108 protein-coding genes, 4 tRNA genes and 2 pseudogenes (1 of these 114 only partly in view) are annotated in these 112959 nt (G+C 70.8%); 29 read left to right on the top strand and 85 right to left on the bottom strand.

Features of this window, described 5'->3' with window-relative positions:
• Positions 1-73: 73 nt before the first annotated feature.
• From leuD to D1J51_RS04320, 3 genes are all read right to left on the bottom strand, one after another.
• Positions 74-676, bottom strand: a complete 603-nt coding sequence (leuD, locus tag D1J51_RS04310; protein WP_119073956.1) for a 3-isopropylmalate dehydratase small subunit — start codon at positions 674-676, stop codon at positions 74-76.
• Between the two features lie 2 nt (positions 677-678).
• The gene (gene leuC, locus D1J51_RS04315) at positions 679-2238 is read right to left on the bottom strand and encodes a 3-isopropylmalate dehydratase large subunit (RefSeq protein WP_119073957.1); all 1560 of its coding nucleotides are present in this window, start codon (positions 2236-2238) and stop codon (positions 679-681) included.
• A 215-nt stretch (positions 2239-2453) separates the two neighbouring features.
• Positions 2454-3473 carry a TerC family protein gene (locus D1J51_RS04320; RefSeq protein WP_205547707.1) on the bottom strand — a complete coding sequence of 340 codons (1020 nt, stop codon included), beginning with the start codon at positions 3471-3473 and terminating at the stop codon, positions 2454-2456.
• A 248-nt stretch (positions 3474-3721) separates the two neighbouring features.
• Between D1J51_RS04320 and D1J51_RS04325 the strand changes: the two genes are divergently transcribed.
• Positions 3722-3803 (top strand) — tRNA-Leu (locus tag D1J51_RS04325).
• Positions 3804-3946: 143 nt separating this feature from the next.
• Here D1J51_RS04325 and D1J51_RS04330 read toward each other — a convergent pair.
• A complete protein-coding gene (locus tag D1J51_RS04330; protein WP_162903657.1) occupies positions 3947-4738 on the bottom strand; it encodes a CPBP family intramembrane glutamic endopeptidase in 792 nt (263 codons plus the stop codon).
• Positions 4739-4888: 150 nt separating this feature from the next.
• On the opposite strand from D1J51_RS04330, the gene D1J51_RS04335 reads away from it, so the two are divergent.
• From D1J51_RS04335 to D1J51_RS04365, 7 genes are all read left to right on the top strand, one after another.
• Positions 4889-6097 (top strand): sensor histidine kinase, encoded by a 1209-nt coding sequence (locus D1J51_RS04335; RefSeq protein ID WP_162903658.1) that lies wholly within the window; start codon positions 4889-4891, stop codon positions 6095-6097.
• The gene (locus D1J51_RS04340) at positions 6094-6732 is read left to right on the top strand and encodes a response regulator (RefSeq protein WP_119073960.1); all 639 of its coding nucleotides are present in this window, start codon (positions 6094-6096) and stop codon (positions 6730-6732) included. The genes D1J51_RS04335 and D1J51_RS04340 overlap by 4 nt, the downstream gene beginning before the upstream one ends.
• 119 nt (positions 6733-6851) lie before the next feature.
• Entirely contained in the window at positions 6852-7247 is a 396-nt protein-coding gene (locus D1J51_RS04345) for a DoxX family protein (protein ID WP_119074081.1), read from the top strand.
• A 192-nt stretch (positions 7248-7439) separates the two neighbouring features.
• A complete protein-coding gene (locus D1J51_RS04350) occupies positions 7440-8531 on the top strand; it encodes an ABC transporter ATP-binding protein (RefSeq protein WP_205547710.1) in 1092 nt (363 codons plus the stop codon).
• An 82-nt stretch (positions 8532-8613) separates the two neighbouring features.
• The gene (locus D1J51_RS04355) at positions 8614-9675 is read left to right on the top strand and encodes an extracellular solute-binding protein (RefSeq protein WP_119073961.1); all 1062 of its coding nucleotides are present in this window, start codon (positions 8614-8616) and stop codon (positions 9673-9675) included.
• A 20-nt stretch (positions 9676-9695) separates the two neighbouring features.
• Entirely contained in the window at positions 9696-11390 is a 1695-nt protein-coding gene (locus tag D1J51_RS04360) for an ABC transporter permease (RefSeq protein ID WP_119073962.1), read from the top strand.
• Positions 11390-12178 (top strand): metallophosphoesterase family protein, encoded by a 789-nt coding sequence (locus tag D1J51_RS04365; RefSeq protein ID WP_119073963.1) that lies wholly within the window; start codon positions 11390-11392, stop codon positions 12176-12178. Before D1J51_RS04360 ends, D1J51_RS04365 begins: the two co-directional genes overlap by 1 nt.
• On the opposite strand, the gene D1J51_RS04370 is transcribed toward D1J51_RS04365, so the two are convergent.
• Positions 12175-12786, bottom strand: coding sequence for a DUF5134 domain-containing protein (locus D1J51_RS04370; RefSeq protein WP_119073964.1), 612 nt, complete (start codon positions 12784-12786; stop codon positions 12175-12177). The genes D1J51_RS04365 and D1J51_RS04370 overlap by 4 nt on opposite strands.
• A 60-nt stretch (positions 12787-12846) precedes the next feature.
• Here D1J51_RS04370 and D1J51_RS04375 point away from each other — a divergent pair, with 60 nt between their 5' ends.
• Positions 12847-14295: a PepSY-associated TM helix domain-containing protein gene (locus D1J51_RS04375; RefSeq protein WP_119073965.1), complete on the top strand. Its 1449-nt coding sequence runs from the start codon at positions 12847-12849 to the stop codon at positions 14293-14295.
• A 21-nt stretch (positions 14296-14316) separates the two neighbouring features.
• Here the strand turns inward: D1J51_RS04375 and murD are convergent, their stop codons facing one another.
• From murD to D1J51_RS04420, 9 genes are all read right to left on the bottom strand, one after another.
• Positions 14317-15654 carry a UDP-N-acetylmuramoyl-L-alanine--D-glutamate ligase gene (murD, locus tag D1J51_RS04380; protein ID WP_119073966.1) on the bottom strand — a complete coding sequence of 446 codons (1338 nt, stop codon included), beginning with the start codon at positions 15652-15654 and terminating at the stop codon, positions 14317-14319.
• Positions 15644-16990 (bottom strand): MurL-like N-terminal domain-containing, encoded by a 1347-nt coding sequence (locus D1J51_RS04385; protein WP_119073967.1) that lies wholly within the window; start codon positions 16988-16990, stop codon positions 15644-15646. The genes murD and D1J51_RS04385 overlap by 11 nt, the downstream gene beginning before the upstream one ends.
• A 50-nt stretch (positions 16991-17040) precedes the next feature.
• Positions 17041-20052: an aminotransferase gene (locus D1J51_RS04390; protein ID WP_119073968.1), complete on the bottom strand. Its 3012-nt coding sequence runs from the start codon at positions 20050-20052 to the stop codon at positions 17041-17043.
• Between the two features lie 94 nt (positions 20053-20146).
• Positions 20147-20764 (bottom strand): RdgB/HAM1 family non-canonical purine NTP pyrophosphatase, encoded by a 618-nt coding sequence (gene rdgB / locus D1J51_RS04395; protein ID WP_119073969.1) that lies wholly within the window; start codon positions 20762-20764, stop codon positions 20147-20149.
• Positions 20765-20775: 11 nt separating this feature from the next.
• Positions 20776-21522 carry a ribonuclease PH gene (gene rph / locus D1J51_RS04400; protein WP_256385994.1) on the bottom strand — a complete coding sequence of 249 codons (747 nt, stop codon included), beginning with the start codon at positions 21520-21522 and terminating at the stop codon, positions 20776-20778.
• Positions 21519-22214 (bottom strand): ribonuclease HII, encoded by a 696-nt coding sequence (locus D1J51_RS04405; protein ID WP_119073970.1) that lies wholly within the window; start codon positions 22212-22214, stop codon positions 21519-21521. The genes rph and D1J51_RS04405 overlap by 4 nt, the downstream gene beginning before the upstream one ends.
• Complete coding sequence (gene lepB / locus D1J51_RS04410) at positions 22211-22939, bottom strand: signal peptidase I (protein WP_119074084.1); 729 nt, start codon at positions 22937-22939, stop codon at positions 22211-22213. The genes D1J51_RS04405 and lepB overlap by 4 nt, the downstream gene beginning before the upstream one ends.
• Positions 22940-23084: 145 nt before the next feature.
• Entirely contained in the window at positions 23085-23432 is a 348-nt protein-coding gene (gene rplS, locus D1J51_RS04415; protein ID WP_119073971.1) for a 50S ribosomal protein L19, read from the bottom strand.
• Positions 23433-23595: 163 nt separating this feature from the next.
• Positions 23596-24675: a hypothetical protein gene (locus tag D1J51_RS04420; RefSeq protein WP_119073972.1), complete on the bottom strand. Its 1080-nt coding sequence runs from the start codon at positions 24673-24675 to the stop codon at positions 23596-23598.
• Between the two features lie 306 nt (positions 24676-24981).
• Between D1J51_RS04420 and D1J51_RS04425 the strand changes: the two genes are divergently transcribed.
• A complete protein-coding gene (locus D1J51_RS04425) occupies positions 24982-25932 on the top strand; it encodes a cytochrome c oxidase assembly protein (RefSeq protein WP_119073973.1) in 951 nt (316 codons plus the stop codon).
• Positions 25933-25992: 60 nt separating this feature from the next.
• Here D1J51_RS04425 and D1J51_RS04430 read toward each other — a convergent pair.
• Together D1J51_RS04430 and D1J51_RS04435 are read right to left on the bottom strand one after the other, a co-directional pair.
• Positions 25993-26078, bottom strand: a tRNA-Leu gene (locus D1J51_RS04430).
• A gap of 160 nt (positions 26079-26238) precedes the next feature.
• Positions 26239-28047 carry a DEAD/DEAH box helicase gene (locus tag D1J51_RS04435; RefSeq protein ID WP_119073974.1) on the bottom strand — a complete coding sequence of 603 codons (1809 nt, stop codon included), beginning with the start codon at positions 28045-28047 and terminating at the stop codon, positions 26239-26241.
• A 75-nt stretch (positions 28048-28122) separates the two neighbouring features.
• Between D1J51_RS04435 and D1J51_RS04440 the strand changes: the two genes are divergently transcribed.
• Positions 28123-28935: an SGNH/GDSL hydrolase family protein gene (locus tag D1J51_RS04440; protein ID WP_119073975.1), complete on the top strand. Its 813-nt coding sequence runs from the start codon at positions 28123-28125 to the stop codon at positions 28933-28935.
• Between the two features lie 40 nt (positions 28936-28975).
• Positions 28976-29317, top strand: coding sequence for a spore germination protein GerW family protein (locus D1J51_RS04445; protein WP_119073976.1), 342 nt, complete (start codon positions 28976-28978; stop codon positions 29315-29317).
• Here D1J51_RS04445 and gluQRS read toward each other — a convergent pair.
• The 6 genes from gluQRS to D1J51_RS04475 all read right to left on the bottom strand — a co-directional run bounded on the left by gluQRS (position 29307) and on the right by D1J51_RS04475 (position 36111).
• Complete coding sequence (gene gluQRS / locus D1J51_RS04450; RefSeq protein WP_119074085.1) at positions 29307-30227, bottom strand: tRNA glutamyl-Q(34) synthetase GluQRS; 921 nt, start codon at positions 30225-30227, stop codon at positions 29307-29309. The two genes, D1J51_RS04445 and gluQRS, sit on opposite strands and share 11 nt — an antisense overlap.
• A 5-nt stretch (positions 30228-30232) precedes the next feature.
• Positions 30233-31942, bottom strand: coding sequence for a phosphoenolpyruvate--protein phosphotransferase (gene ptsP / locus D1J51_RS04455; protein ID WP_119073977.1), 1710 nt, complete (start codon positions 31940-31942; stop codon positions 30233-30235).
• The gene (locus D1J51_RS04460; protein ID WP_119073978.1) at positions 31939-32208 is read right to left on the bottom strand and encodes an HPr family phosphocarrier protein; all 270 of its coding nucleotides are present in this window, start codon (positions 32206-32208) and stop codon (positions 31939-31941) included. The genes ptsP and D1J51_RS04460 overlap by 4 nt, the downstream gene beginning before the upstream one ends.
• Positions 32209-32318: 110 nt before the next feature.
• Positions 32319-34337, bottom strand: coding sequence for a PTS fructose transporter subunit IIABC (locus D1J51_RS04465; RefSeq protein ID WP_119073979.1), 2019 nt, complete (start codon positions 34335-34337; stop codon positions 32319-32321).
• A 50-nt stretch (positions 34338-34387) separates the two neighbouring features.
• Positions 34388-35335 carry a 1-phosphofructokinase gene (gene pfkB / locus D1J51_RS04470; protein WP_119073980.1) on the bottom strand — a complete coding sequence of 316 codons (948 nt, stop codon included), beginning with the start codon at positions 35333-35335 and terminating at the stop codon, positions 34388-34390.
• Positions 35332-36111, bottom strand: a complete 780-nt coding sequence (locus tag D1J51_RS04475) for a DeoR/GlpR family DNA-binding transcription regulator (protein ID WP_371414075.1) — start codon at positions 36109-36111, stop codon at positions 35332-35334. Before D1J51_RS04475 ends, pfkB begins: the two co-directional genes overlap by 4 nt.
• Before the next feature lie 209 nt (positions 36112-36320).
• Here D1J51_RS04475 and D1J51_RS18620 point away from each other — a divergent pair.
• The 4 genes and pseudogenes from D1J51_RS18620 to pdxY all read left to right on the top strand — a co-directional run.
• A pseudogene (locus D1J51_RS18620) lies at positions 36321-36476 on the top strand (response regulator); the annotation flags it as partial.
• A 199-nt stretch (positions 36477-36675) separates the two neighbouring features.
• A complete protein-coding gene (locus tag D1J51_RS04485) occupies positions 36676-37482 on the top strand; it encodes a sensor histidine kinase (protein ID WP_119073981.1) in 807 nt (268 codons plus the stop codon).
• Positions 37483-37584: 102 nt separating this feature from the next.
• The gene (locus D1J51_RS04490) at positions 37585-38952 is read left to right on the top strand and encodes an FAD-binding oxidoreductase (RefSeq protein ID WP_119073982.1); all 1368 of its coding nucleotides are present in this window, start codon (positions 37585-37587) and stop codon (positions 38950-38952) included.
• 70 nt (positions 38953-39022) lie between these two features.
• Entirely contained in the window at positions 39023-39874 is an 852-nt protein-coding gene (gene pdxY, locus D1J51_RS04495) for a pyridoxal kinase PdxY (RefSeq protein WP_119074087.1), read from the top strand.
• A gap of 30 nt (positions 39875-39904) precedes the next feature.
• On the opposite strand, the gene D1J51_RS04500 is transcribed toward pdxY, so the two are convergent.
• Positions 39905-40270, bottom strand: coding sequence for a fluoride efflux transporter FluC (locus D1J51_RS04500; RefSeq protein WP_119073983.1), 366 nt, complete (start codon positions 40268-40270; stop codon positions 39905-39907).
• Positions 40267-40692 carry a fluoride efflux transporter FluC gene (locus D1J51_RS04505; RefSeq protein WP_240422898.1) on the bottom strand — a complete coding sequence of 142 codons (426 nt, stop codon included), beginning with the start codon at positions 40690-40692 and terminating at the stop codon, positions 40267-40269. The genes D1J51_RS04500 and D1J51_RS04505 overlap by 4 nt, the downstream gene beginning before the upstream one ends.
• Positions 40693-40958: 266 nt before the next feature.
• Between D1J51_RS04505 and D1J51_RS04510 the strand changes: the two genes are divergently transcribed.
• Positions 40959-41031: transfer RNA gene (locus D1J51_RS04510), tRNA-Ala, on the top strand.
• A 145-nt stretch (positions 41032-41176) separates the two neighbouring features.
• Here D1J51_RS04510 and D1J51_RS04515 read toward each other — a convergent pair.
• Positions 41177-42469 (bottom strand): IS256 family transposase, encoded by a 1293-nt coding sequence (locus D1J51_RS04515; protein WP_119073985.1) that lies wholly within the window; start codon positions 42467-42469, stop codon positions 41177-41179.
• Positions 42470-42556: 87 nt separating this feature from the next.
• Here D1J51_RS04515 and D1J51_RS04520 point away from each other — a divergent pair.
• The 4 genes and pseudogenes from D1J51_RS04520 to D1J51_RS04525 all read left to right on the top strand — a co-directional run.
• Positions 42557-43090 (top strand): annotated as a pseudogene (locus tag D1J51_RS04520) (transposase); the annotation flags it as partial.
• Complete coding sequence (locus D1J51_RS17830; protein ID WP_162903659.1) at positions 43090-43242, top strand: hypothetical protein; 153 nt, start codon at positions 43090-43092, stop codon at positions 43240-43242. The pseudogene D1J51_RS04520 and the gene D1J51_RS17830, both read left to right, overlap by 1 nt.
• 183 nt (positions 43243-43425) lie before the next feature.
• Positions 43426-44400 carry a hypothetical protein gene (locus D1J51_RS17835; protein WP_162903660.1) on the top strand — a complete coding sequence of 325 codons (975 nt, stop codon included), beginning with the start codon at positions 43426-43428 and terminating at the stop codon, positions 44398-44400.
• Complete coding sequence (locus D1J51_RS04525) at positions 44390-45157, top strand: PoNe immunity protein domain-containing protein (protein ID WP_162903661.1); 768 nt, start codon at positions 44390-44392, stop codon at positions 45155-45157. The genes D1J51_RS17835 and D1J51_RS04525 overlap by 11 nt, the downstream gene beginning before the upstream one ends.
• 252 nt (positions 45158-45409) lie before the next feature.
• On the opposite strand, the gene D1J51_RS18160 is transcribed toward D1J51_RS04525, so the two are convergent.
• From D1J51_RS18160 to D1J51_RS04590, 13 genes are all read right to left on the bottom strand, one after another.
• A complete protein-coding gene (locus D1J51_RS18160) occupies positions 45410-45550 on the bottom strand; it encodes a hypothetical protein (RefSeq protein WP_205547712.1) in 141 nt (46 codons plus the stop codon).
• A 360-nt stretch (positions 45551-45910) separates the two neighbouring features.
• A complete protein-coding gene (locus D1J51_RS04535; RefSeq protein WP_119073987.1) occupies positions 45911-46279 on the bottom strand; it encodes a nuclear transport factor 2 family protein in 369 nt (122 codons plus the stop codon).
• Positions 46280-46387: 108 nt separating this feature from the next.
• Positions 46388-47149, bottom strand: a complete 762-nt coding sequence (locus D1J51_RS04540; RefSeq protein ID WP_119073988.1) for a PIG-L deacetylase family protein — start codon at positions 47147-47149, stop codon at positions 46388-46390.
• A gap of 26 nt (positions 47150-47175) precedes the next feature.
• Positions 47176-47574 carry a ribosome silencing factor gene (gene rsfS / locus D1J51_RS04545; RefSeq protein WP_240422902.1) on the bottom strand — a complete coding sequence of 133 codons (399 nt, stop codon included), beginning with the start codon at positions 47572-47574 and terminating at the stop codon, positions 47176-47178.
• A 77-nt stretch (positions 47575-47651) separates the two neighbouring features.
• Positions 47652-49178 carry a hypothetical protein gene (locus D1J51_RS04550; RefSeq protein WP_119073990.1) on the bottom strand — a complete coding sequence of 509 codons (1527 nt, stop codon included), beginning with the start codon at positions 49176-49178 and terminating at the stop codon, positions 47652-47654.
• Complete coding sequence (gene nadD / locus D1J51_RS04555; protein WP_256385995.1) at positions 49178-49774, bottom strand: nicotinate-nucleotide adenylyltransferase; 597 nt, start codon at positions 49772-49774, stop codon at positions 49178-49180. Before nadD ends, D1J51_RS04550 begins: the two co-directional genes overlap by 1 nt.
• A 14-nt stretch (positions 49775-49788) precedes the next feature.
• Positions 49789-50001 carry a hypothetical protein gene (locus tag D1J51_RS04560; protein ID WP_119073992.1) on the bottom strand — a complete coding sequence of 71 codons (213 nt, stop codon included), beginning with the start codon at positions 49999-50001 and terminating at the stop codon, positions 49789-49791.
• A 55-nt stretch (positions 50002-50056) separates the two neighbouring features.
• Positions 50057-51310, bottom strand: coding sequence for a glutamate-5-semialdehyde dehydrogenase (locus D1J51_RS04565; RefSeq protein ID WP_119073993.1), 1254 nt, complete (start codon positions 51308-51310; stop codon positions 50057-50059).
• Positions 51311-51327: 17 nt separating this feature from the next.
• Entirely contained in the window at positions 51328-52116 is a 789-nt protein-coding gene (gene proB / locus D1J51_RS04570; RefSeq protein WP_119073994.1) for a glutamate 5-kinase, read from the bottom strand.
• Positions 52113-53618, bottom strand: a complete 1506-nt coding sequence (obgE, locus tag D1J51_RS04575; protein ID WP_119073995.1) for a GTPase ObgE — start codon at positions 53616-53618, stop codon at positions 52113-52115. The genes proB and obgE overlap by 4 nt, the downstream gene beginning before the upstream one ends.
• Positions 53619-53714: 96 nt before the next feature.
• Entirely contained in the window at positions 53715-53969 is a 255-nt protein-coding gene (gene rpmA, locus D1J51_RS04580) for a 50S ribosomal protein L27 (protein ID WP_119073996.1), read from the bottom strand.
• 32 nt (positions 53970-54001) lie between these two features.
• Positions 54002-54310 (bottom strand): 50S ribosomal protein L21, encoded by a 309-nt coding sequence (rplU, locus tag D1J51_RS04585; RefSeq protein WP_119073997.1) that lies wholly within the window; start codon positions 54308-54310, stop codon positions 54002-54004.
• 148 nt (positions 54311-54458) lie between these two features.
• On the bottom strand, positions 54459-56783 hold the full coding sequence (locus D1J51_RS04590) for an Rne/Rng family ribonuclease (protein ID WP_119073998.1): 2325 nt from the start codon (positions 56781-56783) through the stop codon (positions 54459-54461).
• A gap of 239 nt (positions 56784-57022) precedes the next feature.
• Here D1J51_RS04590 and D1J51_RS04595 point away from each other — a divergent pair, with 239 nt between their 5' ends.
• Entirely contained in the window at positions 57023-57634 is a 612-nt protein-coding gene (locus D1J51_RS04595; RefSeq protein WP_119073999.1) for a vitamin K epoxide reductase family protein, read from the top strand.
• Here the strand turns inward: D1J51_RS04595 and coaE are convergent.
• Positions 57621-58220: a dephospho-CoA kinase gene (gene coaE, locus D1J51_RS04600; RefSeq protein WP_119074000.1), complete on the bottom strand. Its 600-nt coding sequence runs from the start codon at positions 58218-58220 to the stop codon at positions 57621-57623. The two genes, D1J51_RS04595 and coaE, sit on opposite strands and share 14 nt — an antisense overlap.
• 47 nt (positions 58221-58267) lie before the next feature.
• On the opposite strand from coaE, the gene D1J51_RS04605 reads away from it, so the two are divergent.
• Entirely contained in the window at positions 58268-58867 is a 600-nt protein-coding gene (locus D1J51_RS04605; RefSeq protein ID WP_119074088.1) for a DUF4126 domain-containing protein, read from the top strand.
• Between the two features lie 85 nt (positions 58868-58952).
• Here D1J51_RS04605 and rpsA read toward each other — a convergent pair whose 3' ends face one another.
• Both rpsA and polA read right to left on the bottom strand, forming a co-directional pair.
• A complete protein-coding gene (gene rpsA, locus D1J51_RS04610; RefSeq protein ID WP_119074001.1) occupies positions 58953-60398 on the bottom strand; it encodes a 30S ribosomal protein S1 in 1446 nt (481 codons plus the stop codon).
• A 204-nt stretch (positions 60399-60602) separates the two neighbouring features.
• Positions 60603-63227, bottom strand: a complete 2625-nt coding sequence (gene polA / locus D1J51_RS04615) for a DNA polymerase I (protein WP_119074002.1) — start codon at positions 63225-63227, stop codon at positions 60603-60605.
• 69 nt (positions 63228-63296) lie between these two features.
• Between polA and D1J51_RS04620 the strand changes: the two genes are divergently transcribed.
• Complete coding sequence (locus D1J51_RS04620) at positions 63297-63734, top strand: hotdog fold thioesterase (protein ID WP_119074003.1); 438 nt, start codon at positions 63297-63299, stop codon at positions 63732-63734.
• Positions 63735-63791: 57 nt separating this feature from the next.
• Here D1J51_RS04620 and D1J51_RS04625 read toward each other — a convergent pair whose 3' ends face one another.
• Positions 63792-64400 carry an ANTAR domain-containing response regulator gene (locus tag D1J51_RS04625; protein ID WP_119074004.1) on the bottom strand — a complete coding sequence of 203 codons (609 nt, stop codon included), beginning with the start codon at positions 64398-64400 and terminating at the stop codon, positions 63792-63794.
• A gap of 121 nt (positions 64401-64521) precedes the next feature.
• Here D1J51_RS04625 and D1J51_RS04630 point away from each other — a divergent pair.
• Positions 64522-64603 (top strand) — tRNA-Leu (locus D1J51_RS04630).
• A 95-nt stretch (positions 64604-64698) separates the two neighbouring features.
• Complete coding sequence (locus D1J51_RS17840; RefSeq protein ID WP_162903662.1) at positions 64699-64866, top strand: hypothetical protein; 168 nt, start codon at positions 64699-64701, stop codon at positions 64864-64866.
• A gap of 36 nt (positions 64867-64902) precedes the next feature.
• On the opposite strand, the gene pyk is transcribed toward D1J51_RS17840, so the two are convergent.
• The 13 genes from pyk to rpe form a co-directional block, all read right to left on the bottom strand.
• Positions 64903-66378: a pyruvate kinase gene (pyk, locus tag D1J51_RS04635; protein ID WP_119074005.1), complete on the bottom strand. Its 1476-nt coding sequence runs from the start codon at positions 66376-66378 to the stop codon at positions 64903-64905.
• A gap of 18 nt (positions 66379-66396) precedes the next feature.
• The gene (gene lgt / locus D1J51_RS04640; RefSeq protein ID WP_119074006.1) at positions 66397-67383 is read right to left on the bottom strand and encodes a prolipoprotein diacylglyceryl transferase; all 987 of its coding nucleotides are present in this window, start codon (positions 67381-67383) and stop codon (positions 66397-66399) included.
• Between the two features lie 79 nt (positions 67384-67462).
• A complete protein-coding gene (gene trpA / locus D1J51_RS04645; RefSeq protein WP_119074007.1) occupies positions 67463-68293 on the bottom strand; it encodes a tryptophan synthase subunit alpha in 831 nt (276 codons plus the stop codon).
• On the bottom strand, positions 68290-69513 hold the full coding sequence (gene trpB, locus D1J51_RS04650) for a tryptophan synthase subunit beta (protein ID WP_119074008.1): 1224 nt from the start codon (positions 69511-69513) through the stop codon (positions 68290-68292). Before trpB ends, trpA begins: the two co-directional genes overlap by 4 nt.
• 51 nt (positions 69514-69564) lie before the next feature.
• Positions 69565-70335 (bottom strand): indole-3-glycerol phosphate synthase TrpC, encoded by a 771-nt coding sequence (gene trpC, locus D1J51_RS04655; protein ID WP_119074009.1) that lies wholly within the window; start codon positions 70333-70335, stop codon positions 69565-69567.
• A 1-nt stretch (position 70336) separates the two neighbouring features.
• A complete protein-coding gene (locus tag D1J51_RS04660; RefSeq protein WP_119074010.1) occupies positions 70337-70570 on the bottom strand; it encodes a DUF6704 family protein in 234 nt (77 codons plus the stop codon).
• Positions 70571-70604: 34 nt separating this feature from the next.
• Positions 70605-71171: a Trp biosynthesis-associated membrane protein gene (locus tag D1J51_RS04665; protein WP_240422904.1), complete on the bottom strand. Its 567-nt coding sequence runs from the start codon at positions 71169-71171 to the stop codon at positions 70605-70607.
• 4 nt (positions 71172-71175) lie between these two features.
• Entirely contained in the window at positions 71176-72798 is a 1623-nt protein-coding gene (locus tag D1J51_RS04670) for an anthranilate synthase component I (RefSeq protein ID WP_119074012.1), read from the bottom strand.
• Between the two features lie 9 nt (positions 72799-72807).
• Positions 72808-73200, bottom strand: coding sequence for a phosphoribosyl-AMP cyclohydrolase (gene hisI / locus D1J51_RS04675; RefSeq protein ID WP_119074013.1), 393 nt, complete (start codon positions 73198-73200; stop codon positions 72808-72810).
• Positions 73197-73976, bottom strand: a complete 780-nt coding sequence (gene hisF, locus D1J51_RS04680; RefSeq protein ID WP_119074014.1) for an imidazole glycerol phosphate synthase subunit HisF — start codon at positions 73974-73976, stop codon at positions 73197-73199. Before hisF ends, hisI begins: the two co-directional genes overlap by 4 nt.
• A gap of 10 nt (positions 73977-73986) precedes the next feature.
• Entirely contained in the window at positions 73987-74829 is an 843-nt protein-coding gene (gene hisG / locus D1J51_RS04685; RefSeq protein ID WP_119074015.1) for an ATP phosphoribosyltransferase, read from the bottom strand.
• 113 nt (positions 74830-74942) lie between these two features.
• On the bottom strand, positions 74943-75206 hold the full coding sequence (locus D1J51_RS04690) for a phosphoribosyl-ATP diphosphatase (RefSeq protein WP_119074016.1): 264 nt from the start codon (positions 75204-75206) through the stop codon (positions 74943-74945).
• Between the two features lie 86 nt (positions 75207-75292).
• Positions 75293-75955: a ribulose-phosphate 3-epimerase gene (gene rpe, locus D1J51_RS04695; RefSeq protein WP_119074017.1), complete on the bottom strand. Its 663-nt coding sequence runs from the start codon at positions 75953-75955 to the stop codon at positions 75293-75295.
• A gap of 87 nt (positions 75956-76042) precedes the next feature.
• On the opposite strand from rpe, the gene D1J51_RS04700 reads away from it, so the two are divergent.
• Positions 76043-77485, top strand: coding sequence for a hypothetical protein (locus D1J51_RS04700; protein ID WP_119074018.1), 1443 nt, complete (start codon positions 76043-76045; stop codon positions 77483-77485).
• A 16-nt stretch (positions 77486-77501) separates the two neighbouring features.
• Here the strand turns inward: D1J51_RS04700 and D1J51_RS04705 are convergent, their stop codons facing one another.
• The 7 genes from D1J51_RS04705 to D1J51_RS04735 all read right to left on the bottom strand — a co-directional run bounded on the left by D1J51_RS04705 (position 77502) and on the right by D1J51_RS04735 (position 85592).
• Complete coding sequence (locus tag D1J51_RS04705; protein WP_119074019.1) at positions 77502-78833, bottom strand: MFS transporter; 1332 nt, start codon at positions 78831-78833, stop codon at positions 77502-77504.
• 5 nt (positions 78834-78838) lie between these two features.
• Positions 78839-80239, bottom strand: a complete 1401-nt coding sequence (locus D1J51_RS04710) for an RsmB/NOP family class I SAM-dependent RNA methyltransferase (protein WP_119074020.1) — start codon at positions 80237-80239, stop codon at positions 78839-78841.
• Complete coding sequence (locus D1J51_RS04715) at positions 80236-81162, bottom strand: methionyl-tRNA formyltransferase (RefSeq protein ID WP_119074021.1); 927 nt, start codon at positions 81160-81162, stop codon at positions 80236-80238. Before D1J51_RS04715 ends, D1J51_RS04710 begins: the two co-directional genes overlap by 4 nt.
• 25 nt (positions 81163-81187) lie before the next feature.
• Positions 81188-83215, bottom strand: coding sequence for a primosomal protein N' family DNA-binding protein (locus D1J51_RS04720; protein WP_119074022.1), 2028 nt, complete (start codon positions 83213-83215; stop codon positions 81188-81190).
• Between the two features lie 4 nt (positions 83216-83219).
• Entirely contained in the window at positions 83220-84428 is a 1209-nt protein-coding gene (metK, locus tag D1J51_RS04725) for a methionine adenosyltransferase (RefSeq protein ID WP_119074023.1), read from the bottom strand.
• Between the two features lie 124 nt (positions 84429-84552).
• The gene (gene rpoZ / locus D1J51_RS04730; protein WP_119074024.1) at positions 84553-84846 is read right to left on the bottom strand and encodes a DNA-directed RNA polymerase subunit omega; all 294 of its coding nucleotides are present in this window, start codon (positions 84844-84846) and stop codon (positions 84553-84555) included.
• An 80-nt stretch (positions 84847-84926) separates the two neighbouring features.
• Positions 84927-85592: a DUF8185 domain-containing protein gene (locus D1J51_RS04735; protein WP_119074025.1), complete on the bottom strand. Its 666-nt coding sequence runs from the start codon at positions 85590-85592 to the stop codon at positions 84927-84929.
• A gap of 99 nt (positions 85593-85691) precedes the next feature.
• Here D1J51_RS04735 and D1J51_RS04740 point away from each other — a divergent pair, with 99 nt between their 5' ends.
• Positions 85692-86561 carry an acyl-CoA thioesterase gene (locus tag D1J51_RS04740; protein WP_119074026.1) on the top strand — a complete coding sequence of 290 codons (870 nt, stop codon included), beginning with the start codon at positions 85692-85694 and terminating at the stop codon, positions 86559-86561.
• A 38-nt stretch (positions 86562-86599) separates the two neighbouring features.
• On the opposite strand, the gene D1J51_RS04745 is transcribed toward D1J51_RS04740, so the two are convergent.
• From D1J51_RS04745 to D1J51_RS04755, 3 genes are all read right to left on the bottom strand, one after another.
• Entirely contained in the window at positions 86600-87067 is a 468-nt protein-coding gene (locus tag D1J51_RS04745; protein WP_119074027.1) for an acyl-CoA thioesterase, read from the bottom strand.
• Between the two features lie 25 nt (positions 87068-87092).
• Positions 87093-88775 (bottom strand): energy-dependent translational throttle protein EttA, encoded by a 1683-nt coding sequence (gene ettA, locus D1J51_RS04750; protein ID WP_119074028.1) that lies wholly within the window; start codon positions 88773-88775, stop codon positions 87093-87095.
• A 95-nt stretch (positions 88776-88870) separates the two neighbouring features.
• Positions 88871-89362: a DUF6993 domain-containing protein gene (locus D1J51_RS04755; RefSeq protein ID WP_119074029.1), complete on the bottom strand. Its 492-nt coding sequence runs from the start codon at positions 89360-89362 to the stop codon at positions 88871-88873.
• 273 nt (positions 89363-89635) lie between these two features.
• Here D1J51_RS04755 and D1J51_RS04760 point away from each other — a divergent pair, with 273 nt between their 5' ends.
• The gene (locus tag D1J51_RS04760) at positions 89636-90187 is read left to right on the top strand and encodes a single-stranded DNA-binding protein (protein ID WP_119074030.1); all 552 of its coding nucleotides are present in this window, start codon (positions 89636-89638) and stop codon (positions 90185-90187) included.
• A gap of 8 nt (positions 90188-90195) precedes the next feature.
• On the opposite strand, the gene msrA is transcribed toward D1J51_RS04760, so the two are convergent.
• From msrA to D1J51_RS04860, 20 genes are all read right to left on the bottom strand, one after another.
• On the bottom strand, positions 90196-90729 hold the full coding sequence (gene msrA / locus D1J51_RS04765; protein WP_119074031.1) for a peptide-methionine (S)-S-oxide reductase MsrA: 534 nt from the start codon (positions 90727-90729) through the stop codon (positions 90196-90198).
• A complete protein-coding gene (nadE, locus tag D1J51_RS04770) occupies positions 90726-91577 on the bottom strand; it encodes an ammonia-dependent NAD(+) synthetase (RefSeq protein ID WP_119074032.1) in 852 nt (283 codons plus the stop codon). The genes msrA and nadE overlap by 4 nt, the downstream gene beginning before the upstream one ends.
• A gap of 34 nt (positions 91578-91611) precedes the next feature.
• Positions 91612-95121 carry a DNA polymerase III subunit alpha gene (dnaE, locus tag D1J51_RS04775; protein WP_240422932.1) on the bottom strand — a complete coding sequence of 1170 codons (3510 nt, stop codon included), beginning with the start codon at positions 95119-95121 and terminating at the stop codon, positions 91612-91614.
• A gap of 137 nt (positions 95122-95258) precedes the next feature.
• Positions 95259-96179 carry an RluA family pseudouridine synthase gene (locus tag D1J51_RS04780; protein ID WP_119074034.1) on the bottom strand — a complete coding sequence of 307 codons (921 nt, stop codon included), beginning with the start codon at positions 96177-96179 and terminating at the stop codon, positions 95259-95261.
• A complete protein-coding gene (lspA, locus tag D1J51_RS04785; RefSeq protein ID WP_240422906.1) occupies positions 96166-96798 on the bottom strand; it encodes a signal peptidase II in 633 nt (210 codons plus the stop codon). Before lspA ends, D1J51_RS04780 begins: the two co-directional genes overlap by 14 nt.
• A gap of 8 nt (positions 96799-96806) precedes the next feature.
• Positions 96807-97472: a DivIVA domain-containing protein gene (locus tag D1J51_RS04790; protein ID WP_119074036.1), complete on the bottom strand. Its 666-nt coding sequence runs from the start codon at positions 97470-97472 to the stop codon at positions 96807-96809.
• An 87-nt stretch (positions 97473-97559) separates the two neighbouring features.
• Entirely contained in the window at positions 97560-97853 is a 294-nt protein-coding gene (locus D1J51_RS04795) for a YggT family protein (protein ID WP_119074037.1), read from the bottom strand.
• Positions 97854-97856: 3 nt separating this feature from the next.
• Entirely contained in the window at positions 97857-98366 is a 510-nt protein-coding gene (locus tag D1J51_RS04800; RefSeq protein WP_119074089.1) for a cell division protein SepF, read from the bottom strand.
• A gap of 30 nt (positions 98367-98396) precedes the next feature.
• Complete coding sequence (locus tag D1J51_RS04805; protein WP_240422909.1) at positions 98397-99092, bottom strand: YggS family pyridoxal phosphate-dependent enzyme; 696 nt, start codon at positions 99090-99092, stop codon at positions 98397-98399.
• 5 nt (positions 99093-99097) lie between these two features.
• Entirely contained in the window at positions 99098-100327 is a 1230-nt protein-coding gene (gene ftsZ / locus D1J51_RS04810; protein WP_119074038.1) for a cell division protein FtsZ, read from the bottom strand.
• A 157-nt stretch (positions 100328-100484) separates the two neighbouring features.
• Positions 100485-101504: a cell division protein FtsQ/DivIB gene (locus D1J51_RS04815; protein WP_119074039.1), complete on the bottom strand. Its 1020-nt coding sequence runs from the start codon at positions 101502-101504 to the stop codon at positions 100485-100487.
• A gap of 9 nt (positions 101505-101513) precedes the next feature.
• Complete coding sequence (gene murC, locus D1J51_RS04820; RefSeq protein ID WP_119074040.1) at positions 101514-102935, bottom strand: UDP-N-acetylmuramate--L-alanine ligase; 1422 nt, start codon at positions 102933-102935, stop codon at positions 101514-101516.
• A 200-nt stretch (positions 102936-103135) separates the two neighbouring features.
• A complete protein-coding gene (locus tag D1J51_RS04825) occupies positions 103136-104233 on the bottom strand; it encodes a UDP-N-acetylglucosamine--N-acetylmuramyl-(pentapeptide) pyrophosphoryl-undecaprenol N-acetylglucosamine transferase (RefSeq protein WP_119074041.1) in 1098 nt (365 codons plus the stop codon).
• Positions 104230-105438, bottom strand: a complete 1209-nt coding sequence (gene ftsW / locus D1J51_RS04830) for a putative lipid II flippase FtsW (protein WP_119074042.1) — start codon at positions 105436-105438, stop codon at positions 104230-104232. The genes D1J51_RS04825 and ftsW overlap by 4 nt, the downstream gene beginning before the upstream one ends.
• A gap of 1 nt (position 105439) precedes the next feature.
• The gene (locus D1J51_RS04835; RefSeq protein ID WP_240422911.1) at positions 105440-106543 is read right to left on the bottom strand and encodes a Mur ligase family protein; all 1104 of its coding nucleotides are present in this window, start codon (positions 106541-106543) and stop codon (positions 105440-105442) included.
• A complete protein-coding gene (mraY, locus tag D1J51_RS04840) occupies positions 106525-107610 on the bottom strand; it encodes a phospho-N-acetylmuramoyl-pentapeptide-transferase (protein ID WP_119074043.1) in 1086 nt (361 codons plus the stop codon). Before mraY ends, D1J51_RS04835 begins: the two co-directional genes overlap by 19 nt.
• Positions 107607-109025, bottom strand: a complete 1419-nt coding sequence (gene murF, locus D1J51_RS04845; protein WP_119074044.1) for a UDP-N-acetylmuramoyl-tripeptide--D-alanyl-D-alanine ligase — start codon at positions 109023-109025, stop codon at positions 107607-107609. The genes mraY and murF overlap by 4 nt, the downstream gene beginning before the upstream one ends.
• On the bottom strand, positions 109022-110581 hold the full coding sequence (locus D1J51_RS04850) for a Mur ligase family protein (protein ID WP_119074045.1): 1560 nt from the start codon (positions 110579-110581) through the stop codon (positions 109022-109024). Before D1J51_RS04850 ends, murF begins: the two co-directional genes overlap by 4 nt.
• Positions 110582-110607: 26 nt before the next feature.
• A complete protein-coding gene (locus tag D1J51_RS04855; protein ID WP_119074046.1) occupies positions 110608-112407 on the bottom strand; it encodes a peptidoglycan D,D-transpeptidase FtsI family protein in 1800 nt (599 codons plus the stop codon).
• Positions 112408-112443: 36 nt separating this feature from the next.
• Positions 112444-112959 carry the 3' portion of a cell division protein FtsL gene (locus D1J51_RS04860; protein ID WP_119074047.1) on the bottom strand. It continues 90 nt past the right edge of the window, so only the last 516 of its 606 coding nucleotides appear in the window; its start codon lies off the right edge, out of view; it ends in the stop codon at positions 112444-112446.

The raw sequence follows: 112959 nt of genomic DNA on the forward strand, positions 1-112959 counted from the left end.
GAGGTGAGCCCGACGCGGGCCCCCGCCTTGGCGGCGTCCTTCTTGAGCCCCTGATCGGCCTCGTTCTTGTCGTTCACGCGGCCTCCACCGGGGTCGTCGTCGGCATCCAGCTCGGGCGGCGAGCCTCGAAGTCCGAGATCGCCTGCTCGTTGCGCAGCGTCAGCGAGATGTCGTCGAGACCCTCCAGGAGACGCCAGCGGGTGTAGTCGTCGATCTGGAACGGCACAGTGAGCTCCCCCACCGACACGGTGCGGTCCTCGAGGCTGACGGTCAACCGCACGCCGGGCTCCGCGTCGATGGCCTCCCACAGCCGTTCGACGTCGGCCTCCTCGACCTGCGCGGCCAGCAGCCCCTGCTTGCCGGCGTTGCCGCGGAAGATATCGGCGAAGCGCGGAGAGACGACCACCTTGAAGCCGAAGTCGCGCAGCGCCCACACCGCGTGCTCGCGAGAGGAGCCGGTGCCGAAGTCGGGGCCGGTCACCAGGATACTGGCGCCCTCGTACTCGGGGCGGTTCAGCACGAAGTCCTCGTCCTGGCGCCAGTGGGAGAAGAGCGCGTCGTCGAAGCCGGTCTTGGTGACGCGCTTCAGGAACACGGCCGGGATGATCTGGTCGGTGTCGACGTTCGAGCGCTTCAGCGGCGCGGCGACGCCCGTCACCGTGGCGAACTTGTCCATGCTCAGGCCTCGACCTTCTCGTTCACGGGCATGATGGGGATGCGCCGGCGCGCCGGCGAGGCGGCGTCGGGAGATGCCGGCGGGGCGTCGTGGGTGACGCCCCTCGCGGCGTCCTCCTGCAGGTCCCACGGGCTCGACAGCGTGCCGCGAATGGCCGTGGCCGCCGCCACGAGCGGCGACACGAGGTGCGTGCGGCCGCCCTTGCCCTGGCGCCCCTCGAAGTTGCGATTCGAGGTCGACGCGCACCGCTCGCCCGGCGCCAGCTGATCCGGGTTCATGCCGAGGCACATCGAGCAGCCCGCGAAGCGCCACTCGCCGCCGAACTCCTCGACGATCCGGTCGATGCCCTCGGCCTCGGCCTCGAAGCGCACCCGGGCCGAACCGGGAACCACCATGAGGCGCACGCCGTCGGCCTTCTTCTTGCCCTCGATGATGCTCGCGAAGGTGCGCAGGTCGTCGAGGCGGCTGTTCGTGCAGGATCCCATGAACACCGCGTCGACCGGGATCTCCTTCATGGGAGTGCCCGCCTCGAGATCCATGTACTCCAGCGCCCGCTCGGCGGCGGCGCGCTGATTCGGGTCCTCGATCTCGGCCGGGTTCGGCACGCGGTCGCTGAGCAGCACGCCCTGGCCGGGGTTGGTGCCCCAGGTGACGAACGGCTCGAGCTCGGTCGCGTCGATGAACACCTCCTCGTCGAAGACGGCGCCCTCGTCGGTGGGCAGCGTTCTCCAGTACTCGACGGCCCGGTCCCAGTCCTCGCCCCTGGGCGCGTGCGGCCGGCCCCTCACGTACTCGAAGGTCGTCTTATCCGGCGCGACCATGCCGGCGCGTGCGCCGGCCTCGATCGACATGTTGCAGATCGTCATGCGCCCGTCCATGCTCAGCGAGCGGATCGCCGATCCGCGATACTCGAGCACGTAGCCCTGGCCGCCCCCGGTACCGATCTTCGCGATGACCGCGAGGATGATGTCCTTCGCGGTCACGCCGGGGCGCAACTCGCCCTCGACGTTGATCGCCATCGTCTTGAAGGGCTTGAGCGGCAGGGTCTGCGTCGCCATGACGTGCTCGACCTCGCTCGTTCCGATGCCGAACGCCAGCGCCCCGAACGCGCCGTGCGTGGAGGTGTGGCTGTCGCCGCAGACCACGGTGACGCCCGGCATGGTGAGGCCGAGCTGGGGCCCGACGACGTGCACGATGCCCTGCTCGTCATCGCCGAGCGGGTGCGCCCGCACGCCGAACTCCTCGACGTTGCGGCGCAGCGTCTCGATCTGCAGGCGGCTCGTCGGATCCTCGATCTGCTTGGTGATGTTGATCGTCGGCGTGTTGTGGTCCTCGGTCGCGATCATGAGGTCCACGCGGCGCAGCGGGCGATCCGCCATGCGCAGGCCGTCGAAGGCCTGCGGGCTCGTCACCTCGTGGATCAGGTGCAGATCGATGTAGATGAGGTCGGGCTCACCGTTCTCGCCCCTGACGACCACGTGGTCGTCCCACAGCTTCTCGGCGAGGGTGCGGGGCCGCGTCGCGCGCTCGGCGACGGTCCCGGCAGCGTTCTGATCGCTCATGTGATGGCTTCTCTTCTCAGTCTCTGTGTCGTGGACACGTGTTCTTCAACACCGCGCCGCACGAAAATATTCGATTGCCGGCGCGATGGATCGGCCAAGCGAGAACTCCGCGGCGGGTGACCGATGGGCTAAACCCCGCCGCGGCTGGGAAGAAGCTGCCGCCGCGAACGCATGCGAACGATTCTACCACCCGGCCCGTCACCGGGCCCGCGCGGTCACTCCTCCGCGTTCTCCCGCGCACCGAGGTGCAGACGCTCGCCGCTCGCCTTCGCCTCGCGGCGCATCTTCGCAATGCTCGCGACGGTGGCGACAGCCATGGCCGCGACGATGAATCCGAGCGAGGCCCAGGTGCTGATGGTCGGCACCGGCACGGGCTCGCCGCCGTTGATGAACGGCAGCTCGTTCTCGTGCAGCGCGTTCAGGATCAGCTTCACGCCGATGAAGGCGAGGATCGCGGCGATGCCGTACTTGAGGTAGACCAGCCGGTCGAGCAGGCCGCCCAGCAGGAAGTAGAGCTGGCGCAGCCCCATGAGCGCGAACACGTTGGCCGTGAACACGATGAACGGGCTCCGCGTGATGCCGAAGATGGCGGGGATCGAGTCGAGCGCGAACAGCAGGTCGGTCGTGCCGAGCGACACGAGCACGAGCAGGAACGGAGTCCACATGCGCTTGCCGTCAACCACCGTGCGCAGCTTGCCGCCGTCGTAGTGATCGGTGATCGGCATGACCTTCTTCACCTGGCGGATGATCCAGCTGTCGCCGCCGTGGTCCTCCGCGCCGGGCCGCACCTGCTGCCAGGCGGTCCAGATGAGCCAGGCGCCGAAGATGAAGAAGATCCAGATGAACCGCTCGATGAGGGCGGCGCCCGCCAGGATGAAGATCCCCCGGAAGACCAGGGCGAGCACGATCCCGATCATGAGCGCCCGCTGCTGATAGGCGTGCGGCACCTTGAAGCTCGCGAGGATGAGCACGAACACGAAGAGGTTGTCGATCGAGAGGCTGTACTCCGTGAGCCAACCCGCCAGGAACTCCGTGCCGTACTGCACATCGCCGAGCAGGAAGATGGCTCCCGCGAAGACGAGGGCCAGCAGCACGTAGAAGCCGACCCAGAGGCTCGCCTCGCGCATCGAGGGGATGTGCGGGCGGCGGATGATGAGCAGCAGGTCGACGATGAGGATCGTGACGAGCACGATCATCGATCCGATCTCGAACCAGAGCGGGAGCACAGATGTCACAGAGGTCAACTTTCCTTCGGCCGGCGCGGAATGCGCGAAACGCCGAAGGTCTCTTCCCGGCATCCGCGTTCGCGGTGCCGCACCCGCACCGGCTGCGCGGTGGGCGCGCGGCGTACTGACGACACGGGCGAAGTCGGAATACTCCCCTTCGCGGGCACTACTATACCGGGTGATCGGAGCCCGACGTGCGACCACGGACCGGGAGGGTGGAACCTGTAAGCTGAGCCCGGCGCCCCGACCGGGCCCGCGCGCGAGTGGCGGAATTGGCAGACGCGCTGGATTTAGGTTCCAGTGTCCTCGGACGTGGGGGTTCAAGTCCCCCCTCGCGCACGCGGCGTGCACGCAGTGGGTCCGCGTGCGCGCAACGACGGGCGCGAGCCGGCTCGTCCAGGAGACGTTACGATACTCCGCGCTTCCCACTCGAGCGGTTCACGGGGCACCGGTCGCGTCGAGACGGTCTGCTCGACCTCGGGCTAGGGTGCTGCCTCTCCGAAATCGCGATCGGCCCGCCGGCGAAATCGCCGAACGAACAGCACGAGCGTGGCGCAGACCGCGAGGAGAACTGCTCTGGTGAGAAGTTCCACACCGTAGTTCCCGGTCACGGGAGCAGCGGCTTCGAAGAAGGCGTTGTAGCCGGTGTGGAAACCGACCGCCATCCAAAGGGAGGCAGTGCCGTAGCGCATCGCGATCGTCAAGAAGCCGAGGCCGGTCCCTTGCAGAACGTAGAGAAGTTGCTCACCGAGGCTCTGGGCACTGCTGTGGGAGACGATGTGCATCGAACCAAACGCCAGCGAGGTCGTCGCGATCACAGCGACGGCGCGAAGTCTGCGTGCGAGGAGATTCGACAGATGACCTCGCCACAACAGCTCTTCCGGGAAGGCCTGCCCGAAGAAGATCGTGATGACCGTGATGATCAGCACCGTGTCGAACCGAGGTTGACCCCAGGTCGATGCCCCGGCTGCGACTGCTGTTGCCGCAGAGGCGTAGTTGACGCCGACAGCGAGACCGAACCCCGGGATGAGAAGCCACGCTCGTGACAGCGGGACGAGGCCGAATCCCCTCATCGGGAGCTGTGCGAGCCTGCGCCAGAGCATGATGAGCAGTACGGCGATCACCGTGGTGGTGACGTAGCTGGCGATCTGTAGCGTCGTTCGCAACCCGCCTTCGGCGCGCTCACCGGTGATCCATGCCACGAGGAGATAGAACCCGGCAGAGATCAGCCCACTGCCGAGGATCATGGCGAACATGCTCAACACGACGGTCACGACTCCCGCTACCGGATGGCGGAAGAAGCGGACGGCGGACGTCAAGTCGGCCGAGCCGTACGAAGATGTGGGGGCTACGGGCTGCGCTGGCATAACTCGACGCTAGGTCGGCTGCTCCGCGAAATCCCGTGCCATCGCTCCGGTTCGCGCATGACCAAGGTCATGATTCTCAGAGCGAGGGAGGGTGCCCGCCCTATCCTGAAATGCGTGACCGGAGACACGAGTGCCCAGCGCCCGGTGCTCATGAATGTGGCGTTCTGGTCCGTCTACGGCATGACAGCACTGTCCTCCCTGTGGGGCGCCTTCGCTGCAGGTTTTCCTCTGGAGTGGACGATCCATGCGATCAACATCGTGCTCGTCGGGCTCTTGTGGTTCACGCTGCGATGGGAACCGAATGGCGGCGCGAGGAGCCTTCTTCCCGCGGGAGTGTTTATCGCTGCCTCGTTCTCATTGGGAATCACCGGCTCTTTCGGCGAGCACGCGCTGCTTCCTCTCATCGGGTTCGCCAACCTCGCCTTCATCGCCTCGCTCCGCGCGACGATCGCCGTGGTCGTGTTCCTGGCGGGTGTGCTCGGCGTGAGCTCCTTCATGGTCTTCGACAACAGCGTCGAGACGAGCATCCGCCTTACGCTCACTGTGCTGGGGACTGCAGCGTTCGTCGTGTCGCTGGGTCTCGCGATCCGGCGGGCACGCAAACGTGAGAGCGAAGCGGTAGTTCTCGCTGGGCGGATTCAAGAACTCACGCTGGCAGAGGAACGCGCTCGCATGAGCCGTGAGATCCATGATTCCGTCGGCCACCACCTCACCGTCGTGACGATGAATCTTGAGAACGCCGAGCTTCTCAAGGAGAAAGACCCCGAGGCTGCCTGGGCGCAAATCAGCGATGCGAAGTCCACGGTGAGATCTGCGCTCACAGACACACGGCGGTGGGTGAGATCGCTCAACCCCACCTCCTTGCAACAAGGCATTACGCATGACTCCCTTCGTGCATTCGCCGCGACGCTCGCGGGAGCGGGAGTCACGCTCAACATCGATATCTCAGGTGAGCCGCAACCACTCGACGACGACACACAGCTCATGCTCTACCGGGCGCTCCAAGAAGGCGTGACGAATGCGATCCGGCACGCAGGCGCGACGCTCATCGACGTCGAGCTCCGATACGAGCGGGAGGATGCGCGACTTGTGATCCGAAACGATGGAACAGCGGGGGCAGGTACAGCGGAGGGGTTCGGGTTGATGTCGCTCCGTCAGCGAGTTGCGGAAAAGGGAGGAAGCCTCAGCTTCGACCTTCGAGATGACCCTCAGCTCGAAGCGATCCTCAGCGTCGAGGTTCCGACGCCGAGGCGGTCGGCGCGATGACCATCGGAGTGATGATCGTGGACGACCAATCGATGATCCGCGAAGGCCTCAGGCTCATGCTCCAGCATGCCGAGGGCATCGAACAAGTAGCAGAGGCCGCAGACGGTGTCGAAGCGCTCCGGGTGATCGAACAGTGCGCCGTCGATGTCGCCCTCGTAGATATTCGTATGCCGCGCATGGACGGTCCGACCCTCATCGCTGAGCTCAGGATCGTCTCGCCACGGTCCCGCTGTGTAGTGCTGACGACTTTCGACGATGATGATCTCCTGATGGCTTCGTTGAAGGCGGGCGCGCACGGCTATCTCCTCAAAGATGCGACGCCAGCGGAGCTCGTTGACACGATCAGGCGCGTCCATTCAGGGCAGACCGTTCTCGGGTCAGCCCCGACAGAGGCTCTCATCGCCCTTGCGCAATCAGCCAGATCACCTCGATCGACTCCTCATGAGGCGTTGACTCCTCGCGAGGAAGAGGTGCTTGAACTGCTCATGGCAGGGCTCTCCAACCGAGAGATCGCATCACGACTCTTCCTCAGCACGGGCAGCGTGAAGAACCACGTCACCAACGTGCTTCGCAAGTTCAACCTCCAGACACGGATGAAGCTCCTTGCGGTTCACGCGCACGTATCGCGCAAGTGAAATCATGAGACGGGTCGAGGATGCCGCCCTCCGTCGTTGCGGCCCGCTCGAGCCGACGCGACCAGTTGGGAGCCAGCACTGAATCGGCCCTCCTGCGGCCCGTCTGGATCTACTGCATAATGGGCGGCATGGGGAATCACCGCGGAAGACGTCTCGCAAGAGTGCTGCTCGGTACAGGCCTGATCTTCGCCGGCACCGCCCACCTCACGTTCGCCCGTGAAGAGTTTCAAGCTCAGGTCCCCGACCTCGTTCCGCTCGACCCGGACACCACCGTCGTCGCGTCGGGCATCACGGAGATCACGCTGGGAACCGCCCTCGCCGTCTCGCAGGGAAGACGCGCTCGACGGGTGGGCGCGATCGCAGCGGCCTTTTTCATCGCGATCTTCCCAGGCAACATCTCCCAGTACGTGCACCGCCGTAACGGTTTCGGTTTGGACACTGACCGCAAGCGGCTTGCCCGCTTGTTCTTCCAGCCGGCCCTGGTCGCGCTCGCGCTGTGGTCGACGAGGCGGTGACGACCCGCGGTACCTGAAGCAGGAGCCCGAGCCCGAGCATCTCGGTGGCGCGGAATCCGAGGCTCCACCCGGGCCGACGCGTTCTCACCGGCTGGCACGACCCGACATCCGTCATCCATCGGCAATCCGTCGTTCGCCCGCCGGTTATCCTCACGCCCGAATCCGCTCACCTTCGGCGAGCATCATTTGGGGGTGCTGACACAGAATGTTCTGCGCGACGGGCACGCCCCGGACCTGCCCGTCGCGGGCGACCCGGGGCTCGATACCGCCGGCGTGCCGCTCGAGGTCGACGGCGTCGCATGCGTCTTCGGCGATGAGACGGGACTGCGGCCGACCACGCTGGCGCTGCGGCCCGGCGAGTTCGTCAGCGTGCTCGGCCCCTCGGGGTGCGGCAAATCGACGCTGCTGCGCTGCCTCGCAGGCCTGCAGACCCCGCAGAGCGGCACGATCCGCTTCGGGGAGCGCACCGTGTTCGAGGCGGACAGCGGTGTGGATCTCGCGCCGCGCGCGCGGCGCATCGGCATGGTGTTCCAGGATCTCGCGCTCTGGCCGCACCTCTCCGCCTTCGAGAACGTCGCCTTCCCGCTCCGCGTCGCGAAGCCCGCGATCGATCGCGGTCGCGTCGAGCACCGCGTCACGGAGGCGCTCGAGACGGTGGGGCTCGGGAGCCACGCGGTGAAACTGCCCCACCAGCTCTCCGGCGGTCAGCAGCAGCGAGTGGCCGTCGCGCGCGCGATCGTCGCCCGCCCGGACGTGCTGCTCATGGACGAGCCGTTCTCCGCTCTCGACGCGGCGCTCAAGATCCAGCTGCGCGAGGAGCTGAAGAGCCTCACGCACGCGATCGGGGTGACGACCGTGTTCGTCACCCACGATCAGGAGGAGGCGATGGGGCTGAGCGATCGCATCGCCGTGCTCTTCGACGGCCGCGTGCAGCAGTTCAGCTCGCCGCAGCACCTCTACGAGCGTCCGGCCACCGAGATGGTCGCCGGGTTCATCGGAGCGTTCAACTCGCTGCCCGATCGCCGCGGCGGGGTGCGGCCCGAGGCCGTGACGCTCGCCACGGCGGACGGGGAGCCGGATCCCGCAGCCGACCTGACCTACGCGGGCGTCGTGCGCGCCTGCGACTACCGCGGCGGCTTCTTCCGCATCGCCGCATCGATCCCGGGCGTCGAGAAGCCCTGGATCGTCGATGCCCGGCGGGCCTGCGCACCCGGCAGCCGTGTGCATCTCGGCGTCCGGGTGGCCGACGTGATCGGCTTCGACGGCGCCGATCCCGCACCCTGATCCCGGTCCGGAACGGGGCGCGCCGCTCCTCGGCATGCCCGATCCGTGCCAGACCCACCCACAGAGCAAAGGAACTCCCTGCATGTCCCGCTTCCCCCAGAAGATCATCGCCGCGTTCGGCGCGGCCGCCGCGCTTCTCGCCCTCGTCGGCTGCGGCAGCGCCCAGCCCTCGGCCGCCGAGAGCGCCCCCGAGACCACGAGCTCCGAGCTCGACTGGGTCGCCCCCAAGGGTCTCGAAGGCAGCATCACCTTCTACTCCGCCAACCCGCAGGGCCTCACCGACGCGCTCACCGCCAAGTTCACCGAGCTCACGGGCGTGCAGGTCGAGGTGTTCGCCGGCGAGACCGGCAAGATCACCGCGAAGCTCGACGCCGAGTGGGAGAACCCGCAGGCCGACGTCGTCTACGTCGCTTCCTGGGCCCCGGCCGCGAAGTACGCCGCCGACGACCGCGCTCTCGCCTACGAGCCCTTCGGCGTCTCGACCGTGACCCCGGCTTGGGCGGGCGACGGCTTCACCGGCCGCGACGGATCAGCGCTGGCGCTCGTGGTCAACACGAACGCGGCCCCCTCGATCCCGAGCGACTGGGCGGATCTCACCAAGCCCGAGTTCAAGAACCTCGTGCTCATGCCCGACCCCCGCGAATCCGGCACCGCCCGCGACCTGATCGCGGCGATGGTCGCGGCCTGGGGCGAGGAGCGGACCTGGAAGCTGTTCGACGGCCTCTTCGCCAACGGCATGACCGTGCAGGGCGCGAACGGCCCGGCGCTCGACAGCGTGACCGCGGGCTCGGCCGCGGTCGTCTTCGGCGGCGTCGACTACTCGGCCTACTCGGCGATCGCGAAGGGCGAGTCGCTCCAGGTCGTGCTGCCCGCCTCGGGCACCACGGTCTCGCCACGACCGGTGTTCATCCTCAAGGACTCGAAGAACCCCGAGGCGGCCAAGGCGTTCGTCGACTTCATGTTCTCGAACCAGGGCCAGTCGATCTCGGCGCAGAAGTTCATGATCCCCGCCCAGCCCTCCGTGGCCGTCGCCGACGGCGCCAAGAGCCTCACCGACGTGAAGCAGCTCGACTTCACCTGGGAGGACGTCTCGGCGACCAGCAAGGACGTACTCGCCACGTTCACCTCGCGCTACCTCAGCTGATCCGGCCCCGGCCCGACGCGATGACGACGACCCCGCGCAGGGAGCGGCCTGCGGGCCTCATCGGCCTGCTCGTACTGCTCGTGGTGGGCGCGGGCCTGCCGCTCGTCGCGGTGCTCGTCCGAGCCGTCACGGGGTACGACGGCCAGCCCTCCGCGCTCGGGAAGCTGCTCGGGCCCGACAACCTGCAGGTGGTCGGCAACACCCTCCTCCTCGGCGTGCTGGTGATCCTCTTCAGCACCCTGCTCGCGGCGCCGCTCGCGTTCCTGATGTCGTGGACGCCCATGCGCGAGCACCGCTGGATCGACGTGCTGCTGCTCGTCCCCTTCATGACGCCGCCCTACGTGGCGGCGCTCGCCTGGCTCGATTTCACCCGGGTGAACGGCCTCGCCGAGCAGCTCTTCGGGCCGGCCGGGGCGGCCCTGCGATCCTTCGTCAACACCCCGTACGGCATGGCCGCAATCATGGCCTGCGAGATCTTCCCCTTCCTGTACCTGCTGCTGCGCAACCACCTCGACACCCTCCCGGCCTCGAGCGACGAGATGGCCGGCATCGCGGGGGCCTCCGCCTGGCAGCGCCTCACCCGGATCGTCGCGCCGCTGTCGAGCGGCGCCTACTCGCTCGGCGCGCTCATCGTCTTCATCAAGGCGGCCGGCGAGTTCGGCACACCCGTCACGATCGGCAACCAGATCGGATTCCCCGTGCTGGTCTCGAAGATCTACGCCGACGTGACGATCGACCCCCTCGACTTCCCGAGCGCCGCGGCCTTCTCGAGTATGCTCCTCTCACTCGGGATCGGGGTGTGGGCCATCCAGCAGTGGGTCGGGCGCCGCGCGACCCCGTTCGGGGGCCGGGCGCAGCGCCGCACCACCGTCGGGCTCGGCGCGTGGGGCGCGCTCGGCTGGGCCTGGCTCGGCTTCGCGGCGCTCATCTCGATCGTGGTCCCCTACATCGCCGTCCTGCTCGGTGCGATGACGATCCTGCGCTCCCAGCCGATCTCCCTCGAGAACCTCACCTTCGACTACTTCGCGATGGTGCTGAGGCCGGGCTCGAGCAGCGAGGCCCTCCTGAACAGCCTCGGTCTCGCCTTCGTCGCCGCGACCCTCGCCGTGATCGTCGGCGTCGCCGTCGCGCTCGCCGTCGCCCCGATGAGCTCCGCAGGGAGCGTCACCGGTGGACGCCGCTTCCGCGGGCTGCGCCGCCTCATCGACATGCTCGCGGTCGCCCCGGACACCGTGCCCGCCATCGTGCTCGCGATCGGCTTCATCTTCCTCTGGAACTCGCCCTGGCTGCCCGTGACCCCCTACAACACGCGCTGGATGCTGATCATCGCCTACGCGGTGGTGTTCCTGCCGATGGTGGTGCAGAACATCAAGGCGGTGCGGCTCGGGATCGACGACCGGCTCCTCGAGGCGGCCTACGCATCGGGGGCGACGGCGGCCCAGCGGTTCCGTCGGATCCTGCTGCCCCTGCTCGTGCCGGGCATCGTCTCGGGCTGGCTGCTGGCGTTCCTCGTCGGCCTGCGCGAGGTCGTCGTGTCGTCGCTCGTGCGGCCCTCCTCCACGAACCTGCTCTCGCCCTGGATCATGGGCGCCTTCGACCAGGGGCGCCGCGCGGAGGCGATGGCCATGACGGTGATCGGCGTGCTCAGCTCGACCGTCGTGCTCATCGTCGTCGAGGTGTGGCGCCAGCGGCAGGCGCGGAAGCGGGGAGCCTGATGCGCATCGCCCACCTCTCCGACCTGCATCTCGGCGCCCGGTCCCACGGAGCCGAGCCCGACCCGGCCGCGGGGCCCCTGCTCGTGGAGGTGCTCACCCGGCGCGTGCTGGCGGGCGCGGGCGACGGGGCGCCCTACGACGGGGCGCTCATCGCCGGCGACGTCTTCGAACGCGCTCGTCCGGACGAGCGCGTGATCCGCTCGTTCGAGGCGATGCTCGAGGTCTGGCACGAGGCGGGGATCCCGGTGGCCGTCATCGCGGGCAACCACGACGCCGAGTCCGGCTGCCTCCCCGAGCTCCGGCTCCCCCCGTCGGCGCGACTGCTCGGCCTCGTGGGACCCGAGACGCACGTCTGGGCGGAGAGCGGCGTCGCCGTGCACGGCGAGTCGATCGGCCGACGCGACGAGACGCGCAACCTGGCGCTCGGCTATCCCGATCCGGTGCCGGGACTCGTCAACATCGGCCTGCTCCACACGAGCCTGGACGGCGCCCGCAGCAAGCGGGTCTGCGCACCGGTCGCGATCGACCGGCTCGAGGTCCGCGGCTACGACTACTGGGCGCTCGGGCACGTGCACGAGCGGATGACGCTCGGGGCCTCGGGGCGGATCGCCTACAGCGGCAGCCCGGCCGGCCGGGCGGGCGAGGAGAGCCGGCCGCGCGGCTATCTGGAGGTCGTGTTCGACCGTTCGGAGCCCGGACCCGCGCGGGTCGCGCTCACCGGGGTGGACCTCCAGCCTGTGGGCGAGCCGGCGGCGATGGCGCGAACGGCGGCCCGGCCGAGTCGCTAGGCGTTCATCAGCCACAGCATCGCGCCCATGCCCGCTGCCATGAGCGCGTGGCTCGCCGAGTGCCGCCGGTGGCCGCGTGCCGCTGCGAGCCGGTACAGCCACCACAGCGCGCAGGCAGCGCAGAGGGCGATGAAGAGCAGGTTGACCGCCTCCGCCCACGCGGGCGTCGCGCCGGGCCCTCCCTCGCCGCCGCCGCCGTGGTGCGCGGTACCGCCGGCGCCGGATCCGCCCGCCGCGCCCGCGCCCGCCATGAGCAGCGGCATCGCCGCGAGCATCCAGATCATCGCGGCGCTCAGCAGGATGTGCCCGGAGAGGTCGGCGCGCCGTGCCGCGCCGTGCGCGCGCGGGATGCCCAGCGCGAGTGCGAGCGCGAGAATGGCGAAGAGCGCGATCTGCGTCCAGGTGACCGCATCCAGGACGGCCACCCACAGCATGAGGATCATCGCGGCGCTCATCACGCCGTGGGCGATGCCGATCAGCTCCTCGTCGCCGATCCCATCGCCTCGCGCGGAACGGGCGCCACGACGGGCCGCGAGGTCGGCGAGGCACGCGAGCCCGGTGCAGACGAAGACGGCGGTCAGGACGAGATCCCAAGGAGATGCGAGCACGGGACGATTCTATTACTACAATATGTAGAGATAATTCGCCTCGGCTTGAAAGGGCTCCCCATGACCACCGCCAGAACCGGCGCCCCAGCCGACGCCTCGACCGGCCCCGAAGCGCCGCGAACCCCGCCGAGGCGCCGCAAGACGAACTGGTACGGTGCGCTCTGGCGCTGGCACTTCTACGGCTCCGTCCTCGTCATCCCGGTGCTGTTCGTACTCGCGGTGACCGGCATGACCTACATGTTCCGCGCCGAGGTCGACGCGTTCACCTACCCCGGCGTCCTCACCGTGAACGTTCCCGAGGGCGGTGAGCGGCAGGCGCTCTCCGCGCAGGAGGGGGCGGTCAAGGAGGCCTTCCCCGACAGGCCGATCCTCTCGGTCGTCGACCAGCGGGGCGACCGGGCGACCGTGTTCGTCACGGCTCTGGAGGACGGCAGCAGCGTCAACGTCTACGTCGACCCCTACACGTCCACCGTGACCGGCGAGCTCAGACCCGACCAGCTCATCTCCGACTGGGCCGAGCGGATCCACGGCGATCTCCTCCTCGGCGAGGAGGGCGTCGGCGACCGCATCGTCGAACTCGGGGCGAGCTGGGCGATCGTGCTGACCATCACGGGGCTCATCATCTTCTTCCTCGGACGACGGCCGCGCAGGACCGCGCGCGCCAAGGGCATCAGGGGCGCGCGGCTGCGCGGCTGGCACGCGATCGCGGGGCTGCCGGTGGGGCTCGGCATCCTGCTGCTCGTCGTGTCCGGACTGCCGTGGACCGGCGTCTGGGGCTCGGTCGCCCAGCAGCTCGCCACCGGCAACGGAGCCTCGTTGTGGGCCGACGATCCGGGCGGGAAGTCGACCATCGGCGAGCTCATCGAGCGCACGAACGGGAGCAGCGCCGAGGCCGGGTGGGCGATCGGAGGCGGCCCGCTCGGCAGCAGCGAGGCCGGCGGCGCATCGCGGATCTCGATCGACGACGCCGTCGCCGTCGCCCGGGCCCAGGGCGCGCCGGAGCCCTACTCGGTCATCTACCCCGACGGCGAGACGGGCGTCTTCAGCGTCATGTCCAGCCAGTGGAACGACAACGGCAACCCCGCAGAATCCGAGGTGAGCCTCGAACGGACCGTCCACGTCGACCAGTACAGCGGAAAGGTCGTCGGCGAATACGGCTACGACGACTACAGTGTCGCCGCGCAGGTCGTCTCCCAGGGCATCGCGGTCCACGAGGGGCGACGCCTCGGCACGATCAACACGGTGCTCTCGACGCTGTTCTGCCTCGCGGTCATCTTCATGTGCGTGTCCGCTCCCATCATGTGGTGGACCAGGCGGGGCACGGCGTCGGGAATGGCGGCGCCGCGAGCCAAGCTGCCGGTCTGGGGCAGCCGGCTGCTCCTGGTCGCGCTCGTGGCGCTCGGGATCTTCCTCCCGCTGTTCGGCCTGTCGCTCCTCGTGATCCTCGCCCTCGATCAGTTCCTGATCCGGAGGATCCCGAGGATGAGGAAGTTCTTCGGAAGCGCCTGAGGGATCCGCGGCCCGGGATCGCTAGCCCGGGGCGCGATCCTCGGCCGCCGCCCTGAACGCCGCCGCCCGCTCCTCGTAGTCCGCGAACTCGTCGAAGCTGGGCGCGCCGGGAGAGAGCAGGATCACCTCTCCCTCGACCGCGCCCGAGCGCGCACGCTCGAGCGCATCGGCGAAGTTCCGGGCCGACTCCATCCGGGGCACCCGGCCTTCGGCCTCGGAGATCAGCCGCGCGCCGGCCGGCCCCGTGCCGATCACCCGCACAGGGAACGCCTCGCCCCGGTCCGCGAGGAAGTCGACGAGCGGCGCGAACGGCAGCCCGCGCTCGGCCCCGCCCGCGATCAGGGTGACGCGCGCCTCGGCGTACGCCGTGAGCGCCGCGACGACGGCCTGCGGAGCCGTGGCGAGGCTGTCGTCCACCCAGACGCGGCCGTCGCGCGAGGGGATCGCCTCGAGCCGGTGCCGCAGCGGCGCGAAACCGCGCACGGCCTCGAGCGCGCGGACGCGCTCCTCGTCGGGCATGCCGGTGAACGCGTGCACGGCGGCGAGCGCGAGCGCGGCGTTGGCGAGGTTGTGGGCGCCGCGCAGGCCGAGCTCGGCGGCGAGGAGCTCGCCCGCGCCCTCCCAGGCGAGGCGGTCGCCGCGCGCGCGGATCCCGAGCTCGCCCGGGGTGAGGACGCGCGTGCCCGCGGCCGCCCGCTCCGTCGCGAGCGCGAAGAGCTCGTGCTCGCGCGACGGGACGACGACGACCTCGGGGCCGTGGGCGACGAGGTTGAGCTTGTCGGCGACGTAGCGCTCGTAGCCGCCGTGCCAGGGCAGGTGCTCGGGATACAGCGAGGTCAGCACGGCGACGCGCGGCGACACCGTCAGGTCGGCCGCCTGGTAGCTCGACACCTCCGTCACCGCGACCTGCACTTCGGGATCGAGGTCGCCCGCCACCGCAACGCCCACGTTGCCGGCGAGCGTCGCGCGGTAGCCCAGGGCGTCGAGCACGTGGCGCACGAGCGTCGAGGTGGTGCTCTTGCCCTTGGTGCCGGTCACCGCGATCACGCGCTCCGCGTTGTCGTTCAGCCACAGGTCCATGAGCGAGGTCAGCCGCGCGCCGCGCGCCGCCAGGCGCACGAAATCGGGCGAGGTGCGCGGGATCCCCGGCGACTTCACGACGACCTCGGCCGCGAGCAGCCGCTCGAGCGCCGCATCGCCGTCGACGACGTCCCGGAGGTCGCCCGGCACGGCGCCGCCGCCCGTCACCGCGATGGTGGCGGTGACGCCGCGCCGCGCCAGCTCGGCGCGGGCCGCGCGGCCCTCCCGGCCGGCGCCCCAGATCACCACGTCCCTGCCGACCAGCTCGTCAAATCTCACGGGCCACCGCCTCCAGACGCGGCGACAGGAAGTGCTCGCCCGCGTGCCAGCCGAAGACGGCCTCCCGCTCGGCCCCGGCGGCCGTCACCGCGGCGATCTCGGGCCGGTCGAGGAACGGATGCCCGCGCCAGTCGTCGCGCTCCCGCACGAGCGACAGCGCGACCCGGCACTCGTCGGGCTCCCCCACGCACTCGAAGGGCTTCACGAGCCCCTCGACGCCGAGCAGCTCGAGAAAGCCGGTCAGCTGCCCCTCGTCGGCGAACAGGTCGCGGCCGCCGAAGATCTCGAGCAGGGCGCCGCGGCTCAGGAACGGCGCGAGCATCAGGAAGATGAAGCGGCACTTGGGGCAGTCGCCGCACCACGACGGCGAGGCCGGCTCGTGGATGCGGAACGCCCGGTTGCAGCTCGTGAACAGCGGGTGGTAGTCGGTGAGCGTCGCGAAGCGGCGCGCGATCCGGATCTCGTTGACCGGCCGCAGCAGCGACACGTAGTCGGGGGCGCCGGCCGGCAGGGAGGCGCGCAGCAGCCGCTCGAACTCGATGCTCTTCGACCACTGGTGGTTGATCACGCGGCCGGCCCACTCGAAGTTTCCGTACGACGAGCCGGCCTCGTTGCTGAACACCACCCCGTCGTAGCCGAGCCCGAGCGCCGTGAGCACGGCGACGAGCGAGTTGACCGCGGTCACCGGGACGTGCCCGTTGGGGGCACCGGCGGCGTTGAGCTCGAAGAGCTCGGGATCGATCCTGCGCCGCGCCTCGTGCAGCGGCAGGCCCGCCGCCTCGGCCGTGCGCGCCATGGGCGGCTGCGTGTTCACCGCGAAGAGCCCCGCCTCGAGGCCCGCGCCCCGCAGCGACTCGATCGACACAATGGAGTCCTTGCCGCCGCCGACGGCGACGAGCAGGCGACGGGGCTCCGAGGGCGTCGCGGGCACGGCCGGCGCGGAGGGGGTCAGCCGCGGGGCCCGCACCTCGGTCGACAGCACCTCCGGCATGCCGTTGACGAAGGCGAACTCGCCCATGCCGCCCGCGATGAGCGCGGTGACGAACGCGCGCTCGGCGTCGGTCAGCCCGCCCGGCACCGCGAGCGCCGTGGGCGCGAAGGCCTTGAAGTAGCTGAGCGACGCCGCGAGCGACAGCAGCCGCAGCACGGCGTCGCGCACCGTGGCGGGCACGTGGTCGAGGGGCGCGGGCAGCTCGATCGTCTCGGTGAACTCGGCCACGGCTCCGGCGCCGGATCGCGCCGTGTAGCGCAGCCGCACGGTCGCGCCGTCGAGTTGCGGTTCAGTGCATTCGAAGTGCGTGACCTGCGCGGACGAGGGGGGTGACGCTGATGCCATGATCGATCATCCTACCGCGCCGCCCGCCTCGCGCGGTGGGCGGCCGCCGCCTACCACCCCTCGCTGAGCACCCGGTCGAGCGCGGCGACCACGAAGTCGGCGCTCTCGGCCGTGAGGCACAGCGGCGGCTTCACCTTGAGCACGTTCGATCGCTCGGAGGTGGTGAGCACGATCACGCCGAGCTCTCTCAGCCGCTCGCAGATGGCCGCCGCCTCCGCCTTCGCGGGCTCCATCGTCTCGCGGTCGCGCACCAGCTCGACGCCCAGGTAGAGCCCCTCGCCGTGCACCGGGCCGACGATGTCGTGCCGCTCGGCGAGCGACCGGAGGCCCGCCGCGAGCCGATCCCCCACCGCGCGCGCGTTCTGCTGCAGACCCTCGGCCTCCATCGCGTCGAGCACGGCGAGGCCCACCCGGCACGACAGCGGGTTGCCGCCGGCCGACGAGAAGAACTGGCCCTGCGCGGCGAGGGCGTCGGCCACCCGCTTCGACGTGATGACGCCGCCGAGGGGGAAGCCGTTGCCCATCGGCTTCGCGATCGTGACGAGGTCGGGCATCACCCCCGACCGTTCGAACCCCCAGAAGCTCGACCCCGTGCGTCCGAAGCCCACCTGCACCTCGTCGGCGATGCACAGGCCGCCCGCGGCGCGTACGCGCGCGTAGACATCGGCGAGGTAGCCTTCCGGCAGCAGCACGCCGCCCGCGTTGCCGAGCACCGACTCGCAGATGAAGGCCGCCGCCCCGCGGCCCTCCGCGGCGAGGCGCTCGAGGTCGGCCCCGAGGTCGGCGGCGTAGCGCGCCCCCACCGTCGGGTCGCCGGCCTCGCCGCGGTAGGTGCCGCGGAAGCGGTTGGGCACGTCGGCCACGTGCACCCAGTCGGGGCGCGTGGCGAGGGCGTCGGGGTTGTCGTACGCGCTCGTCGTCACGGCGTCCGATGCCATGGTCCAGCCGTGGTACGCCTCGCGCAGCGCGATCACCGTGCGCCGCCCGGTCGCGGCCTGCGCGAGGCGCAGCGCGAGGTCGACGGCCTCGGATCCCGAGTTGACGAGCAGCACCGTGTCGAGGCCGCTGCCCGGAGGCAGCAGCGCGAGCAGGCGCTCGCTGTACTCGGCGAGATCGCGGTACAGGAATCGCGAGTTGGTGTTCAGGATGCGGATCTGCCGGTTCACGGCGTCGGCGACGCCCGGATGGCCGTGGCCGAGCCCGGCGACGTTGTTGACCATGTCGACGTAGGCGCGGCCGGTCGTGTCGACGAGGTGGTGCCGCCACCCGCGCTCGATCTGCATCGGGCGCTCGTAGTAGCGCTCCTGCGCGCTCGCGAAGATGCCCTCGCGGCGCGTCCGCTCGTCGCCGGACTCGTCGTGCTGCGCGAGCGACGGCAGGCCGAGCAGCGCGGCGGGATCCGGCGCGAGGCGCCGCCAGGCGGGCACGCGGTCCGGGGTGATCAGCTGCGCGCGGCCCTGGCCGTCCTCCGTGAGGAGCAGCGCGTCGGGCCGGCGCAGCCCCACGGAGACGGGGCGGGCCGCGGGCGCCCCGGCGAGCTCGCCGATCGCGGCCCCCGGTACGACCGGCCGACCGGCCCGCACGCCCGGCACGATGCCGCTCACCCGCAGGTGCCAGCCCGCGAGCGCGAGCACCACGGTGCTCGGCCCGACGGCGAGCACCGTGGCCGCCGATGGTGAGCGCACCTCGAGCGCGTCGCCCGGACCGACCCACACCTCGGTGTCGGCCGGCCAGGTCTCGGCGGCCTCCGGGCTGTCGGCGACGGTGCGGGTGAGCCGGTAGACGCCGTAGGGCAGCACGGCTGCGGCCGCCCCGCGCGCGAGCGCGGCCCCCACGAGGGAGGCCTCGGCGTTGCGGGCCCGCCAGGCGCCGCCTGCGAGCGCCTCGGACTCGACGCCGGGGTCGAGGATCGCCACCTCGCCTTCGAGTCCGGGCAGCAGGGGGCGCAGGGGTTCCCGCCCGGGCGCGGCCCACGGCGGCGAGACGAGTTCGAGCGACCCGCCCTGCGGCCGGCCCTCGAAGCCGAGGCTCGCGAGCACCAGCTCGGTGGCCTCGACGAGCGCCGGCCCGGTGGCGGCCTCGAAGATGGCCTGCTCGCCCGCGATGCGCTCCCGCGCGTAGTCGTTGCCGCCGTCGATCTCGAGCTGGCGCCAGCCGCTCGCCACGAGCAGCGCCGCACGCAGCACCACGAGCGGCCACACGGCGCGGGCCTCGGCGGCCGAGAGCGGGGCGATCCGGTGGAACGCGGTGATCGTGTCGAGCACCCGGAGCGGTCGCTCGGGCTCGTGGTGCAGCATCGACGAGGCCGTCACGGCGAGCTCGGCGACCCGCCACCCGAGCGCGAGATCGCCGAGGTCGAGCACCGTGCGCGGGTGCAGCCGGGCGTCGCCGCCGCGCTCCCCCGTCACGTTGTCGTCGGTGAGGTCGCCGTGGATCGCCTGCACGGGCAGCGACGCCGACACCGCGGCGAGCGCCTCGTACGCCTCCTGCGCGGCCGCGAGCACGCGCCCCCGCAGCCCGGCGTCGGCGATCGCGGGGGCGAGTCGCAGCGTCTCGTCGTAGGCCGCGCGCATGTCCCACATGTGCTCCCGGACGAGCCCCGGGTGCTCGAGGCCGGCCAGCGCGTTCACCGACGCTGCGGCGAGGGCTCCGAACTCCTCGAGCACCACCGGCGCCAGGTAGCCGGCGTCCACCATCGGCTCGCCCGGCGCGAACTCGCTGCGGCGCACCGCGTAGCCGGGCGCGCAGCGCTGCGTCAGTTCGCCGTCGAGGCCGGGCAGCACCGAGGGGACCGGCACGCCGGCCGCCCGATAGGCCTCGAGCGCCGCGTGCTGGGCGTTCCTCGCGTCGTCGCCGAACACGGGGTGGTCGACGCGCAGCACGCTGCGGGTGCCGTCAGCCTCCTCCAGCACGAAGTTGCGATCCTGGTTGCTGCCGAGCTCGCGCGCCACCGCCTCGATGCCGTAGCGCTCGCGCGCGATCCTCGCCGCGTCGGCCTCGGAGACGTCGGGGCGCACGAGTCCGCCCCCGGGAGCTGCGTGTGATTCGGGTGAGCCGGTCACGGCGATCCTCCGTTTCTCATACCGCGCGAAGGGCGGAAAACTACGCTCGATCCGGCGGAATCAGCGGAGTTCTTCGCCTCTCGGGCCCATCTCGCTACCATCCGGGTTGCAGGCGGGTCAGGATCTCGGGCGCCAGAGCGCTGAAGGCGCGCGTGCGGTGCGAGAGCCGGTCCTTCTCGCCCGAGCCGAGTTCAGCGGCGGATCGCTGCTCCCCCTCGGGCCGGAAGATCGGGTCGTAGCCGAAGCCGTTCTCACCCGCCGGCTCGCGCAGCACGCTCCCCTGCCAGACGCCGAGTTCGCAGACCTCCCCGCCGGGCTCGCCGTCCACGCCCGGGAGCGCCAGGGCGGCGGCGCACACGAAGCCCGCGGCCCGGTGCTCGTCCGCGACGTCGGTGAGCTGCCAGAGCAGCAGCTCGACGTTCGCCGCGTCGCTGCGGGCGGGCCCGCCCCAGCGGGCCGAGAAGATCCCGGGGCAGCCCCCGAGCACGTCGACGGCCAGCCCCGAATCGTCGGCGATCGCGGGAAGTCCCGTGCGGGCCGCCGCGGCGCGGGCCTTCAGCAGCGCGTTCTCCTCGAAGCTGATTCCGCTCTCGACGGGCTCGGGCCCGTCGTAGCCGACGAGCTCGACGCCCGGGATCAGCGGCCCGAGAATGCGGCGCAGCTCCTCGAGCTTGTGCGCGTTGTGCGAGGCGAGCACCAGCGTCTGCGACATCTCCGCCCCCCCTACTTCTCCCGCGCCAGCACGGCGCGCTGCAGCTCGGCGAGCTCCGTCGCGCTCGAGAGCGCGAGATCGAGCAGCGCGTCGAGCTCGGCGCGCTTGAACGGCGCGCCCTCGGCCGTGCCCTGCACCTCGACGAAGTCGCCCGACCCGGTCACGACGACGTTCATGTCCGTCTCGGCGCGGGAGTCCTCGGTGTAGGCGAGGTCGCTCATCGGCACCCCGTCGACGATGCCCACCGAGACCGCGGCCACGCTGTCGACGAGGGGCCGCGCCTGCTTGGGGATGTGGCTCTGCGCGCGAGCCCACTCGACCGCGTCGGCCAGCGCGACGTACGCCCCCGTGATCGATGCGGTGCGCGTGCCGCCGTCGGCCTGCAGCACGTCGCAGTCGATGACGATCGTGTTCTCGCCGAGCGCCCTCGTGTCGATGATCGCGCGCAGGCTGCGCCCGATGAGACGCGAGATCTCGTGCGTGCGGCCCCCGATCCGCCCCTTCACCGACTCCCGCTGCATGCGCTCGTTCGTGGAGCGCGGCAGCATCGAGTACTCGGCGGTGACCCAGCCGGTCCCCCGGCCCGCGAGCCACCTCGGAACGCCCGGCGTGAACGAGGCGGTGCACAGCACCCTGGTTGCGCCGAACGAGATGAGGGCGCTGCCCTCGGCCTGGGCGCTCCAGCCCCGCTCGATGGCCACGGGGCGCATCTGCGCCGGGGCGCGCCCGTCGGCGCGTGCGTCTGCTGTCGAATTCACCCGACCAGACTATCGTGAGGCCGCCCGGTGCTGCGGCGCTCCCTGATCCAGGTGCGGCGATGCAGTTCGGTCAGCCCCAGGCTGGCGATCCCGTCGTAGTGCGCTCGGGATCCGTAGCCCTTGTTCGACGCCCACCCGTACCCGGGATGGGCCTCGTGCGCCTCGCGCATCACCGCGTCGCGCTGCACCTTGGCGCGCACCGAGGCCGCCGCCACGCTCGCGCAGGTGCGATCCGCGCCCACTCGCGTGCGCACGTCGAGCTCGCCGCGCAGCGCCGGGGACAACCAGTCGTGCGAGCCGTCGAGCAGGATCACGGCGCGGTCCACGGGCACGCCGACCGCGTGCAGCTCGAGCAGCGCCCGCCTGGCCGCCTCGCCCAGCATGGCGCCGATCCCCCGGACGTCGATCTCCGCGGGCGAGGCGAACCCGACGCTCCCCGCTCCCCACTCGCGCACGAGCGGCGCCATCGCCTCCCGCCGCTTCTCGCTCAGCAGCTTCGAGTCGCGCAGCCCTGCCGGGAAGCTCGCGGTGCCCGTCCGCACGGCGTGCACCCCGACCGCGACGGGCCCGGCGATGGCGCCCCGGCCGACCTCGTCGACGCCGATCACCAGTCGCGCGCCGGCGGCGAAGCACTCCAGCTCGAACGCGAGGCTCGGGTCCTTCGAAGGCGCGGACTCGTTCGCCGCCGTCATGGACCCGCCCGCTCGCGCGCCTGCTCGACCCCGGTGAACGTACCGTCCGGGGTGCCGAGCCAGGTGAAACGGTTGAGCGGCCAGTTGAGCAGAAATGCGCGGCCGACGATCTCGCTCTCGGGTACGAATCCCTTGCCCGGCTGATCCTGGTTGTAGCGCGAGTCCTTGCTCTGGTAGCGGTTGTCGCCCATCACCCACACCGCGCCCTCGGGCACGGTCACGTCGAAGTCGATCCTGGAGGCGCGGGTCTCGCCGGCGGGGATGACCGCGTACGGCTCGTCGAGCGGCACGCCGTTGACCGTGACGCGGCCCTGCGCCTCGCAGCACGCCACGCGGTCGCCGCCGACCCCGATCACCCGCTTCACCACGTACTCGTCGCTCGTGTCGGCCGCGAGGCCCACGGCCTGCAGCACCTTCTCGAACCCCTGCGGGGGGTTCGTATCGCGCGGCAGCAGCCAGCCTCCCGGGTCCTTGAACACCACCACGTCGCCGCGCTGCACCGGGACGAGGTCGGGCACCAGCTGGTTGACGAGGATGCGGTCGTTGATCTGGAGGGTCTGCTCCATCGAGACCGAGGGGATGTAGAAGCTGCGCACCAGGAACGTCTTCAGCAGGAAGGAGACGAGGAACGCCACCAGCAGGATGACGACCAGGTCGCGCAGGAACCCGACGATCCCGCTGCGACGCGACCGCCGAGGCGCATCCGCTGTCCCGGCTTCGGTCATGACCACTCCCACGCATCGATGCGGGATCGGCGCATCGGTCCGATCCCGCGTTTCCAGAGAGACATCTCAGGCTCCCACCCATCGCGGGAGGGAGCCTGAGAGTCGCACAGGCTCAGCATGCTGTGCCCGTGCGGAGGCGGCACGCTCAGGCGTCGCGCTTCTCCTTGATCTTGGCCTTCTTGCCGGTGAGCCCGCGCAGGTAGTAGAGCTTGGCGCGGCGCACGTCGCCGCGGGTGACGACCTCGATCTTGTCGATCGCGGGCGAGTGCACCGGGAACTTGCGCTCGACACCCACCTGGAAGCTGATCTTGCGCACGGTGAAGGTCTCGCGCACGCCCTCGCCGTGGCGAGCGATCACGATGCCCTGGAACACCTGGACCCGCGAGCGGCTGCCCTCGACGATGTTGACGTGCACCTTGACGGTGTCGCCGGCGCGGAACTCGGGGATGTCGCTCTTGAGCGACGCGGCGTCGACGTGGTCGAGCTTCTGCATGGTGGTCTACTCTCTGCGCCCGCCGCAAGCCGGGATCGCGGATATCGAAAAGTACTGAGTGCTCGGCTCACGGTTCGTGCGGACCCTCGCGGCAGCGCCGCACCGTGGCACAAGGATCAATTATGCCACACGCCGGGGCCCCGGCAAAGCCGACCGGGTTCGCCTACCCGACCGGCCCGGGATCGACGGCGAAATGGTTGCCGCCGTCGACATCGCCGGCGCCCGCAGAGGAGACCCCCGCACTGCCCGTGCCGATGCCCTCTCCGTTCCAGGCGACGCTGTCGAGCACGCTCACGTCCCACTCGAGGAGCAGCACATCGCCCGGTACGAGCGGCACGAGAACTTGAGAGCTGTAGGCACCCTGCGAGCCATTCGTGAACTCCTCCACCGCGCCCGCAGCGGCAGCGCCGTTGAGCGTCGCCCGCAGATTGGACACGGACGGGTTTCTGTCGATGCGGTCGGGAACCATCGCGTAGAACCCGATGGAGTCCGCCGGCACGTTGTTCGGACCGAGGTTCGTGATCGTCATCGAGCCGGGCACGCGGACATCCTCGGTGTAGGGGCCGCCCTGCTCGACCGGGCGAGCGTGGCTCACGGGGTAGGTGCCCCAGGTCGAATCGGTGACGGCGACGTCCCACGTGCCGCCGTAGCGCGCCTCCGTCCGCCAGCCGTTGTTCGTCGGGTCGGGGTCGGTTCCGCTGGGCGGTGCGATGTCGACCACGTAGGGGTGCGCGTTCTCCACGTACGCGAACTCCTCCTGAACACCGACGAGGTTGACGTTCAGCGACAGGCCGCCGGCCGGATCCCCCGGGGTGCCGACGGGAATCGCCTGCGAGATCATGAAGGTCGCGGCCGTGCCGTTGGCACCGGTCGGAGCCGTCGAGGCCGGAGCAATGCTCGGGCCCCCGTTGATCTGGATCGTCGCACCGGTGAAGTTGCGAGAGTCCCATTCCAGGCTGAGCACCGATCCGGGGGGCGTGGGCTCGGCTCCGCCGACCGTGACGACCTGGGCCGCGGTCGTGTAGGCCTGCTCCATATAGCGCGTCCGGTCGGCGTTGAAGGCGATTCGATTGTCCCCTGCGAAGCCCCCGATCGCCAGGTCGTTCCCCTCGCCCGAAGCCGAGGCCAGTGGCGCCGTCGTCGCGACCGCGACGACGGGGGCCGCCCAGGCGGTCGCCTTCAGCAGCGTTCGCCGCTGAAGTCCGGGACGGAGCGGGTGGTCTGTCGGGCTCTTCGAGTCCATGAAACGGCCTTTCGGTTGGGCGGGATTCCACAGTTTACTGTAGGGACAACTCGTCCCTCCCGCAAACGGGCGCAGCTCAGCAGACGGCCCGAGGGCGCCCCCCGAGCCCCGAGCGCTCATCCCCGATCGGGCCGCCGTTGGCCCGGTTCTCCGTTCACCGGATCTGAGGAGCAGCGGCGTGACCGGCTGTCAGCGGACAGAGGGTTCTAGGATAGGGTGGATAGACATGGGTAGCGGACACAGCCATGCGGAACACCGCCAGTGCTGCGTTGGTCAAGACACGAAGATCCCGAGAGGGTCCCGACGATGCCCGACGATGTCGTGCTGACACCGCCGGGCATGTGGGAGTACCTCACCCCCGGCCCGTATCCACCATCGATCCTGGCGGTTCTCGCGATCGTGCTGGCGGTGCTCTACCTCGCCGGCGCGGTGCGGCTCTGGGCGCAGCGACGCCGCTGGCCGGTCTCGCGCACGGTCTGCTTCCTGCTCGGATGCCTCGCCCTGTTCGTGGTCACGGGGCTGGGCGTGGAGAGCTACGGGCGTGCGCAGTTCTCGGTGTTCATGTTCCAGCAGTTGACGCTGATGATGGCGATTCCGCCGCTGCTCGTGTTCGGCTCTCCCGGCACTCTGCTCCTGCGTGCGACGCCGCACCGGGGCGCCGGCGGCGCGGTTCTCCGACTCGCCCACGCGGGCCTTCGCTGTCGCGTGGCTCGCTGGGTGCTGAGCCCCGTCGTCGGCGTGCCGCTGTATCTGCTGGCCTTCTACGGCCTGTACCTCGGCAACATCATCGATCCGCTGCTGCGTCTGCCGGGCGGCCACGAAGCACTGGAGATCGGATTCCTCGCGTCCGGCCTGCTCTTCACGATCCCGGTGCTCTCCGAAGATCCCCTGCCGGTGCGGATGGGCTACGGCGCCCGCGCCGTCGATCTCTTCGCCGAGACCGGGCTGCATGCATTCTTCGGCGTCTTTCTCATGATGAGCCCCACGCTCATGATCACCGCGTTCGCCGACAGCACGCTCCAGCTCGGCATCGATCCGTTGAGCGACCAGCAGACAGCGGGCGGCCTCGCGTGGTCGTACGGCGAAGCGCCGTCCCTGATCATGGCGGTGTACATCATGCATCGCTGGTTCCGCGCCGACACCGAGCGGGCCGCCGCCAGAGATCGACGCGCGGATATCGACGGCGATCCCGACCTGGACGCCTACAACGACTACCTCGCGCGCTTGAAGCGGAGGCACGGCCCAGAACAGTCGTGACGAAGACGACCCCCGACCCGAGAAGCGTCATCTCAGGTCGGGGGTCGTTCGTCATTCGCGTGCGCGAGGGGGGACTTGAACCCCCACGCCCTAATACGGGCACTAGCACCTCAAGCTAGCGCGTCTGCCAATTCCGCCACCCGCGCGAATGATCCGGACCGCCATCGGCCGAACAGAGAATAACTTAGCACGGATACGGACGCGGCACGAATCGGGTTCGGCCGGCCGGGCGCGTCGAGGCGGCCGTCGCGGACCTCGAGCCTCCAGCCGATCCCGCGGTGCTCCTCCCCGGGCGCGCCCGCCGGTCTACGGCCGCAACCGGCGCCGCAGCAGGTCGATGCGCTTCTGCAGCTGCGTGACGGAGGACTGCGCGACCGGAGGTCCGCCGCACACGCGCCGCAGCTCGTTGTGAATGTCCTTGTGCGGTTCGCCCGAGACCTTCGAGTACATGCCGACCAGCGAGTTCAACAGCTTGCGCTGCTCGCCGAGCGTGCGGTGCAGCGCCTCCGGGGCCTCGGACCTCTCAGGCGGGTGCTCGAGCAGGCCCTGGCGGGTCGCCGAGCGACGCGCCTGCCTGGCCTGCCGCTGCTGCAGCAGCGCCTTGACGTCCTGCGGTTCGAGCAGCCCGGGGAAGCCGAGGAAGTCGAGCTCCTCCTCGGTCTCCACCTCGGCGTAGCCGCCGAATTCGGCGCCGTCGAACACGGCGCGGTCGAAGTGCGCGTCCGAACCGAGCGCCTGGTACTTGAACTCCGCCTCCTCGAGCTCGTTCGAGGCCCTGTCCTCGCGCTCGGCCTCGGCCATGAGCGCGGCCTCGGCGTCCCACATCTCCTCCGCAGATCCGGGCCCCTCGAGCACGTGACCCCGCTCCTTCTCGAGCTCGGCCGCGAGCAGCATGAGCGCGGGAACGTTGGGGATGAACACCGACGCCACTTCGCCGCGGCGGCGCGATCGCACGAAGCGCCCGATCGCCTGCGCGAAGAACAGCGGGGTCGACGAGCTGGTCGCGTAGACGCCGACAGCGAGCCTCGGCACGTCGACGCCCTCCGACACCATGCGCACGGCGACCATCCAGCGCGAGTCGCCGGCGGAGAAGGCGTCGATCCGCTGCGAGGCCCCGGCGTCGTCGGAGAGGATCAGGGCGACCTCCTCCCCCGTGATCCGCCGCAGCTGCCCGGCGTAGGCCCTGGCCGAGGCGTGATCGGTCGCGATGACGAGGCCGCCGGCGTCGGGGATCTGCTGCCGCACCTCCGTGAGCCGGCGGTCGGCCGCGCTCAGCACCTTCGCGATCCAGTCGCCGCTCGGGTCGAGCGCGGTGCGCCACGCCTGCGAGGTGATGTCCTTGGTGTTGCCCTCTCCGAGCGAGGCCTCCATCTCCTCGCCCGCGGAGGTCTGCCAGCGCATCCTGCCCGCGTAGACCATGAAGATGACGGGGCGCACGATGCCGTCGGCGAGGGCGCGTCCGTAACCGTAGTCGTAGTCGGTGAGCGAGAGGCGGGATCCGTCGCCCTGCGGCGCGTACTCCACGAAGGGGATCGGGGCGTCATCCGAGCGGAAGGGAGTGCCCGTGAGCGAGAGCCGCCGCTTGGCGCTGCCGTAGGCCTCCCGGATCGCGTCGCCCCAGCTGAGCGCGTCGCCGCCGTGGTGCACCTCGTCGAGGATCACGAGCGTGTCGGCGCTCTCGGTGAGCAGTCGGTGCTGCACGGGCTTCGTCGCGACCTGCGCGTAGGTGACGGCGACGCCGTGGTAGTGGCGCCCGTACCCCAAGCCGTCGGCGTTGGAGTAGGACGGGTTGAGGCGGATCCCGGCGCGCGTCGCCGCGTCGGCCCACTGGGTCTTGAGGTGCTCGGTGGGGGCGACGACGACGATCTGGGAGACGGTGTGGTTGGCGCGCAGGATCGCGGCGAGCCGCAGGGCGAAGGTCGTCTTGCCCGCGCCCGGCGTCGCCGACGCCAGGAAGTCGCGAGGGTTCCGCTCCAGGTAGAGCCGGATCGCCTCCTCCTGCCAGGCGCGCAGGGTGCCCGCGGTGCCGTGCGCGGCGCGCTCGGGATAGGCCGGCGGCAGGTGCTCAGCTGCACTGGTCCCCGGAAGGTGAAGCCCGGGATCCGCATCTGCCACAGCGCTCTAGGATAATCGGTAACGAATGCTGGGATGCTCGGAGCGGGCCCGCCGCCCGGAAATGGGGACGAATAAGTGGCAGAGGATCGGATCGAACTTCCCTGGGCGCGGTTCGTCGCGGTCGGCGATTCCTTCACCGAGGGCGTGGGCGATCCGGACGCCGACAGCCCGGGCGGGTTGCGGGGGTGGGCCGACCGCTTCGCCGAGGTGCTGAGCGACTACGACGAGGAGTTCGCGTACGCGAATCTCGCGGTGCGCGGCAAGCTGATCCAGCAGATCGCGGACGAGCAGGTGGACGCCGCGCTGGATCTGCGTCCGGATCTCATCAGCGTCTGCGCGGGCGGCAACGACGTCATCCGCCCCGGGACCGACCCCGACGAGGTGGCCGCGAGACTCGATCGGGTGGTCGGGCGGCTCAGCGAGAGCGGGGCCACGATCCTCGTCTTCACGGGGGTCGACACCGTCTTCCAACCGGTGTTCCGCACCATTCGCGGCAAGGTCGCCATCTTCAACGAGAACGTGCGCAAGATCGCACTGAAGCACGACTGCGTGGTCGTGGATCAGTGGGCGCTCGAGGAACTGCAGGACAGCCGCTACTGGGCCGGCGACCGCCTGCACCTCAACGCGCTCGGCCACCACACCATCGCCCGCGCGGCGCTCGACGCCCTCAACGTGCCCCACGATCTCAAGCCGCTGGACCCGCCGCCGCTCCCCCGGCACAACTGGCGGCAGGCGCGCAAGGAGGACGTGGTGTGGGCGCGCGCGCACCTCGTGCCGTGGGTGATCCGACGCATCAAGCACCTCTCGTCGGGCGACGACATCGTGGCGAAGCGCCCGCAGCCGGAATCGGCGCGGCGCGGCCATCACGGGGCTGAGAACGGTCGGTGAGGGGGCTGCCTTCGGCGCCCCGAGCGAGTAGGGTGAGGGCATGGCACATCTCACCCAGCAGCTCGCAGACACCGTCACCCAGGTGGGGGTCCGCTCCGCCTACGGCGATCCCGTCGAACTCGGCGATGCGACGATCATGCCCGTCGCCTGCGCCTGCTACGGCTTCGGCGCCGGAGAGGACGGCGGCGGTCTCGAGGACGCGCAGGGCGAGGGTTCCGGCGGCGGCGGGGGCGGCATGGCCGTGCCGGTCGGCGCCTACGTCTCCCGCGACGGGGTGACGCGCTTCGAGCCCAACGTGATCGCACTGCTCGCGGTGGGCGTGCCGTTCGTGTGGGTCGCCGGGCGGGCGCTCGCCCGCATCGTCCGCGCGCTCAAGAAGTAGCGCCGCTCCACACCCAGGGCTCGCGAGGGATCAGCGCCGGATCGAAGCGCCGGATGAGTTGCGCGGTGGCGACGCGCTCGCCGGGCCTCGCGAGGCCGAGCGACGCGGCGAGCCTGCTCAGGACTTCTCCGGCCCCGACCCCGAGCTCACGCAGATCGGCGAGCGTCACCGCGCCGTCGCGCTTCGCGAGCCGCGCCCCGCCCGGGCCGAGCACGAGCGGCACGTGAGCGTACTCGAGCGCCGGCGGCGTCGGCAGCCCGAGCAGGCGCTGCAGCAGGATCTGACGCGGCGTGGAGGGCGCGAGGTCGTCCCCGCGCACGACCTGGTCCACGCCCATCGCCGCATCGTCGACCACCACCGCGAGGTTGTAGGCCACCGTGCCGTCGCCCCGGCGCAGCACGAGATCGTCGATGTCGCCTCGCACGCGGCCGAGCAGCAGATCGTCGAACTCGAGTTCCGCGAGAGGCGCGCGCAGGCGCAGGGCGGGCTCGCGGGGCGCGATGGATGCGCGGGCGGCGCGGCGCTCCTCGTCGCCGCGGTCCCGGCAGGTGCCGGGATAGGCACCCGGTGGCGCGTGCGGCGCGCTCGGAGCCGAGAGGATGTCGCGGCGGGTGCAGGTGCACTCGTACACCAGGCCGGCCGCAGCGAGGCGGTCGATCGCCGCTCCGTGCTCGGGGCCGCGCGCGCTCTGCGTCACGGGTGCGCCGTCCCAGTCGATCCCGATCCGGGTGAGATCCTCGAGCTGCCGCGCGGCGCAGCCCGCGTCTCGCGCGCGATCCAGGTCCTCCACCCGCATGAGGAAGCGCCGCCCGCTCGCGCGCGCGAACAGCCAGGCGAGCAGTGCCGTGCGCAGATTGCCGAGGTGCAGCTCGCCCGACGGGCTCGGCGCGTAGCGCCCCGCGCCGGACATGGCGGTCACAGCAGCTCGAGCAGCTCCGGGGCCGCCGCCGCGCGCACCGCCTCTCGCGCCGCACGCGGCGTCGTCTCCGTTCGCGCGAGAGCGGCGAGGCCCTCGCAGTCGGCGAGACTGTGCGCCGAGAGCGCCAGCCGCACGGCCGGCACCTTGCCCGCCGCCATCGAGAGACTGGTGACGCCGAGACCGGTCAGCACGAGGGCCAGCAGGGGGTCGCCGGCCGACTCTCCGCACACCCCCAGGGGCTTGCCCGCCGCGCGAGCGCCCGAGGCCGCCGCGGCGATGAGGTCGAGCACGGCCGGCTGCCACGGGTCGAGCAGGTCCGAGAGCTCGCCCTCCATGCGGTCGGCGGCCATCGTGTACTGCGCCAGGTCGTTGGTGCCGAGGCTGCCGAAGTGCACCGCGCCGAGCACCTGCTCAGCGCGCAGCGCCGCGGCCGGCACCTCGATCATGACGCCGGAGCAGCGCAGTCCGTTCGCCGCGACGCGCGCTGCGAACCAGCCGGCCTCCTCGGCCGTCGCGACCATCGGCGCCATCACCCGCACATCGGCGCGGGTGAGCGACGCCGCGGCCGCGAGCGCCTCCAGCTGGGCGTCGAGCAGCTCGGGACGCGCCTGCGACAGGCGCAGGCCGCGGCGGCCGAGTGCCGGGTTCTCCTCGGGCCCGAGATCGGCGAAGGCCAGGGGTTTGTCGGCGCCCGCGTCGAGGGTGCGCACCACGACGCGCCGCTCGCCGAACGGCTCGAACACGCGCCGGTAGATCTCCGTCTGGTCCTCGACGGTGGGGGCGCGGTCGGCCGAGAGGAACACGAACTCGGTGCGGAAGAGCCCGACGCCCTCGACGTCCTGCGGCCCCGCCAGTTCGGCGTCCTCGATGCCGCCGATATTGGCGAGCAGCGCCACCCCGTGACCGTCCGAGGTCGCTCCGGGTCCGCTGATCCGCGCGAGGGCGGCGGCTCGGCGCTCGCGGCGCTCGCGCTGCGCCGCGACGGCGGCCGGGTCGGGGTGCAGCACCACCTCGCCGCTGTCGCCGTCGAGCGAGACGGGGGTGCCGACCGGGATCTCCGTCGCGTCCGCGAGCTGCACGACGGCGGGGATGCCCATCTGGGCGGCCAGGATCGCGGTGTGACTCGTGCGCCCGCCGGCCTCCGTGACGATCCCGAGCACCAGAGCGCGGTCGAGCGTAGCGGTCTCGGCCGGCGCCAGGTCATCGGCGACGATCACGCTCGGTTCCGAGAGATCGGGCACGCCGGGCACGCGCTCGCCCAGCACCTCGGCGACGACGCGGGATCCGATGTCGCGCAGGTCGGCGACGCGCTCGGCGAAGTAGCCGCCGAGCGCCTCGAACTGCGCGGCGAACTCCTCGATCGCCGCCGCGACCGAGGTCGCGGGCCCGCTGCCGGCCTCGAGGTGCCTCGCCGCGGCCCGGTGCAGGGCTCGATCGCGGGCGATGAGGGCGGTGGCGCGCAGGATGTCGCGCGCGTCGGCATCGAGCTGATCGGCCTTCGCGTCGAGCGCGGAGGCGACCCGCATGAACGCTGCGACGACGCTCTCGGCGGCGGCCGCGGGGTCGCTCGCAGCCGGCTCGTCCGCGGGCGGCGCGACGGGCGGCGCGACCTGCACGACCGGCCCGTAGGCGGTGCCGGGACTGACGCCGATGCCGTGGCGGCTCTGCTCGGCGCCGGGCGGTCGCGCGGTCCCGCGGTCGGTCACTGCGCGTCCAGATCCGTTGCGAGCAGTTCGACGAGACGATCCAGCACCCTCTCGGCGTCGCCGCCCTCGGCCGAGAGCACGACCTCCTCGCCGTGCTTGGCGCCGAGCGCCATGATGCCGAGGATGCTGCCGGCGTCGACCGGCGCCTCGCCGGGACGCGCGATCTCCACGTCGAGGCCGGACTCGGTCACGGCCTCCACCAGCAGCGAGGCCGGGCGCGCGTGCAGGCCGACTGAGGAAGCGATGGTGACGGAACGGGTTGCCATGGTGTCTCCTTGATCAGGTGTGTTCAGAATCCTAGTGCGACGGCCCGGTCGTCGGGCCGCGAGTGCGGCATCGATACGGGTCCGCTCGATCCCGCACTCGCTTTCCGGTGTCAGGCCGCGGCGGCCTCCACCGCGGTGCGGCCGCGGCTCATCGACTTCAGCGCGACGACGATCAGCGCCGTGACGATCGTGCCCGCCGCCAGCGCGGCGACGAAGAGGAGCGGCTGGCCGATGAGCGGGAGCACCCAGATGCCGCCGTGCGGGGCGCGCAGCGTGGTGCCGAAGAGCATCGCGAGGCCGCCGGTGACGGCGGAGCCCACGAGCGAGGCCGCCATGATCCGGATCGGGTCGGCCGCCGCGAACGGGATCGCGCCCTCCGAGATGAAGGAGGCGCCGAGGAGCCACGCGGCCTTGCCGTTCTCGCGCTCGGGCTCGGAGAACAGCTTCGGACGCAGCGCTGTCGCGAGAGCCATCGCGAGCGGCGCGACCATGCCGGCCGCCATCACCGCGGCCATGATCCTCAGCTGCGGCGCGTCCGCTGCGGCGCCGGCCGCCGAGAGGCCCGCCGTGGCGAAGCCGTAGGCCACCTTGTTCACGGGGCCGCCGAGGTCGAAGCCCATCATGCCGCCGAGGATCACGCCGAGCAGCAGGGCCCCGGCACCGGTGAGGTTGTTGAGGCCATCGTTCATGGCGGTCATCAGCGCGACGATCGGCCGTCCGAGCACGGTGATGAAGAGACCCGCGGTGACGAGGGTCGACAGCAGCGGGATCACCACGACCGGCATCACGCCGCGCACGCCCTTGTGCACCTTCCAGCTCGCGATCCAGCGGGCCACGAAACCCGCGAGCAGGCCGGTCACGAGGCCGCCGAGGAAGCCGGCGTTCATCGCCACCGCGACCGAGCCGCCCACGATGCCCGGCACGAGACCCGGCCGGTCGGCGATGGCGAAGGCGATGTAGCCCGAGAGGATCGGCACGAGGAACCCGAAGGCGGTCGAGCCGATCACGTACGCGAGCGCCGCCCACGACGCGAGGCTCGCCGGGTCGAAGCTCTGCGCGATGTTGAACTCGTCGTCGCCGGTGAGGCCGTACCTCACCACCTCGATCGCGCCGTTCTCGCCGAGGGCGATCTGGGCGAGCATGAACGAGACGGCGATGAGGATGCCCCCGGCCGCCACGAACGGGATCATGTACGAGACGCCCGTCATCAGCCACTGGCGCAGCTTCGTGCCCGCGCCGACGCGCTCCGCGCGAGGCGACGGGGCGGCCTCCGCGCGATCGTCGGCCGCGGCCGCCCGCGACGGATCCGCAGCCCACTCGGCGGCGAGCCCGGCCGCCTGCGCCACGAGCGCCGGGCCGTCGGAGATGGCCTTCTTGACCCCGACGTCCACGGTGGGCTTGCCCGCGAAACGACCCCGGTCCTTGATCTCGAGGTCGTGAGCGAAGATCACGGCGTCGGCGGCGGCGATCTGCTCGGCCGGCAGCGGCGTCGATCCCGCCGACCCCTGCGTCTCGACCGAGATCGTGTGCCCGGCCGCCTCGGCGGCGTTCTCGAGCGCTTCGGCCGCCATGTACGTGTGCGCGATGCCCGTGGGGCAGGAGGTCACGGCGACGAAGCGCAGGGCGCGCTTCGCGGTGGCGCCTCCCGCAGCGGGTGCGGGCTCCGGGGCGGGCGTGGGATCTGCCAGCTGCACGTGCTCGCCGACGATCCGCACGACCTCGGCGGGGGTCTCCGCCGCGAGCAGCGCCTGCCTGAAGTCGTCGCGCATCAGCGCGCGTGCGAGCTGCGGCAGCACCTGCATGTGCGCGTCGCCGCCGTCGGCCGGCGCCGCGATGAGGAACACGAGCCGAGCGGGCCCGTCCTTCGCGCCCCAGTCGATGCCGTCGGCGACGCGTCCGAAGACCAGCGAGGGCTCGGTGATGGCCGCGCTGCGGGCGTGCGGGATGCCGATGCCGCCCGGGAGGCCCGTCGCCATCTTGGTCTCCCGCTCGCGCACGTCGGCGAGGAAGAGCTCGAGGTCGGTGCATCGCCCGGTCGCGGCGAGGCGCTCCGCGAGCACGCGCGTCGCCTCGTGCCGGTCGGCGCCGGTGAGGTCGAGCACCACCTGCTCGTCGTTGATGAGGGGCATGTCGGTTCCTTTCGGAGGGGTGTCGTGAGGAGCGGGTTGTGAGGCGGGAATCAGTCGTGCAGCGGCAGTGAGGTGTCGGGGTCGGCGGTGAGTGCGACGTCGATGTCGGAGAGATCGCCGGGTCGGGGCACTTCGGTGCCCGGCAGCCGGACGGCGGCCGCGCCCCAGCGCACCCCCTCCGCGAGCGCGTCGGCGAGCGCCTCGCCGCGCGCCAGGCCGCTGAGCAGTCCGGCGAGCATGCAGTCCCCCGCTCCGACGGTCGACACGGGATCCGTGACGAAGGCCCGCGCGTGCACCGCCTCCTCGGCGGTCACGAGCACGGCCCCGTCGCGTCCGAGGCTGACGGCGACGAGTTCGATGCCGCCGGCCACGAGTTCACGGGCGACGCCGATCACCGCGCCGAGCGTCTCGAGCGGACGCCCGGCGAACTCGGCGAGCTCCTCGCGGTTCGGCTTGATCAGGGAGGGCGCCGCAGGGATGGCCTCGGCGAGGGGGGCGCCCGAGGTGTCGATCGCCACCCGTGCGCCGCGGCCCTTCGCGCGGCGCACGAGCGTCGCGTACAGGTCTCCGGGGGCGCCCGGGGGCAGGCTGCCGCATCCCGCCACCCAGTCGCCCGCCCCGAGCGGGGCGAGGGCGGCCTCGAGCAGGGCTTCGACGTCGGCCTCAGAGAGGCGCGGGCCCGGCTCGTTGAGCTTGGTCGTGGTGCCGTCGGGTTCGAGCACGCTGATGTTCATGCGCACCCCGTGCGGGATGGGGACGACGGCGCGGCGGATGGAGGCCCGCTCGAGCAGCGCCTCGAGCAGGCTCCCCTCGGGACCGCCGGAGGGGAGCACCACCAGGGTGTCCTCGCCCGCCGCGGCGAGCGCGCGGCTCACGTTGACGCCCTTCCCGCCGGCGTCGACGCGGGCGGCCGCCGCGCGCAGCACCTCGCCGCGCTGCAGCGCTTGCACGGTGACGGCGCGATCGACGCTCGGGTTCGGGGTCAGGGTGACGATCACGCGATCACCACCGTCGGGCCGGCTCGGCGGATCTGCTCCGCGAGCTCGGCGTCGATGTCCGTGTCGGTCACGACCATGTCGATCTCCTCGATCTCGGCGAATCGGTACAGGTGCGCGCGCGCGGCCTTGCTGGCGTCGGAGGCGAGCACCGTGGTGCGCGAGGCGCGAAGCATGGCGCGCTTCGTCGCCGCCTCGTCGTGGTCCGGAGTCGTGAGCCCGTGCGCAACGTCGAAGCCGTTGGCGCCGAAGACGCCGATGTCCACGGTGAGGCCCGCGAGGGAGTCGTTGGGCCAGGGTCCCACGGCGGCGCCCGTGATCGGCCGCACCCGCCCGCCGAGCTGCAGCAGCGAGATGCCGGGTCTGGCGGCGAGCTCCGCGCCGATGATGAGACTGTTGGTGATGACAGTGAGCGAGGCGTTCGCCGGAAGGGCTCGAGCGATCGCCAGGGTCGTGGTGCCCGCGTCGAGCAGCAGGGTGGCGTTCGCCGGGATCTCCTCGAGCACGCGCTGCGCGATGCGCCGCTTCGCCTCGGCCCGCAAGCCGATGCGGACCTCGACGCCGGTCTCGGGCTCGAGACGATCCACTGGGATCGCGCCGCCGTGCACGCGCCGCAGGAGGCCTCTGCGCTCGAGCGCGGTGAGATCGCGACGGATGGTCTCGGTGGTGACGCCCAGCGCGTCGGCCTGGGCGCTGACGTCGACCCGGCCGTCGGAGCGCGCGGTGTCGAGGATCAGCTGCTGACGCTCCGCCGCGTACATGTCCGCTCCCTCGTCCACGTGTGCACTCGTCGGGCATCTGGCCGACGATCTCTCGCGCCTTCAGATTGCCACAATGTTTCCAACAAGTAAAGCGATTGCAACATTTGTTTTAATTGACTTTACCGCGAGAGCCGCCATCCGGCCCGGCGCCTAACCCTCGCCAGACCGCTCCCGGTGCATGCTTGAGGGAGACCGCTCCCCGTGGCGGGGAGAGGGAGGAGCGCGGCATGCGCATTCTGATCGCGGAGGACGAGCGCGACCTCGCCGAGCTGCTCGCCGACGGCCTGCGCGACGAGGGGCACGAGGTGGAGGTCGCCCACGGCGGCGATACCGCGCTCGCCGCGCTCGGCCGCTTCGACGCCGACGTGCTGCTGCTCGATCGGGATCTGCCGGGCGTGCACGGCGACACCGTGTGCCGCATGCTGCGGGAGCAGGGGCCTCGGCCCGCGAGACGAGCCCGGGCACGGAGCCGTTCCTCCCCCAGAGCGCCTCGCCCCCCGCGGAGGCGCCCCGAGCGGACGGCGGCATCGCCGGATCCGTGCTGCCGTCGCTGGCGCTGCGCTCCGCGGTCGGCCCGACGAGGTGCGCGAGCTCGCCGACACGATCGACGGGATGCTGGACCGGCTGCGGGACGCGTTCGCCCGGCAGGAGCGCTTCGTCGCGAACGCGTCCCACGAACTGCGCACCCCGCTCGCCACCACCCGCGCCGCACTCGAGATCCCGCTCGCGCGGGGGCGGGTGCCCGCCGACCTCGAACCCGCGATCCGCCGCGCTCTCGCCGCGAACGAGAGGAGCGAGCGGTTGATCGCGGCGCTGCTCGAGCTCGCCCGGGCGCGACGCGGGCGAGCGGACGCCGGGCAGGCGAGGGGCGACGAGACGGATCCGCGCGAGGCCGTCGTCGCGGCCGTGGAGACGCACGGCGCCCGCGCCGTCGAGCTGGGCGTCGGCGTCGACCTGGCCGGGCTCCTCGGCGACGACGGAGGCGCGGGGCGGCGGCCGGAGCGCCCGGAGGCGGCCGCCGATCCCGCTCTAGTCCAGCTCGCGGTGGACAACCTGATCGGCAACGCCGTGCGGCACAACGTGCGCGACGGGTGGGTACGGGTGTCGCTCCGCTCCGCTGACGGGAGGGTCCGCCTGCGCATCGAGAACACGGGAGCCGAGCTCGACGATCGCGCCGTCGCCGCGATGATCGAGCCGTTCAACCGCGGAGACGCGACCCGGCTCGCGAGCCGGGAGGCCGAACCCGGGTTGGGGCTCGGCCTCTCCCTGGCCGATGAGGCCGCTCGCGCGGCGGGAGGATCGCTCGAGCTGTCGCCCCGTCCGGGAGGCGGGCTGGTCGCGATCCTGAGCCTGCCGCTCGCGGAGCCGGACGAGCCGCGCGGAGACTGAGGGCCGGTCTGCTCGACGAACGCGTCGGCCCGGCAGGTGCGCACGATACGCTGGTCGCGGAGATCGAGGCTTCCGAGTGCTCGAAGAGAGGTCGTGGGAGACATGGGTGCTGGCGGCGCGAGCCCGGACGACGTGAGCGGACTGCGGCGGGCGCTGGGCGACCGGGCGGTGGTCGATCCCGAGCTCGTCGCCCCGTACGCGCTCGACAGCTCGCGCGCCGTGCCGGAGGGGACGCCCCTCGCGCTGGTGCTCGCGGAGTCGACCGCGGATGTCGCGGCCGCACTGCGCTGGGCCGACGCGGCTGGCGTACGGGTGAGCGTGCGCGGCGCGGGCACCGGCCTCGTCGGCGGGGCCATGGCCTACGACGGCGGGCTCATCATCTCGCTCGAGCGGATGAACCGGATCCTCGAGATCGACCGGAAGAACCGCGTCGCTGTGGTGCAGGCGGGAGTCATCACCGGCGAGCTGGACGACGCATGCCGCGAGCTGGGACTGTTCTTCCCGCCCGACCCCGCGAGCGCCCGGCTGTGCACGGTCGGCGGCAACATCGCGACGAACGCGGGCGGGTTGCGCTGCGTGTCGCACGGCGTCACCACCGACTCCGTCGCCGGCCTCGAGGTGGTGCTCGCCGACGGCCGCGTCATGCGCACGGGAGCCCGCACGCGCAAGAACGTGGTCGGCTACGACCTCACGAGCCTCTTCGTGGGTTCGGAGGGGACCCTCGGCGTCGTCACGGAGGCCACGGTGCGGCTGAAACCGGTGCCGGAGGGAGCGCCCCGCACGTTCCGCGCGAGCTTCGACCGCGTCGAGGACGCGGGCCGGGCGGTCACGGCCATCGTGAACGGCCCCGCTCGGCCGGAGGTGCTCGAGCTCATGGACGCCCTGAGCGTCGAGATCATCGAGTCGTTCCACCCGAGCGGCCTCGCCGTTCCCGCCGGCGCCATGCTCGTGGGGCAGACCGTCGGGCTCGACGCCGCGGAGCAGGCCGGGATCATCACCGGCATCTGCGCGGCGCACGGTGCTGGCGACACCGAGATCTCCGACTCCGACGCCCTGCTCGAGGCGCGACGGCTCTCCAACCCCGCGCTCAACGCGCGCGGGCTCAAGATCTCCTGCGACGTCGGCGTGCCGGTCGCGGCGCTCGCCGAGATGTTCCGCGGGGTGGGAGAAATCTCCGAAAGGCACGGCAAGCGGATCTCGACCGTCGCTCACGCGGGCGACGGCAACCTGCACAGCACCGTGGAGGCGCCCGACGACCCGGAGGGCATCCGCGAGGCCGACGCGGTGATCGACGACATCACGCGCCTCGCCATCTCGCTGGGCGGCACTATCTCGGGCGAGCACGGCATCGGCTCCGTCAAGCGGCACGAGCTCTCCTGGCAGCTCGACGGCACCGCGCTCGGGGTGCAGCGCGCCCTCAAGCGCGCGCTGGACCCGCGCGGGATCCTCACCCCCGATCGCGCCATCTGAGGGGACGCATCTGGTACATCGATGACCATGGAAAGTGGTCCATCGGGTGGACCACTGGCAGGATCGTCGCATGCGATTCCTCTCGATCCAGTCCTCCGTCTCCTACGGCCACGTGGGCAACTCGGCCGCGGTGTTCCCGCTCCAGCGCATCGGCGTCGAGGTGATGCCCGTGCACACGGTGTGCTTCTCCAACCACACCGGCTACGGCGCGTGGCGCGGGCCCCTGATGTCGGGCGAGGACGTGCGCGAGATCGTCACCGGCATCGAGGAGCGCGGCGGCCTCGAGCGGGTGGACGCCGTGCTTTCGGGCTATCAGGGGGGCGACAGCATCGGCGACGCGATCCTCGACGCCGTCGCGCGGGTGAAGCACCACAGCCCCGATGCCGTCTACGCCTGCGATCCCGTGCTCGGCAACGCGAAGTCGGGCTGTCACGTCGCGCCCGAGGTGCAGGATCTGATCCGCGACCGCGTCGTGCCGCACGCCGACCTCATCACGCCCAACCAGTTCGAACTGGGCTTCATCACAGGCACCTCGCCCGACACTCTCGATTCCACACTCGAGTCGGCCGATGCGGCTCGGGATCTCGGCCCGAGCACGGTACTGGTGACCAGTGTCGAGCGCCCCGACCGGCCGGAGGGCACCATCGAGATGCTCGCCGTCACGGGCGAGGGCGCCTGGCTGGCGCAGACCCCGCACCTCCCCTTCAAGGTGAACGGCTCGGGCGACGTCACGGCGGCGCTGTTCACCGCACACTTCCGTCGCACCCGGGACGCGGCCGACGCGCTGGCCCGCACCACCGCCAGCGTGTTCGCGCTGCTCGAGCGCACGTTGGCGGCGGGATCGCGCGAGCTGCAGCTGATCGCGGCCCAGGAGTCCTACGCGCACCCCGATCTTCGCTTCGACGCGAGGCGGGTGCGCTGAACGGATCGCAGAGGCCCCGGCGGCTGGCCCTCAGGATCGTGCGAGCAGGATGCCGGCGGCCGCGAGCGCGGTCGCGAGGAGCAGCATCCCGGGCCCGTTCAGCAGTGCGCCGCCGCAGCGCTTCCTCGCGAGCAGCCGCACGGTGTCGAGACTCGCCGCACTGAACGTCGTGTATCCCCCGAGCAGGCCGACCGAGAGCACGCTCGCGAGCGGATGATCGATCGCGAGACCGACGAGGATCCCGAGCGCGAACGAGCCCGTCAGGTTGATGAGCATGATGCCCCACGGGAAGCGCGCCCGTGCGCGACGGGGCAGGCTGTGGTCGACCAGGTGCCGCGCCGCGGCACCGATGCCTCCCGCTACGGCGATCCCGAGCGCCGCCCACACGCCGTTCACCGCGCGCCTCCCCCGCCGCCGCGGAGCCGGAGCGCCCGACCGCTCAGCACGCCGAGCCAGCTGCCCGCACCCCCGACCACGAGCGTCGCGGCGCCGTATCCCAGCGCCGCCCAGGGCTCGCCGCCGAGCAGCAGCTCGGCTGTGTCGGCCGCGAGCAGGCTGTACGTGGTGAAGCCGCCCAGCACGCCCGTGCCCAGCAGCAGCCGCGTCGCTCGCCAGCGCCCGCGATCGGCCCCGAGCCGGGTGAGCACCTCGACCAGCAGGCCGAGCAGAAAGGCCCCCGAGACGTTGATGCCGAACGTGGCGAGCGGAAACGGGCCGGTCTCCCCCACCGCCAGCGTGATCAGGTAGCGGGCGAGGGATCCCGCGGCACCGCCGACGGCGACGATCCCGAGGTCGGGCAGCATGGCAGACGACTTCACGATGACACTCCTATCCCGTACCCGGGCGCCCTGCGGTTCGAAGCAGGGTCGCGATCGAGATAGGGACCGTTGTCGCTCAGGCGAGGTTGGTGCCGGTGAGCCCCACCACCGGGTGCCGCGCGGCACCCCTCCACCCTACTCCCCTCGTTCGCGGACGGCGCCTCCCGGGTTCTGCGGCTCGTGAGGCGCGCCTCGATTTGCGTTCCTCACCGGGCCGTGGTGTAAAGTAGAAGAGTTGTCGGGTGAGCATTTGTCCGACTTCACCTGGGTCTGTGGCGCAGCTGGTAGCGCACCTGCATGGCATGCAGGGGGTCAGGGGTTCGAGTCCCCTCAGATCCACCCCGCGCACAAGGCTCGAACCCTCGCCCGAAGAATCATTGGGCTGGGTTCGGGCCTTGTCGGCGTTCGCGGCCCAGGTGAGGGCGTTGTCGTTGATCTCGGGGTCGGGGACTATCTCGGTAACGGTGTTTCCGGCGGTTTTCATTTAGTAGGTCTCCGCGGCCGGCCAGCGGTCAGCGAAGGTGATGGCGAATGCGTTGAGAGCGGGCTTCCACCGCATCGTCCATCGGACTCGTCCCGCGCCGGTCGGGTCGAGCGATCTGGTGACAAGATACAGGCGCTTCAGCGCCGCCTGCTCAGTCGGGAAATGGCCCCGGGCTCGCACCGCGCGTCGGTAGCGGGCGTTGAGGGACTCGATCGCGTTGGTCGAGCAGATCACGGTCCGGATCTCGATGTCGTAGTCGAGGAAGGGGATGAACTCCTCCCATGCGGACTCCCAGAGCCGGATGATCGCGGCGTATTTCTTGCCCCATTTCTCGTCGAGCTCTTCCAGCGCTGCCCTCGCGGCGTTGGGGTTCGGAGCGGTATAGATCGGTCGCACATCACGTTTGAGCGCGTCCCAGTCCTTCTTCGACGCTAACCGGAACGTGTTGCGGATCAGGTGGATGATGCAGGTCTGCACCGTCGTGAGCGGCCACACGTTGCCGACGACTTCGGGCAGGCCTTTCAGTCCGTCGCAGACAAGGAAAAACGTGTCCCGCACGCCACGGTTCTTGATATCGGTCAGGACGCTCATCCAGAACTTCGCACCCTCACCGCCAGCGCCGGCCCAGAGCCCGAGGACGTCTTTCTCCCCAGCCAGGGTCACACCGATCGCCGCATAGATCGGCCGGTTCGCGACCTGCCCGTCGCGGATCTTCACCACGATCACGTCGATGAAGATCGCCGCATAAACCTCGTCCAGTGGCCTGGCGGACCATTCATTCATCTCCTCGATGATCTTGTCCGTGATCCGGGAGATCGTCTCCTTCGAAACTGACGCGCCGTAAATCTGGGCGAAGTGCGCGCTGATCTCACCCGTGGTGAGTCCGTTCGCATACAGCGACAGCACGATCTCCTCGACCCCGTTCAGGCGACGTTGGCGCTTCTTCACGATCTGCGGCTCGAACGACCCATCACGATCCCGCGGCACGTTGATCGTTACCTGCCCGGTCGCTTCGGTCAGCACCGTTTTCGGCCGAGTCCCGTTGCGCACGTTCCCGGCATCTCGGTCTGGGGCGGCGCGGTTCTTCTCGTGACCGAGATGCTCGGTGAGCTCCTCGCTCAACACGGTCTCGAGCACGTTCTTCGTGAACAGCTTCAACAGACCATCCGGCCCCGTCAGAGCCAAGCCCTGCTCCTTCGCCAGCCGGACCAACTCGGCCGCCGCAGCGGCCTCCGCCGATCGGTCATCGTCATGGTGTTTCTTCGGACTCACAACTTCCAGTGTCGTAGTCATCACGGCACCTTTCCCGCCACGCATCACGCGCGGCGCGTCAGGCCGGAAACACCGTTAAATCCACAGTCCCGCCGATGTCGGCATAGCGTCTGCGACGGGTTGAAAGGGCTGCCGGAGGCGATCAACACGACCTGGGGGCAGACGGCCGTGCAGCAGTGCATCGTGCACCTGATCTGCAACTCATTCCGTTACGCCGGCCGGCAGCACCGGGACGCGATCGTGAAGTCCCTCACACCCGTCTACACGGCGCCGTCCGAGGCTGCGGCGAAAGACCGGTTCGCCGAGTTCGCCGCCTCGTGGGGCGAGCGGTATCCCGCGATCGTGCAGCTGTGGCGCACCTCCTGGGCGGAGTTCGTGCCGTTCCTCGAATACGACGTCGAGATCCGGCGGGTGATCTGCACGACCAACGCGATCGAGTCGATCAACGCCCGCTACCGAAGGGCGGCCCGAGCCCGTGGGCATTTCCCGAACGAGGCCGCCGCGATCAAATGCCTGTATCTCGTCACGCGGTCGCTTGACCCCACCGGCGGCGGCCGGGCACGCTGGGTGATCAGGTGGAAGCCCGCGCTGAACGCGTTCGCGATCACCTTCGCCGGACGGCTCGAGAGAACCACCAACTGATGAAGACCGCCGGACCCCACACACCGGTCACCGGACAGACCTCGAGGCCGGAGCGGCTTCTGCTGATCGAGGGCATCGGTGCCGAAGCGATGTCTGATCATGACGAGATCATGTCGGTGGTGATGATCGAAGTGTTTCCATCAGCCCGATGATCGTCACACGTGACGCCATCCTGCACCCGCGTCTCGGAGGGGACGCCCGCGATGTAGGTTGAGGACGTTTCCGACTTTCGGTGTGGGTGAGCGAGAATTGCTGCTGGGACACGACACCACCTGGGAGGCGACTCACGTCGTCCAGCTCAACGGCCGGTGGTACATCTTCGATAAGGTGATCCAGTGAACTCGCGTTTCGACGACGACATGGAGGCCCGTGTCGTCTCCGCGGCAGCGCACTACGACTACGCCGCGACGGGACCCGTCATGGCGGCGCCGATCGAGCGGGATAGTTGTGTCGTCGCCTACCTGTTCCACGGACTCGATGGCGAGGAGGAGTCGGCCGGGCTCGTCTCGGCGCTCGATTCCGGGTTCCACCCCGAGGGGACCGGATACTGGTATGGGCTGCTAGGCGCCCTGCGCGAGCGGGATGTGCCGGCCGCGGAGGCCGTCCGGTCGCTGCTCGGTTTGTCCGGACCCGACTCCGTCGGTCGTGTCGGCGGAGAGCTCCGTCGGCACGACGGCAAGAAGGCGCTGGATGCGCAGCTGAACCCGGAGAAGGCGGCGCGGCAGGTCGATGCACGACAGCGCCGCCGGGAGACGACTCAGTTGATCAGCCGCGCGACGATCGACGCCGCGCTGCGCGGGGAGACGCCGCTCACCGAGTCGGTCGCCGAGCAGGTAGCCAAGCTCGACTTCGCCCTCGCCGAGAAGCCCACACCGGAACAGCTCGTCGTGGCCTTCACCGATGTCGTGGGCCGGATCCCGGATCAATTGGGAACGAGCACACGAACGAGGGAGCCCTCCTTCCTCGTCACCTATCTCGCGGCGACAGGGCAGAGTTTCCCCGGTGTCGACACGGTGGTCTGGCTGCGGGTCCCCGCAGGCACGCCGGCCCTTTTCCAGCAGGCTCAGCTGCCCGGCGACCCTGGAGTGCTGCTGCTCGGGCGCGGCATCGAGTGGGAGGCCGACCGGATCTTCGAGATGGGCGGGCAGACGATCGTCACGGCACACATCGTGGGGCGTGAGCCGGGAGCGCTCATCGCCGCTAGACCGTGTCCAGCACCAAGGCATCGTCGGCATCCCGAAGTCCGACCGGATGGGATCATGGCGGGGAAGACCGACGATTCAAGGGGAAAGGATGAGGATGGTTCGTGACACGAGGGCCGATCAGGCCTACTTCGACGACGTCGTGGAGTATCTCGCAGGGCTCTGCGCAAGCGACGACGAGCGGCTCGCGCGCCCGGCCGAGTCGTTCCGCGACCCGAAACGGCTGGGGCTCGTCGCTGGAGATGCGATGAAGCGCCGGTGGGACCGGTTCAGCAGTCTGTACTCACAGGGTGCCTCGGCGGACGAGCTGCGGGTCGAGTATGACATCGTGCTCGCCGCGGCTGAACGTGCGCTGCGGCTGGCGAAGGCGCACATCCCCGAGGAGTTGCGCGCGAAGCGGTTCGCGTTCGGGTACAACAAGGACTTCTTCCGTGAGTGGCTGCTGCTGGTCTCGCTCGCACTGGCGTTCGACGTGGATGACGTGACGTTCGATCGTGCGGTGTCGGCGACCGAGCTCGGGTGGGGCGACAGGCTGCTGGGCCGGCTCATCGCGTCGCGGCGTCCCGGGCATCCGGTCGGCGATGTGCTCGCCTTCCCAAGGATCGTCGGCGAGCTGGACGCTGCGTTCGAGGCGGGCTCGGCAGACGAAGCGGAGTCCGCGGTGGGGAGGTACCTGTCGTCGTGGTATCCCGCGTGGGAGGGGATCTGGGGATGGGGTGGTCACGAGCAGGTGCCCAAGCGGCAGTACCACGGCTACTGGGCGTTCGAGACGCTCGGTGTCGTCGCCGCGCTGCGATTGGACGAATCGTCGTTCAACGAGAACGCATACTACCCGCGCGAGCTCGCCGCTCCCGAACCCTCGTAGCCGACCCGCTCTTCGGATCGCCGCGTACGCGTTTCGAGCACGTCAGGCGTCTGAAACCGCAACTTCGCCCACACGGTATCTCGGTGAAACCCCGAATTGACGTGCGGGCACGGTCACGCTTGTCCCTCCCGCCCTAGCGGTTCGCATAGGGTCCGCTTCCTCATCCGTAAGGCGTGTTCGAGGTCGTTTCCCCGGTTCCGCTGATGCCTCGGTCAACGGGTCACCGCCCCCGTCCTCGGACTCGGCGTTTGCTTACTCGTCTTCGGTGATGTCGAGGTCGATGGCGACGAAGTGCGCGGTGAGAAGCTTGCCAGATTCGACTTCGAGCCGCACTCGGTTCGCGGTCAGGCCCACGAGTTGCTGATCCTGCCCGACGTTACGCTTCTCGAACACGGCATCGACCTCGGCGGCGAGGCGCTCCGCGACCGCGACGGGGACCGCACGTCGGGTGCAAGGTGTCTGCTTGGATGCCCCCGAGCTGCGTCATGTGCACAATCCTCTCGGGTCTACAGCGAACGAGTCCAGGAACTCGGCGCGATGCCCTTGACCGGGACCGTCGGCGACAGCTGCGATGCTGCTCTCGCGGCGACAGCCAACGGGCTCTGGTGAGCCGAACTGATCCGCAGATAAGGTTCGTGCCCGGTCGAGGTGGAGAACGCCTACTATACTGAAACCCGCCAGCTGAGAACACGAATCGCTGACCGCAACCCAGGACGGAGCTAGCCCCAGCAGGCTTCGGCGCGCCTGGGTGTGTCAGCGCCAGACTCCCCGCCAGTCGTAGAGCGTGGCGGTCGTCTGGTATTCACGCAACTCAGAGACGAGCCCGTCGGCGCAGCGAGCGATGGTCGCGCCGTCAAACGTGCTGCGCTGTCCGCCCCAGGTGTACACGAACGCCCACTGCGCAACTTCCCGATCGGCGGTGATGAAGTGATCGGTGATGTCCCAGCGGTGCACGATCCCGCCTGCGGCGAACCAGTCCTGTGCCCATCGGCGCACCCAGCTGCGGCCTCTGTAGACCGGTCCGTAGCACTCGGTGATGACGCAGTTCTCCGTAACCGTGGCCGCGATGCGATCGGCGTCGTTCGCGACCCAGGCGTCGATGTAGTCGGTCAGCACGCTCATGTCACCACGATATCCGTGTCGCCCGGCTTCCAAATTCAGCTCATAGAGGAAGGGGCCCGGAAGAGGGCGGGACCGCGGCGCCCCTGGACGGCACCGCGGCGCGAGGGATCAGTCGCTCTCGGAGGGGGAGCCGCTGCGCAAGCGGTGCACCGTGAAGGCGACCGCTCGCGGTACACCGGCGGCGCTCCCCTGCGCTCGCAGCATCTCCGGGATCGCCTCTTCGGGGGCCGGGTGCCACGGCAGGTCCGCCAGGTACGCCTCGTGAGCGGCGAGCGAGGCGACGGCGCGACGCTCCGCCTCCTCGCCGATCTCCACATAGTTCGTGGGGCGGGATCCCGTCAGCATCAGCCAGGTCGCGCCCCAGGGGCTCAGGTCCTCGTCCCGCAGCAGCTCGGGGAACACCCACCGGTTGTCGGCGTCGCGCACCGCATCGATGGTCGCGAGCCCGGCCGCGCGGTGGTCGGCGTGGTCGATGCCCCAGGGGACGAGGAGCTCGCCCGCACCGCCGATCACCGCGTCTGGGCGGAATCGGCGGATCTCCCGCGCGACGGCGCGACGCAGCTCGACCCCGTACTCGAGCACGCCGTCCGGGAAATCGAGGATCGTCAGGCGCTCGACGCCGACGGCCTCGCACGCCCGTCGCTGCTCCTCGGCGCGCAACGGCCCGGCTTCCTCCGGCGGGCGCTGCATGCCGGCCTCCCCGGCGGTGAGCAGCAGATAGCCCACATCGACGCCCCGCGACGTCCACTCCGCGACGGCCGCGGACGTGCCGTACTCGGGGTCGTCGGGGTGCGCGACCACCACCAGCACACGGCGGAACGCGGCGTCGTCGAGCGGTTCGAGAAGCTGGGGGTCTGCTGAAGCGTCCATGTCCCTAAGCCTACGCTCGCGCGCGGTCACTCCGCGGATTGCGCGGGAGCCTCCCCCGCCGCCTCGAGCATGGGCCCCACGTCGATGAGCGGACAGTCGTGCCACAGCCTCTCGAGCTGATAGAAATCGCGCTCCTCCTGGTGGAAGACGTGCACGATCAGATCCCCGAAGTCGAGCAGCACCCAGCGGCCGCTCTCGCGGCCCTCCCGGCGCACGGTGCGCACGCCGGCAGCGCCCAGCGCGTCCTCGATCCCATCGGAGATCGCCTGCACGTTCCGTTCGACGCTGCCGCTCACGACGAGGAACACGTCGGCCAGGCCGAACTGCTCGGTCACCCGCAGGGCGACCGGCCCGGTCGCCCCCTTCTCGTCAGCCGCGCGCACCGCGATCCCCAGGTCGGTCAGCACATCGCGATTCTGCGTCACTTCAGCTTCCAGTTCCGTTCTTCCGTTCATCGGCCCCGCGGCCCGCACTCGTCGGCGATCGTCTCACGACGCCGAAATCACCCGAACATCCCGTTGCTCGCGCCCCACACGCCCAGCGCGACGACCGCGATCAGCAGGCCGCCCCCGGTGAGCGACAGCACCAGCGGGAGCTTGCTGCGCTCCTTCGCCGGCTTCGCGACGACGGGCCCCGCCGTGGCCCGCGCGCTCACCGCGTGGCGCGCCGACACCGGCGCGGGTCCCTGCCCAGCGGTCTGAGCGTCATCCGGCTCGGCCCCCGTGATGGGATCCATCTCGATCGAGTCGTGCAGCGCCGCGTGGCCGCCGGTCTCCCCCAGCGACTTCGGCAGCTTGAGCGAGCCCGTCACGTACAGCTCGCCCGTGCTGCCGAGCGGACCGGCCAGGCCGCCGCTGTCCTCGGGCATCGAGGGCAGGATCAGGGCGGCCCCGCCCGCGCCTCCCGTCGAGCCCTCCTGAGCGACGGCGCGCGAGATGAGTTCGTCGAAGTCTCCCCCGGCGGGCTTGCCGCTCTGGTCGGGCACCGTGCGGGAGTCCGGGTCGTCGAACACCGAGCGCCACTCCTCGGGCGGGGCGATGTCGGGGAAGGAGTAGCTCGTCTTCTGCTCGGGGCTCTCGGGCGGCTCGGGCGCGCTCTCGGCCTCGGATGCGGGCTCGACCTCGACCTCGGATGCGGGCTCGGCGGCTTCCGCGGCGGGCACGGGCGGCACCTCGGCGATCACGACGGTCTCCACCGCTTCTTCGACCGGCTCCTGCTCGGAGTCGCTCCGCGCGGCCTCTTCGGCCCGGGCGGGCGCGTCAGCCGGAGCGGACGGGCCGGCCGGGACCTCCTCGACCGGCTCGGCCTCCGGGGCCGTCGCGGGCGGCTCCTCAGCGGCGGCGTCTTCGGCCGCAGCGCCCCTCTCCTCGGTATCCTTGCCGCGCTGCCAGAAACGGCGCTTCTGCTTCGGCTCGGGAACGGCCTCGGGCTCATCGGCCGCATCCTCCGAAGCGGAGGCCGCGACGGCCGATTCCTCGAACCCCTCGCTCGTATCGGCGGGCTCGCCCTCGTCAGAGCCCCGCTCGGCCTCTTGCAGCTCCGCGACGGTGAAGGGCTCGGTGGGCGGCGCGATCAGCGAATCGAAGTCCGGCTCTCCGTCGAGCGGGGTCGCCTCGACCGGCTCGGTCGCCCGCTCGTCCCGAACGGCCTCGGGCTCCGGTTCGACGACCTGCTCGGGCTCGGAGACGTCCTGCGCCTCAGCGGTCCTCTCGGGCTCCGGTTCACCGGCAGGCTCGGCATTCGCGGCGGGCTCCGCCTCACCGGCTGGCTCCGCCTCTGGCGGAACCGCTCGCTCCGCCAGCGCCTGCTCCCGGAGCTGACGCATCTCACGGCGGCTCCGGGGCGTGCCGTCGTCGTTGAAGGGCGAGATCTCGATCTCGCCCTCGGCGGTCGACGTCGCGGGCTCCGGCTCCGTCGTCGACGCCGTCGTCTCCGACATCTCCGAGAGGTCCAGCGCGCCGGTCTCGGCCATCTCCCGCAGCCGGCGCTCGCGCCGCGTCAACGGTCGTTGTTCGTCCTGCTCACTCATCACTCTGTCGCTTCCTCGGTGTACAACCCGTGCTTCGCAATGTACTGCACCACACCGTCCGGCACGAGGTACCACACCGGATATCCCCGGGCAACCCGTGCCCGGCAGTCCGTGGACGAGATCGCCAGGGCGGGAACCTCCAATAAGCTTACGTGTTCGTCAGATAAACCAGAAAGCGACAGCTCGTGTCCGGGACGCGTCACCGCGATGAACCGGGCCAGATCCCACAGCTGGTCGACGTCCTTCCAGCTCACGATCTGCTCGACCGCGTCGGCGCCCGAGATGAAGAAGAGCTCGTCGTCCGGAAACCGCGCTCGCAGGTCTCGCAGCGTGTCGACCGTGTAGGTCGGCCCCTCCCGGTCGATGTCCACCCGGCTCACGGTGAAGCGGGGGTTCGACGCGGTCGCGATGACCGTCATGAGGTAGCGGTGCTCGCTCGGCGAGACGCGCTGCTTCTGCCAGGGCCGCCCCGTCGGCACGAAGATCACCTCGTCGAGGCCGAAGCCCTGCGCGACCTCGCTCGCCGCGACCAGGTGACCGTGATGGATGGGGTCGAAGGTACCGCCCATCACCCCGATGCGACGTTGTGCTGACACCGTCCGGTCGAGTCCTAGTGGCGCTGCTCGGAGCCGTGGTCGCGGGCGTAGGCCTCGGCCTTCGAAGCGTGGCGGTTCGCCACGTCTCGGAAGGCGAAGGTGATGATGGCGAGCGTCGTGAACACCGTGAAGGTGATCAGGCCGAAGATCGGGGCCGGGAACGGCAGCTCGTTGACGATTTCGGGCGCCCCTTCGGCGGCGACGGCGATCGTGGCGAGAAGTGACATCGAGACCCCAGCATTCGTGACGGATTGAAGAACGGTACCAGTGTACCGGTTCCGGCTAGCGGATCTGCCCAGCTCCGCGCACGAGCCACTTGGTGCTCGTGAGCTCCGGCAGGCCCATCGGCCCGCGCGCGTGCAGCTTCTGCGTGGAAATGCCCACCTCGGCCCCGAAGCCGAACTCGCCGCCGTCGGTGAAGCGCGTCGACGCGTTCACCATCACCACGGCCGAATCCACCTCCGCGAGGAAGCGCTCGGCGCTCGCGTAGTCCCGGGTCACGATCGCTTCGGTGTGGCGGGTCGAGTAGCGCTCGATATGGGCGAGGGCCTCGTCGAGCGTGTCGACCACCCTCACGCCCATCTCCAGCGCGTGGTGCTCGGTGGCCCACGTCTCGTCGTCGGCCGCGAGCACGCCCTCGACGGACGAGCGCGTCGCGTCGTCGCCGCTCAGCTCGACGCCGGCGCTCATGAGTTCCCGGGCGAGGCGCGGCAGCATGCGTTCGGCCGCCTCGCGGTGCACCAGCAGCGTCTCGGCGGCGTTGCACACGCTCGGCCGGTGCGTCTTGGCGTTCTTCACGACGGAGACCGCCATGTCCTCGTCGGCGGAGGCGTCGACGTAGACGTGCACGACCCCGGCGCCCGTCTCGATCACGGGCACCGTCGACTCCTGCACGACGGTGGAGATGAGCCCGGCGCTCCCCCTCGGGATGAGCACGTTGATGTACCCGCGCGCGCGCATCAGGCGCGACGCCCCCTCGCGCCCGAACTCGTCGATGGTCTGCACGACGTCGCCGTCGAGTCCCGCGCTCGAGATGGCGCGCTGGATCAGCGTCACCAGTACGCGGTTGGAGTGCTCCGCCGCGCTCCCGCCGCGCAGCACGGCGCCGTTGCCGCTCTTCAGCGCCAGCGCGGCGATGTCGACCGTAACGTTGGGCCGCGCCTCGTAGATCGCCCCGACGACGCCGAACGGCACGCGCACCTGGCTGATCGAGACGCCGTTGGCGAGCGTCGACCCTCGCACGACCTGTCCCACGGGATCGGGCAGGGCGATGACCTCGCGCACGGCGCCTGCGAGGCCCCGCAGTCGGGCCGCGTCGAGCCGCAGGCGATCCAGCAGCCCCTCGCCGATGCCGTTCTCCACGCCGCGCTCCAGGTCGCGCGCGTTGGCCGCCGCGACCTCGTCGACGCCGCTCTCGAGCGCCGCCGCGATCGCCTCCAGCGCCTCGTTCTTCTGCGTCGTGGTGACCGTGGCGAGCCGCTTCGAGGCGACCCGGGCGCGGTCGAGCCTGGCCAGGAAGGGATCGGGATGAGACATGGGACCAGCCTACCGATTCATTCAGCGGGAGCGTCGGGGCGCGCGTCGAATCTCGTGCCGTGATCCGCCCCGTCGAGCACGGGCGCGAGCAGCTTCGTCTCGGTGAGCAGCACGGCCGTCCCGGCGTCGGCCGCCAGTCGCGCGGCCTCCACCTTGGTCGCGGCGCCGCCGGTGCCCCACCCCGACTGCGCCTCGCCGATCTCGATGCCGGCGAGCGGGTCGCCGTAGGCCACGTGCGCAATGCGCTCCGCCCCCGCGATCATGGGCGGCGCCGTGTAGAGCGCATCGACGTCCGAGAGCAGCACGAGCCGATCCGCCCCGACCAGGCGCGCGACGAGCGCCGCGAGCCGGTCGTTGTCGCCGAACCGGATCTCGTGTGTGGCCACGGTGTCGTTCTCGTTGATGATGGGCAGGATGCCGAGCTGCAGCAGCCGCTCGAGCGCGCGGCGGGCGTTGCCCCGGTGCGTGGGGTTCTCGATGTCGTGCGCGGTGAGCAGGACCTGGCCCGCCACGATCTCATGGCTGCTCAGGGCTCGCTGATACCGGTTGACCAGGATGTTCTGCCCGACGGCCGCGGCGGCCTGCTGCGTCGCCAGGTCTTCGGGGCGCTCGTCGAGGCGCAGGAAGGGCACGCCCGTGGCGATGGCGCCGCTGGACACGAGGATCACCTCGGCTCCCCCGGCGTGCAGGCGCGCGAGGCACGAGACGAGGTTCGGGATCTGGCCGGCGTTGTCGCCGCTGACGGACGACGAGCCCACCTTCACCACGATGCGCCTCGCGACGAGCAGTTCCGCCCCGATGCTCACGACTGCTGGTCCCACATGCCCGCCTCGCGCTCGCGCTCGAGCTCGGCGCGGGCCTCGGTCTTGGCGTCCATGCGCTCGTGGTACTCGGTGCGGCGCTCCTTGTTCGTGCGGCGCCCGTTCTGCTCGACGCGCAGGTCTGTGCCGCGGGCGCCCAGCTGCACCTCGGCCGCGCTCGTGACGGTCGGCTCCCAGTCGAAGACCACACCGGACCCGGGGCCGATCACGACGGTCGATCCGGCAGTCGCGCCGGCCTTGACCAGCGCATCCTCGACGCCGAGCTTCTGCAACCGGTCGGCGAGATAGCCCACGGCCTCGTCGTTGGCGAAGTCGGTCTGCTCGACCCAGCGCTCGGGCTTCGCCCCCAGGATGCGGTACAGGGTGCCGTAGCTGCCGCCCTCGGGCACCACCCGAAAACCGCCGTCGTCGACGGCCTGGGGCTGCAGAACGATGCGCGGCTGGTCGACGGCCTCCGCGAGTTCCCTGGCCCGCGCCTCCTCCACCAACTCCGCGAGGGCGAAGCTCAGCTCGCGCAGCCCCTCGTGCGACACGGTCGAGATCTCGAACACGCGGTATCCCCGCGCCTCGAGGTCGGGCCGCACGAACGCGGCGAGCTCGCGCGCCTCCGGCACGTCGATCTTGTTGAGCGCGATGAGCTGGGGGCGCTCGAGGAGGGGCGTCTGACCGTCGGGCACGGGATAGGCCGCGAGCTCTCGCAGGATCACCTCGAGGTCGGAGAGTGGGTCGCGTCCGGGCTCGAGGGTGGCGCAGTCGAGCACGTGCAGCAGGGCGCTGCAGCGCTCGACGTGCCGCAGGAAGTCGAGGCCGAGGCCCCTGCCCTCGCTCGCGCCCTCGATCAGCCCGGGCACGTCGGCGACGGTGAAGCGATGGTCGGCGACCTGCACCACGCCCAGATTGGGGTGCAGGGTCGTGAAGGGGTAGTCCGCGATCTTGGGCTTCGCGGCGCTCATCGCCGCGATGAGGCTCGACTTGCCCGCCGAGGGGTAGCCGACGAGCGCCACGTCGGCGATCGTCTTCAGCTCGAGCGTGAGCGTGCCGCTCCCCCCCTCCGTGCCGAGCAGGGCGAAGCCGGGGGCCTTGCGCTTTGAACTCGCGAGCGCGTGGTTGCCGAGGCCGCCGAGGCCGCCCTTGGCGGCGAGGAACCTGGTGCCGGGCTCGGTGAGATCGATGAGGGTCTCACCGGCCTCGTCCTTCACGACCGTGCCCACGGGCACCGGCAGCACCAACTCGGCGCCGTTCGTCCCCGCCCGGTAATCGCCCGCGCCGTAGCCGCCGTTCTCAGCGCTGCGATGGGGACGGCGATGGTAATCGAGCAGCGTGGTGACCTGGGGATCGGCGAGAATCACGATGTCGCCGCCGTGCCCGCCCGCGCCGCCGTCGGGGCCGGCGAGCGGCTTGAACTTCTCGCGCCGAATCGACACGCAGCCGTTGCCGCCGCGACCGGCCTGCAGGTGCACCTGCACTCGATCCACGAATGTCACCATGCGGGAAACCTCTTCCACTGCGTTCGCGATGCTGCTGAGTGCAGCCGCACGAACGGCAAAAGGCGAGCCGAAGCCCGCCTCGCCGTCGACGCTGAGTTACGCAGCGGCCACGATGTTGACGACCTTGCGGCCGCCCTTCACGCCGAACTCGACCGCCCCGGCCGACAGCGCGAACAGGGTGTCGTCGCCACCGCGGCCCACGTTGGAGCCGGGGTGGAAGTGGGTTCCGCGCTGACGCACGATGATCTCGCCGGCGCTGACCTGCTGCCCGCCGAAGCGCTTCACGCCGAGGCGCTGCGCGTTCGAGTCGCGGCCGTTGCGGGTGGAGCTGGCGCCCTTCTTATGTGCCATGAGTCTCTACTCCTTAGTGAGTGCCGAAGGCGTTACTTGATGCCGGTGACCTTGAGGCGGGTCAGATCCTGACGGTGCCCCTGACGGCTCTTGTAACCGGTCTTGTTCTTGTAGCGCTGGATGACGATCTTCGGGCCGCGAAGGTCGTCGAGCACCTCGGCGGTCACCTTCACCTTGGCCAGGGCCGCGGCGTCGGTGGTCACCTGGTCGCCATCGACGAGCAGCACCGCGGGAAGCTCAAGCTTGCCCTCGGCATCACCCGCCACACGATTGACGGTGATGATCGAGCCGACCTCGACCTTCTCCTGCCGGCCGCTTGCGCGCACTACTGCGTAAACCACTTGTCACCCTTTTCTCGAGGATCGTCTTCCGAGTCGAAGCGCAGCCCCGCCGCCTTCGAAGTCTGAGGTATTCACCACCGCTCGGGTGGCACCAACGCTCAATAATATCGCGAACCACCGAACAAGGTCAAATAGGCCCGCCCGCGTGTCACTCGCGCTCGGCGTCGCGGCGGCGCACGGTCTCCTCGAGCGCCGCCGCGAGCGCGAGCTGCGCCGCCCTCGAGGAGTCGACGTCGGCCTGCGATTCGACCGCCTCGTCGCCCTGCGGCGCGCGCTCGCGCGCCTGCTCCGACTCTCCCCGGATGGGCGCGGTCGTGACGCGCCGGCCCCGGGCGCGGCCGGCGCCCGCGCCGGGGGCATCCGGCAGGGCGTCGAGCACCGAGTCGAGCAGCGTGCCGAGTGCGGCCCCCGGGCGCCGGTCGGTGCCGCCGGGCTCGTGCGGCGCTCCGGACTGCGCCCGGCCCGTGACCCTCGTCTCTCCGCCCGCGGCACCCGGATCCGGAGTCTTCGCGCCCTGGATCGTCGACGCCGCCACCTGGGCGAGCATGTTCTTCGCGCCGTCGGTGATGGAGTGGGTCTGTGCCTTCGTGTCGTGCTGGGTCGGGGCCTGCCCGCCCTTGCCGCGCTTGGCTCCGCGCGAGTGCCCCTCGCCGCGGTGCTTCGCGACGGGCTCGTGATGCACGATGATGCCGCGCCCCGCGCACACCTCGCACGGCTCGCTGAACGACTCGAGAAGCCCCAGGCCCAGCTTCTTGCGCGTCATCTGCACGAGCCCCAACGAGGTGACCTCGGCGACCTGGTGCTTGGTGCGGTCCCGGCTCAGGCACTCGACGAGGCGCCGCAGCACGAGGTCGCGGTTCGATTCGAGCACCATGTCGATGAAGTCGACGACGATGATGCCGCCGATGTCGCGCAGGCGCAGTTGGCGCACGATCTCCTCGGCGGCCTCGAGATTGTTCTTCGTGACCGTCTCCTCGAGGTTCCCGCCCGAACCGACGAACTTGCCGGTATTGACGTCGATCACCGTCATCGCCTCGGTGCGGTCGATGACCAGCGAACCGCCGGAGGGCAGCCACACCTTGCGATCCAGCGCCTTGGCGATCTGCTCGGTGATGCGGTACTCGTCGAAGACGTCGCGCTCGCTCTCGTAGCGCTCGACTCGCTGCATCAGGTCGGGCGCGACCTGTGCAAGGTAGCCCGCGATCGTCTGGTAGGTCTCGTCGCCCGAGATCAGCAGACGGTGGAAGTCCTCGTTGAAGACATCGCGCACGATCTTGATGAGCATGTCGGGCTCGGAGTGCAGCAGCACCGGCCCGCCGCCCTTCTCCACCCGCTTCTGGATGGACTCCCACTGACGGGTCAGACGCTGCACGTCGTGGGTGAGCTGCTCCTCGCTCGCGCCCTCCGCCGCCGTGCGCACGATGACGCCCGCGCCCTCGGGCAGCACGGCCTTCAGGATCTTCTTGAGGCGCGCGCGCTCCGTGTCCGGAAGCTTGCGGGAGATGCCGTTCATCGCTCCCCCGGGCACGTACACCAGGAAGCGGCCGGGCAGCGAGATCTGGCTCGTCAGCCGGGCGCCCTTGTGCCCGACCGGGTCCTTCGTGACCTGCACGAGCACCTGGTCGCCGGGCTTGAGGGCGTTCTCGATCCGGCGCGCGGTGTTGCCCCCCTCGAACTCCGACCAGTCGACCTCGCCCGAGTACAGCACCGCGTTGCGACCGCGCCCGATGTCGACGAAGGCCGCCTCCATGCTGGGCAGCACGTTCTGCACGCGGCCGAGGTAGACGTTGCCGATGAGCGACGACTCGCTCGAGCGCGCAACGTAGTGCTCCACGAGCACCCGGTCCTCGAGCACGCCGATCTGCACGCGATCCGGCGTGGTGCGCACCACCATCTCGCGGTCGACGGCCTCGCGGCGGGCCAAGAACTCCGACTCCGTGATCACCATGCGGCGGCGACCCGAGTCCCGGCCGTCGCGTCGGCGCTGCTTCTTCGCCTCCAGGCGCGTGGACCCCTTCACCTTCTGCGGCTCGGTGATCACCGGGGCCTGGCGCTGCTGCCGGCGGAACGACTCCTCGTCCGCCGCCCCGTCCACACCGGAGCGTCGACGGCTTCGCCGCGATCCCGACTCCTGCTCGCCCGGTTCGTCGTCCTGCGAGAACTGCTGATCCAGCAGCTCGTCGAGCCGGCGCAACTCACCGCCTCGGCCCTCGCCGCGCCGCGGCTCGCCGCGTCGCGCGTCCCCGAAGCGCGACTCGCCCTGGCGCGCGTCGCCGAGGCGCCAGTCGCCTCGCCGCGGTCGCGGCTGCACGGGCGGGACATCGGGCGCGAGGAAGATGAGGCGCGTGGTCGCGCGGAAGCGCTCCTCCGGGCTCATCTCCGCGAACGGGACAGCCGCGGAAGCCGCGGTGCCCTCATCGGTCTCGGCCGCATTCGGCTCTTCGTGATGGTCTTCTGTTGTGATCTTCACCATTCCTGGTGTCTCCTCCACCCGGGGAGAAGCCTGTTCTCCCCGGAAACCTCTTGTATGTGCGGAATGCTCCGCAAATCCTGTTCTCCGCGAATGCGATCATCCGCACTCGGTCGGTCCTCGACCGGTGGCGGCCTCACGGCCCCCGAAAGACTGTGCGCGCGAGAGGCCCTCTCGGCCGCTTGCGCCGCACTCCATTATGTCATGGGTTCCTCGGAGAGACCGTTCAGTAGGATCGATCCATGACTTCCGAGCTCCGCGAGGCCCCTCGCCCCGTTGCATTCGCCGCCTTCTCCATCGTTGCCGGAGTAATCGGTTGGTTCGCCTCGTTCGAGCTGCTCACGGAGTACATCAAGACGCTGTCCGCGCCCGACTACATCCCCAACTGCAACATGAGCATCCTCGTCACGTGCGGCCCCAACATGGACTCGTGGCAGGGCTCGCTCTTCGGCTTCAGCAACACGATCATCGGCGTCTCCGCCTTCGTCGCACCGATCGCGGTCGGTGTCGCGCTGCTCGCCGGCGCCCGATTCTCCCGGTGGTTCTGGACGCTCTACCAGCTCGGCCTGCTCGGGGGCTTCGTGTTCATCTGCTGGCTGTTCTCCCAGAGCGTGTTCGTGCTCGGGACGCTCTGCCCCTGGTGCATGGTGGTCTGGACGGTCATGATCCCGCTCTGGTGGATCTCGTTCCTCCGGCCCTATGCCATCGGCGACATCCCACTGCGCGCCTCCGCGCAATCGGCATTCAAACGGGTGTACTCGTGGACGTGGGTCATCGTGCTGCTCTGCTACCTGACCATCGCCTTCATCGCCCAGCTGCGGCTCGACTGGTTCGCGGAGTTCAGCCGGATGTGATCCGCCGCCACAGCTCGTCGACCTGCGAGAGCGTGCGAGCCTTGCTGCCCGACGTATCGATGACGACGTCCGCCACCGCTCGCCGCTCGGCGTCGCTCGCCTGACGGGCAATGCGGTTGCGGGCGTCGGTCTCGCTCATGCCGCGCAGCTCGACCATGCGCGCGATGCGCTGCTCGGCCGGCGCCTCCGCGATGACCACGAGGTCCCAGGCCTGATCCCGGGCGGCCTCGACGAGCAGCGGCACGTCGTAGACGACGATGGCCTCCGGATCCCGATCCCGGGCCTCGGCGACGCGGGCGGCGAACAGCCGCCGCACCTCGGGGTGCACGACGGCGTTGAGCGCCGCGAGCGCCGCCTCGTCGCCGAACACGATCGCGCCGAGCGCCGAGCGATCCAGCGATCCGTCCCCGCGCAGCACCCCTGCCCCGAAGCGATCGACCACGCCCCCCAGTCCCGGAGAGCCCGGAGCGACCGCTTCCCTCGCGAGTTCGTCGGCGTCGATCAGCACCGCACCCAACTGTTCCAGGCGCCTGCCGATCGTCGACTTGCCCGAGGCGATTCCGCCGCTCAACCCGATCAGTTTCATAGCAGCTACCCTACCCAGCGCGCGTAGGCTGGAGGACGGAGGTGGGCATGCTCGAAATCATCACCGGAATGACCCTCGCGGCCTCGGCGGGGCTGAACGCCTACATCCCCATGCTCGGTCTGGGCCTGCTCGCGCGGTTCACCGAGCTGGTGCAGTTGCCGGCGGCCTGGGCCTGGCTTGAGAACGAGTGGGCGCTGGGGGTGCTCGGCGTGCTGCTGGTCGTCGAGGCGCTGGTCGACAAGTTCCCGGCCCTCGACAGCGTCAACGACGTGCTGCAGACCGCCGTGCGGCCGGCCTCCGGCGGTATCGTGTTCGCCGCGGGGTCCTCGAGCGGCACCGTCGCGGTCGCGGATCCCGCCGAGTTCATCGCGTCTGCCCAGTTCTGGCCGTTCGTGCTGGGCGTCGTGATCGCGCTCGTGCCGCACGCGCTGAAGTCTCTGGCGAGACCCGTGATCAATGCGCTCACGGCCGGCGCGGGCGCCGCGCTGGCGAGCACGCTGGAGGATCTGGGAGCGGTGCTGCTCACGGTGCTCGCGGTGATCGTCCCGGTGGCCGGGCTCGCGGTGCTCGTGATCGTGGTCGTCGTGCTGATCCGCCGGCTCGGCAGGGCACGGGCGGCGCGAGCCGCGCGCCGCAGCGCCGTCTAGGAGGGGGCTCCCAGCACGACTGGCACGGCTGGGCACGGCGAAGGCCCGGCCTCCCTTCCGGGAGAGCCGGGCCTTCGCCGGGAACTCAGTTGCCCTCGAGCTGCGCCTTCAGCGCGGCGAGCGCCGCGTCGTCGGCGAGCGCGCCGGTCGACGACGCCTCACCCGAGAAGCTCGACGAGGGGTTGTCGGCGGCGGGGGCCGCAGCGGTCTCGTTGAGCGAAGCGGCGACCTGCTTCTTGTGAGCCTCCCAGCGCTCCTGGGCGGCAGCGTACTCCTGCTCCCACTTCTCGCGCTGCGACTCGAAGCCTTCCTTCCACTCCTGGGTCTCGGGGTCGAAGCCCTCGGGGTACTTGTACTCGCCGTTCTCGTCGTACTCGGTGGTCATGCCGTAGAGCGCGGGATCGAACTCGGAGCCCTCGGGATCCACGCCCTCGTTCGCCTGCTTGAGGCTGAGCGAGATGCGGCGCCGGTCGAGATCGATGTCGATGATCTTGACGAAGACCTCCTGGCCGGCCTGCACGACCTGCTCGGCGAGTTCGACGTGCTGACCCGACAGCTCCGAGATGTGCACGAGGCCCTCGATGCCGTCCGCCACGCGCACGAAGGCGCCGAAGGGCACGAGCTTGGTGACGACGCCCGGGGCGATCTCGCCGATCGCGTGCGTGCGGGCGAAGACCTGCCAGGGGTCCTCCTGCGTCGCCTTGAGCGACAGCGAGACGCGCTCGCGGTCCAGCTCGACGGAGAGCACCTCGACGGTGACCTCCTGGCCGACCTCGACCACGTCGGAGGCGTGCTCGATGTGCTTCCACGACAGCTCGGAGACGTGCACGAGGCCGTCCACACCGCCCAGGTCCACGAACGCGCCGAAGTTGACGATGGACGAGATGACGCCCTTGCGCACCTGGCCCGGCTTGAGCTCGGCGAGGAACGAGGAGCGGGTCGCCGACTGCGTCTCCTCGAGGAGCGCGCGGCGCGAGAGCACCACGTTGTTGCGGTTCTTGTCGAGCTCGAGGATCTTGGCCTCGATCTCCTGGCCCAGGTACGGGGTCAGGTCGCGCACGCGGCGCAGCTCGATGAGCGAGGCGGGGAGGAAGCCGCGGAGCCCGATGTCGACGATCAGGCCGCCCTTGACGACCTCGATGACGGTGCCGGTGACGACGCCCTCGCTCTCCTTGATGCGCTCCACATCGCCCCAAGCGCGCTCGTACTGGGCGCGCTTCTTGGACAGGATGAGTCGGCCTTCCTTGTCCTCCTTCTGGAGCACGAGCGCCTCGACGGGGTCGCCGACCTGAACGACCTCGTCGGGGTTCACGTCGTGCTTGATGGACAGCTCGCGCGAGGGGATGACGCCCTCGGTCTTGTAGCCCACGTCGAGGAGCACCTCGTCGCGGTCGATCTTCACGACGGTGCCCTCGATGAGGTCGCCGTCGTTGAAGAACTTCAGGGTCGATTCGACCGCTGCAAGGAAGTCGTCGGCCGAGCCGATGTCGTTGATCGCGACCTGCTTGCTCTCGGTCGTTGCGTTCGTCATGAAATTGGTCTCCAGAATGGACAGGTATATTCAGGCGGGCGCATGCCGGAGAACCGGCCGGATCGGAGTTCGATCGATCCGCGAGACGCACCCGCGCGTGGACATGATTGACTCGCCACAGATGTGACACTCGAGTTTACCCCGCGGGCGCGCCCGGAGACAAGCCGAATCTGGAGTTCTGTTCGCGGCCTCCAGCGGCGGCGCTCAGTGCGCTGCCGCGTTCCAGTTCGCGCCGTGCCCCACCTGCACCTCGAGGGGGACCGACAGCTCGGCGGCGCCGGCCATCTCCTCGCGCACGATGGCCTCGAGCGCCTCCCACTCCCCCTCCGCGACCTCGAACATGAGCTCATCGTGGATCTGCAGCAGCATGCGCGAGTTCAGCTCGGCGTCGCGCATGCGCCGCTCGACCTGGATCATCGCGCGCTTGATGATGTCGGCCGCCGAGCCCTGGATAGGCGAGTTGAGCGCGGCGCGCTCGGCGTTCTCGCGCAGGATCCGGTTCGGGCTCGCGAGGTCCGGGAAGGGCCGTCGCCGGCCGAAGATGGTCTCCGTGAAGGTGTCGCGCTTGGCCTGGTCGACCACGGAGCGCAGATAGTCGCGCACCCCGCCGAAGCGCTCGAAGTAGTCGACCATGAGCTGCTTCGCCTCGGCGCCCGTGATGCCGAGCTGCTTCGACAGTCCGAACGCGGAGAGGCCGTAGGCGAGGCCGTACGACATGGCCTTGACCTTCGCGCGCATCTCGCTCGTGACCTCCTCCGGCGGCACGCCGAAGATGCGGGAGCCGACGAAGCGGTGCAGGTCCTCGCCCTGCCTGAACGCCTCGATCAGCCCCGCGTCGCCCGACAGGTGCGCCATGATGCGCATCTCGATCTGCGAGTAGTCAGCCGTCATCAGGGTCTCGTACTCCGGCGCGTGGATGAATCCCTCGCGGATGCGGCGCCCCTCCTCTGACCGGACGGGGATGTTCTGCAGGTTGGGATCGGTGGAGGCCAGACGTCCCGTGCTCGCGCCGGTCTGCAGGAAGGTCGTGTGGACGCGCCCGTCCCGCTGCACCGCCTTGATCAGCGTCTCGACCATCTGCCGCAGCTTGTTCGCGTCCCGGTGCGCCAGCAGGGCGTCGAGGAAGGGGTGGGGCTTCTTCGCCTGCAGCTCGGCGAGGGCGGCCGCGTCGGTGGTGTAGCCGCTCTTCGTCTTGCGCGTCTTCGGCATGTCGAGCTGCTCGAAGAGCACCTCCTGCAGCTGCTTCGGCGAGGAGAGGTTGACCTCGCGCCCGATGGCGGTGAACGCCTGCTGCTCCAGATCGAGCACGCGCGCCTGCAGCTCGGCGTTGTGGGCCTCGAGCAGCGGCAGATCGATCTGCACGCCGCGCTGCTCGAGCTCCGCCAGCACGGAGACCAGCGGCAGCTCGATGTCGCGGTAGATGTCGACGGTGCGCGACTGGAACCGCTCGACCGCCGCTGCGTGGGTGCGCACGACGTACCAGGCGAGCGCGGCCGCGTCGGCGACGCTGCTCTCGTCGGGCACGAGCTGGTTGGGATCGCCCTCGGGCACCTGCTCGCCCAGGAAGCGGAACGCAGCCTCGGCGATGTCCTTCTCGGCGGTCGCGGGTCGCAGCAGCCAGGCGGCGAGCAGCACGTCTCCGTCGATGCCGCCGATCGCCGCGCCCGCTCGCGCCGCGACACCGATCTGCTGCTTCGCGTCGAAGAAGATCTTGGGCGAGTCGGAGGCCAGCCACTGCTCGAAGAGCGCGTAGTCCCGCCCCCCGGGCTGCCACTGGAAGAGTACCGATGACTCCGGCGTCGCGATGCCCACCTCGAAGCCCGCGTCGCTCTCCCGGATCAGCACCGCCGGATGATCCGCCTTGGCGAGCCAGTCGCCGAGCTCCTCGTCGATGAGGTTCTTCGCCTCGGGCCGCTCCGGCACCAGGGACGCCGCAGCCGTCGCCGCACCGCCCGACGGCACCTCGGCGCCGGCGAGCTTGCCGACGCGCTGCAGCAGTGTGCGGAACTCGAGCTTCGCGAAGACCTGCTGCACTGCGGCCATATCGATCTCGCCGCGTTTCAGGTCGTCGAGCGTCAGGTCGAGATCGACGTCGCGCACGAGGCGGTTCAGCCGGCGGTTGCGCTCGGCGAGATGCGCGTGCTCGCGCAGGCTCTCGCCGACCTTGCCGCCGATCTCGTCGCGCCTGCGGAGGATCTCCTCCAGCGAGCCGAACTGGGTGATCCACTTGACCGCGGTCTTCTCGCCCACGCGAGGGATCCCGGGCAGGTTGTCGCTCGTCTCCCCCACGAGGGCCGCGATCTCGGGATACTGCTCGGGCCGGATGCCGTAGCGGTCCATCACCTTCTGCGCGTCGTAGCGGGTGAGTTCGCTCACCCCCTGCTTGGACGGGTAGAGCAGCGTGATGCGATCGTCGACCAGCTGAATCGTGTCGCGATCGCCGCTCACCACGAGCACGCGGTAGCCGGCCTCGGCCCCGCGCGTCGCGAGCGTCGCGAGAATGTCGTCGGCCTCGAAATTCTCCTTCTCGAGCGTGCGGATCCCCATGGCGTGCAGCGCCTCCTGAAGCAGCGGCACCTGCCCCTTGAACTCCGGAGGCGTCTCGCCGCGGGTGCCCTTGTACTCGGGGTACTCCTCCGTGCGGAAGGAGTGGCGGGAGATGTCGAAGGCGACCGCGAGCGCGTCGGGGCTCTCGTTGCCGAGCAGGTTGATGAGCATGGCGATGAAGCCGTGGATCGCGTTCGTGTGCTGGCCGGTCTGCGTCTGGAAGCTGTCCACGGGGAGCGCGTAGAAGGCCCGGAACGCCAGCGAGTGGCCGTCGATGATCATGAGGGTAGGCTGAGGATTCGACACACGCCAAGCCTACAAGCCGCCACGGACAAGGAACCAGCACGACCCATGACTGATCCCACGCTCCCGTTCGCCGGGTCCTCCGCCCCCGGCCCGGACTACATCCGGCAGCGCGGCCTCGGCGCCCTCGCCGGCCGCATGGGCATCGAGATGACCGAGTTCACACGCGAGCGCGCGGTCGCCACCATGCCGGTCGAGGGCAACACGCAGCCGCTCATGCTGCTGCACGGCGGCGCCTACGTCGTGCTCGGGGAGACCCTCGGGTCGATGCACGCGAACTTCCTCGCCCCCGAGGGGCGCGTCGCGGTCGGGGTCGACGTCAACGCGACCCACACCGGTTCGGCGACCTCCGGGCTGGTGACCGGCGTGTGCACGCCGATCAAGCTCGGCCGAAGCCTCGCCGTGCACGAGATCGTGATCAGCGACGAGCGGGGCTCCCGCTGCTCGACCGTGCGCATCACCAACTTCTACAAGCGGATCGCCTGAACGCACGAGTGCCCCGACCATCGGCCGGGGCACTCGTCGCGAGAGGAGACGATCCGTTCAGCCCTTCTTCGGGCCGAGCTGATCGATGATGGTCTTCGCCACGTCCTGCATGGTGAGGCGACGATCCATCGAGGCCTTCTGGATCCAGCGGAACGCCTCGGGCTCGCTGAGCCCCATCTTGTCGTTGAGGATGCCCTTCGCGCGATCGACCAGCTTGCGGGTCTCGAAGCGCTCGGCGAGATCGGCGACCTCGCTCTCGAGCGCGACGATCTGCTGGAAGCGCGAGAGCGCGATCTCGATGGCGGGGATGAGGTCGGCCGGCGTGAACGGCTTGACGACGTAGGCGAGCGCGCCCGCCTCGCTCGCGCGCTCCACGAGCTCCCGCTGGCTGAAGGCGGTGAGCAGCACGACGGGGGCGATGTGATCCTTGTTGATGCGCTCCGCGGCCGAGATGCCGTCGAGCTTCGGCATCTTCACGTCCATCACCACGAGGTCGGGGCGCAGCTCCTCGACGAGGCGGACGGCCTCCTCTCCGTCACCGGCTTCGCCGACCACGTCGTACCCGCTATCGCGCAGGGTCTCGACGATATCGAGGCGGATCAGGGACTCGTCCTCCGCGACGACGACGCGTCGCGGAGCGCTCGGTGCAGTGCTCTGGTCATTCACTCCACCAGCTTACGACATCCGTCCCGGCCGACGGCTCAGAATCGCCTGCGTCGCCCCGCCGCGTCGGCCCGGCTGCGCTAGTGTGGTCTCGAGTCTCCTCGCGGAGCCCACCGTTGCAGACGCCGGATTGGTGGAATTGGCAGACACGGCGCACTCAAAATGCGCTGCCGAAAGGTGTGCGGGTTCGAGTCCCGCATCCGGCACCCGGGCGCGCGCCCAGCGGGTCTCGGCAATTTCGCGCGACTCCTTATACCACATTTTCGGCTAGAATAGAAGCCACAGATGTGAGGAGGCGATGATGCCCGACATCAGGCACGGTTCGCACGCGATCCACGGCGCCACGGCGAGCGAGGCGGCCAACGGTCAGGGGACGGTGCGCCGGATCCCTGCCGGCCCCACCCTCGACCACCCGATCCTCGACGGGTCCACGGAGGACTACACCGAGGACCTCCCGAAGCGCTCGTAGCCGACCGCCGCTCCGGCGTCCCTCCCCGGGCGCGGTCTAGACGAAGACCCTGCCGCGCCCCACGGTGTGCTTGCGGGGGCCCGCCTCCGGCAGCCGCCCCGTCGCCTCGCCGATGCGGTGGATGCGCAGGGTATTCGTCGTGCCGACCACGCCGGGAGGCGAACCCGCGATGATGAGCACCTTGTCGCCGATCTCGGCTCGGGAGTGCGCGAGCAGCATCTCATCGACCTGCACGAACATCTCGTCGGTCGAATCGACGCGATCCACCTCGTAGCTGCGCGCCCCCCAGGTCAGCTCCATGCGGCGACGGGTATCGGGATCCGGGGTGAACCCGATGATCGGGATGGGGCGGCGCAGGCGGGACATGCGGCGCACGGTATCGCCCGACTCCGTGAAGACGCAGATGTACCTCGCCCCGATGAAGTCGGCGACCTCGGACGCCGCCAGGGTCAGCGCTCCGCCCTGGGTGCGCGGGGCCGCGCCGAGCGGCTCGATGCGGTCGAGCGCGTGATCCTCGGTGGCCTCGATGATGCGCGCCATCGTGGCGACCGCCTCCACCGGGTACGCGCCGACGCTGGTCTCGCCCGAGAGCATGACCGCGTCGGCTCCGTCGAGGATGGCGTTCGCGCAGTCGGAGGCCTCGGCCCGCGTGGGCCTCGGGCTCTCGATCATGGATTCGAGCACCTGGGTCGCGACGATCACGGGCTTCGCGTTGCGTCGCGCGAGCGCGATCGCCTCGGTCTGCACGAGCGGCACCCGCTCGAGCGGCAGCTCGACGCCGAGGTCGCCGCGGGCCACCATGATGCCGTCGAACGCGGCCACGATCTCCTCGAGGTGCTCGACCGCCTGGGGCTTCTCGATCTTGGCGATGACCGGGAGGCGGATCCCCTCCTCCCCCATGATCTCGTGCACGCGCGTGACATCCGCCGCATCGCGCACGAACGAGAGCGCGATGTAGTCGACGCCGAGCTTCAGGGCCCAGCGCAGATCCTGCTCGTCCTTCTCCGAGAGCGCGGGCACGTTCACCGCGACGCCGGGCAGGTTGATGCCCTTGTTGTTGGAGACCGCGCCGGGCACCTCCACCACGGCGTGCACGGTGTCCTCGGTGACTCGCACGGCGCGCAGCCCGACCTTGCCGTCGTCGATGAGGAGCGGATCGCCCGGGTGCACGTCTCCGGGCAGGCCCTTGTGCGTGGTGCCCACGAGGCGCCCGTCGCCGACGACGTCGCGCGTGGTGATGGCGAACTCGTCCCCCACCGCGAGTTCGTACGGGCCGCCCTCGAACTTGCCGAGCCGGATCTTCGGCCCCTGCAGGTCGGCGAGCACCGCGATGGGTCGCCCGACCTCGGCCTCGGCGCGGCGGATGTTGCGATAGATGCCCTCGTGCACGTTGTAGGTGCCGTGCGACATGTTGAGCCGGGCCACGTTCACACCTGCCCGGATGAGGCCGAGAGTGTGGTCGTAGCTGGAGACGGCGGGGCCCCAGGTGGCGACGATCTTGGCGTGGCGCATTTCGGTGTCGGCTCCTTGCTAGCTTGCCGGCGTGGGCTTGGGTCGTTCCTCCGCCGGGGGCGCTGCCGAATCGTCGGCCGACGGCGCGGGCCGGTCGCCGTGATCGATCACCTGGTAGAACTCCTCCGGGTCGGCCGTCTCTTCGAGCACCGCATCCGCCGGGTTGTGGCGACCGGGCAGGTAGACGGAGCTCTCGACGCCGGCGTGGCGGCGGCGCTGCACGATGAAGATCACCACGCCCACCACGATGGCGAGGAGTGCGGCGAGCACGTTCGTCCGGATGCCGAAGAAGAGCAGGCTGGGATCCACCCGCAGCGACTCCGTGAAGGAGCGCCCGACGCCGTACCAGACGAGGTACATGGCGAAGAAGGTGCCCCAGCGCGGCCGCCACTTGCGCTCGATCGCCAGCAGCACCACGACGCCGAGCAGGTTCCACAGCGCCTCGTACAGGAAGGTGGGGTGGAACAGCGTCCCGTCGGGCAGGCCGACGGGGAACGCGGGATTGTTCGAGTCGATCTCCAGGCCCCACGGCAGCGTGGTGGGACCGCCGAAGAGCTCGTTGTTGAACCAGTTGCCCAGGCGGCCCACCGCCTGGGCGATGAGCATGCCGGGAACGAGCGCGTCGGCGAACGACCAGAACCGGATGCCCGTGATGCGCGAGGCGATGAGCACGCCGATGGCGCCGCCGATGAGCGCGCCGAAGATGGCGATACCGCCCTGCCAGAACGCGAAGATGTCGAGCGGGTTCTTACCCGGCCCGAAGTAGTCGCCCCAGTGCGTGACCACGTGGTAGAGGCGGGCCCCCAGGATGCCGAGCACGAGCGACCACACCAGGAAGTCGAACCCCGCACCGCGTTCACCGCCGCGCCGCTCGAGACGGCGCGCCGTCCAGAAGACGGCGATGATGATGCCCGCGATGATGCAGAGCGCGTAGAAGTAGATGCGCAGCGGTCCGATCTGGATGAACTGCGTATCGGGACTCGGGATGCTCAACGGGAGAATCATTCACTCCTCTTTCGCCTGCGGACATCTGCCGCCGGGTCGGTCGTCAACGATGCGGGGCTGGCCCGCGGTCGGGTCAATCCTACAGCGCGGTGCCGCTCGTGTCGGCCGCATCATCGGAGCGCCGCGTGCCCGCCGCGATCCTGTGCACGGCCTCGGCGAGTCGGTCGACGCCCCCGTCGCGCAGGGCGCGCACGAATGCGGTGCCGACGATCGCGCCGTCGGCGTACTCGAGGGCGGCGGCCACCTGCTCCGCCGTGGAGATGCCGATCCCGACGCAGGCGAGAGCCGCCCCCTGCGCGCGCAGGCGCTCGGTGAGCCCGCGGGCAGCGGCGTCGAGCTGCGCGCGCTCGCCCGTGATCCCCATGGTCGAGACGGTGTACACGAAGCCGGTGGTCGCCTCCACGACGAGGCGCAGCCGCTCATCGCTGGAGCTGGGCGCCGCGAGGAACACCCGGTCGAGACCGAAGCGCCCGCTCGCCTCGATCCAGTCGTCCGCGGCGTCGGGCGTGATGTCGGGCGTGATGACGCCGGCGCCCCCGGCCTCCGCCAGTTCGCGGGCGAAGCGCTCCACGCCGTACTGCAGCACGGGATTCCAGTAGGTCATCACGAGCACGGGCACGTCCACGGCCTCGCGCACGCGGCGCACCGCCTCGAACGCGTGCGCCACTCGAAAGCCGCCGGCGAGCGCCGCCTGGGTGGCCTGCTGAATGACCGCGCCGTCCATGACCGGGTCGGAGTAGGGCAGGCCCAGTTCCAGCACGTCGACGCCGGCCCGCACCATCGCGACGGCCGCCTCGATGCTCGTGTCCAGATCGGGGAAGCCGACGGGCAGATACCCCACCAGCGCCCCGCGACGCTCCCGCTTCGCATCGAGGATCGCGGCGGCCACCTGAGACTCGCGCGCGCTCATTCCCCGATCCCCGTCTCCCGGCCTTCGAGCAGTCCGAAGTACCGGCCCGCGGTCGCCATGTCCTTGTCGCCGCGGCCGGACAGGCTCACCGCGATGATGCCCTCGGGCCCGAGCTCGCGTCCGATCCGGATCGCCCCCGCCAGCGCGTGCGCCGACTCGATCGCCGGAATGATGCCCTCCGTGCGGCTGAGCAGCCGCAGCGCTTGCATCGCCTCGTCGTCGGTGGCCGGGATGTACTCGGCCCGTCCGATGTCCGCGAGCCAGGCGTGCTCCGGTCCGACGCCCGGGTAGTCGAGGCCCGCCGAGATGGAGTGCGACTCGATGGTCTGGCCGTCCGCGTCCTGCAGCACGTAGGTCTTGGCCCCGTGCAGGATGCCGGGGCGGCCCCGCTCGATCGACGCGGCCTGCCGATCCGTCTCGACGCCCTCACCCGCCGCCTCGACGCCGTAGAGGCGCACGCCCGCGTCGTCGAGGAAGGCGTCGAACATGCCGATGGCGTTGGATCCGCCCCCCACGCAGGCGACGACCGCGTCGGGCAGGCGGCCGGTCCGCTCGAGCAGCTGGGCGCGCGCCTCCTCCGAGATGACCCGCTGGAAGTCTCGCACCATCGCCGGGAACGGGTGCGGACCCGCGGCCGTGCCGAAGATGTAGTTGGTGCCCTCGACGCTCGCCACCCAGTCGCGGTAGGCCTCGTTGATCGCGTCCTTGAGCGTGCGGGATCCGGTCGTCACCGGCACCACCTCGGCGCCGAGCAGCCGCATGCGGGCCACGTTGAGCGCCTGCCGCTCCGTATCGACCTCGCCCATGTAGACGGTGCACTCGAGCCCGAAGAGCGCCGCGGCGGTCGCGGTGGCGACGCCGTGCTGACCCGCGCCCGTCTCTGCGATGACGCGCGTCTTGCCGAGACGCCTGGTCAGCAGCGCCTGGCCGAGCACGTTGTTGATCTTGTGGGAGCCCGTGTGGTTGAGGTCCTCGCGCTTGAGGAACACCCGGGCGCCGCCCGCGTGCTCCGCGAAGCGCGGGACCTCCGTGATGGGCGAGGGCCGGCCGGCGTACGAGCTCAGCAGTTCGGCCAGCTCGGCCCGGAACGCGGGGTCGGCCTGGGCCGCCTCGTACGCGACGGTCAGCTCGTCGATCGCGGCGATGAGCGACTCGGGCATGTACCTGCCGCCGTAGTCCCCGAAGAAGGGACCGTGCTGTTCGCGGAGCGAGTGTGTCATCTCTGCCTATCGTGGTTCGGGCGCTCGGCCTCGGTCGGGCACCGCATCAGCTCAGACGCTCAGGTAGGAGGCGAGCGTCGCGATGGGGTCGTTCGTCACGAGCGCCTCGCCCACGAGCACGACGTCCGCCCCGGCCTCGCGGTAGCGTTCCACGTCCGAGACGTCGAGCACGGCCGACTCCGCCACGCGGATCACACCGGCGGGGATCTGGTCCGCCACGCGACCGAACAGGTCGCGGTCGAGCTCGAAGGTGCGCAGGTCGCGGGCGTTGACGCCGATCAGCTGGGCGCCGAGATCGACGGCGCGCGCCACCTCGTCGGACGAGTGCGTCTCGACGAGCGGGGTCATGCCCAGCTCGCGGATCAGCCCGTGCAGGCGCTCGAGCCGCTCCTGCGGCAGCGCCGCGACGATGAGCAGCACCAGGTCGGCGCCCGCCGCGCGGGCCTCGAGCACCTGGTACTCGTCGCCGATGAAGTCCTTGCGCAGCACCGGGATGCTGACGGCCTTGCGAACCGCCTCGAGATCGGCGAGGGATCCCTTGAACCTGCGCTCCTCGGTGAGCACGCTCACCGCACTCGCCCCGCCCGCCTCGTACTGGGCCGCAAGGGCGTGGGGCTCGGGAATGTCGGCGATATCGCCCCGCGAGGGGCTCGCGCGCTTCACCTCGGCGATCACCTTCATGTGATCGGCGGGGGCGAGCGCCTCGAGCGCGTCGAGCGCGGCGGGGCGCTCGAGCAGCTCGGCCTCCAGCTGAGCGTAGGGCCGGAGCTCTCTGCGGGCTTTCGCGTCTTCGAGGGAGCCCGCCAACAGTTGTTCGAGCACCTCAGTCGTGCGGCTTGGGGCTGAACTTCGGGCCGTTCACACCGAAACCGGCCCTGGCGAGGATCCATCCCAGCAGGGCACCCACCACCACGACGCCGACGCACACCCACACCATCGTCGCGTTTTGCAGGAAGAAGAAGACGGTGCCGGCTGCGATGCCGAGCAGCATCACCACGACCGCCGTCCACGCGGCGGGCGAATCACCGTGACCGGGGTCTCCGTGCTGGGTACTCATGAATCTCCTCTGAACAGATTTGAACGCCTACAGCCTACCGGATATCTTCGCTCGGATCCTCGCCGCGGGAGAGCGAGTCCCACTCGGAGATGCGATCCGGTTCGGCGCCGTCCCCTCCCGGAGCCCGCCGGTCGGAGTCGTACTTCCGACCGGCCGAGCGCCATCGCCCGCTGAAGAGCAGCACGATCGCGCCCAGCAGGATCGCGGCGACGCCTGCGGCGACGCTGACCCAGGCCCACGCCGAGACGCTGCTCCAGGCCACCGAAGCTCCGGCGGCTTCGCCCGCGATGCCCGTCAGCTCCGTGATCCTGCTGCTCACCGCGGCGACCGGAGCTGCGATCACACCGCTCGTCAGCGCGACGAGGCCCGCACCCAGCAGGGCGACCAGCAGGCCCAGCACCCGCCGGAACACCGGCCCCGCGATCGTGAGCGCCAGCGCGGCCGCGAACATCGCGATCGAGATCGGCGAGAGCGCGGCGTTGGCCTCGTGGCCGGTCACGGTCTCGACCTTCTCGGTGCCCGCGAGCGTGAAGGAGATCCAGGTCTGCGACCCGGCGAGCAGCGCCGCCGCACCCGAGAGCGCGATGCCGAAGAGTGTCATGGACTTAGCCTGCATCGTCAGCTCCCATCCCGGCCGCCACGGGCGTCCGCGACCCTCCGAGTTCGTGCAGCGTGTTCGCGATCGCGACCGCTCGCAGGGGCGCCGCGGCTTTGCTGCGGCACTCGGCGTCCTCAGCCTCCGGCACCGAGTCGGCCACGATGCCGGCGCCCGCCTGCACCATCGCGATCCCGTTCTTGATCGTGGCGGTGCGGATCGCGATCGCGAGGTCCGCTGCTCCGCCGAGGCCGAAGTACCCCACGACCCCGCCGTAGACGCCTCGCTGCACCGGCTCGAGCTCGTCGATGATCTCGAGCGCGCGCGGCTTGGGAGCGCCCGACAGCGTTCCCGCCGGGAACGTGGCGCGGAACACGTCCACCGGGTTATGCCCGTCGCGGATGCGCCCCTCCACGGCGGAGGAGATGTGCATGATGTGACTGAAGCGCTCGATGCGCATGAACTCGGTCACCTCGACCGACGCCGGTTCGCAGACCCGCAGCAGGTCGTTGCGGGCGAGGTCCACGAGCATGAGGTGCTCGGCGCGCTCCTTCTCGTCGGCGAGCAGCTCGCGCTCGTGCTGCTGATCCTCGTCGATGGTGGCTCCGCGGGGCCGCGACCCGGCGATCGGGTGCGTCATCACGTGGCCGCTCTCCTGCACCGTGACGAGCGCCTCGGGGCTCGACCCCACCACCGCGAAACGATCGCCGTCGTCGTCCTCGAGCTGCAGCAGGTAGAGGTACGGGCTCGGATTCAGGTGGCGCAGCACGCGGTAGACGTCGAGCGGGTCGGCGGTGCACGCCTGGTCGAAGCGCTGCGAGGGCACCACCTGAAAGATGTCGCCGTCGACGATGTAGCGCTTGGCGCGCTCCACGGAGGCCACGAACCCGGGGGTGCTCGTGAGCCGGGCGGGATCCGGCAGCGCAGCCCGATCGAGAGCGCCGAGCGGCGAGGGGGCCGGGGCGGCCAGAGCCGCCTGCAGCGCGTCGAGGCGCGCCTGCGCGGCGTCCCACTGAGCATCGGCCCACTCGGCGTCGGGTTCGGCGTCCGCCCGGGCGCCCCCCAGCACCGCATCGTTGAGCACGTTCGCGAGCAGCACCACGCTGCCCTCCCGGTGGTCGATCACCACGAGCTCGGAGACGAAGCTCAGGCCCTGGGCGGGCAGGCCGGGCCCCTCGACGGGACCGTTCTCGAGACGCTCGAACTGGCGAACGGTGTCCCAGCCGAGGTAGCCGACGAAGCCGCTCGCGAGCGGGGGCAACCCCTCCACCTGCGGTGCGCGCCAGCGCTCGTAGACGGCGCGCAGGGCGGCGACGGGCGCGAGCCCGCCGACGCCGCCGGGCAGGATCCGCTCCTCCGTCACGCCGGCTCCCGCGGCACCTGGCCGCCAGTGCGCGCGACCGTCCCGCTCACCCAGAACGCCGAAGCTGCCGGCGCCGACGAAGCTGAAACGCGTCCACACCCCGCCCTGTTCCGCGGACTCGAGCAGGAAAGTGCCCGGGCGTGAGGCGGCGACCTTGCGGTAGATGCCGACGGGCGTGTCGGCGTCGGCGAAGATCTCGCGACAGACGGGGATCACGGCGTGGGAGGCGCGCGCGGCGTCGAAGGCGGCGCGCGAGGTCGTCAGTGTCACCGTTGCAGCCTATCGCGCCCGGCTGGGCGTGCCAGGGTCCTCCGGCGCCTCGGGATCACCGACGATGGCGGGGATCTCCCGGCCGGTGAAGCAGGTGCGCGCGCCCGTGTGGCAGGCGGCCCCGAGCTGAACGACGCGCACGAGCAGCGTGTCCTCGTCGCAGTCCAGCGCGACCGAGCGCACGTACTGCCGGTGGCCCGACGTGTCGCCCTTGCGCCAGTACTCCCGCCGGGAGCGCGACCAGAAGGTGACCCGGCCGGACGTGAGCGTGCGCCGGATCGCCTCGCGGTCCATCCACGCGAGCATGAGCACATCGCCCGACTCGTCGTCCTGGATCACGGCGGGCAGAAGCCCCTCCGCGTCGAACCGGAGGTCCGCCGGCACGGGATCCACGTTCATCATGCGCTCTCCTCCGTGAGTCGAACGGTGTGCCCGGCCGCGGCGAGCGCGCGCTTCACCTGGCCCACCGTGAAGGTGCCGTCGTGGAACACCGAGGCCGCGAGCACCGCGTCCGCGCCGGCCTCGACGGCCGGTGCGAAGTGCTCGAGCCGCCCCGCTCCGCCCGACGCGATGACGGGCACCTGCGCGAGCCGGCGCACGGCCCGGGTGAGCTCGAGGTCGAAGCCCGCGAGCGTGCCATCGGCGTCCATCGAGTTGACGAGCAGCTCCCCCGCGCCCCGGTCGACGGCTTCGCGGCACCACGCGAGCGCGTCCAGATCGGTCTCCTGCTTGCCGCCGTGCGTGGTCACCACGAATCCCGACGGCATGCGCGGAGAGCGCTTGACATCGAGCGAGAGCACCAGCACCTGCGATCCGAAGCGATCGGCGATCTCGCCGATCACCCCGGGCCGCGCGATGGCCCCGCTGTTGATGCCGACCTTGTCGGCTCCCACCTCGAGCAGGCGCGCCACATCGTCGACGCCGCGCACGCCGCCGCCCACCGTGAGCGGGATGAACACCTGCTCCGCGGTGCGCTGCACCACCTCGTAGGTCGTGGACCGATCGTCGACCGTCGCCGTCACGTCGAGAAAGGTCAGCTCGTCGGCCCCCTGCTCCGCGTAGCGGGCCGCCAGCTCGACGGGATCCCCCGCATCGCGCAGGTTCAAGAAGTTGACGCCCTTGACCACCCGTCCCGCGGCGACGTCGAGACAGGGGATCACGCGCGTTGCGATTGCCATGCCGATCCCCCTAGAACCGGGCCGCGTGCACCTGGGTCACGAAGATGCCCTTCGCGCCCAGATCGTACAGCCGGTCCATCACCTCGTTCGCATCGTCACGGCGCACCATGACCCGCACGGCCACCCAGCCGGCCTTCTCGAGCGGCGAGACCGTCGGCGACTCGATGCCGTTCGCGACCGCCGTCGCGGCCTCGATCTGCGCGGTCGGCAGATCGTACTCCACGATCACGTACTTGCGCGCCACGAGCACGCCCCGGAGCCGGCGGAGCAGGCGCTCGCTGCCGGGGTGCTGCGTCGGGCCGCCGACGAGCAGCGCTGTCGACTCGAGGATCACGGGCCCGAAGATCTCGAGCCCGGCGGCGCGCAGGGTCGCGCCCGTCGAGACGACGTCGGCCACCGCGTCGGCCACGCCGAGCTGCACCGCGGACTCCACCGCGCCGTCGAGCTTGACGAGCTCCGCCTCGATGCCGCGCTCCCGCAGGAAGTCGTCGACGAGTCTCGGGTAGCTCGTGGCGACGCGCTTGCCCGCGAGGTGGGCGATGTCGGAGACGTCGCCGCCCGCGGGAGAGGCGAAGCGGAACGTCGAGTCGGCGAAGTCGAGCGCGGCGATCTCGACCGCGCCGGATCCCGAGTCGAGCAGCAGATCCCGTCCGGTGATACCGACGTCGAGAGCCCCCGACCCCACGTAGGTCGCGATATCGCGCGGGCGCAGGTAGAAGAACTCCACGTCGTTACGGGTGTCGGCGTGCACGAGCTTGCGGCTGTCCCGGCGCCCCGAGTAGCCCGCCTCGGCGAGCATCTCGGCGGCGATCTCGGAGAGCGATCCCTTATTGGGAACGGCGATGCGCAGCATGATGGTGGTGGAATCCTTCCGTGTCGGCCGACGGTGGCGCCGGCCGGGGTGATGAGGTCAGCGAAGGAGCGTCGGCGCACGGGAGAGATCCTCGCTCGGACCGCGCGTCGACGCTAGAGATGCGCGTAGACGTCCCGGAGCTTCAGCCCCTTGGCGAGCATGAGCACCTGCAGGTGGTAGAGCAGCTGGCTGATCTCCTCGGCGCACGCCTCGTCCGACTCGTACTCGGCGGCCATCCACACCTCGGCGGCCTCCTCGACGATCTTCTTGCCGATCGCGTGCACTCCGGCGTCCAGGCGCGCGACGGTGTCGCTCCCCTCGGGGCGCGACGCGGCCTTCTCACTGAGCTCGGCGAACAGCTCATCGAACGATTTCACATGATCAGACTACCAGTGCGCGATGGCCGCCACGCAGGTGGACCCGCCCAAACGCGCTCACGCTCAGGGAGGCGAGGTCGAGAGGATCAGTGCCGGTGCGCGGCAGCAGCGACACGGAGTCGGGCGATGCGATCCTCGGGAACCCCTCCGTAGACCGCGGATCCCGCCACGAAGGTGTCGGCGCCCGCCTCGGCGGCGATCCCGATCGTCTCCTCCGAGATGCCGCCGTCGACCTGCAGCCAGACGTCGAGGCCCGCCCGCGCCCTGGCCTCGGCGAAGCGGCGCAGCTTCGGCATCGTTTCGGGCATGAACGACTGCCCGCCGAAACCGGGCTCCACCGTCATCACGAGCACCTGATCGAACTCCGGCAGCAGCTCGAGGTACGGCTCGGGATCGGTGCCCGGCTTGAGCGCGATGCCGGCCCGGGCGCCGATTCCACGCAGACGGCGCGCGAGCGCCACCGGGTCGTCCGCCGCCTCGGCGTGAAAGGTCACCGAGTAGGCGCCGAGTTCGGCGTAGCCGGGCGCCCACAGGTCGGCGCCTTCGATCATGAGGTGCACGTCGAGCGGAATCGGCGAGACGGCCTGGATGCGTTCGACGATCGGCGGCCCCATGGTGAGATTGGGTACGAAGTGGTTGTCCATCACGTCGACGTGCACGAGGTCGGCCGTGGCGATGGCCTCGAGCTCGGACTGCAGGTTGACGAAATCGGCGGACAGGATGCTCGGGTTGATGCGCTGCGCGGTCACGCATCGAGTTTACGAGGTTCTCACCGGCGCGGCGGCTGAGCGGTCACGGGTGGCGCGAACGGGCGCGCGATCTCTTAGGGTGGGGACATGAGCGATCCGACCGAGAAGCCGCAGCAGCCCGATCCCGAAACCCCGGATCCCGGAGCCCCGGATCGGGGCGCGTCCGCGCCCGCCGAGCCCGAGCTCACCGCCGAAGCGCCGGAGCCCGCGGAGCCCGAGCCCACCGCCGAGGCCCCGGCGGGACTCGCGCCGTCCCCCGGGCTCGCCCCGCCGGAGGGCATGCGCCCGCCCCAGGACTTCCAGCCCCCGCAGAGTTTCCAGCCCCCGCAGAGTTTCCAGCCCCCGCAGAGTTTCCAGGCCCCGCAGCTGTACGCGCCGCCGCAGGGGTTCGAGCCTCCGCAGGGCGTCCAGCCGCCCCAGGGCTACGGTCAGCAGCCGCAGTCGGTGCAGCCTGCCTACGGTCCCGACGGCTCGCAGCAACCCGGCGGCCGGCCTCAGCAGCGCAAGGGCGGCCTTCCGACCGGTGCCATCATCGGCATCGTCGCGGGCGCGGTCGTGTTCGTGCTCCTGATCGTCGCCGCCGTCATCGCGGCCGGCTCGCTCCTGGGCCGCGCCGCGACCAGCACGGGCACCGCCTCGCCGGTCACCGACGGGCCGGCGACGCCGACCGAGGCGGTGGAGACATTTCTGCAGGCGCTGGCCGACGGCGACGCCGGTACCGCGCGCACGATCGCGGGCGGCGAGTCCTCCGACCTCCTGCTCACCGACGAGGTGCTCGCGAAGTCGAACGAGCTCGCCCCCATCACGGGCATCGAGGTCGAGGAGGTCACGGTGTCGGAGAACGACTACGACGCTGTCGTCGCCGCTACCTTCGACGTGGGCGACGAAACCGTGACGCGCGACTTCCTCACCTGGAACTCCTTCAGCGAGGGGTGGCTGCTCGCCGACGGACTCCTGGCGTTCTCCCTCCCGCGCTTCGAGGGCCTGGGCCTCACCCTGAACGGCGTGGGGCCCGTGGAGGACTCCGTGACGGTCTTCCCCGGCGCGTATCAGCTCGGGCTCGGGCTCGAGGAGTTCCAGCTGAGCACCGACGGGGACGTGTTCGTGCTGGCCTACGAGGACGACGTCGCTCCCATGTACGAGCTGCGGCCCGTGCTCACCGAGGAGGCAACCGGGACGTTCCGCGATCTCGTGCGGGCGTCGCTGACCGAGTGCCTCGCCATGAACACGCTCTCCACCCCCTGCGGGATGGACATCTCCGAGGAGTTCAGCGACGGCTCGGCGGCGGTAGACGGCACGGTGCAGCGCACGCTCACCGCCGAGGGAGAGGCCACGCTGGCCAACCTCGAACCGCGATCCGGTTACAACCAGCCCTCGGTCGTCTCCAGCAGCGACTACATCCGGATCGACATCGCCTCCAGCTTCACGAAGGACGGAGTGACGAGCCAGGGCTCGGTCGTCATGGGGGGCGAGCTGGGCAGCCCCTCGGTCGACTTCGCCGCAGATCGGCCGGAGGTCGTCTGGGAGTAGCGATCGGCGGGCGCGATCACGGGGCCTCATCGCCAGGGGTTCCGGATCCGGCACTCGCCGTGCTCTCGGCGAAGCTGCGGGAGAGCCTCCGGTAGGAGCGGGTGAGCATCGCGCCGACCGCGAGCAGCATCATCGCGATCCCCGACCACAGGAAGATCAGTGCGATCCCGCGGCTCTGCCCCTCGCCGAGCAGCCAGCCCCACGTGTCCGCTCCCGGAGGACCGGCCATGTAGGGCACCACCCAGAACTCGGCGATGGGGGCGATGAGGAACGAGGTGATCGGCGCGGCCGCGGCCTCGAAGGTCATCGCGAGCCCGAACACCCGCCCCTGCTTCTCGTACGGCACCACCCGCTGGATCACGGTCTGCTCGGCCGCCTCCACCGCCGGCATCATCGCCATGAACAGCCAGATGCCGCCGATGAAGAGCCACGGCCGCTCCCGCACGGTGAACACGGCGCCGAGCAGGCCGAGCACCACGACCAGCAGCAGCATGGTGCGGATCGGGTTGCGGCCGAGCCCCCACTTGGCGACGACTGCCCCGCCCGCGATGAAGCCGGTCGAGGCCGCGCCGAACGCGAGACCCCAGATCTCCACCGGAAACATCTCGAGCCCGTAGGGGTCGAGCAGCGCCATGAACACGCCGCCGCCGAGGTTGTTGAGCATGGTGAAGATCACGAGCGCGAACAGGCCGGGCACCGCGAGCATGGCCGCCATGCCGCCCTTGAAATCGACGGCGCTGCGACCCGGATCCTGCACGATCTCCGGTTCGGGGATGCTCAGCAGATGCAGGTGCACGATCGGCACCGCGACCGCGACGGTGGCGATGAGCATCGTCGCGCCCATGCCCAGCAGCCCGACCGAGAACCCGCTGAACACGCTGGTGGCGATGAACGCGAGACCCTGCACCGTGCCGACGAGGCCGTTGGCGTTGGCGTGGCGCTCCACGGGCACCAGCAGCGTCACGGTGGTCGAGAGCGCGAGATTGCGCAGCTGCTCGACCACGCAGCCCGCCAGCAGTACGAGTGTGAAGAGCCAGAACCACGGCGCCCCCAGGTCGAGCAGCGCCGCACTCGGAACCGTGAAGAACATCACCGTTCCGATGACGAACGCCGCCAGCGACGACCACGCCGAGACGAGCATCACCCGCTGCTTGCGCAGCCGGTCCACGAGCGAGCCGAACCACATCGAGCAGAAGGCGATGAGGATCATGTACGCGCCGCCCAGCACGCCCGTAGCGAGGATGCTGCGCGTCTCGAGATAGACCCAGAACACCACCGCGAACCACAGGAAGTTGGTGGTGAGGTTGGCCACCGCCGTGTTCACGAGCACGTGCAGGAAGGCGCGCACGGCGACTACCCCCCTCGCCGCTCGATGAGCGAGACGAACATCGCGTCGGTGCCGTGCCGGTGCGGCCACAGCTGCGCGCTGAGGCGATCGCCCGCGAGGTCGAGGGGCGCGCGCGCGACGCGGCTCAGGATCGCCCGGGCGTCGAGCTCCCCGAGCTCGGGCCGCCGCTTCAGCAGCCGGTCGACCACCAGCCGCGTCTCGGCGAGGTGCGGGGAGCAGGTGACGTAGGCCAGCAGCCCGCCCGGGGCGAGGTGGGCTGCTGCTGCGTCGAGCAGTTCGCCCTGCAGCGAGGTGAGCCCGGGCAGATCGGCGGGCCGCTTGCGCCAGCGGGCCTCGGGGCGGCGGCGCAGCGCGCCGAGACCCGAGCAGGGGGCGTCGACCAGGATCCGGTCGAAGCGGGCGCCGGGCCCTCCGTAGGCCTCGTCGTCGCGGCCGTCGTGGCTCACCACGTCGACCCTGTCGGCGTGGGCCTCGACGGAGCCGCGCACGAGCCCGGCCCGGTGCTCCGAGATCTCGTTCGCCCGCAGCTCCGAGCCCGCGAGCGCCGCCTCGGCGGCGAGCACCGCGGTCTTGCCGCCGGGTCCGGCGCACAGATCGAGCCAGCGCTCCCCGGCGCGGACGGGCCGCGACCGGGCGAGCGCGAGCGCCGCGAGCTGCGAGCCCTGATCCTGCACCCGCACGAGCCCCGCTCGCAGCCCGAGCGCTCCGATGGCGCGCCCCGGATCGCCGCCCTCGAGCTGCAGACCGATCGGCGACGGGCCGACCGCGGCGACGCCGGCCTCGGACCGCGCGATCTCCTCCGCGTTCGCCGGGGCTCCGGGCAGCACCGCGAGGCTCACGCGCGGCGCCTCGTTGTCGGCCTGCAGCAGCTCGGGCAGTTCGGCGGCCCGTCCCTCCGACCGCAGCGCGTCCCGCAGCGCGCGCAGCACCCAGGCCGGGTGCGACGAGCGCGCGGCCAGCGCGTCGTCGGCGCTCTTCGCGGTCTCGGCGATCCGCCGGTCCCACTCCTCGTTCGTCGACCGCCCGATCTCGCGCAGCACCCCGTTGACGAAGCCCGCGGCGCTGCGATTGCCCACCCGGCGCTGCAGCTCGACGCTCTCGTTGACGGCGGCGTGCGCGGCGGTGCGCATGCCGAGCAGCTGATGCGCGCCGAGGCGCAGCACGTTCAGGGTGCGGGCGTCGATGCGCGCGGCCTCGCGGTCGGCGGCGAGCTCGATGATGCGGTCGTAGCGGCCGCGCCAGCGCAGCGCGCCCGAGGCGAGCTCGGTGGCGAGGGCGGCGTCGCGGGCGTCGAGGCGGGCCTCCCGGATGCGAGCGGGCAGGGCGAGGTTCGCGTAGGCGTCGCGGTCGTCGACGTCGCGCAGCACGTCGTATGCGGTCAGGCGGGCAGGGCTGATGCGGCTCACGACAGCTCCGCCTTCCCGCCGCGGCCGCGCAGCCAGGCCGCGCCGTCCATGGCCGGCTTGCCCGGCGGCTGCACCCGGTCGAGCGCGAGCGCTCCGTCGGCGAGGCGCAGAATCGCGCGACCGTCGACGAGGCCGACCGAGCCCACGGAGCCGGGGCTCGACGCCGCGTGCCGATCTGCCGCCCGCGCGACCGCGCGGAGCTTCAGCGGCTGCCCGGCGTGCAGCGCGAAGGCGCCGGGCTCGGGGGTGACCCCCGCCCAGCGCGCGAGCACCTCGGAGGCCGGCAGCGAGAGGTCGAGGCGACCGTCCTCGCGCGCGAGCTTGTGCGCGTACGTCGCCTCGCCGGCCTGCGGCGCGCCGGCCTCCGGGTCGACCGAGATCGCGTCCACCGCGGCGAGCAGCGCGCCCGTCCCGAAGTCGGCCAGCTCGGCGAGCGCCTCGCCTGCCGGGGTTCCCGCCGCGAACTCGCGCGCGTCCCGACTGACCACGTCGCCGGCGTCGAGCGCCTCGACGAGGCGGAACGCGGTGACGCCGAGCCGCTGTTCCCCCGCCTGCAGCGCCCGCTGCACGGGAGCGGCTCCGCGCCAGCGCGGCAGCTCGGAGAAGTGCAGGTTGATCCACCCGTGCTCGGGCAGGCTCAGCAGGGGCTCCCGCACCAGGCCGCCGTAGGCCACGATCACCCCCAGCTCGGGGGCGAGGGATCGCACCCACCCGGTCGCCGCATCGTCGAGGCGGTTCGCCCGGTGCACCGGGATCCCGAGCTCCTCGGCCGCGACCGCGACCGGCGACGGCGTGAGCACCCGCCTGCGTCCGATCGGCGCGTCCTCGCGCGTCACCGCGCCCACGACCTCATGCCCCGCCCGGACGAGGGACCGCAGGCTGGGGAGGGCGAACTCGGGGGTTCCGGCGAAGACGATGCGCATCGCCCTATTCTCGCACCGCCCGTCCCTACCCGTCGAAGACGCCCCGGTCGTCGAAGCGGAGACGCAGCGCCTCGGGCCGGGCCCGGCCCGGAGCGCGACCGCGAGCGCGCGACGAGGACCCCGCGGCGTCGGCCACGAGCGCTCCGCGCAGGCGGCTCGCGACCTCGTCCCCCTGCCCGTACTCGAAGCGCACGATCGCCCGCACGAGACCCGCGGGGGTCTTGGCCGGCCCGCCCGGCGGGGTCGGCGTCGGCCCGAGGTGGTCGACCCCCGGGAGCCCCGCGAGCTGCTGCAGCGCGCGCTCGACCTCGTCGGCCCCCCCGCTCACGCTCGCCACGCGCACGGCGGGCGGGTAGCGCAGCGCGTGGCGATCCCGCAGCTCGCCCCGCAGCCACTCCTCCGCGCGGCCGGTCACGAAGGCCCGCACCACGGGCCCGCCCCCGGAGGCCATGAGGCAGAGACCGTCGGGCGCGGCGAGGGCGGCGGCGTTCTCCCACCAGCGCAGGCAGTCCTCGCCGGCGCGCAGGGTCTCGAGGCTCAGCAGCCGCTCGGAGTCGAGCAGCACCACCGCCCGGTACCCGCCCGCCGCGAGCGGTTCGGCGCCGCGGGTGGCCACGACCAGCGCCGGCCGCGCGTCGACGCGCTCGCGCGGGTGCTCGCCGTCGCTCAGGATCACGCGCGCGCCCTCGAACTGGCGCTCGAACTGCTCGGCGGTGCGAGCCGACCCCGTGCCGCGCTCCTCGAGCCCGGTGCCGTCGCAGGTGGCGCAGCGCCAGGCTGTCGCGTACTCGCCGCACCAGCGGCACGACGCGCGCCCCACGGTGCGGAAGCCGACGGGGCCGCCGCAGGCTCGGCATCGAGCGAGGTCGCCGCAGTCGCCGCAGACCGCCACGGGCGCGTAGCCCGGCGTGGCCACCTGCACGAGCACGGGGCCGCGCCGCAGCCCCTCGCGAATGGTGCGCGCGGCGAACTCGGGAACGCGCCCCGCGAAGGCGTCGGGGGTCATGGAGGCGTCGGCGTGCACGATCCGGGTGCGGCGCGGCGGGTTCTGCTGGTCCCGCACGTAGCCCATGTCGACCAGGCGCTGCACCTCGGCGCTGCGCGCGTGCCCGGCGAAGAAGAGGCCGGCCGCTTCGCCGGGCGACGCATCGCGCTGCAGGGACGCGCGCACGAGCGCGGCGTCACGGGCGTGCACGTACGGCGTGAGGGGCTCGGCCAGCACCGGATCCCCGTCGTCCCACAGGATGATCGCGCCGAGCCGGTGCGCGGGCGCGTAGACCGCGGACCGGTTGCCCAGCACGATGCGGGGCTCGTCGTCGAGCGCCCGCAGGAAGCCGGCGTAGCGCTCGGCGTTCGACTGCCGGGAGTCGACGCGCACGATGCCGGGGTGGCCGAACGCCGCCAGCGCGTCGCGCAGCTGGTCGAGGTCGCGATAGTCGGGGGCGATGAGGATCGCGCTGCGCCCGGCCGCGTGCACCGCGATGGCGAGCCGCGCGAGGCGCGCCGCCCACCCGCCGACCCACTCCCCCGTGTGCAGGCGCTCGGGGCCGTGCGACGCGGTGAGCGCGAGCCGAGCCCCGGCGATGAGCTCCCGCGCGACGCCCTCCTCGTCCGGGAATCGCTCCGGCGCGGCGGGCGACGGCGCGACTGCGGCGGCGAGGTGACGCTTCTCCACGCGCACCTGGCGCGGCGGGATCGCGAGCCGCAGGATGTCGCCCGCGGATCCGCCCGCGCGGTCGGCGACGGCGCGCGCCAGCCGCCAGACCTCCGGGGTCAGCAGGGGGACCGGCGTGACGATGTCGGCGATGGCGGAGAGCTCTCCGCCGAAGTCGCTGCGCTCGGCGAACCCGATGACGTAGCCGAAGCTCTTGCGCTCCTGCGAGCGGAAGGGCACGCGCACGCGCTGGCCGGCCCTCACCTCGTCGGCGAGCTCGGGCGGGACCGCGTAGTCGAAGAGGTGGTCGAGCTGCGGCAGGGCCGAATCGAGCAGCACTCGCGCGACGGGGCGGCCGTTCGCCGCCTCCGCCCGTTCGAACGCGCTGCCCGTGGACACTGCTCTACAGGCCGGCGGCGGCCCGCAGCTCGGCGACGCGGGGCGTGGCCTCCCAGGTGAACTCGGGGAGCTCGCGGCCGAAGTGCCCGTAGGCGCTCGTGCGCGCGTAGACGGGGCGGAGCAGATCGAGGTCGCGGATGATCGCGAGCGGGCGCAGGTCGAAGACCTCCCGCACCGCGCGCTCGATGCGGCCCCGCGGCACCGACTCGGTGCCGAAGGTCTCGACGTAGAGGCCGACGGGGTGCGCACGGCCGATCGCGTAGGCGATCTGCAGCTCGGCGCGGCGGGCGAGCCCGGCGCGCACCACGTGCTTGGCGACCCAGCGCATCGCGTAGGCGGCGGAGCGGTCGACCTTCGACGGGTCCTTGCCGCTGAAGGCGCCGCCGCCGTGCCTGCTGGCGCCGCCGTAGGTGTCGATGATGATCTTGCGCCCGGTGAGGCCCGCGTCGCCCATGGGGCCGCCGATCACGAAGGGGCCGGCCGGGTTGATGAAGAGCTGCGCGTCGGCACTGCGCAGCTCCACCCGCTCGAGCACGGGCCGGATCACCAGGCGCTCGACCGCGTCGCGCAGGGCCTCCTGCGAGATGTCGGCGTGGTGCTGGGTGGAGAGCACGACCGCCTCGACGCTCGCGGCTCGATCCCCGTCGTAGCCGATCGTCACCTGCGTCTTGCCGTCCGGGCGCAGCTCGGGCAGCGCGCCGCTCTTGCGCACCTCCGTGAGGCGCTCCGCCATGCGGTGCGCGATCCAGCTGGGCAGCGGGTGCAGTTCCGGCGTCTCGTCCGTCGCGTAGCCGAACATGATGCCCTGATCGCCGGCGCCCTGACGGCTCAGCCCATCGTCTTCGTCCGCCTCGCCGCTGCGCACCTCGAGCGAGGAGTCGACGCCGCCCGCGATGTCGGGCGACTGCTGCCCGATCGACACCGAGACGCCGCAGGAGGCCGCGTCGAAGCCCATCTCGGAGCTGGTATAGCCGATGTCGCGCACGGCGTCGCGCACGATCTGGGGGATCTCGACGTAGCCCGTGGTCGAGACCTCGCCGGCCACGTGCACGAGGCCGGTCGTGACGAGGGTCTCGACGGCCACGCGCGCTCCCCGATCCTGCTCGAGCATGGCATCGAGGATCGAGTCGGAGATGCGGTCGCAGATCTTGTCGGGGTGGCCCTCGGTGACCGATTCCGAGGTGAACTGACGCAGCGGGTTGCTGGAAGGCACGGCGGCTCCTTGCGTAGGGTTGCGTTGCGGACGGGGCGGGCGGCGAGGACGGAAAACGCCGGTGGCGCCGGATCCCAATCAGGGTATCCGACGCCACCGACGAAGCCGCGAGTGCAGCGGAGGGTTACGCGCCGATCGCCGCGTCCTCCTCGGCGTCGCCCGACACCGGGGTGCGCTGGGCCATGGTCAGCTTGCCCTCGACGATCTCGTGCAGCGCGATCGACAGCGGCTTGTCGTCGACCGACGAGTCGACCAGCGGGCCGACGTTGTCGAACAGGTTGCCGTCGTGCAGATCCGTGTAGTAATCGTTGATCTGGCGGGCGCGCTGCGAAGCGAAGATCACCAGGGCGTACTTCGAATCGACCTTCTGGAGCAGATCGTCGATGGGCGGGTCGATGATGCCGTTGGGGTTGGCCATGTACACACTCCTCTAGTTGACCTCAGCTATCTTAGCCGAGGATCGCCGATCCCGCTGGGATCCGGGCGAAGGCGGGGCGCCTACCCCGGCAGCGAACGCACGAGCACGTAACCGCGCGACGTCGTCAGCCGCGTCCAGGTCAGGGAACGGGAGACCCGCACGCGCTCCTCGTCGCGCAGGAAGCCCATCGTCTCGGCCGCGAACGCCGCCGCCGCGGGCAGCCCGGGGGCTATCTCGGCGCCCCACACGGAGGCCCGCACGCGCAGCACCACCGCCTCGCCGGGATCCTCCGGCAGCAGCGCGGACACCCGCTCCATGCCCTCGGAGGCCACTGCCGCGAGCGAGGACTGATCAATCGCCCCCATCGGATCCCACCCGGAGACCGGCGGCAGCACGCCCGCCCACGCCACCATCGAGGTCGAGTCGGGCACCTCGAGCGACAGGCCCGTGATCCCGAGCCGCGCGATGCGATCGAGCAGCGCCCGCGCGGGCACCGTCTCGTCCACCTCCGTCGTACGCCCCTCGGCATCCGCGGGCTCCGCGGCGAGACCGAACGCCCGCATCACCAGCACCACCGGAACCGGGTCGGTGATGCCGCGCGGCGCCTGCGTGCAGCCGTACACCGCGAGGACGGGGCCTCGCGCGACGATGCGCACCTCCTCCTGCCCGGCGCGCTGCAGGCGCTCGAGGAAGATGCGCAGATCGTCGCGGGTGGCGTGATCCGCGAGCGGCAGGGTGGCGGCCATCGCTCCAGCCTAGCGAACGGGCGGCCCTCCGTCCGGAGTGCCGCGCGGTCATAGACTGGGAGCATCGTCCACGCGATGGAGCCGACCCCAGGAGGACTCATGACCGCTCCCCCCGATCTCCTCGAGATGCTCTCGGTGCTCGACTCGGGTGCGCGCACGCGGGAGGACATCCTCACGGGGCCCGCGTTCCCCACCCCGCACGGCAGGTCCTTCGGCGGGCAGGTGCTGGGCCAGGCCATCGCCGCGGCCGGCACGACGGTGCCCTCGGATCGCGCCATCCACTCCATGCACGGCTACTTCCTGCGGCCGGGCGACAGCGAGGAGCGCATGACCTTCGAGGTGGATCGGCTGCACGACGGCCGCTCGTTCTCCACGCGCCGCACGCAGGCGTATCAGGGCGGGCAGGTGCTCATGTCGATGATCGCCTCCTTCCAGGAGCAGGATCCCGGGCTCGAGCACCAGGAGCCCTTCGAGCTCGGGACGCTGCCCGGCCCCGACTCCCTGCCGAGCGTGTGGGAGAAGTACGGGCACCTCACGAGCAGCGGCCGGGCGTCATGGGTGATGAACCGCCCGTTCGACTTCCGCTACCTCGAGTCAGACATCATCCTCGACGTGGCCGAGCGCAGCAATCGGCAGCGCGTCTGGCTGCGCAGCCGGGACACCTTCGACGCCCCGGCCCTGCTGCACGCGGCGGCGCTCGCGTTCGCGAGCGACTACCTGCTGCTCGAACCCGTGATGCGGCGGCACGGGGTGCCGTGGGCGACGCCGGCACTGCGCGGCGCGAGCCTCGATCACGCCATGTGGTTCCACCGCCCGTTCCGCATCGACGAGTGGCTGCTCTACGAGCTCCACTCGCCCACCGCCCAGGGCGGGCGCGGCCTGGCTCACGGGCGCTTCTACGATCGCGAGGGATCGCTCGTCGCGAGCGTGTCGCAGGAGACCATGATCCGGCTGCCCGAGGCGGAGTAGCGGCGCGGGCCTCGCCGGCGCGGGTGATTCCCGGCGGATCAGCCGCGACGCATCCGCACCGGCGCGTCCGTCCACGGCTCGACCGCGGTGCGGCCCTCGTCCGAGAGCCGCACCGGGCGCAGCGTCTCTCCGTCGACGATCACCATGGTGGTGACGGCCCGGGCCACCACGCGCCGCTCGGCGGCCGAGCCGTCGACCACCTCGTAGTGCACCTCGAGGCTCGATCCCCCGAGCCTCCCGATCCACAGCTCCACCGTGATCGGCTGCTTCGCGTACTCGAGCACGCCCAGGAACTCGATCTGCTGGTTCGCCACCAGCATCTTGGAGCCGCCGTGATCCTCGTCGCGGAAGTGGCCCTCCATGCCCGTCGCCTCCCGCGCCGACCCCATCCCGAAGACCCGTACCCGCGCCTCCTCGAGGTACCTCGCGTAGGCGACGTTGTTGACGTGGCCGTAGCGGTCCTGGTCGCCCCAGCGCAGCTCCATGTCGATGTGCGCGCGCGCCATGTGCGGTCGCCCCTCCCCTCGCGGACTAGCCGCGGGTCAGCTTGCGGTAGGTGAGGCGCGACGGCTTCGCCGCGTCGGGGCCGAGGCGCTCGATCTTGTTCGCCTCGTACGCCTCGAAGTTGCCCTCGAACCAGTACCAGCTCGCCGGGTTCTGCTCGGTGCCCTCGTAGGCGAGGATGTGCGTGGCGATGCGGTCGAGGAACCACCGGTCGTGCGTGATGACCACGGCGCAGCCGGGAAACTCGAGCAGCGCGTTCTCGAGGCTCGTGAGGGTCTCGACGTCGAGGTCGTTGGTCGGCTCGTCGAGCAGCAGCAGGTTGCCGCCCTGCTTGAGCGTGAGCGCGAGGTTCAGCCGGTTGCGCTCGCCGCCCGAGAGCACGCCGGCGGGCTTCTGCTGATCCGGCCCCTTGAAGCCGAAGGTCGAGACGTAGGCGCGCGACGGGATCTCGGTCCTGCCCACCTGGATGTGGTCGAGCCCGTCGGAGACGACCTCCCACACCGTCTTCTTCGGATCGATGCCTCCGCGGGTCTGATCGACGTAGCTCAGCTGCACGGTCTCGCCGATCTTCAGCTCGCCCCCGTCGAGCGGCTCCATGCCCACGATGGTCTTGAAGAGCGTCGTCTTGCCGACGCCGTTCGGGCCGATGATGCCGACGATGCCGTTGCGGGGCAGCGAGAACGACAGCCCGTCGATGAGCCTGCGACCGTCGAAGCCCTTGTCGAGGTCCTCGGCCTCGAGCACGAGGTTGCCGAGGCGCGGGCCCGCGGGGATCTGGATCTCCTCGAAGTCGAGCTTGCGCGTGCGCTCGGCCTCGGCCGCCATCTCCTCGTAGCGGGCCAGGCGCGCCTTCGACTTGGCCTGCCGCCCCTTCGCGTTGGAGCGCACCCACTCCAGCTCCTCCTTGAGGCGCTTCTGCAGCTTGGCGTCCTTCTTGCCCTGCACCTCGAGTCGCGCGGCCTTCTGCTCGAGGTAGGTCGAGTAGTTGCCCTCGTACGGGTAGAGTCGGCCGCGGTCGACCTCGCAGATCCAGGTGGCGACGTGGTCGAGGAAGTACCGGTCGTGCGTCACCGCCATGACGGCGCCCGGGTACTTGGCGAGGTGCTGCTCGAGCCACAGCACGCTCTCGGCGTCGAGGTGGTTGGTGGGCTCGTCGAGGAGCAGCAGGTCCGGCTTCTCGAGCAGGAGCTTGCAGAGCGCGACGCGGCGCTTCTCGCCGCCGGAGAGGTGCTTCACGATCGCGTCGGAGGGCGGGCAGCGCAGCGCGTCCATCGCCTGCTCGAGCTGGTTGTCGAGGTCCCAGCCGTCGACGTGGTCGATCGCCTCCTGCAGCTCGCCCATCTCGGGCAGCAGCGTGTCGTAATCGGCGTCGGGGTTCGCCATCTCGGCCGAGATCTCGGTGAAGCGGTCGAGCTTGCCCTTGATCTCGGCGACGCCCTGCTCGACGTTCTCGAGCACGGTCCGCTCCTCATCGAGCTCCGGCTCCTGCATGAGGATGCCGACGGAGTAGCCCGGGGTGAGGATGGCCTCGCCGTTCGAGGGGGTGTCGAGGCCCGCGATGATCTTCAGAATGGTCGACTTGCCCGCGCCGTTGGGGCCGACCACGCCGATCTTGGCGCCCGGCAGGATCGCCGTGGTCACGTCGTCGAGGATCACCTTGTCGCCGTGCGCCTTGCGGGCGCGGACCATCTGGTAAATGTACTCAGCCATATGCTCTCTCGGGCGCGGGCGCCCCGAACTCCCTGCTTTGAAAGGATGGAAACGGTTCCCCACCACTCTACCGCCCGCGATCCGCGGCGGCGGGGCTACCAGTCGATCGGCCGCGTGTTGCCGATCAGGCAGATGTCGCCGCCCGGTCCCACCGCGGGGAGCTGCTTCGCCACGAAGCTCCGGTCTTCGGCGACGACCTGGCCGACGAGGCAGTCGGCGCCGATGCGCACGGAGACGTAGATGCTGTCGGCGGCGAGGCCGGTCTTGGTCTCGTCGAAGCTGACCTGCATCGCGGTCTTGTCGAAGCCCACCGCTGCGACCGCGTCGACGACGGGCGCCCCGGTGACGGGCTGCTGGCTCGCCGAGAACACGCGCAGCGCTTCCGTGAAGGCCGGCAGGTTCTGCTCGGCGGTGCCGCCGGGCACGAACTGCGGGGCTGTTTCGGGCGACTTCGGAGTCTCCCGGGGCGGCGTCTGCGGTGTCGGCCCCGCGAGCAGGGAACAACCCGCGAGCAGCGGCAGCGCGATGCAGAGCGAGAGCAGCGCAGCGGCGCGGGGTCGGCGTGAGGACGGCAGGGCTGAGCGCACCTGGCCAGTGTACGCAGCGGATCCTGGCAATCCCCGGCGCGCCGCACGCGCCGGGCGCGCCGGGCGGCTGGGATCGATGCCTTCGCTCACAGGCAGCCTGTTTCGCGAATCGGGAGGAGTTGTCCACGGATGTCCGGGATCGGGCCCGCGGAGCGCCCCGATGCAGCAGTCTGAAGACGAGCGGGCGGATCGTTCCCCGCACGGCGCGAGTCGCCCGCTCGCCCATCGCACGGGATCCCGGTGCACCCCGGGACGGATCGTAAGGAGAGCATCATGTCCACCCCCATCTGCGTCATCGGCACCATCGCCACCGCGCCCAGGCTCCTCAGGTCGGCGTCGAACGTCGCGTTCTGCACCTTCCGGCTCGCGAGCAACGAGCGCCGCTACGACCGGGAGCAGGGCAAGTGGGTCGACGGCGACACCAGCTGGTTCTCCGTCAACTCGTTCCGCAGCCTCGCGGAGCACGCGGATGGCTCGTTCTCGAAGGGCGACCGGATCGTCGTCAGCGGTAAGCTCCGAACTCGCGAGTGGAGCAAGGACGGCAAATCGGGAACCGTGATGGAGATCGAAGCCGAGGCTCTGGGCCATGACTTGCGCTGGGGCGTATCGGCCTTCACCAAGCGAGTCGGCGCCGACCCGGCGGGGAGCACGGCCGACACCGCCTCGGGCCCGGAGTCAAGCGTCTCGGGCCCGACCGAGGCTGCCGTGATCGGCGAGCAACCCGGCTGGAGCAGCCGGCCGGCGCACCCCGATCCCGACGGCGTCCAGGAGGGCGCGGGCGCTCCGACGCGGAGGGGAGACGGCTTTGTTCCCGCCGCGGCCTGACGCGCCGGTCAGCGCAGGTACTCGGCGAACGAGGCCCGCACCTTGTTGACCTTCGGCACGGCAACGGCGAGGCAGTAGCCCTGGGTGGGGTTCTTCGCGAAGAAGTCCTGATGGTACTCCTCCGCGGGATACACCTCGCCCAGCGGCTCGACCGACGTCGCGATCTCGCCGGCGGCGCTCCAATACGCCGCAGCCCGCTCGCGCGCGGCCTCGAAGAGGGCCTTCTGGGACTCGTCGGCGTAGAACATCGCCGAGCGGTACTGGGTGCCGACGTCGTTGCCCTGGCGGTTCACCTGGGTGGGATCGTGCATCGTGAAGTAGGCGTCGAGGATCACCTCGGCCGGGATGACGCTCTCGTCGAAGGTGACCGCGACGGCTTCGGCGTGCCCCGTCGCACCGGTGCAGACCTGCTCATAACCGGGGTGCGGAGTATCGCCCCCGGTGTAGCAGGAGATCACCTCCGTCACGCCGCGCAGCTGACGGTACGCCGCGTCGAGGCACCAGAAGCAGCCTCCGGCGAGTACGAACGTGGTCGTGGTCATGATGTCGCTCCTGTTCCCTCGGCGCTCCGCCACCACGTGTCAGAGGGGGCGACCGGAAGCCGGCGCTTGTGCTCGGTGGCGCGGTAGCGGCGCTCCAGGTTCTCGCCGACGCTCCTCGGCACCTCCTCGCCGCGCAGGTAGGCGTCGATCTGCGGGTAGCCGGTGCCGAGGCTCGCCTCGTCGGTCTGGCCGGGCTCCTCGTCGAGCAGGTCGGCCGTCGGCGCCTTCTCCCAGAGGCGGCTCGGCGCGCCCAGGTGTCGCAGCATCGCTGCCCCCTGCCCCTTGGTGAGTCCCGAAAGCGGGAGCACGTCGGCCGCGCCATCCCCGAACTTGGTGAAGAAGCCCGTGATCGCCTCGGCGGCGTGGTCGGTGCCGATCACCAGCAGACGCCGGTCCCCCGCGATGGCGTACTGCGCCACCATGCGCACACGCGCCTTGACGTTGCCCCTGGTGAAGTCGCTCACGGGTTCGCCGGTGCCCGTCTCGACCGCCGCGGCGACGCCGTCGACGCCCGCGGCGATGTCGACCGCAAGGGCGCGATCGGCACGGATGAAGGAGAGCGCGAGCTGCGCGTCTTCCTCGTCCTGCTGCACGGCGTAGGGCAGGCGCACCGCGATGAACTCGGCCTCGTCCCCTCCCGCCCGCAATCGCTCGGCGGCGAGCTGCGCCAGTCTCCCGGCGAGCGCCGAGTCCTGACCGCCCGAGATGCCGAGCACGAAGCCCCGCGCACCGGGGATCGAGCGCGCGTAGTCCGTCAGGAAGGCCACGCGACGCTCCACCTCGGCAGCCGCATCGATCTCGGCCCGCACCCCGAGCGCGTCAATGATCTGCTGCTGCAACTCGCTCATGCCTCCACACTACCCCGGCGGTATTGCACGGACGTTACGCCACCAGTTCCTCGACCGGTGCGAGGCAGCGCGGCCCGAGCAGCCCCTTGAGCTCGCCGAAGAGATCCGCCGACACCCGCACCTGCTGCGGCAGCTCGAACACGCGAATGCTTCCGGTCGTCAGCAGGTTGAGGCGCACCTCGCTCTCCCCCCGGTGCCGTTCGAGCGTCTGCTTGAGCTCCTGCATCAGCTGCTCGGTGGCGCGGGAGTCGGCGACGCTGAGCGTGAGCGTCGATGCGTCCTCCTGCACGGCCGCATCGATCGGCTTGACCCCGTACGCGTGCATGGACATGCCGTCGTCGCGGGCGTTCAGCTTGCCGCGCAGCGCGACGATGCTGTCCGGCTGCAGCAGGCTGCCGAACTCCTGGTACGACTTGCCCATGAAGAGCGCCTGGATCTCGCCCGTGAAATCCTCGAGGGTCACCATGCCGTAGAGATTGCCCGACTTCGCGGTGCGGTGCTGCACGCTCGTGAGCAGCCCGGCGAGGGTCACGATCTCGCCGTCGAAACCGCCGCCCGTGTCGGTGCCCGTGACCTGGAGGACCGTCGCGTTCGCCTCCTTGGCCAGGGCGGCGTCGAGGCCGCGCAGCGGATGGTCCGAGACATAGAGGCCGAGCATCTCCCGCTCGAACGAGAGCTTGTCCCGCTTGGTCCACTCGGGGCGATCCGGCACCTGCGAGACCGCACCCGCCGCGGAGTCGGAGTCTTGCGCGGCGTCCGCGAAGAGGCTGTCGAAGTCGAAACCGACGTTGCCGTTCTCGGCGTCGCGCTTCTCCTTCACCGCGCTCTCGATGGCCTGCTCGTGAATCTCCACGAGCGCCCGCCGCGTCCCCCCGAGCCCGTCGAACGCGCCGGCCTTGACGAGCGACTCCACCGTGCGCTTGTTGAGCACGACGAGGGGCACCTTCTTGAGGAAGTCGTGGAAGCTCTCGAAGGCGCCCTTCGACTCCCGGGCCTCGCGGATCGCTTCGACCACGTTCGTGCCAACGTTGCGGATCGCGCCGAGGCCGAAGCGGATGTCGTCGCCCACGGCCGAGAAGTTCGCGAAGGAGTCGTTCACAGCCGGCGGCAGCACCCTGATGCCCATGCGTCGGCACTCGTTGAGGTAGACGGCGAGCTTGTCCTTCGAATCCCCCACGCTCGTGAGCAGAGCCGACATGTACTCGGCCGGATAGTGCGCTTTCAGATAGGCGGTCCAGTAGCTCACCAGGCCGTACGCAGCGGAGTGCGCCTTGTTGAACGCGTAGTCCGAGAACGGCAGCAGAATGTCCCAGAGCGCCTTGATCGCGCCCTCCGAGAAGCCGCGCTCCCGCATGCCGCCTGAGAAGCCCGCGTACTGCTTGTCGAGCTCCTCCTTCTTCTTCTTGCCCATGGCGCGGCGCAGGATGTCCGCCTGGCCGAGCGAGAAGCCGGCCACCCTCTGCGCGACCGCCATCACCTGCTCCTGGTAGATGATGAGGCCGTAGGTGGTGTCGAGGATGTCCTTGAGCGGCTCCTCGAGCTCGGGGTGGATCGGCGTGATCTTCTGCTCGCCGTTCTTCCGCAGCGCGTAGTTGGTGTGGGAGTTGGCGCCCATGGGGCCGGGACGGTAGAGCGCGATGAGCGCCGAGATGTCCTCGAAGTTGTCGGGCTTCATGAGCCGCATCAGCGAGCGCAGCGGCCCCCCGTCGAGCTGGAACACGCCCAGGGAGTCGCCGCGGGCCAGCAGCTCGTACGACGCCTGGTCGTCGAGCGCCAGGTGCTCGAGGTCGAGATCCTCGTCCCGGTTGAGCTTGATGTTCTCGATGGCGTCCGAGATGATCGTGAGGTTGCGCAGCCCCAGGAAGTCCATCTTGATGAGGCCCAGGCCCTCGCAGGTGGGGTAGTCGAACTGGGTGACGATCTGCCCGTCCTGCTCGCGCTTCTGCAGGGGGATGATGTCGATGAGCGGGTCGCTCGACATGATCACGCCGGCCGCGTGCACGCCCCACTGCCGCTTCAGTCCCTCCAGACCGAGCGCGACGTCGTACACCTTCTTGGCGTCCGGATCCTCCTGCAGCACCGTGCGGAACTCCGCAGCCTCCTTGTACCGCGGGTGGTCCGGATCGATGATCCCGGAGAGCGGGATGTCCTTCGCCATGACCGCGGGGGGCATCGCCTTCGTCAGCTTCTCCCCCATGCCGAAGGGGAAGCCGAGCACGCGCGACGCGTCTTTGAGCGCCTGCTTCGACTTGATCGTGCCGTAGGTGACGATCTGGGCGACGCGCTCGTCACCGTACTTCTCCGTCACGTACCTGATGACCTCGCCGCGGCGCCGATCGTCGAAGTCGACGTCGAAGTCGGGCATGGAGACGCGGTCCGGGTTGAGGAAGCGCTCGAAGATGAGGCCGTGCTGCAGCGGATCGAGATCCGTGATCCTCATCGCGTACGCCACCATCGATCCCGCGCCGGAACCTCGGCCCGGCCCCACCCGGATGCCGTTGTCCTTCGACCAGTTGATGAAGTCGGCGACGACGAGGAAGTAGCCGGGGAACCCCATCTGGGTGATGACGCCGATCTCGTACTCCGCCTGCTTGCGCACCTCGTCGGGGACGCCGCCCGGATAGCGGTAGTGGAGGCCCTTCTCGACCTCCTTCACGAACCAGCTGTCCTCGGTCTCCCCGGCCGGCACGGGATAGCGGGGCATGTAGTTGGCCGAGGTGTTGAACTCGACCTCGCACTTCTCGGCGATGAGCAGCGTGTTGTCGCAGGCGTCCGGGAGCTCGCGGAAGACGTGCCGCATCTCGGCGGCGGACTTCAGGTAGTAGCCGGAGCCGTCGAACTTGAAGCGATTGGGGTCGTCGAGCCGCGAGCCGGACTGCACGCAGAGCAGCGCCGAGTGCGCCTCCGCGTCGTGCTCGTGCACGTAGTGGAGGTCGTTCGTCGCGACGAGGGGGATGTCCAGGTCCTTCGCCAGCGCGAGAAGCTCCTTCTGCACCCGGCGCTCGATGTCGAGACCGTGGTCCATGATCTCGCAGTAGAAGTTCTCCCTGCCGAAGATGTCCTGGAACTCGGCGGCCGCGTCGCGGGCCTCCTTGAGCTGGCCGAGCCGCAGCCTGGTCTGGATCTCGCCCGAGGGGCAGCCCGTCGTCGCGATGATGCCCTTCGCGTAGGTCTGCAGCAGCTCCCGGTCCATACGGGGCTTGAAGTAGTACCCCTCCATGCTCGAGCGCGAGGAGAGGCGGAAGAGGTTGTGCATGCCCCCGGTGTCTTTGGAAAGCAGCGTCATGTGCGTGTAGGCCCCGGCGCCCGAGACGTCGTCGCCCGCGCCGTCTCCCCAGCGCACGCGCGTGCGATCGCCGCGGTGCGTGCCGGGAGTGAGGTAGGCCTCGATGCCGATGATCGGGTTGACCCCGCTGTCGCGCGCCGTCTTCCAGAAATCGAAGGCGCCGAAGGTGTTGCCGTGGTCGGTGACGGCGATAGCCGGCATACCCTGCTCGGCCGCGGCCCGCACGAGCGGCCCCACCCGAGCCGCACCGTCGAGCATCGAGTACTCGCTGTGCGTGTGCAGGTGGACGAAGCCGTCTTTCTCGGACACCGATGAACCCCTCTCGCCGACGCATCAAGGTTATCGTCCGCCGCCGACAAATCTCATGTGCGCGGGCGGAGCGCGCCGATTCCCGGCTACCGGCCTGCCAGGACGTCGAGAGCGTGCTGCAGGTCTTCCGGGTAGGCGCTCTCGTACTCCACGTGGGCTCCACTGCCGGGATGGCGGAACCCCAGCCGCATCGCGTGCAGCCACTGGCGGGCGAGCCCGAGGCGCGCGGAGAGCGCGGGGTCCGCTCCGTACATGCCGTCGCCGACGCAGGGGTGCCGCTGCGCGGACATGTGCACGCGGATCTGGTGGGTGCGGCCGGTCTCGAGCTCGATCTCGAGCAGGCTCGCGTACGGGAAGGCCTCGATCGTCGTGTAGTGGGTGACGGACGGCTTGCCGTCGCGCGTCACCGCGAACCTCCACTCGTGACCGGGATGACGTCCGATCGGCCCCTCGATCGTCCCTGACAAGGGGTCCGGGTGGCCCTGCACGACCGCGTGGTAGATCTTGTCGACCTCGCGCTCCTTGAAGGCCCGCTTCAGATCGCTGTAGGCCCGCTCGCTCTTCGCCACCACCATCAGGCCGCTCGTGCCCGCATCGAGACGGTGCACGACGCCCTGCCGCTCGGGCGCGCCGGAAGTCGCGATGCGGTATCCGGCTCCGGCGAGCGCGCCCAGCACCGTCGGCCCCTCCCAGCCGAGCGACGGGTGCGCCGCGACGCCGGCGGGCTTGTCGACCACCACGATGTCCTCGTCGTCGTGCACGATCCCCAGTTGCGGCAGGTGCACCGGCACGATCTCCGGGCCGCGCTTCTCCTCCCAGGAGACCTCGAGCCACCCCCCGGGCGTCAGCCGATCGGACTTGCCGAGCGCGCGCCCGTCGAGTACCACGCCGCCGGCCTGCGCGATCTCTGCGGCGAAGCTGCGCGAGAAGCCCAGCATCTTGGCGAGCGCGGCATCGACCCGCTCGCCCCCGAGCCCTTCGGGCACGGGCAGGCTACGATGCTCCATCGCCGCGGTCCTCACCGGTGTTCTCGGCCCTCGCGGCCCCCCGCCTCCCGTGGTCCCGGTGCCGCGCGCGCGGCGAGCCGTCGATGGGCAGCCCGAGCAGGCTGATCACGACGAAGATCACCATGCCGCTCACGATGCCGATGTCCGCGATGTTGTAGATGGCGGGGTCGAAGCCGAGCCACATCCAGGGCGTGAGGATGTAGTCGATCACGTGGCCCACGGGAAACCCGGGCTCGCGCGTGAGCCGATCGGTCAGATTGCCGAGCACTCCGCCGAGCAGCAGGCCGAGGAAGAGCCCCCAAGGAATCGAGCGCAGGCGCCGGATCTGCCACAGGATCACGACGACCACGATCACGGCCAGAGTGGTGAAGATCCAGGTCGAACCGCTGGCGATGGAGAACGCGGCGCCCGGGTTGCGCACGAAGTACCACTGCAGGAAGTCGCCGAGAACGGGGACGACGCGCTCCTCCGGAAGGGTGGAGATCACCCAGTTCTTCACGAGCTGATCAGCCGCGAGCAGCGCCGCTGCGACGCCGAGCAGCAGCAGGGGCACGAGCCGCCGTCGAGACGAGGAAGCGGGGGCGACCTCCGCCGCCCCCGCTTCGGGAATTCCGTTCACGCTCCCGGCTACTGCAGGCCGTCGGGGGCGCCCGCGGGCTCGGGCGAGCCGTCCAGGCTGCGCAGCTGCGACTGGATGTAGGAGCGCAGGGTGGAGCGGTACTCGCTCTCGAACTGACGCAGATCCTTGATCTTGAACTGGAGCTCGCTGCGCTCCTCGCCGAGCACGCGGAGCTCATCGGCCCGCTGCTTCTGAGCCTCCTCGACGAGCTGCTTGGCCGTGCGCTCCGCGTCCTCGATCATCTGATCGCGCTTCGTCTCGGCCTCGGCGATGAGCTTGTCGCGGGTCGTCTCGCCCTCCTGCACGTGCTTGTCGTGCAGCTCGAGCGCGAGCTGCAGCATGGCGCTCGACTTGACGGCGTCGGCCTGCGGGGCCGACTCGGGAGCGACCTGTGCCGGTACCGGAGCGGGTGCCGCGACCGGGGCGTCGACGACGATGGTCTGCTCGGAGGGGGCCTGCTGCCCGCTCGGCTCGCCCTTCGACGCCTCGCAGGCCTCGAGCTTCTCGGTGAGGTCCGCGATCTGGGCTCGTAGCTCCTCCTTCTCCTGCTCGTGCTGGCGCAGCTCCTCGACGATCGTGTCGAGGAAATCGTCGACCTGGTCGAGATCGTAGCCGTCGCGGAACTTGGTGATCGTGAACTTCTGATTCACGACGTCTTCGGGAGTCAGGGCCATCGTTACGTCTCTTTCACTTCGGGACCACTGACGTGGTCATGGGTCAACGCTAGCAAATAATGTCGGGTTCCCGCAGGTTCGCGCTCATCACCACCCGGGGAGGATGGCCAGCAGGATCCAGCACGAGATCAGCGTGAGCATCCAGCCGAGATCGAGCATGACCTGCCCCAGGCGGATCGGCGGAAGGACCTTGCGGAACATCCTGATGGGCGGATCCGTCACCGTGAAGACGAACTCCACCAGTACCGCCGGCACGCCTCGAGGCCGGAAGCGCCGGTTGAACACGAGGATCCAGTCGATCACCAGGCGCACCCAGAGCAGCAGGATGTAGATCCGCAGCAGCACCTTCACCACGGTGGTGATCGTTAAGACGATCTCCACCTCTTACGCCGAGGGCGCCACGAAGAACGAGCCGCTGTCGCCCTGCCGCGAGTCCTCGCCCCCGACCCCGATGTGCTCGGGGGACAGCAGGAACACCTTGCTGGTGACCCGCTCGATGCGCCCGTGCAGTCCCATGGTGAGGCCGCTCGCGAAGTCGATGAGGCGCTTGGCCTCCCCCTCGTCCATGCGAGAGAGGTTGATGATGACCGGAACGCCGTCGCGGAAGCCCTCCGCGATGACCTTCGCGTCCTTGTACTCGGTGGGATGCACGGTGAGGATCTCGTTCATCGGCTGCTGCGCGGGCTGCTTCGCCGGCGTGACCCGGCGCAGCGGCGTCACCGCGGCGCGCTGCGGAGCGGCGGGGCGGCTCGTCTCGGCCTTGGGCGTGGTGGGGGCGGGCGTCGCGCGCGGAGCGGCCGAGGCCCTCTCCTGCTGCGAAGCCGCGTTCTGCTCCTCGAGTTCCTCCTCCGCGAGGCCCAGGAACACCATGGTCTTCTTCAGCGGATTGCTCATCTTCTCTCCCAACGGTGCGGTGCTTCGAGACTATCTGGGCTCCGGGCGTTTGCCCGTGATTGCGCTGCCGATTCGCAGGTGTGTCGCGCCGTGGGCGATCGCCTCGGCGTAGTCGTGCGTCATGCCCGCCGAGATCGCGGACGCGGCGGGGTCGAGCGAGCGCAGGCGCTCCGAGTAGCCGGCGAGCCGCTCGAATGCGCGAGCGGGATCCTCCTCGAGCGGTGCGACGGCCATGACGCCGCGCAGTCGCAGGGACGGCGCTTCGAGCACGCGTTCGGCGAGCGGCAGGGCGTCGTCGGGGGCGACGCCCCCGCGGTGCGGATCGTCGGTGAGGTTGATCTGCACGAAGGCGTCGATCTCGCGCTCCACGCCGGAGAGGGCGTCGACGAGACGCTCCCGGTCGATCGAGTGGATCGCGTGCGCGTAGCGCGCAGCCTGCCTGGCCTTCTTGGTCTGCAGCTGGCCGATGAAGTGCCAGGCGAGGTGCAGCCCGGCGAGTTCCTCAGCCTTCGCCTGAGCCTCCTGGTGCCGGTTCTCCCCCACGTCGCGCACGCCGAGGTCGGCGAGCGCCGCGACGAGCGAGGCGGGATGGAACTTCGTCACGACGATCAGGGTGACGTCCTCGGGATCGCGGGAGGCTGATCGGCACGCGTCCACGATCCCGTCGCGCACCTCGGCGAGTCGCTGGCCGAGCCCGGGGAGCACCGCGGAATCCGGGAAACCCACCCCTCCTACCTCAGGAACTCGGGGATGTCGAGATCGTCGTCGTCATCGCCGTCGAAGGCCGGGTCGGAGAGCTGCGCCTCGACCGGGGGGTTCAGCACCTCCCCGAACTGGCCGGTGGCCGGGCTCTTGGCGTCGGCGTCCCGCTCCTGCGAGGCGTTGAACCCCGGGAAGCCGAGTCCCGTGGCCTCGCTCGTCGAGGAGGCGCGCGCGCCGGGAGCCGCGACCTCGTCGAGGCTCTCCACGTGGCTGCCGCGTCGTCCGCGCTCGGGCGCCGTCACCTGCGGCGAGGGCTCGACGTCGAAGCCGGCCGCGATCACGGTCACGCGCACCTCGTCGCCGAGCGTGTCGTCGATGACCGTGCCGAAGATGATGTTGGCCTCGGCGTGCACGACGTCCTGCACGAGCGTCGACGCCTCGTAGATCTCGCTGAGCGCGAGGTTCGAGGATCCCTGGATCGACAGCAGCACGCCGTGGGCGCCCTCGACCGACGCCTCGAGCAGCGGCGAGGCGACGGCGAGCTCGGCCGCCTTGATCGCTCGGTCGGCTCCCCGCGCGGAGCCGATGCCCATGAGCGCCGCTCCGGCGCCCTGCATCACGGACTTCACATCGGCGAAGTCGAGGTTGATGAGGCCGGGGGTGGTGATGAGGTCGGTGATGCCCGAGACGCCCGCGAGCAGAACCTGATCGGCGGCCGCGAAGGCCTCGATCATGCTGATCCCGGGCTCGGCGATCTCGAGCAGGCGATCGTTGGGCACGACGATGAGGGTGTCGACGGCCTCGCGGAGCGTGTGCACGCCGGCGTCGGCCTGGGCCGCGCGGCGCTTGCCCTCGAAGCTGAAGGGGCGGGTCACGACGCCGATGGTGAGGGCGCCGATGGACTTCGCGATCCGGGCGACGACCGGTGCCGCTCCGGTGCCCGTGCCGCCGCCCTCGCCTGCGGTGACGAAGACCATGTCCGCTCCGGCGAGGGCCTCCTCGATCTCCTCGGCGTGATCCTCCGCCGCCCGGCGCCCCACCTCGGGGTCGGCGCCCGCCCCGAGGCCTCGGGTGAGCTCGCGCCCGATGTCGAGCTTCACGTCGGCGTCGCTCAGCAGGAGCGCCTGGGCGTCAGTGTTGACCGCGATGAACTCGACGCCGCGCAGGCCGAGCTCGATCATGCGGTTGACCGCGTTGACGCCACCGCCGCCGACTCCGACGACCTTGATCACCGCGAGGTAGTTCTGGTTGCCTGACACCTGGATCCTCCGCCCCCAACCTTCAACCTCTAGCTGAAGTTAAAAGTTAGTATCGCCGTATACATTTCCTGCGCACAACGCTAAGGGCCGTGCGCCCCGCAGAACCGCAGACACGCCGCGATTCGCGACTCTGCCGCGCGACCTGCGGCCCCCGCGCCTACCGGAAGACCGGCGCGTCCACGGACGAGACGTCGATCAGCTGCACCGGCCGATCGGCCAGGGACGTCAGCATGCGCTGCAGCACGATCGCCTTCTCCGCCGTGCGCTCGGCGTCGCCCCAGAGCACCTCGACCCCGCTCGTCAGCGTGAAGGTGACGTCCTGCGCGCTCGTCGCCGACACCGCGCCGATCTGGGCGCGCAGCTCCGCCGGCATGCCGCGCAGGGCGCGCGCAGCCGAGCGGAACGACGGCGACGAGAGATCGGTCACGGCGCCGCTCGCGACGGGCACCCCCGCAGGCGGGGCCTCGGCGTTGCCGAGCAGCACGCCCGCGGCGTCGTAGAACGCGTAGCCGCTCCCGCCCTGCAGCGAGACCACGGCCACGCGCTCCTCGATGCGCACGACGAGCGTGCTCGGCGGCACCCGCTCCACGGCGTAGCGCTGGATGAGCGGGAAGGGCTCCAGCGCGCGGAGCACCTCGGCATCGTCCACGAGTGCCAGCGGGCGGCCTTCGAAGCGCGCGAGCGCCCGCCCGATCTCTCCCTGGTTCACCGACACCGCGCCGACGACCCGCACCTCGCGCACCGCCATGAGCGGGGTGAACGCCCCCGCCGCCACGAAGAGCGCGAGGCCCACGACGGCGCCGAGCGCGATCAAGCCGTTCCGTCGTCGCCGACGCGCGTCCGCGGAGAACCGGCGTCGCTCCCGGCGGATCCTGGCGCGGCGCAGTCTGCCCGCCTCGCGCACTCTGCGCTCCGCCGCTCGCACGGGATCGGCCTCGCGCGCCCCGCGCAGCCTGGCGAGCCGGGATCCCGGACCACGCCCCGCCGGCTCGATCGAGGCATCGCGCGTCTCGCGGGCCTCGCTCAGGTCGACCGTCGACGCGAGATCGCCGTCCGCGCGCGCCCCCGCGTCGGCGCGCGCTCCCCGGTCCGGAAGCGCCGTCGGCTCGGGCTTCTCCACCCGCCCCGGCCCCTCCACCCGCTCGGGGGTCCGGTCGAAACCGCTCGGTCGCTTCATGGGCGCGGCTCAGCGGGGCTCGGGCTCGAAGCGGCCGCGCAGCGCCGCGACCACCTGGGGGATGATCCGATAGACGGTACCGCAGCTCATGGTCACCATCACGTCGCCGGGCCTGGCGATCTCGGCGAGATAGTCCGCGGCGTCCTGCCAGTCCGGCCGATAGGCGACCCGGCTCGGATCGGCGAAGTCCTGCGCGACCAGCGCGCCCGTGACGCCCTCGACCGGGTCCTCGCGCGCGCCGTCGACGGCGAGCACGACCGTGTGATCCGCCCCGGCCTCGAGCGCCTCGGCGAACTCGCGGTGGAACAGCCGCGTGCGACTGTACAGGTGGGGCTGGTGGATCGCGATGAGCCGCCCCTCCCCGACCACGGCGCGCGCCGAGTCGAGCAGCGCGGCGACCTCGGTGTGGTGGTGGGCGTAGTCGTCGTAGACCCGCACCCCCCCGACCTCGGCGTGGAACTCGAAGCGGCGCTTGGTGCCGCCGAACTCGGCCACCGCGGCGAGCGCCGGCCCCGCCTCGAACCCGAGGCCGATGAGCACCGCGAGGGCGCCGACCGCGTTGACGGCGTTGTGCCGCCCGTAGACCCGCAGCCGGGCGCCGTGCCGCTCCCCCTCCACCTCGACCTCGAAGCGCACGGGGCCGGAGTCGTCGATCGACACGATGCGCACGTCGGCCCCCTCGGACTCGCCGAAGGTGCGGATCGGCGGGTGCTCCCCGCCCGCCCGCAGCGCGTCGAGCACCTCGCGCGCGCCGGGATCGTCCGCCGAGACGACCAGCTGCTCGCCAGCCCCCCGCGCGAAGTCGACGAAGGCCCGCATGAACGCTTCGCGGGAGCCGTAGAAGTCGAGGTGCTCGGGGTCGACGTTCGTGATCAGCGCCACCGCGGTGTCGTAGAGCAGGAACGACTTGTCGCTCTCGTCGGCCTCGATCACGAAGAGGTCGTCGTCGCCCGGCCCCGAGCTCACCCCGAGCGACTCGATGACGCCGCCGTTCACGAACGAGGGATCGGCGCCGAGGCCCAGCAGCCCGGTCACGATCATGCCGGTCGACGTCGTCTTGCCGTGGGCGCCCGCGACCGACACCACGCGCTTGCCGCGGGCGAGCCACGCGAGCGCGTGCGAGCGGTGCAGCACCGGCAGCCCCTTCGCGAGGGCGGCGCGGTACTCGGGGTTGTCCTGCCACAGCGCGCCCGTCACCACGAGCGTGTCGGCCTCGCCCACGTTCGCGGCGTCGTGCCCGATGCTGACGGGGATGCCGAGTCTCTCGAGCGCCTCCGTCGAGTAGTTCGCGCTGCGATCCGAGCCGGTCACCGGCACGCCGGCCTGGTGCATCATACGCGCGATGCCGCTCATGCCCGACCCGCCGATGCCGACGAAGTGCACCCGACCGAGCCCATCGGGGATCTCCATCTCGAGATCGGGATAGATCATGCGTCCTCCTCAGATAGACACTCCAGCGTACCGCTTCCCGCTCCCCGGCTCCCTGAGATCCGCCGCTCATCCGCGCAGGGCGCGCTCCGCCTCCGGCGCCGGCACGAGCGGGACCGCGAGCTCGGCCGCGGACGGGGAGCCGGGTGGTTCAGACCCCGTCGCGGCGGCGGAGGAGCTGCACGTGCGACACGCACGCGATCCTATCCCGGTCGGCGTCGGGAGAGGCGAGCGGCGAGCGCCTCGCGCACCATCGAGAGCAACCGCTCGGTCCCGTCGAGCGCGCCGGCCCCTCGGGCTCGCTCCGACATGTCGGCGAGGCGGGCGTCGTCGGCGATCAGCGGGATCAGTGCGCCGCGCACCCACGCGGGCGTGAGCTCCGCGTCCTCGACCAGCAGCGCCCCGCCCGCCTCGACCACCGAGGCCGCGTTGAAGCGCTGCTCGCCGTTGCCGTGGCCGTACGGCACGAGAACGGAGGGGATCCCGAGCCCGGCGAGCTCGCTCACGGTGGTCGATCCGGCGCGCGACACGGCGAGATCGCACGCCGCGAGCGCGAGGTCCATGCGGTCGCAGTACGGCATCACCTCGTAGCCCGCGACCCCGGGGTCCTCGACCTCGGTCAGTCCGCCCCAGATGTGCAGCACCTGGATGCCGGCCGCGACGATCTCAGCCGCCGAGCCGGAGACGCCGCGGTTGATCGCGCGGGCGCCGAGCGACCCGCCGGTCACGAGCAGTGTGCGGCGTTCCGGGTCGAGGCCGAAGTGCTCGCGGGCGGGAGCCCGCAGGGCTGCGCGGTCGAGACCGGTGATCTCGGGGCGCAGCGGCATGCCGGTCACGCGCGCGCTCCGGATCGGGGTGCCCGGGAAGGTGACGCCCACGTAGGGGGTGCTGCGCGCGCCGAGCCTGTTGGCCATGCCCGGCTTGGCGTTGGCCTCGTGGATCACCACCGGCACGCCCTCCCGCGCGCCGGCCCGGTAGGCGGGAGCCGAGGCGTAGCCGCCGAATCCCACCACCGCGTCGATGCCGCGCTCGCGGATGAGCGCGCGCACCCGTCGCACGGCGCGCGCGAAACGCGCGGGGAACCGAAGCGCGGCGAGGTCGGGGCGCCGCGGGAACGGCAGGCGCTCGATGTGCACGAGCTCGTAGCCGCGCTCGGGCACCAGCCTCGCCTCGAGCCCCTCGCGGGTGCCGAGCACCACGATCCGGGCGTCGGGCTCCTCGGCGCGGATGAGGTCGGCGAGCGCGAGCAGCGGGTTGACGTGCCCCGCGGTGCCTCCGCCCGCGAGCAGGTAGCTGGTCATCGGAAGCTCCTTCCCCCGGAGTCGAGCCCAGCGTGGTACTGCGCGCCGTCGCGGGCGATCGAGATCACGACGCCGATGGCGACGAGACAGGCGATGAGGGCGGTGCCGCCCGAGCTGATGAGGGGCAGCGGCACGCCCAGCACGGGGAACACCCGGATCACCACCCCGATGTTGACGAAGGCCTGGCCGACGATCCACACCAGGATGCCGCCCGCGACCGCGCGTCCGAAGCGGTCCCTCGCGCGGGAGACGACGCGCAGCATGACCACCGTCAGCACGATGAACAGCACGATCACGAGCAGGGCGCCGATGAGCCCGAGCTCCTCGCCGATGATGGCGAAGATGTAGTCGTTGTCGGCCGCGGGCAGCCACGACCACTTCGCCTTCGAGTTGCCGAGCCCCACGCCGAAGAAGCCGCCGCTCGCCAGGGCCCACATGCCGTGGGTGGCCTGCCAGTCGACGCCGCTGTAATCATTGGTCGCGCCGGCGTGGCTGAGCAGCCGCTTCATGCGGTTGGGGCTCGAGAGCACGAAGAACGCGACGGCGAGCGCGCCGCCGAGCGCGGTGACGCCCAGGGTCTTCCAGCTGACGCCGCCGAAGAACATGGCGCCGAACACCATCGCCGCCATGATCAGCACGGTTCCGAGGTCACGGCCGAGCAGCACCGCGCCGAGCACGATGAGCGCTCCGGGGATGATCACCGGGACGAGCTCGTGGCGCATCTGCCCGAGCAGCGGCTCCTTGCGCAGCAGCACGGCGCCGACCCACACCACGAGCGCCAGCTTGAGGGCTTCGGAGGGCTGCGCGCCGAAACCGCCGATCTGGATCCAGTTGCGGTTGCCGTAGACCTCGATGCCGAGCGGCGTGAACACGAGCATCTGCATCGCGAGGCCGATGCCGAGCAGCAGCCACGCCCATCGCTTCCAGAATGCGAGCGGCATGGCGGCCGCGATGAGCATGAGCGGCAGGCCGATGAGGGCGAACGACGCCTGGCGCCAGAAGCCGCCGAAGAAGCCCTGGTTGTCGAGGTAGGAGGTGATCGACGACGAGGAGAGCACCATGATCAGTCCGAGGCCGACGAGCAGCAGCGTGATGGCGTAGAGCGCCACCACCGTCCGGTCGGTGCCGGTGTTCAGCATCGCGCCCAGGCGGATGCGCGCCTGGCCCGGGGCGCGGCCCCTCGCGTCGGCAGGTCTTCCGGTCATGTCACTCCCGCTCGCGCGAGGCGCGGTGGTAGCCGAGGATCGCCTGCGCGATCTCCGCGGGCTCGACGCCGCGGGCCCGCGCCAGTGCGCTGGCCGCGAGCAGGTTCTGCACCATCGGCGGCGAGGCGAGGTCGAGCCGTGCGAGCTCGTCGAGGGTGACGATCTCGTAGGCCTCGCTGCGCCGCTCGGCGTGGAAGCCCCGGTCGACGAGGATCCCCTCGACCACGCCGAAGCCGCTGGGCGGCGGGGAGTCGAGGCCGAAGCTGACGGCGCGCGCGCCCTCCACGACGTCGGCCTCCTCGACCATGCGCTCGGTCGCTCGGTCGGCCCGGTTGTAGACGCAGGCGACCTGCGTGCGCTCGTACACCCGCGCCTGCTCGGCCCAGAGCGCCTCGGCGTCGCGGTCGGCCGCGTCCTCGCCGCCGGCCGCAACCGCGAAGTTGAGGCAGGCGCTCGCGTACGGGGAGACCTCCCCGAGTCTCGCGAGCTGGCGGCCCGAGAGCTCGACGACGATCGCGTCGTAGCCCCGCGGATCGCGCAGCGCGTCGAGCACGGGCGACCCCGCGCCACCGGCCGGGGTCGCCCTCAGGCCGCCGGCCACGAGCATGTGCGCGGTGAGCAGCGCGGTGGTCGTCTTGCCGCGATCGCCCGCGATGCAGATCCAGTCGGCGACCCGGGGGGTCTTGTCGCGCAACCGCCAGCCGAGCTCGATGTCGCCCCAGACCGGGATGCCGTGCTCGGACGCCCACGCGACGAGGGGGTGATCGAGCCCGTACTCGGGCGATGCGACGACCAGGTCCGGGGCGAAGGCCGCGAGGTCGCCCAACCGCTCCGGGCGGCTCTCGGCGCGGAAGCGCTCCGCGCCGATCGCGTCGAGCAGCCGCTCGCGATCCGTGTCGGGAACGGCGTGCACCGCGCGCACCCGGCAACCGAGTTCGACGAGGGTGTCGGCCGCCGAGAAGCCCGCCGCGCCGAGGCCGAGCACCGCGACGCGCAGGCCCGACCAGTCGTCGTGCCAGCTCGCCAGCCGGGCCACCCTGGCCCGGGCGCTCGCCCGCTCGCCGCTCGCCTGCATGCCGTCCTCGCTCACTGCTGCAGCAGCCATTCGCCGTAGAACGCGCCGACGCCCGCGATCACGAACAGGCCGGCGATGATCCAGAATCGCACCACCACGGTCACCTCGGCCCAGCCCTTGAGCTCGAAGTGGTGGTGGATCGGGCTCATGAGGAAGATGCGCTTGCCCCTGGTCAGCTTGAAGTAGAGGCGCTGCAGGATCACGGAGCCGGTCTCGATGATGAAGAGGCCGCCGATGAGCACGAGCAGCAGCTCGGTGCGGGTGAGGATCGCCAGCGCGGCGATGGCACCGCCGAGCCCCATCGACCCCGTGTCGCCCATGTAGACGTGGGCGGGACTCGTGTTCCACCAGAGGAAGCCGGCGAGCCCCCCGAGCAGAGCCGCGGAGATCACCGCGAGATCCATGGGGTCGCGCACCTCGTAGCAGCCGGGTTCGCTCGCCGTGACCGCGCAGTGCTGCGCCGACTGCCAGAAGCTCATGATCATGTACGCGCCGAAGACGAAGATCGAGGCGCCGCCCGCGAGGCCGTCGAGGCCGTCTGTGACGTTGACGGCGTTGGTCGTCGCCGTGACGATCACCATGACCCACAGCACGAAGAGGCCGACCCCCAGGATCGGGCCCAGCACCGCGAAGTCGAACGGCAGGTCGCGGAACAGCGAGATGCGCGTCGACGCCGGGGTGAGGCCCGCTTCGTTGGCGAACTGCAGCGAGAGCAGCGCGAAGAGCAGCGCGATGACGATCTGACCCGCGATCTTCGCCCACCCGCCGAGGCCGAGCGACCGCTGCCTGCGGGTCTTCATGAAGTCGTCGACGAAGCCCACCGCGCCGGCGCCGACCGCCATGAGGATCACAAGCAGCGCAGAGGGCGTGGGCGTCTCGCCCATGATGACCTTGCCCAGGAAGTAGGCGATGACGGAGCCCGAGAGGAAGATGAGCCCGCCCATGGTCGGGGTGCCCCGCTTGGAGTAGTGGGACTGCGGGCCGTCCTCCCGGATGAACTGGCCCCAGTGCAGCCTGCGGAAGCCGCGCACGAAGAGCGGGGTGAGCAGCAGCGAGTAGAGCAGCGAGAAGCCGCCCGCGATGAGCAGTGCGATCATGCGAAGGCCTCCCCCAGTCGATCGCCGAGCCGTTGCAGTCCGGCGGCGTTCGAAGATTTCACGAGCACCGTGTCGCGGGGCCGCAGCGTGCGCAGCAGGTAGTCCTGGGCCTCGTCGTGCGTCTCGAAGAACACGCTCTCGCCGTCCCAGGAGCCCTCGTTGACAGCGCTGATGTGCAGGTGGCGCGCCTCGCTGCCGACCACGACGAGCTCGGAGATGCGCAGCCGCACGGCCTGCAGCCCCACGCGCCGGTGCTCCTCGATGGAGTACTCGCCGAGCTCGCTCATGGCGCCCAGCACGGCGATCGAGCGGCCGTCGGGTCTGCGGATCTGGGCGAGGGTGCGCAGCGCGGCGCTCATGGAGTCGGGGCTCGCGTTGTAGGCGTCGTTGATGATGGTGATGCCGTCGCGGCCGCCGAGCACCTGCATGCGGCCGGGGGCCGCGAGGGCGGCGGCCTCGAGCGCCCCGACGACTCCGGCGAACGGCAGGCCGAGCTCGAGACCGACCGCCGCCGCCGCCAGGGCGTTCATCACGTGGTGCTCTCCGAGCACCCGGAAGCGGACGGGCATCGACTCGCCGCCCGCGTGGAGCGTGAAGCGGGTGCCGTCGGGCCCGAGGTCGACGTCGTCCGCGCGCACCTCCGCGTCGGGGTGCAGCCCGAACCAGCGCACGCGGGCCGCGGTGAGATCCGCCATCCTCGCCACGCGGGGATCGTCGCGGTTGAGCACGGCGACCGCGCTGCCGGGCAAGCCCCGCACCATCTCGCTCTTGGTGCGGAAGGTCGTCTCGATGCCGCCGAACTCGCCCGCGTGGGCGAGACCGACCGAGAGCACCACGCCGATGTGGGGGGGCGCCATGCGCGTGAGGCGCTCGATCTCGCCCTCGGCGCTCGCGCCCATCTCGGCGACGAGGGTGCGGGTGCCGTCGTCGACGCGCAGCATGGTGAGCGGGCCGCCCACCTCGTTGTTGAAGGACTTCTCGGAGGCCACCGTCGGCCCCAGCCCCTCCGCCATCGAGGCGATCAGGTTCTTCGTGGTCGTCTTGCCGTTGGAGCCCGTGATGCCCACGATCGTGAGGCCCCCGCGCCCTCGCACGCGACGCACGACCTCGGTCGCCAGCGCGCCGAGCGCCTCCGTCGTCTCGCCGACCACGATCTGCGGCACGCGCCCCTCGATCTCGTCGAGCTCGCGCTCCGCCACGACGAGCGCGGCTCCGGCCTCGACCGCATTGGCCGCGAAGAGGTGCCCGTCGGTCTCCTCGCCTCGTCGCGCGAAGAAGATCTGGCCCGGTCGCACCTCGCGCGAGTCGGTCTGCGAATCGCCGGCGACGACGGTGCTCGGGCCCGCTCCGCCCGTCCCCGGCGCCAGGCGGCCGTTCACGGCGGCGGCGATCTCCGCCAGCGTCAGTTCAATCACGGAAGCAATCCTGCCTCGCGGAGCGCTCCGCGTACCTCGTCACGCGCCGAGTAGGGAAGGATCTGCCCGGCGACTTCCTGGTAGTCCTCGTGTCCGGGACCGGCATACAGGATAACGTCCCTCGGCCCGGCGATCGAAACCGCGAGGCGTACGGCCGCGCGCGGGTCGCCCTCCTCGATCACCTCGGCCCGGCGGGCGGAGCGCGCGCCCGCCATCAGCTGCGCGCGAATCGCCTCCGGCGGCTCGGAGCGCGGGTGGTAGTCGCAGACGATGACGACGTCTGAACCCGCGCCCGCGACGCGCCCCATCTCCTCGCGCTTCGTGGTGTCGCGGTCTCCGTCGGCGCCGAAGAGGAAGATGACGCGACCGGGGGCCACCTCGCCGAGCGCGTCGAGCATGGCCCGGAACGCGCCGGGCGTGTGGCCGTAGTCGACGTAGAAGCGGGGACCGTCGGCGCCCGGGTTCATGAGCTCCAGTCGGCCGGGGATGTAGACGGGGATCCGGCCCCGCTCGAGCCCGGCCTCCACCCGCGCGAGGGGCACCCCGGCCTCGTGCAGCATGATCAGGGCGAGGGCCGCGTTCTCGGCCATGAAGCGCCCGAAGACCGGCACGCTGCCGCGGAAGTGGGCGCCGTCCGGCCCCTGCAGCACGAAGGAGACGCCGTCGAGCGTCTGCCGCGTGACGGCGAGGTGCCAGTCGGCCTCCTGCCCGTACTCGGTCGCGAGGCGGACGACGGGGATCTTCGACTCCCGAGCGATCCGCTGACCGTGCGGCGAGTCCACCACCACCACGCCGCGCTCCGCGTGCTCCGGCGCGAACAGCGCCAGCTTGGCGGCGAAGTAGCTCTCCATGTCGCCGAAGTCGTCGAGGTGATCCTGCGAGAAATTGTTGAAGGCCACCACGTCGAACCGAACCCCGTCGATGCGGTGCCGCTCGACCGCGTGGGCCGACACCTCGAGCGCCACGCCGTCGACCCTCTGCTCGCGCATGCGCGCGAGCAGGCCGTGCAGCTCGGACGCCTCCGGGCTCGTGAGGTTCGACACGATCACCTCGTCGCCGATGCGGCGCTCCGCGGTCGAGCTGAGCCCGGCGGTGAAGCCGGCGGCGCGCAGCAGCTCCGCCAGCAGGTAGACGACGCTCGTCTTGCCGTTCGTGCCGGTGACGCCGAAGATCTTCGCGGAGAGGTCTGCGGTGTCGTACACGGCGGCCGCGACGTCGCCCAGCAGCTCGCGGGGGTGCCGCGCCGAGACGAGTACCGGGATCCCGGCCCCGCGATCCCGGGCGATGGCCGCGCCCGCCTCGTCGGTGAGCATCGCCACCGCACCGCGCAGCTCCGCCTGCGCGGCGAATTCCGCCCCGTGGCGCCGGGCGCCGGGCATGCCGATATAGAGGTCCCCCGGCCGCACGTCGCGGGAGTCGAGCGTCACGCCGCTCGCCGCCGCGTCACCGCGCCCGTCTGCGCCGGCCGCCCTCAGCCCGAACCGCTCGGCCAGCCGGTCGAGCGGGAGCGGCCTCGGGCGCTGCGGCCGAATGCTCAGCGCGTCTCCGATACTCACGTGCGTGTGCCTCCTGGGCCTCGGAATCAGTACTCCGTCGGCAGGGGCTCGTACTGGCCCGAGGACGGCGGGATCTGGAAGGTGCGGATGGTCGCCTGAGCGGCTTCGCGGAAGGCGGCCAGCGCGGCCTCCGCCCCGTCCCCGGATTTGGCGAACGCGATCGATGCTACCGCGACGTACTGGGGGTCGTCGGCGGGGAAGATGCCCGCGAAGGAGTTGACGTAGTCCGTGCGGTACGCGCCGGTGGCGGGGTCAACCTGCTCGGCGGTTCCCGTCTTGCCCGCGATGCGGTAGCCCGGGATCGCGATGATGTCTTTGAACCACGCCTCGTTCGCCACGGTCTCGAGCATCTGCATCATCTGCTTCGCCGTGTCCCCGCTCACCGCGCGAACGCTGTCGCCGGGGTCGAGCCGGCGCTCGGACCCGTCAGCGGCCACGCACGAGCGCACGACCGAGGGCGGCACGCGCTCCCCGCCGTTCGCGAGAGCCTGGTAGACGCCCGCCGTCTGCACGATGGTCGAGGAGACGCCCTGCCCGAACATGGTGTTGTAGGCGGTCTGGCGGTCCCAGTTCGCCACCGGGATCAGGTAGCCCGAGTCCTCGAGCGGCAGGCCCGCCTGCGTCGAGGCGCCGATGCCGAAGCGCTGCAGGTAGTCGTAGCGCACCTCGGGCGAGAGCGAGCTTCCGAGCATCGCGGTGCCCACGTTCGACGACTGCGTGAGGATGCCCGTCAGCGTCCACTGTATGGGCGGGTGCGGGAACGCGTCGCCGAAGCGCACGCCCGGCTCCGGCTCGAGGTAGTCCGGCGTGAGGTTCTGGGTGAGGGGCGTCGCCGCGCCCTGGTCGATGAGCGCGGCCGCCGTGATCGCCTTGAACGTCGAGCCGGGCTCGTAGGGCGAGGTGAAGGATCGCGCCTCCCGCTTGCTCGGATCGGAGGCGTCGACGTCGTTCGGGTCGACCGATCCGTCTTCGGCCACCGCGACGAGCTCCCCCGTGCGCACGTTCATGATCACGAGGTATCCCCACTCGGCCGAGGTCTGCTGCACCTGCTGGTTGATGGTCTGCTGCGCCTCCCACTGCAGGTCCCGGTCGATGGTCAGCTGCACGTCGCCCCCGTCGACCGCCTTCTTCTGCACCACCACGCTGCCGGGCAGCGTCACCCCGTCGGCCCCGCGCTCGTAGGTCTCGAAGCCGTCGGTGCCCGTGAGGCACTCGTTCTGCGACAGCTCGACACCCGACTGCGGCTTCTCGTCCTGCCCCGCGAAGCCGACGAGGTTGCCGCCGACGGCCCCGTTCGGATAGGTGCGCCGGTACTGCGTCTCGAAGGTGAGCCAGCCGATGCCGAGTTCCTTGAGCGCACTCAGCTGCGTGAGGTCGACGCCCCGCTTGACGTAGGCGAAATCCGACTTGGGGTTCTTGGCCAGCGCGTCGTCGACGATCTTCTGGATCTCCTCGGCGCTCTGGCCCGTGATGGCGCCGATCTCGGCGAACGCCTGTTGCGCCGTCACCTCCACCGTCGCCGCGCCCCCGCGCTCAGGGTCGGGGCGCCAGAACTTGCCGTCGTTGAGCTTGGTGTTCTTCGGCGACAGCTGCACGTCATAGCGCTCGTCGGTCGTCGCGAGCACATTGCCGTTGCGGTCGACGATGTCGCCGCGCACGCTCGAAATGGTCACGGGCACCGCCCGCTTGCCCTTCGCGTCCTCGTTCAGCGCGGCGGCCGACACGACCTGCACGTCGACCAGCCGCACGAGGAACACGACCGCGCCGACGATCACGATGGCGAGCGCCGCCGCTCGACGCAGTGAGGAGCCGCGCAGTCTCGGCATCCCGTCTCCCTTCTCGCGTGCCGCCCGGAGCGACCGTCAGCGGGTCTCGGGGCCGGGCAGCTTGCCCTTCCACCGTACCGGGGCCGCCGCCGGAGCGGTGCTCGAGGCTTTCAGCTGATTCCGAGACACGAGCAGTCCCGCGGCGTCGACGACGGGCATCGATTCGAGGGTGGAGTTGGGGATCAGGTTGCCCCGCGCCTCGGAGGTGGGCGAATCGAGCGAGCCGAGGATCGCGCCGTCGCTCAGCCGGAGGGCGGCGGGCTGCGCGTTCTGCACCATGCCGAGCGCCACGGCGTTCTCGGCGAGGTTCTGCGGCGATGCGAGCCGATCCACGTTCTGCGAGAGCACCCGCTCCACGCGGGTGAGATCCCGCTGCTCGCTCTCGAGCGCCCGCGCCTCGTAGGCGCCCTGCGACACCGCGATGCTCAGACCGAGCTGGGTCGCGAGGATCGCCAGCACGACGCCCACCGCGACGAGGGCGCCGGCCAGGGGGCTGCGACCGGGCCTGCGGGCAGAGCTCGGTGCGGGCGGCGCGATGCGCAGGTGGCGTTC

The organism is Leucobacter sp. wl10 (assembly GCF_003569785.1).
Taxonomy (GTDB): Bacteria; Actinomycetota; Actinomycetes; order Actinomycetales; family Microbacteriaceae; genus Leucobacter.

Excerpts from the sequence above, each read along its gene's own strand:
- leuD (WP_119073956.1), bottom strand. The coding sequence starts at position 676 with ATGGACAAGTTCGCCACGGTGACGGGCGTCGCCGCGCCGCTGAAGCGC.
- leuC (WP_119073957.1), bottom strand. The coding sequence starts at position 2,238 with ATGAGCGATCAGAACGCTGCCGGGACCGTCGCCGAGCGCGCGACGCGG.
- D1J51_RS04335 (WP_162903658.1), top strand. The coding sequence starts at position 4,889 with ATGACCAAGGTCATGATTCTCAGAGCGAGGGAGGGTGCCCGCCCTATC.
- D1J51_RS04340 (WP_119073960.1), top strand. The coding sequence starts at position 6,094 with ATGACCATCGGAGTGATGATCGTGGACGACCAATCGATGATCCGCGAA.
- D1J51_RS04345 (WP_119074081.1), top strand. The coding sequence starts at position 6,852 with ATGGGCGGCATGGGGAATCACCGCGGAAGACGTCTCGCAAGAGTGCTG.
- D1J51_RS04355 (WP_119073961.1), top strand. The coding sequence starts at position 8,614 with ATGTCCCGCTTCCCCCAGAAGATCATCGCCGCGTTCGGCGCGGCCGCC.
- D1J51_RS04360 (WP_119073962.1), top strand. The coding sequence starts at position 9,696 with ATGACGACGACCCCGCGCAGGGAGCGGCCTGCGGGCCTCATCGGCCTG.
- D1J51_RS04365 (WP_119073963.1), top strand. The coding sequence starts at position 11,390 with ATGCGCATCGCCCACCTCTCCGACCTGCATCTCGGCGCCCGGTCCCAC.
- D1J51_RS04375 (WP_119073965.1), top strand. The coding sequence starts at position 12,847 with ATGACCACCGCCAGAACCGGCGCCCCAGCCGACGCCTCGACCGGCCCC.
- D1J51_RS04385 (WP_119073967.1), bottom strand. The coding sequence starts at position 16,990 with ATGGCATCAGCGTCACCCCCCTCGTCCGCGCAGGTCACGCACTTCGAA.
- rdgB (WP_119073969.1), bottom strand. The coding sequence starts at position 20,764 with ATGTCGCAGACGCTGGTGCTCGCCTCGCACAACGCGCACAAGCTCGAG.
- D1J51_RS04405 (WP_119073970.1), bottom strand. The coding sequence starts at position 22,214 with ATGACGGCGGCGAACGAGTCCGCGCCTTCGAAGGACCCGAGCCTCGCG.
- lepB (WP_119074084.1), bottom strand. The coding sequence starts at position 22,939 with ATGACCGAAGCCGGGACAGCGGATGCGCCTCGGCGGTCGCGTCGCAGC.
- rplS (WP_119073971.1), bottom strand. The coding sequence starts at position 23,432 with ATGCAGAAGCTCGACCACGTCGACGCCGCGTCGCTCAAGAGCGACATC.
- D1J51_RS04420 (WP_119073972.1), bottom strand. The coding sequence starts at position 24,675 with ATGGACTCGAAGAGCCCGACAGACCACCCGCTCCGTCCCGGACTTCAG.
- D1J51_RS04425 (WP_119073973.1), top strand. The coding sequence starts at position 24,982 with ATGCCCGACGATGTCGTGCTGACACCGCCGGGCATGTGGGAGTACCTC.
- D1J51_RS04445 (WP_119073976.1), top strand. The coding sequence starts at position 28,976 with ATGGCACATCTCACCCAGCAGCTCGCAGACACCGTCACCCAGGTGGGG.
- gluQRS (WP_119074085.1), bottom strand. The coding sequence starts at position 30,227 with ATGTCCGGCGCGGGGCGCTACGCGCCGAGCCCGTCGGGCGAGCTGCAC.
- D1J51_RS04460 (WP_119073978.1), bottom strand. The coding sequence starts at position 32,208 with ATGGCAACCCGTTCCGTCACCATCGCTTCCTCAGTCGGCCTGCACGCG.
- D1J51_RS04465 (WP_119073979.1), bottom strand. The coding sequence starts at position 34,337 with ATGCCCCTCATCAACGACGAGCAGGTGGTGCTCGACCTCACCGGCGCC.
- D1J51_RS04490 (WP_119073982.1), top strand. The coding sequence starts at position 37,585 with ATGGGTGCTGGCGGCGCGAGCCCGGACGACGTGAGCGGACTGCGGCGG.
- pdxY (WP_119074087.1), top strand. The coding sequence starts at position 39,023 with ATGCGATTCCTCTCGATCCAGTCCTCCGTCTCCTACGGCCACGTGGGC.
- D1J51_RS04515 (WP_119073985.1), bottom strand. The coding sequence starts at position 42,469 with ATGACTACGACACTGGAAGTTGTGAGTCCGAAGAAACACCATGACGAT.
- D1J51_RS17830 (WP_162903659.1), top strand. The coding sequence starts at position 43,090 with ATGAAGACCGCCGGACCCCACACACCGGTCACCGGACAGACCTCGAGG.
- D1J51_RS04525 (WP_162903661.1), top strand. The coding sequence starts at position 44,390 with ATGGTTCGTGACACGAGGGCCGATCAGGCCTACTTCGACGACGTCGTG.
- D1J51_RS04535 (WP_119073987.1), bottom strand. The coding sequence starts at position 46,279 with ATGAGCGTGCTGACCGACTACATCGACGCCTGGGTCGCGAACGACGCC.
- D1J51_RS04540 (WP_119073988.1), bottom strand. The coding sequence starts at position 47,149 with ATGGACGCTTCAGCAGACCCCCAGCTTCTCGAACCGCTCGACGACGCC.
- D1J51_RS04550 (WP_119073990.1), bottom strand. The coding sequence starts at position 49,178 with ATGAGTGAGCAGGACGAACAACGACCGTTGACGCGGCGCGAGCGCCGG.
- D1J51_RS04560 (WP_119073992.1), bottom strand. The coding sequence starts at position 50,001 with ATGTCACTTCTCGCCACGATCGCCGTCGCCGCCGAAGGGGCGCCCGAA.
- D1J51_RS04565 (WP_119073993.1), bottom strand. The coding sequence starts at position 51,310 with ATGTCTCATCCCGATCCCTTCCTGGCCAGGCTCGACCGCGCCCGGGTC.
- obgE (WP_119073995.1), bottom strand. The coding sequence starts at position 53,618 with ATGGTGACATTCGTGGATCGAGTGCAGGTGCACCTGCAGGCCGGTCGC.
- rpmA (WP_119073996.1), bottom strand. The coding sequence starts at position 53,969 with ATGGCACATAAGAAGGGCGCCAGCTCCACCCGCAACGGCCGCGACTCG.
- D1J51_RS04590 (WP_119073998.1), bottom strand. The coding sequence starts at position 56,783 with ATGGTGAAGATCACAACAGAAGACCATCACGAAGAGCCGAATGCGGCC.
- D1J51_RS04595 (WP_119073999.1), top strand. The coding sequence starts at position 57,023 with ATGACTTCCGAGCTCCGCGAGGCCCCTCGCCCCGTTGCATTCGCCGCC.
- coaE (WP_119074000.1), bottom strand. The coding sequence starts at position 58,220 with ATGAAACTGATCGGGTTGAGCGGCGGAATCGCCTCGGGCAAGTCGACG.
- D1J51_RS04605 (WP_119074088.1), top strand. The coding sequence starts at position 58,268 with ATGCTCGAAATCATCACCGGAATGACCCTCGCGGCCTCGGCGGGGCTG.
- rpsA (WP_119074001.1), bottom strand. The coding sequence starts at position 60,398 with ATGACGAACGCAACGACCGAGAGCAAGCAGGTCGCGATCAACGACATC.
- polA (WP_119074002.1), bottom strand. The coding sequence starts at position 63,227 with ATGATCATCGACGGCCACTCGCTGGCGTTCCGGGCCTTCTACGCGCTC.
- D1J51_RS04620 (WP_119074003.1), top strand. The coding sequence starts at position 63,297 with ATGACTGATCCCACGCTCCCGTTCGCCGGGTCCTCCGCCCCCGGCCCG.
- D1J51_RS17840 (WP_162903662.1), top strand. The coding sequence starts at position 64,699 with ATGCCCGACATCAGGCACGGTTCGCACGCGATCCACGGCGCCACGGCG.
- pyk (WP_119074005.1), bottom strand. The coding sequence starts at position 66,378 with ATGCGCCACGCCAAGATCGTCGCCACCTGGGGCCCCGCCGTCTCCAGC.
- lgt (WP_119074006.1), bottom strand. The coding sequence starts at position 67,383 with ATGATTCTCCCGTTGAGCATCCCGAGTCCCGATACGCAGTTCATCCAG.
- trpA (WP_119074007.1), bottom strand. The coding sequence starts at position 68,293 with ATGAGCGCGCGCGAGTCTCAGGTGGCCGCCGCGATCCTCGATGCGAAG.
- trpB (WP_119074008.1), bottom strand. The coding sequence starts at position 69,513 with ATGACACACTCGCTCCGCGAACAGCACGGTCCCTTCTTCGGGGACTAC.
- D1J51_RS04660 (WP_119074010.1), bottom strand. The coding sequence starts at position 70,570 with ATGAGTACCCAGCACGGAGACCCCGGTCACGGTGATTCGCCCGCCGCG.
- D1J51_RS04665 (WP_240422904.1), bottom strand. The coding sequence starts at position 71,171 with ATGACACTCTTCGGCATCGCGCTCTCGGGTGCGGCGGCGCTGCTCGCC.
- hisI (WP_119074013.1), bottom strand. The coding sequence starts at position 73,200 with ATGATGAACGTGGATCCCGTGCCGGCGGACCTCCGGTTCGACGCGGAG.
- hisF (WP_119074014.1), bottom strand. The coding sequence starts at position 73,976 with ATGGCAATCGCAACGCGCGTGATCCCCTGTCTCGACGTCGCCGCGGGA.
- hisG (WP_119074015.1), bottom strand. The coding sequence starts at position 74,829 with ATGCTGCGCATCGCCGTTCCCAATAAGGGATCGCTCTCCGAGATCGCC.
- D1J51_RS04700 (WP_119074018.1), top strand. The coding sequence starts at position 76,043 with ATGAGCGATCCGACCGAGAAGCCGCAGCAGCCCGATCCCGAAACCCCG.
- D1J51_RS04715 (WP_119074021.1), bottom strand. The coding sequence starts at position 81,162 with ATGCGCATCGTCTTCGCCGGAACCCCCGAGTTCGCCCTCCCCAGCCTG.
- rpoZ (WP_119074024.1), bottom strand. The coding sequence starts at position 84,846 with ATGGCCAACCCCAACGGCATCATCGACCCGCCCATCGACGATCTGCTC.
- D1J51_RS04735 (WP_119074025.1), bottom strand. The coding sequence starts at position 85,592 with ATGGCCGCCACCCTGCCGCTCGCGGATCACGCCACCCGCGACGATCTG.
- D1J51_RS04740 (WP_119074026.1), top strand. The coding sequence starts at position 85,692 with ATGACCGCTCCCCCCGATCTCCTCGAGATGCTCTCGGTGCTCGACTCG.
- D1J51_RS04745 (WP_119074027.1), bottom strand. The coding sequence starts at position 87,067 with ATGGCGCGCGCGCACATCGACATGGAGCTGCGCTGGGGCGACCAGGAC.
- ettA (WP_119074028.1), bottom strand. The coding sequence starts at position 88,775 with ATGGCTGAGTACATTTACCAGATGGTCCGCGCCCGCAAGGCGCACGGC.
- D1J51_RS04760 (WP_119074030.1), top strand. The coding sequence starts at position 89,636 with ATGTCCACCCCCATCTGCGTCATCGGCACCATCGCCACCGCGCCCAGG.
- msrA (WP_119074031.1), bottom strand. The coding sequence starts at position 90,729 with ATGACCACGACCACGTTCGTACTCGCCGGAGGCTGCTTCTGGTGCCTC.
- nadE (WP_119074032.1), bottom strand. The coding sequence starts at position 91,577 with ATGAGCGAGTTGCAGCAGCAGATCATTGACGCGCTCGGGGTGCGGGCC.
- dnaE (WP_240422932.1), bottom strand. The coding sequence starts at position 95,121 with ATGCTCGACGGTGCGGCTCGGGTGGGGCCGCTCGTGCGGGCCGCGGCC.
- D1J51_RS04780 (WP_119074034.1), bottom strand. The coding sequence starts at position 96,179 with ATGGAGCATCGTAGCCTGCCCGTGCCCGAAGGGCTCGGGGGCGAGCGG.
- D1J51_RS04790 (WP_119074036.1), bottom strand. The coding sequence starts at position 97,472 with ATGGCCCTGACTCCCGAAGACGTCGTGAATCAGAAGTTCACGATCACC.
- D1J51_RS04800 (WP_119074089.1), bottom strand. The coding sequence starts at position 98,366 with ATGAGCAATCCGCTGAAGAAGACCATGGTGTTCCTGGGCCTCGCGGAG.
- D1J51_RS04815 (WP_119074039.1), bottom strand. The coding sequence starts at position 101,504 with ATGAAGCGACCGAGCGGTTTCGACCGGACCCCCGAGCGGGTGGAGGGG.
- murC (WP_119074040.1), bottom strand. The coding sequence starts at position 102,935 with ATGATCTATCCCGATCTCGAGATGGAGATCCCCGATGGGCTCGGTCGG.
- D1J51_RS04825 (WP_119074041.1), bottom strand. The coding sequence starts at position 104,233 with ATGACCAGCTACCTGCTCGCGGGCGGAGGCACCGCGGGGCACGTCAAC.
- ftsW (WP_119074042.1), bottom strand. The coding sequence starts at position 105,438 with ATGACCGGAAGACCTGCCGACGCGAGGGGCCGCGCCCCGGGCCAGGCG.
- D1J51_RS04835 (WP_240422911.1), bottom strand. The coding sequence starts at position 106,543 with ATGGCTGCTGCAGCAGTGAGCGAGGACGGCATGCAGGCGAGCGGCGAG.
- mraY (WP_119074043.1), bottom strand. The coding sequence starts at position 107,610 with ATGATCGCACTGCTCATCGCGGGCGGCTTCTCGCTGCTCTACTCGCTG.
- D1J51_RS04855 (WP_119074046.1), bottom strand. The coding sequence starts at position 112,407 with ATGCCGAGACTGCGCGGCTCCTCACTGCGTCGAGCGGCGGCGCTCGCC.